The sequence below is a fragment of the Nocardiopsis sp. NRRL B-16309 genome (assembly GCF_001279585.1).
In the GTDB taxonomy this organism is placed as follows: Bacteria; Actinomycetota; Actinomycetes; order Streptosporangiales; family Streptosporangiaceae; genus Nocardiopsis.
Genome location: NZ_LGEC01000058.1, coordinates 57,672 through 173,014 on the forward strand (window position 1 = coordinate 57,672; position 115,343 = coordinate 173,014).

Annotated in this window: 85 protein-coding genes and 3 tRNA genes (2 of these 88 cut by a window edge); 27 read left to right on the top strand and 61 right to left on the bottom strand. The window is 72.3% G+C overall.

What is annotated here, in order from left to right; genetic code table 11:
* Window positions 1–598: the 5' portion of an ABC transporter substrate-binding protein gene (locus tag ADL05_RS06980; RefSeq protein WP_082376188.1), read on the bottom strand. 374 nt of this gene lie to the left of the window's left edge; only the first 598 of its 972 coding nucleotides appear in the window; its start codon is at window positions 596–598; its stop codon lies off the left edge, out of view.
* 629 nt (window positions 599–1,227) lie between these two features.
* Between ADL05_RS06980 and ADL05_RS06985 the strand changes: the two genes are divergently transcribed.
* Window positions 1,228–3,888, top strand: a complete 2,661-nt coding sequence (locus ADL05_RS06985) for a S8 family serine peptidase (RefSeq protein WP_053616042.1) — start codon at window positions 1,228–1,230, stop codon at window positions 3,886–3,888.
* Window positions 3,889–3,996: 108 nt separating this feature from the next.
* On the opposite strand, the gene smc is transcribed toward ADL05_RS06985, so the two are convergent.
* From smc to recG, 10 genes are all read right to left on the bottom strand, one after another.
* Window positions 3,997–7,542, bottom strand: coding sequence for a chromosome segregation protein SMC (gene smc, locus ADL05_RS06990; RefSeq protein WP_053616043.1), 3,546 nt, complete (start codon window positions 7,540–7,542; stop codon window positions 3,997–3,999).
* 619 nt (window positions 7,543–8,161) lie between these two features.
* Entirely contained in the window at window positions 8,162–8,353 is a 192-nt protein-coding gene (locus ADL05_RS06995; RefSeq protein WP_053616044.1) for a hypothetical protein, read from the bottom strand.
* A gap of 347 nt (window positions 8,354–8,700) precedes the next feature.
* The gene (locus ADL05_RS29465; RefSeq protein WP_082376172.1) at window positions 8,701–8,988 is read right to left on the bottom strand and encodes an acylphosphatase; all 288 of its coding nucleotides are present in this window, start codon (window positions 8,986–8,988) and stop codon (window positions 8,701–8,703) included.
* 224 nt (window positions 8,989–9,212) lie between these two features.
* Window positions 9,213–10,052, bottom strand: coding sequence for a bifunctional DNA-formamidopyrimidine glycosylase/DNA-(apurinic or apyrimidinic site) lyase (gene mutM / locus ADL05_RS07000; protein WP_053616045.1), 840 nt, complete (start codon window positions 10,050–10,052; stop codon window positions 9,213–9,215).
* Between the two features lie 5 nt (window positions 10,053–10,057).
* Window positions 10,058–10,795, bottom strand: a complete 738-nt coding sequence (gene rnc / locus ADL05_RS07005; protein ID WP_053616046.1) for a ribonuclease III — start codon at window positions 10,793–10,795, stop codon at window positions 10,058–10,060.
* Window positions 10,796–11,132: 337 nt separating this feature from the next.
* Window positions 11,133–11,309: a 50S ribosomal protein L32 gene (gene rpmF / locus ADL05_RS07010; protein ID WP_053616047.1), complete on the bottom strand. Its 177-nt coding sequence runs from the start codon at window positions 11,307–11,309 to the stop codon at window positions 11,133–11,135.
* Window positions 11,310–11,440: 131 nt separating this feature from the next.
* On the bottom strand, window positions 11,441–11,986 hold the full coding sequence (locus ADL05_RS07015; RefSeq protein ID WP_053616048.1) for a DUF177 domain-containing protein: 546 nt from the start codon (window positions 11,984–11,986) through the stop codon (window positions 11,441–11,443).
* 247 nt (window positions 11,987–12,233) lie between these two features.
* Window positions 12,234–12,728: a pantetheine-phosphate adenylyltransferase gene (gene coaD / locus ADL05_RS07020; protein ID WP_053616049.1), complete on the bottom strand. Its 495-nt coding sequence runs from the start codon at window positions 12,726–12,728 to the stop codon at window positions 12,234–12,236.
* A gap of 199 nt (window positions 12,729–12,927) precedes the next feature.
* Window positions 12,928–13,527: a 16S rRNA (guanine(966)-N(2))-methyltransferase RsmD gene (gene rsmD, locus ADL05_RS07025; protein WP_053616050.1), complete on the bottom strand. Its 600-nt coding sequence runs from the start codon at window positions 13,525–13,527 to the stop codon at window positions 12,928–12,930.
* A gap of 331 nt (window positions 13,528–13,858) precedes the next feature.
* A complete protein-coding gene (gene recG / locus ADL05_RS07030; RefSeq protein ID WP_053616051.1) occupies window positions 13,859–16,045 on the bottom strand; it encodes an ATP-dependent DNA helicase RecG in 2,187 nt (728 codons plus the stop codon).
* Window positions 16,046–16,458: 413 nt separating this feature from the next.
* On the opposite strand from recG, the gene rpmB reads away from it, so the two are divergent.
* Window positions 16,459–16,644 carry a 50S ribosomal protein L28 gene (gene rpmB / locus ADL05_RS29470; RefSeq protein ID WP_013151263.1) on the top strand — a complete coding sequence of 62 codons (186 nt, stop codon included), beginning with the start codon at window positions 16,459–16,461 and terminating at the stop codon, window positions 16,642–16,644.
* A gap of 132 nt (window positions 16,645–16,776) precedes the next feature.
* Here rpmB and ADL05_RS07035 read toward each other — a convergent pair whose 3' ends face one another.
* A complete protein-coding gene (locus tag ADL05_RS07035) occupies window positions 16,777–17,427 on the bottom strand; it encodes a cellulose binding domain-containing protein (RefSeq protein WP_053616052.1) in 651 nt (216 codons plus the stop codon).
* 105 nt (window positions 17,428–17,532) lie between these two features.
* Window positions 17,533–18,528: a thiamine-phosphate kinase gene (locus ADL05_RS07040; protein WP_053616053.1), complete on the bottom strand. Its 996-nt coding sequence runs from the start codon at window positions 18,526–18,528 to the stop codon at window positions 17,533–17,535.
* 137 nt (window positions 18,529–18,665) lie between these two features.
* Between ADL05_RS07040 and ADL05_RS07045 the strand changes: the two genes are divergently transcribed.
* Together ADL05_RS07045 and ADL05_RS07050 are read left to right on the top strand one after the other, a co-directional pair.
* Complete coding sequence (locus ADL05_RS07045; RefSeq protein WP_053616054.1) at window positions 18,666–18,899, top strand: Lrp/AsnC family transcriptional regulator; 234 nt, start codon at window positions 18,666–18,668, stop codon at window positions 18,897–18,899.
* Window positions 18,900–18,923: 24 nt separating this feature from the next.
* Window positions 18,924–19,382, top strand: coding sequence for a DUF3515 domain-containing protein (locus ADL05_RS07050; RefSeq protein WP_053616055.1), 459 nt, complete (start codon window positions 18,924–18,926; stop codon window positions 19,380–19,382).
* Between the two features lie 82 nt (window positions 19,383–19,464).
* On the opposite strand, the gene ADL05_RS07055 is transcribed toward ADL05_RS07050, so the two are convergent.
* Entirely contained in the window at window positions 19,465–20,271 is an 807-nt protein-coding gene (locus ADL05_RS07055) for a DUF3105 domain-containing protein (protein ID WP_053616056.1), read from the bottom strand.
* An 80-nt stretch (window positions 20,272–20,351) separates the two neighbouring features.
* Between ADL05_RS07055 and ADL05_RS07060 the strand changes: the two genes are divergently transcribed.
* The 6 genes from ADL05_RS07060 (at window position 20,352) to cydC (ending at window position 29,143) form a co-directional block, all read left to right on the top strand.
* Window positions 20,352–21,083 carry a DUF305 domain-containing protein gene (locus ADL05_RS07060; RefSeq protein WP_053616057.1) on the top strand — a complete coding sequence of 244 codons (732 nt, stop codon included), beginning with the start codon at window positions 20,352–20,354 and terminating at the stop codon, window positions 21,081–21,083.
* A 314-nt stretch (window positions 21,084–21,397) separates the two neighbouring features.
* Window positions 21,398–22,501 carry a methyltransferase domain-containing protein gene (locus ADL05_RS07065; protein WP_053616058.1) on the top strand — a complete coding sequence of 368 codons (1,104 nt, stop codon included), beginning with the start codon at window positions 21,398–21,400 and terminating at the stop codon, window positions 22,499–22,501.
* Window positions 22,502–22,884: 383 nt separating this feature from the next.
* Window positions 22,885–24,330, top strand: coding sequence for a cytochrome ubiquinol oxidase subunit I (locus tag ADL05_RS07070; RefSeq protein WP_053616059.1), 1,446 nt, complete (start codon window positions 22,885–22,887; stop codon window positions 24,328–24,330).
* Window positions 24,331–24,342: 12 nt separating this feature from the next.
* The gene (cydB, locus tag ADL05_RS07075; RefSeq protein WP_053616060.1) at window positions 24,343–25,377 is read left to right on the top strand and encodes a cytochrome d ubiquinol oxidase subunit II; all 1,035 of its coding nucleotides are present in this window, start codon (window positions 24,343–24,345) and stop codon (window positions 25,375–25,377) included.
* Window positions 25,378–25,643: 266 nt separating this feature from the next.
* Window positions 25,644–27,377, top strand: coding sequence for a thiol reductant ABC exporter subunit CydD (cydD, locus tag ADL05_RS07080; RefSeq protein ID WP_053616061.1), 1,734 nt, complete (start codon window positions 25,644–25,646; stop codon window positions 27,375–27,377).
* 74 nt (window positions 27,378–27,451) lie between these two features.
* Window positions 27,452–29,143 carry a thiol reductant ABC exporter subunit CydC gene (cydC, locus tag ADL05_RS07085; RefSeq protein ID WP_082376173.1) on the top strand — a complete coding sequence of 564 codons (1,692 nt, stop codon included), beginning with the start codon at window positions 27,452–27,454 and terminating at the stop codon, window positions 29,141–29,143.
* Between the two features lie 19 nt (window positions 29,144–29,162).
* Here cydC and ADL05_RS07090 read toward each other — a convergent pair whose 3' ends face one another.
* Window positions 29,163–29,705 (bottom strand): Uma2 family endonuclease, encoded by a 543-nt coding sequence (locus ADL05_RS07090; protein WP_231640640.1) that lies wholly within the window; start codon window positions 29,703–29,705, stop codon window positions 29,163–29,165.
* 140 nt (window positions 29,706–29,845) lie between these two features.
* Between ADL05_RS07090 and ADL05_RS07095 the strand changes: the two genes are divergently transcribed.
* Window positions 29,846–30,781, top strand: a complete 936-nt coding sequence (locus tag ADL05_RS07095) for an EI24 domain-containing protein (protein WP_053616064.1) — start codon at window positions 29,846–29,848, stop codon at window positions 30,779–30,781.
* 149 nt (window positions 30,782–30,930) lie between these two features.
* On the opposite strand, the gene ADL05_RS07100 is transcribed toward ADL05_RS07095, so the two are convergent.
* The 4 genes from ADL05_RS07100 to ADL05_RS07115 form a co-directional block, all read right to left on the bottom strand.
* Complete coding sequence (locus ADL05_RS07100; protein ID WP_053616065.1) at window positions 30,931–32,052, bottom strand: D-alanine--D-alanine ligase family protein; 1,122 nt, start codon at window positions 32,050–32,052, stop codon at window positions 30,931–30,933.
* 61 nt (window positions 32,053–32,113) lie between these two features.
* The gene (locus ADL05_RS07105) at window positions 32,114–33,331 is read right to left on the bottom strand and encodes a PLP-dependent aspartate aminotransferase family protein (protein ID WP_053616066.1); all 1,218 of its coding nucleotides are present in this window, start codon (window positions 33,329–33,331) and stop codon (window positions 32,114–32,116) included.
* A gap of 11 nt (window positions 33,332–33,342) precedes the next feature.
* Window positions 33,343–34,398 carry an NAD(P)H-dependent glycerol-3-phosphate dehydrogenase gene (locus ADL05_RS07110; RefSeq protein ID WP_053616067.1) on the bottom strand — a complete coding sequence of 352 codons (1,056 nt, stop codon included), beginning with the start codon at window positions 34,396–34,398 and terminating at the stop codon, window positions 33,343–33,345.
* An 8-nt stretch (window positions 34,399–34,406) separates the two neighbouring features.
* Window positions 34,407–35,192, bottom strand: a complete 786-nt coding sequence (locus ADL05_RS07115; RefSeq protein ID WP_231640642.1) for a 1-acyl-sn-glycerol-3-phosphate acyltransferase — start codon at window positions 35,190–35,192, stop codon at window positions 34,407–34,409.
* 214 nt (window positions 35,193–35,406) lie between these two features.
* Here ADL05_RS07115 and cofC point away from each other — a divergent pair, with 214 nt between their 5' ends.
* A complete protein-coding gene (cofC, locus tag ADL05_RS07120) occupies window positions 35,407–36,117 on the top strand; it encodes a 2-phospho-L-lactate guanylyltransferase (protein WP_053616069.1) in 711 nt (236 codons plus the stop codon).
* A gap of 78 nt (window positions 36,118–36,195) precedes the next feature.
* Here the strand turns inward: cofC and ADL05_RS07125 are convergent, their stop codons facing one another.
* The 3 genes from ADL05_RS07125 to leuC all read right to left on the bottom strand — a co-directional run bounded on the left by ADL05_RS07125 (window position 36,196) and on the right by leuC (window position 38,853).
* Entirely contained in the window at window positions 36,196–36,477 is a 282-nt protein-coding gene (locus ADL05_RS07125) for an HU family DNA-binding protein (RefSeq protein ID WP_053616070.1), read from the bottom strand.
* A gap of 351 nt (window positions 36,478–36,828) precedes the next feature.
* Window positions 36,829–37,419, bottom strand: coding sequence for a 3-isopropylmalate dehydratase small subunit (gene leuD, locus ADL05_RS07130; RefSeq protein ID WP_053616071.1), 591 nt, complete (start codon window positions 37,417–37,419; stop codon window positions 36,829–36,831).
* Between the two features lie 27 nt (window positions 37,420–37,446).
* Window positions 37,447–38,853 carry a 3-isopropylmalate dehydratase large subunit gene (gene leuC / locus ADL05_RS07135; RefSeq protein ID WP_053616072.1) on the bottom strand — a complete coding sequence of 469 codons (1,407 nt, stop codon included), beginning with the start codon at window positions 38,851–38,853 and terminating at the stop codon, window positions 37,447–37,449.
* Between the two features lie 146 nt (window positions 38,854–38,999).
* Here leuC and ADL05_RS07140 point away from each other — a divergent pair, with 146 nt between their 5' ends.
* The 6 genes from ADL05_RS07140 (at window position 39,000) to ADL05_RS07165 (ending at window position 45,565) form a co-directional block, all read left to right on the top strand.
* Window positions 39,000–39,674, top strand: a complete 675-nt coding sequence (locus ADL05_RS07140) for an IclR family transcriptional regulator (protein ID WP_053616073.1) — start codon at window positions 39,000–39,002, stop codon at window positions 39,672–39,674.
* A 270-nt stretch (window positions 39,675–39,944) separates the two neighbouring features.
* On the top strand, window positions 39,945–40,796 hold the full coding sequence (locus ADL05_RS07145; RefSeq protein WP_053616074.1) for a M24 family metallopeptidase: 852 nt from the start codon (window positions 39,945–39,947) through the stop codon (window positions 40,794–40,796).
* A complete protein-coding gene (locus ADL05_RS07150; protein ID WP_053616075.1) occupies window positions 40,793–42,526 on the top strand; it encodes an SDR family oxidoreductase in 1,734 nt (577 codons plus the stop codon). Before ADL05_RS07145 ends, ADL05_RS07150 begins: the two co-directional genes overlap by 4 nt.
* Before the next feature lie 53 nt (window positions 42,527–42,579).
* A complete protein-coding gene (locus ADL05_RS07155) occupies window positions 42,580–43,551 on the top strand; it encodes a metal-dependent hydrolase (protein WP_053616076.1) in 972 nt (323 codons plus the stop codon).
* Window positions 43,552–43,787: 236 nt separating this feature from the next.
* Entirely contained in the window at window positions 43,788–44,786 is a 999-nt protein-coding gene (locus ADL05_RS07160) for a PDR/VanB family oxidoreductase (protein WP_082376189.1), read from the top strand.
* A gap of 164 nt (window positions 44,787–44,950) precedes the next feature.
* A complete protein-coding gene (locus ADL05_RS07165; protein ID WP_053616077.1) occupies window positions 44,951–45,565 on the top strand; it encodes a TetR/AcrR family transcriptional regulator in 615 nt (204 codons plus the stop codon).
* Between the two features lie 65 nt (window positions 45,566–45,630).
* On the opposite strand, the gene ADL05_RS07170 is transcribed toward ADL05_RS07165, so the two are convergent.
* The 6 genes from ADL05_RS07170 to ADL05_RS07195 form a co-directional block, all read right to left on the bottom strand.
* Window positions 45,631–45,703: transfer RNA gene (locus ADL05_RS07170), tRNA-Glu, on the bottom strand.
* 110 nt (window positions 45,704–45,813) lie between these two features.
* A tRNA-Glu gene (locus ADL05_RS07175) sits at window positions 45,814–45,889 on the bottom strand.
* Between the two features lie 46 nt (window positions 45,890–45,935).
* Window positions 45,936–46,007, bottom strand: a tRNA-Gln gene (locus ADL05_RS07180).
* A 218-nt stretch (window positions 46,008–46,225) separates the two neighbouring features.
* Complete coding sequence (gene gltX / locus ADL05_RS07185; protein WP_082376174.1) at window positions 46,226–47,662, bottom strand: glutamate--tRNA ligase; 1,437 nt, start codon at window positions 47,660–47,662, stop codon at window positions 46,226–46,228.
* A 206-nt stretch (window positions 47,663–47,868) separates the two neighbouring features.
* Window positions 47,869–48,822: a GDSL-type esterase/lipase family protein gene (locus ADL05_RS07190; protein ID WP_053616079.1), complete on the bottom strand. Its 954-nt coding sequence runs from the start codon at window positions 48,820–48,822 to the stop codon at window positions 47,869–47,871.
* An 85-nt stretch (window positions 48,823–48,907) separates the two neighbouring features.
* Window positions 48,908–49,708: a fumarylacetoacetate hydrolase family protein gene (locus tag ADL05_RS07195; protein ID WP_053616080.1), complete on the bottom strand. Its 801-nt coding sequence runs from the start codon at window positions 49,706–49,708 to the stop codon at window positions 48,908–48,910.
* A gap of 272 nt (window positions 49,709–49,980) precedes the next feature.
* Between ADL05_RS07195 and ADL05_RS07200 the strand changes: the two genes are divergently transcribed.
* Window positions 49,981–50,850, top strand: coding sequence for a DUF3152 domain-containing protein (locus ADL05_RS07200; protein WP_053616081.1), 870 nt, complete (start codon window positions 49,981–49,983; stop codon window positions 50,848–50,850).
* A gap of 47 nt (window positions 50,851–50,897) precedes the next feature.
* On the opposite strand, the gene cimA is transcribed toward ADL05_RS07200, so the two are convergent.
* From cimA to gatB, 15 genes are all read right to left on the bottom strand, one after another.
* The gene (gene cimA / locus ADL05_RS07205) at window positions 50,898–52,508 is read right to left on the bottom strand and encodes a citramalate synthase (protein ID WP_053616082.1); all 1,611 of its coding nucleotides are present in this window, start codon (window positions 52,506–52,508) and stop codon (window positions 50,898–50,900) included.
* 417 nt (window positions 52,509–52,925) lie between these two features.
* Complete coding sequence (locus ADL05_RS07210) at window positions 52,926–54,041, bottom strand: branched-chain amino acid aminotransferase (protein WP_053616083.1); 1,116 nt, start codon at window positions 54,039–54,041, stop codon at window positions 52,926–52,928.
* Window positions 54,042–54,259: 218 nt separating this feature from the next.
* Window positions 54,260–55,318: a 3-isopropylmalate dehydrogenase gene (locus ADL05_RS07215; protein ID WP_053616084.1), complete on the bottom strand. Its 1,059-nt coding sequence runs from the start codon at window positions 55,316–55,318 to the stop codon at window positions 54,260–54,262.
* Between the two features lie 586 nt (window positions 55,319–55,904).
* Window positions 55,905–57,542: a glycosyltransferase family 2 protein gene (locus ADL05_RS07220; RefSeq protein WP_082376175.1), complete on the bottom strand. Its 1,638-nt coding sequence runs from the start codon at window positions 57,540–57,542 to the stop codon at window positions 55,905–55,907.
* A 16-nt stretch (window positions 57,543–57,558) separates the two neighbouring features.
* Entirely contained in the window at window positions 57,559–59,163 is a 1,605-nt protein-coding gene (locus ADL05_RS07225; RefSeq protein WP_053616085.1) for a glycosyltransferase family A protein, read from the bottom strand.
* Window positions 59,160–60,998 (bottom strand): glycosyltransferase family 2 protein, encoded by a 1,839-nt coding sequence (locus ADL05_RS07230; RefSeq protein WP_053616086.1) that lies wholly within the window; start codon window positions 60,996–60,998, stop codon window positions 59,160–59,162. Before ADL05_RS07230 ends, ADL05_RS07225 begins: the two co-directional genes overlap by 4 nt.
* Before the next feature lie 394 nt (window positions 60,999–61,392).
* Entirely contained in the window at window positions 61,393–62,916 is a 1,524-nt protein-coding gene (locus ADL05_RS07235) for a hypothetical protein (protein WP_197285718.1), read from the bottom strand.
* On the bottom strand, window positions 62,913–63,317 hold the full coding sequence (locus tag ADL05_RS07240; RefSeq protein ID WP_231640643.1) for a hypothetical protein: 405 nt from the start codon (window positions 63,315–63,317) through the stop codon (window positions 62,913–62,915). Before ADL05_RS07240 ends, ADL05_RS07235 begins: the two co-directional genes overlap by 4 nt.
* A 318-nt stretch (window positions 63,318–63,635) precedes the next feature.
* On the bottom strand, window positions 63,636–65,225 hold the full coding sequence (gene serA, locus ADL05_RS07245; RefSeq protein ID WP_053616088.1) for a phosphoglycerate dehydrogenase: 1,590 nt from the start codon (window positions 65,223–65,225) through the stop codon (window positions 63,636–63,638).
* A 227-nt stretch (window positions 65,226–65,452) separates the two neighbouring features.
* A complete protein-coding gene (gene ilvC / locus ADL05_RS07250; protein WP_197285719.1) occupies window positions 65,453–66,448 on the bottom strand; it encodes a ketol-acid reductoisomerase in 996 nt (331 codons plus the stop codon).
* A gap of 97 nt (window positions 66,449–66,545) precedes the next feature.
* Window positions 66,546–67,070, bottom strand: coding sequence for an acetolactate synthase small subunit (ilvN, locus tag ADL05_RS07255; RefSeq protein WP_053616090.1), 525 nt, complete (start codon window positions 67,068–67,070; stop codon window positions 66,546–66,548).
* A gap of 17 nt (window positions 67,071–67,087) precedes the next feature.
* The gene (locus tag ADL05_RS07260) at window positions 67,088–68,863 is read right to left on the bottom strand and encodes an acetolactate synthase large subunit (protein WP_255351836.1); all 1,776 of its coding nucleotides are present in this window, start codon (window positions 68,861–68,863) and stop codon (window positions 67,088–67,090) included.
* Window positions 68,864–69,237: 374 nt separating this feature from the next.
* Window positions 69,238–70,107 carry a hypothetical protein gene (locus tag ADL05_RS07265; protein WP_053616092.1) on the bottom strand — a complete coding sequence of 290 codons (870 nt, stop codon included), beginning with the start codon at window positions 70,105–70,107 and terminating at the stop codon, window positions 69,238–69,240.
* Window positions 70,108–70,196: 89 nt separating this feature from the next.
* Window positions 70,197–72,902 carry a bifunctional diguanylate cyclase/phosphodiesterase gene (locus ADL05_RS07270; RefSeq protein WP_053616093.1) on the bottom strand — a complete coding sequence of 902 codons (2,706 nt, stop codon included), beginning with the start codon at window positions 72,900–72,902 and terminating at the stop codon, window positions 70,197–70,199.
* 416 nt (window positions 72,903–73,318) lie between these two features.
* On the bottom strand, window positions 73,319–74,815 hold the full coding sequence (gene gatB, locus ADL05_RS07275; RefSeq protein WP_053616094.1) for an Asp-tRNA(Asn)/Glu-tRNA(Gln) amidotransferase subunit GatB: 1,497 nt from the start codon (window positions 74,813–74,815) through the stop codon (window positions 73,319–73,321).
* Window positions 74,816–75,187: 372 nt separating this feature from the next.
* Here gatB and ADL05_RS07280 point away from each other — a divergent pair, with 372 nt between their 5' ends.
* Both ADL05_RS07280 and ADL05_RS07285 read left to right on the top strand, forming a co-directional pair.
* Entirely contained in the window at window positions 75,188–76,387 is a 1,200-nt protein-coding gene (locus ADL05_RS07280; RefSeq protein WP_053616095.1) for a thioester domain-containing protein, read from the top strand.
* A gap of 389 nt (window positions 76,388–76,776) precedes the next feature.
* Window positions 76,777–77,988, top strand: a complete 1,212-nt coding sequence (locus ADL05_RS07285) for a thioester domain-containing protein (protein WP_053616096.1) — start codon at window positions 76,777–76,779, stop codon at window positions 77,986–77,988.
* A gap of 444 nt (window positions 77,989–78,432) precedes the next feature.
* On the opposite strand, the gene gatA is transcribed toward ADL05_RS07285, so the two are convergent.
* The 7 genes from gatA to mnmA all read right to left on the bottom strand — a co-directional run bounded on the left by gatA (window position 78,433) and on the right by mnmA (window position 88,313).
* Window positions 78,433–79,932 carry an Asp-tRNA(Asn)/Glu-tRNA(Gln) amidotransferase subunit GatA gene (gene gatA / locus ADL05_RS07290; RefSeq protein WP_053616097.1) on the bottom strand — a complete coding sequence of 500 codons (1,500 nt, stop codon included), beginning with the start codon at window positions 79,930–79,932 and terminating at the stop codon, window positions 78,433–78,435.
* Window positions 79,933–80,232 carry an Asp-tRNA(Asn)/Glu-tRNA(Gln) amidotransferase subunit GatC gene (gene gatC / locus ADL05_RS07295; protein ID WP_053616098.1) on the bottom strand — a complete coding sequence of 100 codons (300 nt, stop codon included), beginning with the start codon at window positions 80,230–80,232 and terminating at the stop codon, window positions 79,933–79,935.
* Between the two features lie 156 nt (window positions 80,233–80,388).
* The gene (locus ADL05_RS07300; protein WP_053616099.1) at window positions 80,389–82,437 is read right to left on the bottom strand and encodes a bifunctional diguanylate cyclase/phosphodiesterase; all 2,049 of its coding nucleotides are present in this window, start codon (window positions 82,435–82,437) and stop codon (window positions 80,389–80,391) included.
* 534 nt (window positions 82,438–82,971) lie between these two features.
* A complete protein-coding gene (gene ligA / locus ADL05_RS07305) occupies window positions 82,972–85,239 on the bottom strand; it encodes an NAD-dependent DNA ligase LigA (protein WP_053616100.1) in 2,268 nt (755 codons plus the stop codon).
* Window positions 85,240–85,301: 62 nt separating this feature from the next.
* Window positions 85,302–86,387 (bottom strand): methionine synthase, encoded by a 1,086-nt coding sequence (locus ADL05_RS07310; protein ID WP_053616187.1) that lies wholly within the window; start codon window positions 86,385–86,387, stop codon window positions 85,302–85,304.
* A gap of 167 nt (window positions 86,388–86,554) precedes the next feature.
* A complete protein-coding gene (locus ADL05_RS07315) occupies window positions 86,555–87,061 on the bottom strand; it encodes a DedA family protein (RefSeq protein WP_053616101.1) in 507 nt (168 codons plus the stop codon).
* Window positions 87,062–87,206: 145 nt separating this feature from the next.
* Entirely contained in the window at window positions 87,207–88,313 is a 1,107-nt protein-coding gene (gene mnmA / locus ADL05_RS07320) for a tRNA 2-thiouridine(34) synthase MnmA (RefSeq protein WP_231640644.1), read from the bottom strand.
* A 140-nt stretch (window positions 88,314–88,453) separates the two neighbouring features.
* Between mnmA and ADL05_RS07325 the strand changes: the two genes are divergently transcribed.
* Together ADL05_RS07325 and ADL05_RS07330 are read left to right on the top strand one after the other, a co-directional pair.
* Window positions 88,454–89,623: a DUF695 domain-containing protein gene (locus tag ADL05_RS07325; protein ID WP_053616103.1), complete on the top strand. Its 1,170-nt coding sequence runs from the start codon at window positions 88,454–88,456 to the stop codon at window positions 89,621–89,623.
* A 365-nt stretch (window positions 89,624–89,988) separates the two neighbouring features.
* Window positions 89,989–90,936, top strand: a complete 948-nt coding sequence (locus tag ADL05_RS07330; RefSeq protein WP_231640645.1) for a hypothetical protein — start codon at window positions 89,989–89,991, stop codon at window positions 90,934–90,936.
* A 758-nt stretch (window positions 90,937–91,694) separates the two neighbouring features.
* Here the strand turns inward: ADL05_RS07330 and ADL05_RS07335 are convergent.
* Window positions 91,695–92,543, bottom strand: coding sequence for an ion transporter (locus ADL05_RS07335; protein WP_082376191.1), 849 nt, complete (start codon window positions 92,541–92,543; stop codon window positions 91,695–91,697).
* A 439-nt stretch (window positions 92,544–92,982) separates the two neighbouring features.
* Between ADL05_RS07335 and ADL05_RS07340 the strand changes: the two genes are divergently transcribed.
* Window positions 92,983–93,534: a thymidine kinase gene (locus ADL05_RS07340; protein ID WP_053616105.1), complete on the top strand. Its 552-nt coding sequence runs from the start codon at window positions 92,983–92,985 to the stop codon at window positions 93,532–93,534.
* Between the two features lie 21 nt (window positions 93,535–93,555).
* Here ADL05_RS07340 and ADL05_RS30375 read toward each other — a convergent pair whose 3' ends face one another.
* From ADL05_RS30375 to ADL05_RS07355, 4 genes are all read right to left on the bottom strand, one after another.
* A complete protein-coding gene (locus ADL05_RS30375) occupies window positions 93,556–94,323 on the bottom strand; it encodes a hypothetical protein (RefSeq protein ID WP_156365755.1) in 768 nt (255 codons plus the stop codon).
* The gene (locus ADL05_RS07345) at window positions 94,316–95,401 is read right to left on the bottom strand and encodes a bifunctional lysozyme/C40 family peptidase (protein WP_156365756.1); all 1,086 of its coding nucleotides are present in this window, start codon (window positions 95,399–95,401) and stop codon (window positions 94,316–94,318) included. The genes ADL05_RS30375 and ADL05_RS07345 overlap by 8 nt, the downstream gene beginning before the upstream one ends.
* 102 nt (window positions 95,402–95,503) lie before the next feature.
* Complete coding sequence (locus tag ADL05_RS07350) at window positions 95,504–96,178, bottom strand: hypothetical protein (protein ID WP_053616107.1); 675 nt, start codon at window positions 96,176–96,178, stop codon at window positions 95,504–95,506.
* 19 nt (window positions 96,179–96,197) lie between these two features.
* Window positions 96,198–98,528 (bottom strand): type IV secretion system protein, encoded by a 2,331-nt coding sequence (locus ADL05_RS07355; protein ID WP_053616108.1) that lies wholly within the window; start codon window positions 98,526–98,528, stop codon window positions 96,198–96,200.
* Between the two features lie 588 nt (window positions 98,529–99,116).
* On the opposite strand from ADL05_RS07355, the gene ADL05_RS07360 reads away from it, so the two are divergent.
* Together ADL05_RS07360 and ADL05_RS07365 are read left to right on the top strand one after the other, a co-directional pair.
* On the top strand, window positions 99,117–100,361 hold the full coding sequence (locus tag ADL05_RS07360) for a hypothetical protein (RefSeq protein WP_053616109.1): 1,245 nt from the start codon (window positions 99,117–99,119) through the stop codon (window positions 100,359–100,361).
* A 295-nt stretch (window positions 100,362–100,656) separates the two neighbouring features.
* The gene (locus tag ADL05_RS07365) at window positions 100,657–102,657 is read left to right on the top strand and encodes a serine/threonine-protein kinase (protein WP_082376176.1); all 2,001 of its coding nucleotides are present in this window, start codon (window positions 100,657–100,659) and stop codon (window positions 102,655–102,657) included.
* 176 nt (window positions 102,658–102,833) lie between these two features.
* Here the strand turns inward: ADL05_RS07365 and ADL05_RS07370 are convergent, their stop codons facing one another.
* The 3 genes from ADL05_RS07370 to ADL05_RS07380 form a co-directional block, all read right to left on the bottom strand.
* Entirely contained in the window at window positions 102,834–104,126 is a 1,293-nt protein-coding gene (locus ADL05_RS07370) for a DUF6891 domain-containing protein (protein WP_053616111.1), read from the bottom strand.
* Window positions 104,127–104,490: 364 nt separating this feature from the next.
* Entirely contained in the window at window positions 104,491–105,648 is a 1,158-nt protein-coding gene (locus ADL05_RS07375; RefSeq protein ID WP_231640646.1) for a hypothetical protein, read from the bottom strand.
* A 307-nt stretch (window positions 105,649–105,955) separates the two neighbouring features.
* Window positions 105,956–108,418, bottom strand: a complete 2,463-nt coding sequence (locus tag ADL05_RS07380; RefSeq protein WP_053616112.1) for an ATP-binding protein — start codon at window positions 108,416–108,418, stop codon at window positions 105,956–105,958.
* 757 nt (window positions 108,419–109,175) lie between these two features.
* On the opposite strand from ADL05_RS07380, the gene thpD reads away from it, so the two are divergent.
* Window positions 109,176–110,081: an ectoine hydroxylase gene (thpD, locus tag ADL05_RS07385; protein WP_231640647.1), complete on the top strand. Its 906-nt coding sequence runs from the start codon at window positions 109,176–109,178 to the stop codon at window positions 110,079–110,081.
* Window positions 110,082–110,145: 64 nt separating this feature from the next.
* Here thpD and ADL05_RS07390 read toward each other — a convergent pair whose 3' ends face one another.
* The 3 genes from ADL05_RS07390 to ADL05_RS07400 all read right to left on the bottom strand — a co-directional run.
* Entirely contained in the window at window positions 110,146–114,420 is a 4,275-nt protein-coding gene (locus tag ADL05_RS07390; RefSeq protein ID WP_053616113.1) for a TcpE family conjugal transfer membrane protein, read from the bottom strand.
* An 18-nt stretch (window positions 114,421–114,438) separates the two neighbouring features.
* A complete protein-coding gene (locus ADL05_RS07395) occupies window positions 114,439–114,762 on the bottom strand; it encodes a hypothetical protein (protein ID WP_053616114.1) in 324 nt (107 codons plus the stop codon).
* 73 nt (window positions 114,763–114,835) lie between these two features.
* A protein-coding gene (locus ADL05_RS07400; protein ID WP_053616115.1) for a conjugal transfer protein crosses the window boundary here: on the bottom strand, window positions 114,836–115,343 show its 3' portion. It continues 440 nt past the right edge of the window; the window shows 508 of its 948 coding nt (coding positions 441–948); its start codon lies beyond the right edge, outside the window; it ends in the stop codon at window positions 114,836–114,838.

Below are 115,343 nucleotides of genomic sequence, written 5' to 3' on the forward strand. Positions count from 1 at the left end.
CGCCGACGTCCTCGCGCACGCTCTCCACGACCGCGTCGAACTCGGCCTCCACGCGCTCGGCCTCGGCGTCGGCGGCCTCGGCGTGGCCGGTGGCCTCGCCGAGCAGGCGCATCTGGGCGTAGGCGTCGTCCAGGGTGGCCGCGTCGTCCATCACGAGGACGGGCACGCCGACGTCCTCCAGCTGCGGCGCGGTGTCCTCGGAGGAGCGGGCGAGCAGCACCAGGTCGGGGTCGTACTCCACGATCGCCTCGACGTTGGGCGTGAAGCCGCTGAGATCGGTCGTCGGAGCGTCCTCGGGGAAGTTCGAGTACTCGTCGGCCGCCTCCACCTGCTCCCCGGCGCCGATGGCGAAGAGCATCTCCGTGGCGGTGGGCGAGAGCGAGACGATCCGCTCGGGCTCGGCCTCGATGGTGACCTCGCCGAGGGCGTCGTCGACCGTGACGGGGAAGGCGCCGTCGGACCCGGTCTCAGCGGGCTCGGACGCGGAGTCCGTTGCTCCGCAGGCGGTGAGCGCGAGCGCGAGACCCAGCAGCGCGGCGGGCGGCGGGGCCGGGGCCCCGCGACGGCGTCGGTGGTCCTGGGCGAAGGGGCGGGGAATCCGCACGGTGCTCCTTGGTGGGACGGGGAAGGAGCGCGGTCCGGGCGGGGACGGCCTGTCCTTCCCACGAGGACGGGGACGTCGGTGCCGACGGGGCGACCTGGCTCGTCCCCGCGCGCGGCGGGGCTCCACAGTTGCGGGACAGCGCCGGGTTGGGCGGCCGTGGCCGCCGGACCGGACTTCGCTCGTTCGACACCGGTCGGGGGAGCACCCCGACCGTCCTACTCTACTCGGCGCCCGTCAGCCCCCGTCGTGCGCTCGCGACCCGTGCCACCTGCGGTTCTTCGGAGCGGAAAGAGATGGCCAGGCCGCGGGGCGCGCCTTTCGCACACCGCCCCGCGGTGATTCCTTTGTCCCGGAGAATGATCCCGACTCATTGTTTGTCCGTTTATAGCCCCAGTGAGAAACACCAGTCACCATGGCCACATTCTCCCGTCACGTGTCCAGATTGAGTCTTTATCAACATTGACACGGATGTCGCACACAGCAATGATCTCGTTGCCGTACGCGCCGAACAACCGAATTCGGACGTCCTGCGTCGTATCCCCCCGGCGGCCACCCTCGCCACCGGTGGGATGCCCGCTCCCCCGGTGTCCGCGGCGCGTACCGAGAAGGGATGTGTTCACAAGGTGGTATCCCACCGCTCACGCCTGGCCGCCCCCCTCGCCGGGCTGACACTTCTGGCGGGCCTGACCGCGGCCGTACCGGCCGCCGCCGACGATGACGGGGAACTCGCGCCCCTGCATCCGGCCCCCACCGCCGAGACCGGCGAAATGACACACCAAGCCGACAACCTGTGGTTCATCGAACTGGAGAGCCCTCCCTCGTCGGACGGCACCTCCCCCTCCGAGGTCGAGGAGGAACAGGAGGAATTCCGCGCCGACGCCGACGAACAGGGTTTGGAGTACACCGAACGGCTCGCCTTCGGGGAACTGTGGAACGGCCTCTCGGTCGAGATGGACGACGCCCAGGTCGGCAACGCCCGCGAGATCCCCGGCGTGAACGCGATCTACCCCGTCATGCGCTACGAGGTCCCCGAGTCCGACGAGTCCGCACCCGACCTGGACACCGCGCTGGGCATGACGGGCGCCGACGTCGGACAGAACGAGCTCGGGCTCACCGGTGAGGGCCTGCGCGTGGCCGTCATGGACACCGGGATCGACTACACCCACCCCGACCTCGGCGGCCCCGGCTCCTTCCCCACCGGCCGGGTGGTCGCCGGGCACGACTTCGTCGGTGACGACTTCGACGCGAGCCACCCCGCCACCAACGTCCCCGCCCCCGACGACGACCCCCAGGACTGCCACGGGCACGGCACCCACGTGGCCGGGATCGTCGGTGCCGAGGGCGAGGTCACGGGCGTGGCCCCCGACGTCGAGTTCGGCGCCTACAAGGTGTTCGGCTGCTCCGGCTCCACCACCGCCGACATCATGATCGCCGCCATGGAGGGCGCGCTCGCCGACGACATGGACGTGCTCAACATGAGCATCGGCTCGTCGCACTCCTGGCCGCAGTACCCGACCGCGACCGCCTCCGACAACCTCGTCGACGAGGGCATGGTCGTGGTCGCCTCCATCGGCAACGAGGGCGACACCGGGCTGTACTCGGCCGGCGCCCCCGGCCTGGGCGCCGACGTGATCGGCGTGGCCTCCTACGACAACACCCACGTCGAGGCGGCGTCCGTGGTCGCCTCTCCGAGCGGGGAGTCGCTGGCGTACATGGAGATGGGCGACGCGTCGCCGCCGCCCGCCTCCGGCACGACCGACCCGCTGGTCTTCGTCGGACGGGGCTGCCTGTCCGCGGGCGACACCCTGGAGGGCGACCCGGAGGGCGCGACCGCGCTCATGGTCCGCGGTTCCTGCACGTTCGCGGAGAAGTACGACGCGGCCGTCGACGCCGGTGCCACCGGCGTGGTCATGTACAACAACGTGCCCGGCATGTTCGCCGGCGGCGGCATCACCGACCGCGGGCCGTTCTCCATCGGCGTCTCCGACGAGTCCGGGGCGCACCTGGTCGAACTCCTCGACGCCGGTGAGACCGTCACCCTCGACTGGACCGACGAGTCCGTCTCCACCCCCAACCCGACCGGCGGCCTGATCAGCTCGTTCAGCTCCTACGGCATGTCGCCCGACCTGGCGCTCAAGCCGGACATCGGCGCCCCCGGCGGCCTGATCAACTCCACCTACCCGATGGACCAGGGCGGCTACGCCACGGTCAGCGGCACCTCGATGTCGTCCCCGCACGTGGCCGGCGGCGTCGCCCTGCTCCTGCAGGCCCGCCCCGACCTGGCGGCGCACGACGTGCGCACCGTCCTGCAGAACAGCGCCGACCCCAAGAACTGGTGGGGCAACCCCGGCCTCGGACTGCTCGACAACGCCCACCGCCAGGGCGCCGGCATGCTCGACATCCCGGGCGCGGTCCTGGCCACCACCACGGTCACCCCGGGCAAGCTGTCGCTGGGCGCCACCGAGGGCACGGTGAGCGAGACCGTCACCATCACCAACGACGGCGACGAGGAGGCCGTCTACACGCTCGGCCACGAGGCCGCCCTGGGCACGCACGGCAGCACCTTCACGCCCGGGTTCAACGCGGACTCCGCCGAGGTGTCCTTCGACACCGAGTCGGTGACCGTCCCCGCGGGCGGCTCCGCCGAGGTCCGGGTCACCGTCACCCCGCCGGCGCGCACCTACGAGCAGATGCTGTACGGCGGGTACTTGTCCGTCACCAGTGACGACGGCACGACCTTCCGGGTCCCCTACGCCGCCTACAACGGCGACTACCAGGAGATCGAGGCCATGACCCCGATCACCGACGGCGACGGCACCGTCCACGAGCTGCCGTGGCTGACGAAGATCACCGAGTGCGGGGTGTTCGAGGGGCTGGAGTGCGCGGCCGCCGACGGCGGCACGTTCGCCAACCAGCCCGAGGGCGCCTCGTACTCGATGGAGTGGGTCGACGGCCTGCCGGACGTGCCCTACGTCATCGCCCACTTCGACCACCACGTCACCCGTCTGGAGATGGTGGTCGTGGACGAGCGCACCGGCCGTCCGGTGCACCCGCGCCGCAACGTCGCGGTGGACGTCTCGCACGTCAACCGCAGCGCGACCTCCACATCGTTCTTCTCCTACGCCTGGGACGGCTCCGTGACCGACCCCCACGGCCGGGTGAAGGACGTCCGCGACGGGGACTACCGCCTGGAGGCCCGCGCGCTCAAGGCGCTCGGCGACCCGGACGACCCCGACGACTGGGAGACCTGGACCTCCCCCGTCATCACCATCGCCCGCGGCTGACCCGCCGCCCGACCGCGACAGGGCCGCCCTCCCGCAGTGGGGGGCGGCCCTCCGCCGTCCGGCCGCCGCCGCGGGACGTGCGCCGGGAGCCGGGACGCCACCGGGCGGTCAGGGCGTGCGCTCGATCTTCTGGCTGATCACCTGGGAGATGCCGTCGCCCTGCATGGTGACGCCGTAGAGCGCGTCGGCAGCCTCCATGGTCCGCTTCTGGTGCGTGATGACGATCAGCTGGGAGGAGGCGCGCAGCTCCTCGAAGATCACCAGCAGCCGCTGGAGGTTGGTGTCGTCCAGCGCGGCCTCGACCTCGTCCATCACGTAGAACGGCGAGGGGCGGGCCTTGAAGATCGCCGCGAGGAAGGCCACCGCCGTCAGCGAGCGCTCACCGCCGGAGAGCAGCGACAGGCGCTTGACCTTCTTGCCGGGCGGGCGGGCCTCCACCTCGATCCCGGTGGTCAGCATGGCCTCGGGGTCGGTGAGCAGCAGCCGCCCCTCCCCGCCGGGGAAGAGCCGCCCGAAGATCGCCGCGAACTCGCGCTCCACGTCCAGGTAGGCGGCGGAGAAGACCTCCTGGACCCGGGCGTCGACCTCCTGGACGATGTCCATGAGGTCGCGGCGGGTCTTCTTCAGGTCCTCCAGCTGCGCGTTGAGGAAGGCGTGCCGCTCCTCCAGCGCCGCGAACTCCTCCAGGGCCAGCGGGTTGATCTTGCCCAGCTGGTTGAGCTGGCGCTCGGCGGCCTTGGCGCGCTTGGCCTGCACGTCGCGCACGTAGGGCACCGGGACGGCGTCCTCCCCGGCGTCGATCGGCGGCGGGACCGGCACGCGGGGCCCGTACTCGGCCACCAGGGTGGGCACGTCCACGCCCAGCTCCTCCATGGCCTTGGTCTCCAGCTGCTCCAGGCGCAGGCGCCGCTCGGCGCGCGCGACCTCACCGCTGTGCGCGGAGCTGGTCAGCTTCTCCAGTTCCACCGACATCTCGCGCACCCGGGCGCGCACGGTCCGCAGCTCGGCGTCGACGGCCTCCTTGCGCGCCTGCGCCGCGGCCCGCTCGCTCTCGGCGGCGGCCAGCGACACGGCGATGCGCTCCAGCGCCAGCCGGGCGCTCTCGGCGACGGCCTCGGCGATGGTGGCCTGCGCGGCGCGCGTGCGGCGCCGCTCGGCGGCGCGCTCCATGGCGCGGCGCTCCTCGAAGGCCTGGGCCCGCAGCGCCTCGGCCCGGCCCGCGATGGAGCGCGCGCGCTCCTCGGCGGTGCGCACCGCCAGGCGGCGCTCCATCTCCGTGGCACGGGCACGGGAGGCCTGGGCGGCGAGCTCGTCGCGGGTCTCGGGGTCGGGGGCGTCCTCCTCGATGGAGGCGGCCATCTCCTCCGCCTCGGCGAGCTCCTCCTCCAGCCGGGCCAGCTTGTCGGCGTCCTCGCCCCGGGCCGTGGCGGCCTTGGCCGCCGCCGCGGCGTAGCGCTCGGACTCGGCCTCGGCGGACCTGGCCTGACCGCCCAGTTTGCCCAACCGCTGGGCGGACTCGTTGCGCTTGCGGTCGCTCTGGCGGCGGCGGGCGGTGATCTCCTCGACCGTCGCGGCCATGTCGGCGCGCTCGTGCTTGAGGGCCTCCAGTTCGGTGGCGATCCGCTTGGCGGCCTCGGTGGCCTCCTCCAGCCGCTCCGCCGCCTCGTCGACGGCCGCCTGGACCTCCAGCAGACTCGGTGCGGCGGCGGAGCCGCCGTAGACCAGGGCGGCGCCGAACACGTCGCCCTCGGCGGTGACCGCCCGCAGCTCGGGCCGGTCCGCGACCAGATCGCGGGCGGCCGGCGCGTCGGCGACCAGCGCGGTGCGCTCCAGCAGGGCGGCGACGGCGCCCCGCAGGTGGTCGGGCGCGGTGACGACGTCGACCGCGTAGCGCGCCCCCGGGGGCAGCTCCGGCCAGGACGCGCGGGGCCGGTCCGGCTCCGCTCCCGCCACGACCACGCCCGCGCGGCCGGCGTCCTGGTCCCGCAGGAGTTCCAGCGCGGCCAGCGCGGTACCGGTCCCCTCGACGGCCACGGCACCGGCGGCCACGCCGAAGGCCGCGGCCACCGCCGTCTCGTGGCCGGCGTCCACCTGGACCAGCGCGGCGAGCCCGCCGAGGGTTCCGGGCAGGCCGGCCTCCAGGAGGGTGCCCGCGCCGTCCTTGTGCGCCAGGCCCAGTTCCAGGGCCTCCTTGCGGGCGGCCAGGGCCGAGCGTTCGCCCTCGGCGGTGCGCTCGGCGTCGCGCAGCTGGTTGAGCTCGGCGTCCAGGGCGGAGAGCCGACGGGAGGCCCGCTCGTGGTCGGCGTCGAGTTCGGCGTCGCCCTCGTCCAGTCCGGCGGACTCCTCTGCGGCCATCTCGTACTCGGCCTGGGCCTCGGCGGCACGTTCGGCGGCCTGCCGCGCGGCCTCCTCCAACCGGGCGATCTCCGCCTCTCCGGACGCCGTCCGGCCGCGCAGGCTCTCCACGCGCGCGCTGAGCCGGACCAGGCTCTCGCGGCGCTCGGCGGAGGCCCGTCCGGCCGCCTCCAGCCGCTTCTCCTCGCGGTACAGGGCGTCCTCGGCGGCGGCACGCTCGGTGACGGTCGTCTCCAGGGCCTCGCGGGCCTCCTCCAGCCGGGCGAGCAGCTCCTCCTCCTGGGCGGCGGCCTCCTCGGCCTCCATCTCCAGTTCCTCGGGATCGCGCCGGTGGACGGGCTCGTCGGCGACGGCGGCGAGGTTGCGGTGGCGCTCGTTCGCCAGACCGCGCACGGCGTCCAGGCGCTCGGTCAGCCGCGAGAGCGCGTGGTAGGTCTCCGTCGCGCGGGTGAGTTCGGGAGCGGCCTCGGCGGACTGGACCTCCAGGGCGCTCTCGCGCTCCTGGGCCTGGGTGAGGGCGGCCTCGGCGGCCCCGCGCCGGGCGAGGACGTCCTTCTCGTCGGCCTCCTCCTTGGCGAGCTGGTCGGTGAGGGTGACGATGTCGTCGGCCAGCAGCCGCAGGCGGGCGTCGCGCAGGTCGGCCTGGATGACGGCGGCGCGCCGGGCCAGCTCGGCCTGGCGGCCCAGGGGCTTGAGCTGGCGGCGCAGTTCCGCGGTGAGGTCGGTGACGCGGTCCAGGTTGCCCTGCATCGCGTTGAGCTTGCGGATCGCCTTCTCTTTGCGCTTGCGGTGCTTGAGGATGCCCGCCGCCTCCTCGATGAGGGCGCGGCGCTCCTCGGGGCCGGCGTGCAGCACGGTGTCGAGCTGGCCCTGGCCGACGATGACGTGCATCTCACGGCCGATACCGGAGTCGCTGAGCAGGTCCTGGATGTCCAGGAGCCGACAGGTGTCGCCGTTGATCGCGTACTCCGAGCCGCCGTTGCGGAACATCGTCCGCTTGATGGTGACCTCGGTGTAGTCGATCGGCAGGGCGCCGTCGGTGTTGTCGATCGTGAGGCTGACCTCGGCGCGTCCCAGCGCCTGGCGGGTGGAGGTGCCCGCGAAGATCACGTCCTCCATCTTGCCGCCGCGCAGGGACTTGGCGCCCTGCTCGCCCATCACCCAGGAGAGGGCGTCGACCACGTTGGACTTACCGGAGCCGTTGGGACCCACCACACAGGTGATCCCCGGCTCCAGGCGCAGGGTGGTGGCCGACGCGAACGACTTGAAGCCGCGCAGCGTCAGATTCTTCAGATACACCCGCACCTCCCACGATGGTCACCTCGGATACACAGGGCGACCACCCAAGGGTGCCACGAAGCCGGGACCGAAGCAGCGCATCCGCGAGCGAAGGCCGCCCGTCGGAGGTGGTGGCGGGCGCCGGACGGGCGGATTCCGCGACCGGGGGCCCGCGCCGGGGGTGGTGGCCCGACGGCACGGGGCCAGTGGCGGACGTGCCAGGCGGGGGATACCGCGGCCGGGGCCCTGCGCCAGGCCCGGTAGCGGGCGGTGACGGCGCACAGCGGCCCCGTCGCGCACCCCTCGCGCAGCGAGATGCGCGGCGCTTCGCACGGCGGTGCGTGCGACGCCGACGGGTGCGCGCACGGCGGCCGTACACGTCGGTCCCGACAAGTGCAAGGGGGACGTCCGGCGGACACGGAGGGTTGCGCATCGAGCCGCCGGGTACAACGTCAAAGAAACCGCAAGTGAAAGGAAAATCTGCGGCGAGACAGGGCGGTCACAACGACCGCGCGTGCACAGTATGAGGCGTCGGTGAGACCCGGCCAGGGACGCCAGTTGTCACGCGTTCGGCGTCCCCGTCAAGGATCTTCACGTCGTCAGGGTGTCCGGACCACGATCCGGCACGGTCGACGCTGGGTCAGGCGAGCGCGGGCTCGCGGTCGGTCGCGCTGACGGCGACGTCGGTGACGGCCATGCTGAGCTGGTCGTTGCGCGCCTGAAGACGACTGACCTCGTCCTCCAGGTCGCGTACTCGCTTCTGAAGCCGTCGCATCTCCGCGACCATACGAGGGTCGGAGCCGCCGACGTGGCCAAACAGAGCCTTCGCCATGATGTGGGTCCTCCACGCTGAGTGACCAGATCTGATCCGCGCACACGACGTCCCGCGTAATTCACTTGGCGTTGCCTGTGACGCGGGTGTATAAGCGCGCGGTGTGCCTTCCAGAGTCTCACTCCGAACGGCGCTGGTCAAGATTGAATTACAACTGTCCGTAATTGCCACAACGCATGCCGAAACAATCAGGGCAGGCGGTGTGGCGCGGTTCGATGGTTCCCACCCCCGGCGATGCCGGAGTCCCGCGAGACGCGAGCGTGGACCCACTCCGCACTGATCCGTAGAACCTTCCCGGCCCCGATCGGCGCGCGGTGTGGACGAACCGCGTTACCCCACAAGCATACTCACCGTTCCACGAAACCGGTGAACGTACCCCCAGACTGAGCCCAACGTTCGACCACGGAGTCCACACGACCTGGTGTCCGGCCGCTTCTGAGGTGCTCCAGAAGGCGTTCGCAGGCGCTCCGGCTCCCCTCGGCGACCACCTCGACACGTCCGTCGTCGAGGTTCGTGGCCGCGCCGCTCAGCCCCAGTTCCAGTGCCCTGGACCGCGTCCACCAGCGAAAACCCACACCCTGGACGCGTCCGCGCACCCACGCGGTCAGCCGAACCGTCTCGGTCCCGTCCTCCACGGCCCGTTCACTCCCTTACCTCACGGAGACACTTTCCTCACCGACACGCCAGATCGCCCTGAGGACGCCGTCCGGGCCCCCTCCACGGCGCCCGGAGGACCCGTGGGCCGCCCCCAACGGACGCCTCCGGCGCACGGCGCCCGCCCGTCACCCGCCACCGTCAGGAAGCCGCTCCACGGGAGAGCGGAGCACCCTCGACGGACACGTCCGGGCCCTCCGGAGCGCTACCTCTTCTGGCAGCGGGGGCAGCTGAACGAGGAGCGGTTCATGAACGCCTCGCGCACGATCGACGTGCCGCAGCGGCCGCACGGACGGTCGCGCCGGCCGTAGGCGTTGAGGCCGCGCTCGAAGTAGCCGCTCTCCCCGTTGACGTTCACGTAGAGGCCGTCGAACGTGGTACCGCCCACCGCCAGCGCCTCGGTCATCACGTCGGTGACGTGGCCGAGCAGTTCCCGGCCGGCCGCGTCGGACAGCCCCCGGGTGGTCCGCGACCAGTGCAGCCGGGCCCGCCACAGCGCCTCGTCGGCGTAGATGTTGCCCACACCGCTGACCAGCGTCTGGTCCAGCAGGGCCCGCTTGACCTCGGTGCGCCGCGCCCGCAGCGCGCGCACGCACGCCGCCGCGTCGAACTCCGGGTCCAGCGGGTCGAGCGCGATGTGGTCCACCGACCCCGGCACGCCCGCCCGCTCGCCCGGGCCCTCCACCAGGAGGTGCCCGAACGTGCGCTGGTCCACGAAGCGCAGCTCGTGCCCGTCGGACAGCGGCAGCCGCACTCTCAGGTGTTTCTCGTCCGGCTTGCCGGCCGGCTGGACCAGGATCTGGCCGCTCATGCCCAGGTGGGCCAGAAGCATCTCGCCGCTGTCCAGCTCCAGCCACATGTACTTGCCGCGGCGCCGGGCGGCCACGGGCACGCGCCCGGCCAGCCGGGCGGCGAAGTCCGCGGCACCCGGCACGTGGCGGCGCACCGAGCGCGGGTGCAGGACCTCGACCGCGCCGACGGTCCGGCCCAGCCCGTGCCGTTCCAGGCCCGCGCGGACGACCTCGACCTCCGGTAGTTCGGGCACGGCGCTCAGCCCTGCCCGTCGCCGGAGCCGCCCGCGGCGGCCTCGGAGCGGGCCTTGATCGCCTTCCAGGCGGACTCGGCGGCCTGCTGCTCGGCTTCCTTCTTGCTGCGGCCCTCGCCCAGCCCGTAGCTCTCTCCGGCGACGTGGACCGTCGCGCGGAAGGTCTTCTGGTGGTCGGGTCCGCTCTCGTCCACGTGGTACTCCGGGACGCCCAGCATCTCCGCCGCGGTGAGCTCCTGGAGGGAGGTCTTCCAGTCCAGGCCCGCGCCGAGCCCGGAGGCCGTGGCGATCAGCGGGTCGAAGAGGCGGTGCACGAACTCCGAGGCCACGTCCAGGCCGCGGTCGAGGTAGACCGCGCCGATGATGGCCTCCAGGGTGTCGGCGAGGATCGAGGACTTGTCGCGGCCCCCGGTGCCCTCCTCGCCCCGGCCGAGCCGGATGTAGGCGCCGATGCCCAGGCCGCGGGACACGTCGGCCAGGGCCCGCATGTTCACCACGGCGGCGCGCAGTTTGGCGAGCTGGCCCTCGGGCAGGTCGGGGTGCTTGCGGAAGAGGGTGTCGGTCACCACCAGGCCGAGCACGGAGTCCCCGAGGAACTCCAGGCGCTCGTTGGTGGGCAGACCGCCCTTCTCGTAGGCGTAGGAGCGGTGCGTCAGGGCCCGGAGCAGGATCTTGGAGTCGACCTCGACCCCGATCGCCTGGTGGAACGCCCTGGCCTCGGAGGCGGAGAGTTGGCTGGCCACGCGACTTCACTTCCCTGTTCGTGCGCGCCGGGGGTCGGCGCTCGTGCTGGCGTCGGGTACGGGTTGGAGGTCCCGACCAGGGTGCTCGAACACGAGGTGACCGTCGCGGGAGCGCGACTCCCCCGGCAGCCACCACGAACTCGGGAACCCGGAGGTCCGGACCACCGGTGCTACCGCGGTTCTCGTTCTGTAGTGCCCACTGTATTGCCCGCGACACGGGCACGCCTCACTCTACAAAGCGCGGCGTCCGAGCCCCAGGGCCCGACAACACCTCGGGGCGGACCCGAAGAGGGTCCGCCCCGAGGAGAGCACGTGGGCACGCGTGGGAACACACGCCCTACGCCGGGTTGACGACCTGGCGGTTGTTGTAGGTGCCGCAGGTCGGGCACGCGATGTGGGGCTGCTTCGGGTCACGGCAGCGCGGGCAGTTGACCAGCACCGGGCGCGACGCCTTCCACTGGGAACGGCGGGTCCGGGTGTTGCTCCGCGACATCTTCCGCTTCGGGACGGCCACTTCAAACCTCCTGGGTCACCCCCGCGCGGTCGCGGGAGGCTTCTAATCTGGTCACCCCGCGCGGTGGCGGGGAGGGTGTGCCCCGGTCGGCGGGGGCGCCCTGGGGCACCGTCCGTGACCGGTTCACGAGCTCATCGTTCGCCGGGATCCTCCGCGATGCCGCGGAGCGCCTCCCAACGCGGGTCGACGCCGTCGCCGTGGTGGTGGTCGGGACCGGCCTCGGCGAGCTTGGCCCCGCACTCCGCGCACAGCCCCGGGCAGTCGGGACCGCACAGCGGGGAGAGTGGGAGCGCGAGCACGACCGCGTCCCGGACCACGGGCCCGAGGTCGAGCAGATCGCCCTCTAGATAGTAGTCCTCATCCTCGTCCGCCGAGTCCGCGTCCCCCGCGACCGCCTCGTCGTCGCCCCCGGGGTAGCGGTACATCTCCTGGAAGCCGACCTCCAGGTCCTCCGACAGGGGGTCGAGGCAGCGCGAGCACTCCGCCGTGTGCTGGCCGCGGACGGTCCCGGTGACGAGGACGCCCTCCATCACCGCTTCCAGCCGCAGGTCGAGCTCGATCTCGCTGCCCGCGGGCACGGCGGCCATCGCCGTCGCGAACGCCTCGGGGACGGTCACGATGCGCTTGGCGGTCCGCATCGACCCCGGCTGGCGGCCCAGCTGGCGGGTGTCGACCACGAACGGGTCACGAGGATCTAGACGAGACAGGGTAATCGCGCTTTCACGAGGTACTGGGAGGCCCGGCACGCGGGACGCGTCACTGCGGACGCGTGCGGCGTGACCAGGCCGCGCGCACGCCGAAGACCGACGACACGCATGGTCGAACCGCAATCCTACCTACCATGCGCCCGACCACCCAAATCAGCCCCGGAAGGGCTGTGGACCCGGGGCTCCCGCTCGGGACTCGGACGGCCTCGGGCGGGCCCTACCCCGCGGAGTGGCGGCGTTCCTCGTACTTCTCCCGCAGCCGTTCCTCGACGTGGGGGGTGACCAAACTGGAGACGTCGCCCCCGTGCTGGGCGATCTCGCGGACCAGGCTGGAGGAGAGGAACGAGTACTGGGGGTTGGCCGTCATGAACACGGTCTCCACCCCGGACAGGCGGTAGTTCATCTGGGCGATCTGGAGCTCGTAGTCGAAGTCGCTGACCGAGCGGAGACTGCGCACGATGGTCTCGATGCCGTTCTCACGGCAGAAGTCGACGAGGAGTCCGTCGAACTCGCTCACGCGGACGTTGCCCAGGTCCGAGGTGCCCTCGGCGAGCATGTCGAGTTTCTCGGGGACGTCGAAGAGCCCCCGCTTGTTGACGTTGTTGAGTACGGCGGCGACCACCTCGTCGTACTGTTTGGCGGCTCTGCCGATGATGTCGATATGACCGTAGGTCACCGGGTCGAACGACCCCGGGCAGACGACACGGCGCACGTTGGATCGCCCCTCTCACGGACTACTCACGGGTAAGGCGATCGTAGGGGCTCGCTCCGACGACGAAACGGGCAACACCCACTTAGTGACCCCCATCGCACACGTTCCGGTCGCGCGTGCACATTGCGCACACCGGCCGCAGCGGCGCGACCCTCCCGGCGCGCTCATGACGTGCCAGAACAACCCATGTGACCGATTTCTACCCCACCGTGTCCGCACGCCGTGGAGGCGCGCCGAGTGCGGCGCGGGCGTACCAGAGGACCGCCTCGCCGTAGCCGCGGCTGCGGTCGGGCTCCAGGCCCTTCGGCCAGGCGGGCTCCGCGGCGCGCTTGGAGCGCTCCACCACCACGACCGCGTCCCCTGTCAGCCAGCCCCGCTCGACCAGGCCGGCCAGGACGGCGGCGACCTCCTCGTCAGCGACGGCGTAGGGCGGGTCCGCGACGACCAGGTCGTAGGGCTCGCCCGGGTTGTCCGCGCCGATCACGCGCTCCACGCGGTCCGCCACCAGCCGGGCGCCGGGAAGCCGCAGCGCGGCGATGTTCGACCGGATCACCTGGGCGGCCCCGCGGTGGGCCTCCACCAGCAGGGCGTGCGCCGCTCCGCGTGACAGGGCCTCCAGCCCGATCGCGCCGGACCCCGCGTACAGGTCCATGACGCGGATGCCGTCGAGGTCGCCGAGGTCGGACTGGACGGACGCGAACAGCGCCTCGCGGGCGCGGTCGCTGGTGGGCCGGGTCGTGCGGCCGTCGGGTGCGGAGATCCGCCGCCCCCCGGCCGTCCCGGCGATGATGCGGGCCATGGCCCCCACCCTATTTTCTTCGGGCCTCCGCTGTTTTCTGGGGCCTCCGCTCGTTCCTCGCTTTGGCCCCGTGCTCGGGGCGCCGAGTAGCCAGTGTTCTTCGTCGTCGACTTGCCTTGCTCGTGCCCACGCCGTCGCCCGCCACCACCCTCAACGGACGCCTGCGGCGCAGTCCTTCCTGCGGCGGCCCCGTCTCCTCCTGCAGAACACTGGCGCGCCCCGAGCCAACCCCCCTGTGGCCCCCTAGAGTCGAACAGCTGCGCGATGTGCTCTCGGAGACCACGGGGGTTGGTCGGGCCGAAGCGAGGAACGAGCGGCGGCCCAAGGAGAGCTACGCCTTGTCCAGGTACTCCGCCCTGTCCTCCGGGAGCAGGGCCGCCAGGGCCTCGGCCAGCGGCGGGTGTCCCGTGAGGTCGGGGTCCTTGGCCGCGTACACCGTCGCCTCCCCACGTGCCTCGCCGATGAGCTCCTCGTCCTTGAGCAGGGTGAGCATCCGCAGACTCGACCGGGCTCCCGACTGGGCGTCGCCCAGGACGTCGCCCTCGCGGCGCAGCTCCAGGTCCACGCGGGAGAGCTCGAACCCGTCGGTGGTGGCGGCCACGGCCGCCAGGCGCTCACGGGAAGGGCTGCCCTCCTCCGCGTCGGTGACCAGCAGGCACAGCCCCGGCAACCCGCCCCGGCCGACCCGTCCGCGCAGCTGGTGCAGCTGGGAGACCCCGAACCGCTCGGCGTCCATGATGGCCATCACCGTGGCGTTGGGCACGTCGACGCCGACCTCGATGACGGTGGTGGAGACGATGACGTCGGTCTCCCCCGCCGAGAAGCGGCGCATGACGGCGTCCTTGTCGTCGGGCGCCATCCGGCCGTGCAGGACCTCGACCCGGAGGCCGGCGAGCGGCCCCCCGGTGAGCCGGGCGGCCACGTCCAGGACCGCCAGCGGCGGCCGCGACCCCGGTTCCTCCTCCGCTCCGGTGCCGCCCTCCTCCTCGGCGCCGTCACCGATCCGGGGGCACACCACGAACGCCTGGTGCCCCTGCCGGGCCTCCTCCACGACGCGTTCCCAGGCGCGTGCGAGGTAGTGCGGCTTGTCCCGGGCGGGCACCACGTGGGTGGACACGGGCGCGCGGCCGGACGGCAGCTGTGTGAGGGTCACCACGTCGAGGTCGCCGTAGACGGTCATCGCGACCGTGCGCGGGATGGGTGTGGCGGTCATCACCAGCACGTGCGGGCGTCCGTCGACGGCCTTCTCGCGGAGGGCGTCGCGCTGCTCGACACCGAACCGGTGCTGCTCGTCCACGACGACCAGGCCCAGGTCCGCGAAGCTCACGTGCTCCTGCAGGAGCGCGTGCGTGCCCACGACGATCCCGGCGGCGCCCGAGGCCGCGTCGAGCAGGTTCTCCCGGCGGGCGGCGGCGTTCATGGACCCCGTGAGCAGCGCCACCCTGGTGGCCTCCTCCGCCCCGTCGATCTGCCCGGCCCTGGCCAGCGGGCCGAGCATGGCGCTGATCGACCGGTGGTGCTGCTGGGCGAGGACCTCGGTGGGCGCGAGCAGGACCGCCTGGCCGCCGGAGTCGACGACGCGGAGCATCGCGCGCAGCGCGACCAGGGTCTTGCCCGCGCCCACGTCGCCCTGGAGCAGGCAGTGCATGGGGTGCGCCGCGTCCAGCCGTGCGGCGAGGCGCTGACCGACGTCGCGCTGGCCGTCGGTGAGCGTGAACGGCAGGCGGGAGTCGAAGGCGTCGAGCACGCCCCCGGTCCGGCCGGGCCGCGGCGTCGCGGGCAGCTCCTCGGCGAGCTGCCGGCGCTGGGCGAGGGCGAGCTGGAGGACGAACGCCTCGTCCCACTTCAGCCGCCGCCGGGCGGTGCCGACGTCGGACCACTCGGACGGCCGGTGGATCTTGTCCAGGGCCTCCTGGACGCCGGCGAGGCGGTGGTCGCGGCGCACCTCGGGGGGCAGGGGGTCGGGCAGGTCGGCGGCGCGGGCGAGCGCCATCTCGACGCCGAGGGCGATCTTGGCCGAGTCCAGGCCCTTGACCGCGGGGTAGATCGGGATCAGCTCCTCAGCGAAGGCCCGGGCGCGCTCGCCCTCCTGGCCGTCCTCGTCGATGAGCTGGTACTCCGGGTGGTCGAGCTGGCGGCGGCCCTTGAACGTGGAGACCCGGCCGGAGAACATGGCCAGCCGCCCGGCCACGAGGGCGTTCTGGTGGTAGGAGCCCCGGTTGAAGAAGGTCAGGTGCAGGCGGCCGGTGCCGTCGGTGACCGTGGCCTCCATCATGTCCATCCGGCGGCGGCCCTGGCGGGCGGGCACGGTCCTGCGCTTGGCGTCCAGGACCCGGGCCTGCACGGTGACGTCCTCGCCCTCGCGCAGCGCGGCGAGGTCGGTCAGGTCGCCCCTGCGGTCGTAGCGGCGCGGGTAGTAGCGCAGCAGGTCGCCGAGTGTGTGCAGGTCGAGTTTGTCCTTGAAGGCCCGCGCGGAGCCGCCGAGGGCCACGCGCAGCGGTTCGTCCCAGGTGCTCACTGTGTTCCCGTCCCGGACAGTCTGGTCGCTGTTCCCCGTCACGTTAGACCTTCGGTGCGACCGCCCGCCGGGCTCCGGGGAACGCGCCCTCCGGCGGTCGCCCGCGGGTGGTTCACGGGGACGCCCCGACGCAGTCCCGGGGAACGCTATACTCGTGTGAGTTCATCGCCTTTTCGCCGTGCCCGCATGGCGGATGACGATGCTCCGGTGGGTGCTGAGGCCGTAGGCCGCACCACGATCCCACCGTTGCGCGTACGGGCACCGGTCTGCGGTCTGATCCGCGTTCGACCTCGTCCTTCGTGTACTCTTCCACGGTTGGCGTCCGCGCCGACCTGCCCACCCGGCCGATTCCGGCCGGATGAACCTTCGCGTGCGGCGACGTGCGCGATCCCGAGCGCTTGAATGGAGTTACCGTGGCTTCCGTCTGCGACGTCTGCGGCAAGGGACCAGGGTTCGGTAACAGTGTTTCCCACTCGCACCGTCGCACCCGCCGCCGCTGGAACCCCAACATCCAGACCGTTCGCACCCGTGTGGGCGGCACGCCCAAGCGCGTGAACGCCTGCACCTCGTGCATCAAGGCTGGCAAGGTCACCCGCTAGGGTTCCAGTCTCTCTGGATCTCGTCGAAGGCCCTCCGACCCAGGTCGGGGGGCCTTCGTCGTGCGCGACGGACGTCCGGGCACGGGGGCGGTGGCGGGTGCCGGGTCAGAGACGAGCGGTGGGGGCACCGGGTCAGAGACCGCAGACGTGCCCGTTGAGGGAGCAGCGGACGGGGCTCTGCGCGGGGCCGAGGGCGTCGAAGCCCATGGTCACCGACTCCCCCGGCTCCAGGCCGTCCTGGTCGCCGGGCTGGCGGGCGAGGATGCCGTCCTCGATGGGCTCCCAGTCGGCGTCGCGAACGTTGGTGACCTCGGCCGTCTCGAAGGCGAGGGCGAGTTCCCAGGCGGTGAGGCGGCTCTCGGACGTGTTGGTGACGGTGACCAGGCCGACGAAGCCCGAGTCGGTGGTCTCGGTGATCTCGTAGCCGACCGTGATGGGCGAGGACCCCGACTGGGTCTGGGGCCCCTGCCCCTGCCCGTCGCCGTTGAACCCCGCCTCGTCGCGGCCGGAGTCCGCCGTGGCGTCCTGGCTCGGGGCGATCGCGTCGGGATCCGGGGCGTTGGTCGCGCCCGGGCCGCCGAACTGCAGGTAGATCTGGGTGGTGCTGTAGCCGAAGAGCAGCAGTCCGAGGATCACGCCGGAGACGACCAGGACGTTGAGCAGCCGTGGCGGCTCGACGCGCTTGGGCACGGTGCTCTCGACGAGGCCGCCGATCCGCCGCAGCGCACCAGCGTCCTCGGGCTCGTTGCGGTGCGCACCGCGACGAGTGCCATGCCGCCCCATAAACCGCCTCTCGACGAAACCCCGTTCCCCCCGCCTGGAAGGCGGTGCGTGGCCGCGTTGGCAAAGCCTAGCGTGATAGCTAATCAGGACAAATCCCAAGGAGCGTCATCCCTGGCGGAAATGGTCCCACCCGCCGCGCGGCGGAGCACACCCGTCTACTGTGACCGGATTCACGGCTTTCCTCACCTCGTCCTGGTCAGCGGAGTGGACCCTTCCGATGCGGTGCCAGTGCTCCGGCAGCGCGGTGCCCGGGTCGAACGCCGCGACCAGCGCGTGGTCCTCCCCTCCGGCGACCATGAGGTCCCGGGCGGCCTGCTCGGCTCCGTCCGGCGGGACCCCCAGCGCGCGCACGCCCGCCACGAGCGCGGGTTCGGGCACCAGGGACCGCGAGTCCAGGTCGATGAGCACCCCGCCGGCCCGGCACAGGTGTCCCAGGTCCTGGGCGAGTCCGTCGCTCACGTCGAGCATGGCGGTCGCGCCGAGCCGCGCGGCGGCCACACCCTCGGCGTAGGGCGGGCTCGGCCTGCGGTGCTCGGCCAGACAGGCGGCGGGGCCGTCGATCCCGCCCCGCAGCAGGGCGAGTCCGGCGGCCGAGAGCCCCAGGTGTCCGGTGTAGGCGACCACGTCGCCCGGCCGCGCGCCGTCGCGGCGGACCGGGGCGCGCCCCTGGAGGTCCCCGAGGGCGGTGATCGCGATGGTGAGGGTGTCCGATCCCACCATGTCCCCGCCCACGACGGCGCCGCCCGCCACCGCGCACTCGTCGCGCACGCCGGCCGAGAACCCGTCCGCCCAGTCCACCGGCAGGTCGGGGGGCGCGGCGAAGCCGATGAGCAGACCGGTGGGCCGGGCTCCCATCGCCGCGACGTCGGCGAAGTTCTGGGCCACCGCGCGGTGCCCGACGTCGCGCGCGCTCGACCACTCCCGGCGGAAGTGGCGGCCCTCGACCAGAACGTCCGTGGTCGCGACCGTCCGGCCGTCGGGTGCGGCGACCACGGCGGCGTCGTCGCCGGGTCCGAGGATTACATCGTCCGTAGCGGGGAATTGGCTCGTCACGCGCGCGATCAGAGCGAACTCACCAAGACCCCCAATGGTGCTCAACACAGTGATCAGGGTACGGTGACGCTCCGGCGCAATGGTCTAGACCCACGTTTGTCATCCGCTCGACATCGGCCGCGCCGTGGGTTCGGCGGGGTCCGCGCCCGGCCCCACGCACCCGGCACAGACACAAGGGAGTACTCATGGTGCAGGCATACATCCTGATCCAGACCGAGGTGGGTCAGGCCGCCGAGGTGGCGGGCCGGATCCGCGGGATCGAGGGTGTGCGGGAGGCACACGACGTGACGGGCCCCTACGACGTCATCGTCCAGGCCGAGGCGGAGGACGTCGACTCGCTCGGCACGCTGGTGGTGGCCCGGATCCAGCGCCTGGAGGGCATCGCCCGGACGCTGACCTGTCCCATCGTCAACATCTGACCGGTCGACGGAGCGGGGTGGCTTGTGCTGAGACGGTGTTGCGGAGCGGCGGTGGCCGTCGTCCTCGCCGCGACGGGCTGTGCGCAGACCGTGCGCATGGAACCGCCGGAGTCCGACGGCGCGACGGACGAGGTGTGCGCCGCGCTCGTGGCCGATCTGCCGGACACGCTGCTGGACGCGGAGCGGGCCGAGATCACGCCCGAGTCCGAGGTGATGGCGGCGTGGGGCGACCCGCCGATCGGGCTGCGCTGCGGTGTGCCGCGCCCCACGGCCCTGACCCCCGACGCACTCCTCGAAGAGGTCGACGGCGTGGCCTGGCTGCCGCAGCCGACGGACGCCCCCACCCTCTTCACGGCGGTCGGCCACACGGCCTACGTCGAACTGTCGGTCCCCCCGTCCTACGGCGCGCCCGCCGCCGCGCTCACGACGGTCAGCGCGCTGGTCGACGAACACATCCCCCCGCTCCCCGACGGGGAGCTCTGACTCTTCCGCGGGCGCGCCCCCAGGGCGCCCGTGACACGGACGGGGCCGCCGGCGCACGCCGGCGGCCCCGTTCCCGCTGCGGCTACTCCTCGTCGGAGCCGGTCGCCTCAGCGTCGGTGTCCTCGGTCTCGTCGGCGCTCTCGTCGGCGTCGGCGTCCTCCGAACCCCCGGTGTCCTCGGTGTCCGAGCCCCCGGTGTCCTCGGCGCTCTCGTCGGGCATCTCCTCGCCCTCGATCCCCTCGCCCTCGGCCAGGGCCGTCTCGATCTCGGCGGCGGTCTCGGCTATCCCGCCGGAGCAGGAGGCGCCGGGCTCGGGGACGTCCTGACCGCGTTCGTAGAGCTGGGCGAAGCGCGTGAGGTCCTGGTCGTCGGCGGTGTCGGCGGTGACCTGGCGGCCCCAGCTGCTGGCGACGATCGGGGCGTCCATCTCACCCTCGAAGGGGCTGATCACCAGGTAGTCACCCGGGCTGTACAGGGAGTTGAGCGCGTCGATCTCGTCCTGGGGCAGGCCCGGCTCGTAGGTGATCCACACCGCGCCGTGCTCCAGGGAGTGCACCGCGAACTCGTTCGTCAGCGCCTGGTCGTAGACGCCGCAGTTCTGCCAGTAGGCCCAGTGGTCCCCTCCCACGGGCGGCGACTGCTCGTAGTCGACCTGCTGGCCCACGTCCACGTGGGCGTAGGAGCCGACCGTGTACTCCTCCACCCCGGAGATGTTCCGGCTGCGGATCTCCATGAAGATCGCGAAGGCGAGCAGGCCCAGGACCAGCGCCGCGGCGAGACTGATTCCGGAGATGGTGAGGATCTTCTTGCGCCGCTCCTCCTTGAGGCGCTGGGCTCTCATCTCGGCTGCTCGGCGGCGACGCTCCTCCGCCGTCTTCTTCTTGGCCACGGGGTCTCCTGGGATGGTTTGTGACGAGTGGGGCGTTCCTATCCTCTACTTTGGCACCTGACTTGTGCATTTTGACCAGGATGGTTCCCATGGCACTTCACGAAGGTTCCGGCTCGGACGAGGACGTCCGGGACGAGAGCGCGACCGCCGACGAGTTCGAGGAGGCCACACCGTCCAGGCCCGCCCGGCGCACGGTCCCGCTCTGGATCGCGGCGGTCCTGGTCGCGCTGGCCGTGGCGGCCGGCTTTCTCGCGGGGCGCCCGTCCGCGCCGCTCGACACCAGTGCCGACGCCGGGTTCCTCCGGGACATGAGCGCGCACCACGCCCAGGCGGTGGACATGTCGCTGCTCATCATGGAGAAGACCGAGGATCCCGAGCTGCACATCGTCGCGACCGACATCGCCCGGACCCAGCAGGCCCAGATCGGCATCATGCAGGGGTGGCTGACGATGTGGGAGCTCAACTCGCGCGGCAGCGAGCGGCCGATGACGTGGATGGCCGACAGCGAGCACGACCACGGCGGCACCGACAACGTCCCCGACGCCATGCCGGGCCTGGCGACCCCCGAGCAGATGGCGGAGCTGGAGGAGGCCGAGGGCGTGGAGGCCGAGATCCTCTTCCTGGAACTGATGATCGCCCACCACGAGGGCGGGATCGACATGGCCGAGGCGGAGGTCGAACTCGGCGGGGAACCGATCGTCACCGACCTGGCCCAGGGGATGGCCGACGCCCAGCTGACCGAGATCGACGCGATGGAGAACATGCTGGAGGACCGCGGCGTGACCGTCGAGGACACCCCCGCCGAGGACTGACCGCCCAGCCCCGAGGGCCGAGTGGCCGATCGTCCCAGCGGGCGGCGCATGGCCGTCGGGATCTTGGTCGCCGGAGGACCTGACCGTCGAGGAGCAGCGGGGTGGCCGGATCCGGCCGCACCCATCGAGTCCGACCCCGCCCCACGCGGGTAGGACCGCAGCGCCCCAGCACGGACAGGAGCTCCCGTGGCGCAGTGCTCTGTATGCAAAGGTGAAGGCAGCATCGTCATCGAGTCCGACGGTGACGGCAGCGGCGGCGGGTGGACCCACCGCCAGGTCGTCACCTGCAACTCCTGCGACGGAACGGGAGAGAAGTGACGCCAGACCTCGAAGCGCTCCACACCGCCTTGGTGGAACGCATCGATACCACCCCTGCGATCCGTGGCGCATTCGACGCCCACCCCCGGCACCGGTTCATCCCCGACATGGTCTGGCCCGACGCGACCGGGCTTCCGCTGTACCGGACCGCCCACCCCGATCGCTGGGCTCTCCTGGTCTACTCCACCGACGCGATCACCACCCAGGCCAACGACGGGGGATCCGGGCCGCGGAACGAACCCAGCTCATCGTCGTCGGCGCCCCAGGTGATGGCGGACATGATCGCCGCGGCCGGGATCGACGAGGGCATGCACGTGCTCGAGATCGGCACCGGCACCGGATGGAACGCCGCCGTTCTCTCTGAGCTGGTCGGTCAGAAGGGGTCTGTCACCAGTGTGGAGATCGACCCGGGGGTGGCGGCACTGGCCCGAGAACGGCTCACCGGAACCGGCGTCACCGTCCGCACCGCAGCCGCACCTCCCACCGGAGAGGTCTATGACGCGGTCATCGCCACCTGCGCGGTGACGCACATCCCGGCGTCGTGGCTGAGGGCCCTCGGGGAGGGCGCTCCGCTCGTGCTCCCATGGAGCCCCCACCCTGCCGCGCACAGCACACCGATCGCGGCACTACGCCAGGGCACTCCAGTCACAGGGCCGTTCGTGCGCGAAGGTGCGTTCATGCGCGACCGTACCCAGCGCCCCGGCGACCTGCCATTCCCCGGCCTCGGCCAGCCGCCCACGCCTCTGGCGCCCTTTCCGGTCGGTTCGGTCGAGCTGATCGGCTCGGGAATGATGACCCAGCTCCTGCTGATGCTGCCCGAGGTGCGTCTGGGGACTGGGTTGCGTCCCTTCCATGGCGAACCCGGCCGGATCGTGTGGATGGGTAGCGGGCCATCGTGGGCGTACCTGTGGCCTGACGGCTCCGTCAGCGGGGGCGGCGACCGTGCCTTGAACGAGGAACTGGCTGACGCCTACCAGCGGCTCCAGGACGCCGGTCTCCCCGACCTGAGGGACTTCACCCTGCGGGTCGGCGCCGAGAGCAGCTCCTACCGCGTCGCGTGCACGGCTCTCGGCCAGCACTGGGACCACCCGGTCGCCTGAGTCGGCGCATGGGAAGCGGGGATCCGCGCGTCCGCCCTCGTGAATACTCGCAAGTAGCCGTCAGCACCGACGGTCAGAGCTTTCCCAGCGTTCATCGCCTTCTGCACGGCCTTCGCGGCGTGTGTGTGGCGGACGGCACACGAGCGCCCATCGGACCCCCGGCGATCCGTCGGCGCTCCCCTGTGTGCCCAGGTCGTGGCCGCTCCGCCCTGCCCTGGCCCGCGTGCGGGCGCGCAGCGCCCGCCCCCGGCATCCCCCGACGTCCCCGTGCCGCCCGTGAACACTCCCGGGGGCGACCTATTCCACAGGGGCCGGTCGGAGAAACGACGCCGCGTAGCACTACAGTTTGTAGTACTACTGGCGGTCGGTACTGAGAGGTGGCCATGGAAGCCCTTGATCTCGCGAGGTGGCAGTTCGGGGTCACCACGATCTACCACTTCCTCTTCGTGCCCCTGACCATCGGGCTCTCCTTCATCGTGGCCGTCCTGCAGACCCTGTGGTTCCGCACTGGCAAGCACGAGTACCTCCAGGCCACCCAGTTCTTCGGCAAGCTCTTCCTCATCAACTTCGCCATGGGCGTCGTCACGGGCATCGTGCAGGAGTTCCAGTTCGGCATGAACTGGAGCGAGTACTCGCGCTTCGTCGGCGACGTGTTCGGGGCCCCGCTGGCCATGGAGGCGCTGCTGGCCTTCTTCCTGGAGTCCACGTTCATCGGCCTGTGGATCTTCGGCTGGCACCGCCTGCCGCGCGCCGCGCACCTGGCGTGCATCTGGCTGGTGGCGATCGGCACCAACCTGTCGGCGTACTTCATCCTCGCCGCCAACGCCTGGATGCGCCGTCCCGTCGGGTACGAGATCAACCCGGAGACCGGCCGCGCAGAACTCACCGACATCTGGGCGGTCCTGAGCAACGACCAGGCCTGGTCGACCTACCTGCACACCGTCTCGGCGGCGTTCATCACCGCCGGACTGTTCGTCGTCGCCGTGAGCTGCTACAAGCTCTGGCGCAACACCCACCACGGGGACACCGGAACGGTCGGCACCGCTCCCGCCAAGCGCGACCTCGCGCTGTTCCGGGGCACGCTCAAGGTCGGGCTGGTCTTCACCCTCGTGGCCGGGGCCCTGGTGGTGTTCTCCGGCGACCACCAGGCCAAGCTCGCCGCCGAGTACGAGCCCATGAAGCTCGCCGCGGCCGAGGCCCTGTGGGACACCGAGGAGGGCGCGGACTTCTCCGCCTTCGCCGTCGGCGACACCGAGGCGCGCTACAACCCCATCGACATCACCGTCCCCAACGTCCTCAGCTTCCTCGCCACCGGACACTTCGAGGGCGAGGTGCACGGGATGAACGACCTCCAGGAGGCGTACGAGGAGTACTACGGGCCCGGGGACTACACCCCGAACGTGTTCGTCGTGTACTGGTCGTTCCGCCTGATGATCGGGCTGGGCCTGTTCGGCGTGGGCATCGCCGCGCTCGGCCTCTACCTCACCCGGGGCCGGGAGCGCCTGCCCCGGCACCGCTGGTTCTACTTCGCCGGCATGGTCGCGCTGCCCGCCGCCCTGGCCGCGAACATCTTCGGCTGGGTCCTCACCGAGATGGGCCGCCAGCCGTGGACGGTGCACGGCCAGCTGCTGACCGCCAACAGCGTCTCCCCCGGGGTGAGCCTGGGGACGGTCGCCATGAGCCTGGGCGTCTTCACCGCCGTCTACGGCCTGCTCTTCGTCGTGGAGGTCGGCCTGTTGGCGAAGTACGTCAAGGCCGGGCCCTCCCACCTCGTTCCCGACCTGGAGAACGACGAGGACGAGGCCGCCATCCCGCACTTCAGCTACTAGGAGCCACGGACCATGGATCTCGCCGTCATCTGGTTCATCGCCATCACGGTCCTGTGGACCGGGTACTTCATCCTGGAGGGCTTCGACTTCGGGGTGGGCACGCTCCTGCCGTTCATGGGCAGGCGCGACTCCGTCGACCGACGCGTCACCATCAACTCCATCGGACCGGTGTGGGACGCCAACGAGGTGTGGCTGCTCACGGCGGTCGGCGCGATGTTCGCCGCCTTCCCCGCCTGGTACGCCTCGCTGCTCAGCGGCTTCTACGTCCCGGTGTTCGCCATCCTCATCGCGCTGATCCTGCGCGGTGTGGCCTTCGAGTACCGCGGCAAGCGCGACGACGCCGCCTGGCGCGCCTGGTGGGACCGGGCGATCGTCGCCGGCAGCGCCGTCCCGGCGTTCCTGTGGGGCGTCGTCTTCGCCAACGTCGTCCGGGGCGTGGCGGTGGACGCCGACCAGATCGTCACCGCGGGACTGCTCGACCTGCTGAACCCGTACGCCCTGCTGGGCGGGCTGACGACCCTGTCGCTGTTCACCCTGCACGGCGCGGTGTTCCTGACGCTCAAGACCGACGGCCCCGTCCGGGCCCGCGCCCGCACGGCCTCCCTGTGGGCCGCGTGCGCCGCGGTCCCCGCCGCCACCGTGTTCCTCGCCTGGACCCAGTCCGCCCACGGCGAGCCGTGGACCCTGCCGCTGGCCGCCGTCGCCGCGGTCGCCCTCGTCGGCGGGGTCGTCGCGGCGCTGCTGCGCCACGAACGGCTGTCGTTCACGCTGACCGCGGTCACCGTGCTCACCGCCGTCGCGACCCTCTTCGGGTCCCTGTTCCCGAACGTGCTCCCGTCCACCACCGATCCGGCGTTCAGCCTCACCGTGGCCAACGCCTCCTCGGCCGACTACACGCTGACGGTGATGTCGTGGGTGGCGGTGTTCTTCCTGCCGCTCGTCCTCGCCTACCAGGGGTGGAGCTACTGGGTGTTCCGCCAGCGGGTGACCGGTGCGACCGTCACCGGCGCGGCCGAGCCCGGGCCCGAGCACGCGCCCGCCGCCTGAACCCCTCCCCTGGGGCCGGATCCCTGCCCCAGGGGGTTGAATGGAGTCGGCCCCACGCACCGGGACTCCAGGGGGTTGAACGTAGGCCGCGAGGCCTGCGGGGCCACTGGGGGTGTCGCGAGGGGCGCGCCGGTGTTCCGCAGGAGGAGACGGGGCCGCAGACGAAGGAGCAAGGCAAAAGGAGCAAGGCAAGTCGACGACGAAGAACACTGGCCTCCCGGCGCCCCGAGCACGAACCAAGGCGAAGCGAAGGTTCAAGAAGACTCATGAAGCCGCTCGATCCCCGTCTGGTGCGCGCCGCGAGCGCCGTCCGGCTCCACCTGGCCGTCTCGGTGGTCAGCGGGCTGCTCGTCACCGCCCTGATCCTCCTCCAGGCCTGGCTGCTGGCCCGGGTCATCACCGGCGCCTGGAGCGGCGAGGGGATGGCCGCGCTGGGCTGGGCGGTCGGGGCCGTGGCGGCGGTCGCTGTGGCCCGCGCCCTGCTCTCCTACCTGGCCGAGGCCTCCGCCCTGTCCAGCGCGGCCCGCACCAAGTCGCAGCTGCGCCGCCGCCTGGTCGAGCACGTGACCGGCGCCGGGCAGGTGTGGACGGCCGAGCCGGGCGACGACGGTGAGGGCTCGCCCAAGGCCGGAGAGCTGGTCACCCTGGCCACACGCGGGCTGGACGCGCTGGACGACTACTTCGCCCGCTACCTGCCCCAGCTCGTCCTGGCCGCGATCGTGCCGCTCGCCGTCCTCGGCGTGGTGTTCTGGGCCGACTGGATCTCGGGCATCGTCATCGCCGTCACGCTGCCCCTGATCCCGGTGTTCATGGCGCTGATCGGCATGTACACCCAGGCGCGCACCGACCGGCAGTGGCGGCTGCTCAGCCGTCTGGGCGGCCACTTCCTCGACGTCGTGGAGGGGCTGCCGACGCTGGCGGTCTTCCGCAGGGCCAAGGCCCAGGCGGCGATCATCAAGGCCGTGGGCGAGGAGCACCGCGAGGCGACGATGGGGACGCTGCGGGTCGCGTTCCTGTCCGCCTTCGCCCTGGAACTGCTGGCGACCCTGGCGGTGGCGCTGGTCGCCGTCGAGGTGGGGCTGCGCCTGCTCGGCGGCCACATGGACTACCAGACCGCCCTGCTGGTGCTCATCCTGGCCCCGGAGGCCTACCTGCCGCTGCGCGAGGTGGGCGCCCGCTTCCACGCCAGCATGGAGGGCGTGGCCGCGGCCGACCAGGTCTTCACCGAGCTGGAGCGCGAGCGCGGCGCCGGGCGTCCCGCGCCCGCGTCGGCGCCGACCGGCCGCCCCTCCCCCGCCGCGGCCGGAGACCTGCGCTTCGAGGGAGTGGGGATGCGCTACGCGGGCCGCGACGTGCCCGCCCTGAGCGGGTTCGACCTGGAGGTGCGCGCCGGCGAACACGTCCTGCTCACGGGCCCCAGCGGCGCGGGCAAGACCACGCTGCTGTCCCTTCTGCTGCGGCTGAACGAACCCACGGAGGGCCGCGTCAGCGTCCGCGCCCCTGGCGGGGCATGGACCCGGCTGGACGCCGTCCCGGCCGCCGACTGGCGGCTGGGGATCGCCTGGGTGCCCCAGCACCCGTACCTGTTCGACGTGTCCGTGACCGACAACATCCGTCTGGGCGCGCCCGAGGCCACGATGGAGCGGGTGCGGGAGGCGGCCCGACAGGCCGAGGCCGACGCGTTCGTCTCGGCGCTGCCCGAGGGGTACGACACCCGGCTGGGCGAGCGGGGAGCCCGGCTGTCCGCGGGCCAGCGCCAGCGGATCGCGCTCGCCCGCGCCCTGTGCCGGGACGCGCCCCTGGTCCTGCTGGACGAGCCGACCGCCCACCTGGACCCGGAGAACGCGGCGGCGGTGCGCACCGCCGTCACCCGCCTGTTGGAGGGCCGCACGGCGGTCATCGTGGCCCACGACACGGCGTGGGCACGGTCCGCTCTCGGCGACTCGCTGCGCCAGGTGTCGCTGCCACTGCCGTCCCCGGAAGCGAGCGAGTCCCTGTGAGTACACCCGTTTCGGCCGACCACCGCGCGCGGCCGTCCTCCGAGCGCGCGCGGCGCCGGAATCCGCTGTGGCGGATGATCGCGCTGGCCTGGCCGCGCGGGGGCCGGTTCGCGCTGGGCGTGCTGCTCGGCGCGTTCGCCACCGGCGCGGGCGTGGCCCTGCTCGCCGTTGCGGCGTGGATGCTCGCCACGGCGGCCGACCACCCGCCGATCACGGCCCTGAGCGTGGCCGTGGTCGCCACGCGGGCGCTGGGCGTGACCCGCGGCGTCGCCCGGTACCTGGAACGGCTGGTCACCCACGACGCCGCGTTCCGCACGCTCGCCGAGGTGCGGGTGCGCGTGTACGAACGGCTCGCGGCCACCGAGCCCTTCGGCCGCTTCCGGTCGGGCGACCTGGTGTCGCGGCTGGTCAACGACACCGAGGCGACGCTCGACCTGTTGGTGCGCGGGCTCACGCCGCCGCTGATCTCGGTGGTGACGGGCGGGGCGACGGTCCTGTTCCTGTCCGTGGTGTACCTGCCGGGCGGGCTGCTGCTCGCCGCCGGGCTCCTGCTGGCCGGGCTCACGGTGCCGCTCGCGGCGGCCGCCCTGGGACGCGGGCCCGGGCGCCGCCAGTCCCGGGCCCGCGGCGAGCTGTCGACGGCCCTGGTGGACACCCTGCACGGCGCGCCGGACCTGGTCGCCTACGGGGCGATGGACCGACAGGTCGAGCGGGTCCACACGGCCGACGCCGAACTGACCCGGCTCGCGCGGCGCGACGCCGCCGTCCTGGGCCTGGGCGCCGGGGCGACGGCGCTGATCACCGGACTGACGGTGTGGGGCGCCCTGCTGCTGGGGGTGACCGCCGTGGAGGGCGGGGCGCTGAGCGCCGTGTCGCTGGCGGTGCTGGTGCTCACGACTCTGGCGGCGTTCGAGATCGTGGCGCCGCTGCCCGCAGTGGCCGCGAAACTGGGCGCGATCCGCGAGAGCGGCGCCCGGCTCTTCGGCGTCCTGGACGTCCCCGCCGCGACCGCGGCGCCGACGAGGACCGGCCTGGACCCCGACGGGGACCCCTCGGTGCTGATCCGCGACCTGCGGGTGCGCTATGGCCCGCGGGAGCCGTGGGCACTGGACGGGGTGGACCTGGAGATCCCGGCCGGGTGGACGGTCGCCGTGGTGGGACCGAGCGGCGCGGGCAAGAGCACGCTGGCCTCGGTGCTGCTGCGCTTCCGCGACCCGGACGGCGGGAGCGTGTCCATCGGCGGCGCCGACATCACGTCCCACCCGCCCGACGAGGTGCGCGCGGTGGTCTCGGGGGTGCCGCAGGACCCGCACGTGTTCGCCTCGACCCTGCGGGAGAACCTGAAACTGGCCCGCCCGGGCGCACCGGACGAGGAGCTGTGGGCGGCGCTGCGGCGGGCGCGCCTGGCCGACGAGGTCGCGGCGATGCCCAAGGGGCTGGACACGCTGGTGGGCACGCACGGGCTCGGGCTGAGCGGGGGCATGGTGCAGCGGCTGGCGCTGGCCCGCGCGGTGCTCGCGGCGCCGCGCGTCCTGGTGCTGGACGAGCCGACGGCGCACCTGGACCCGGACGCGCGCGACGCGGTGGTGGCCGACCTGTTGGACGCCGTCGAGGGCTACTCCACCCTGCTCATCACGCACGACCTGACGGGGCTGGAGCGGGTGGACCGGATCTACGTGGTGCGCAAGGGGCGGGTGATCCAGGAGGGCACCCACGCGGAACTGTCGGAGGCCGAGGGGTGGTACCGCGACGTGCTGGCTCCCTGACGACTCCGTAGGAGTGCCGCTACGTCAGCAGCGGGGTCGCCTCGATCTCGATGTTGAAGGGTTCGGGAAGCTTCACGGACGTATCGGGGACCGCTCGCGCGACGTCCAGGTATTCGCCCTCTCGGGATTGGAGAAGAGCGATCTCGCTCTTGAGCGGATCGATCACCAGGTACAGGGGGACTCCCGCCGTGGCGTATCCCTTCACCTTGGCCTGCCGGTCATGGAGCGCGCTACCAGGGGAGGCGACCTCGACCGCCAACTCCAGGTCCGCGGCGGGAAGAATCCAGTCCGATTCGTCCCATTGCTCCTCCTCGCCCGGCGTTTCAGGCAGGACCGCAAGGTCAGGGACATAGCGGTCACCGGTCTCGGAGACCTCCAGGGTCAGCATCTGGTAGGCATCCAGGTCTTCGGGCATGGAGCGGTCAAGGGCCCGCTCGAGGCGCTTGATGATCGTGCTGTGCCGGAATGTCGGTGTCGGCGACACGATGATGCTCCCGTCGATGATCTCCGAGCGGTAACCATCGGGGAGTTTGAGGCTTTCATGCAGCGTGGGAAGGTCCATCGTGGTTTCCTCCACCCGCTCCTGAGTCGCACAGACCATGTGTGCCCCCTGCGGTGGTCGGAACGCACCGAGCGTAGCGGGGGCACAGGCTCAGAGTACGCCTTTTCGATGATGTCACGCGGATCCCCTAGGGTTCCTGCGTGGCCACTTTCTTCCGTGAGATCTTCGGCGGAGTCGGCGCTCTGGCGCGCGGCTTCGTCCTACTGTTGCGCAAGCCCCGGCTGTTCCTGCTGGGCGCCATTCCCCCCTTCATCACGTCGCTGCTGTTCCTCGCCCTGTTCGTGGCGCTGGTACTCAACGTGGAGGACTTCGCCGCCTGGGCGACGCCCTTCTCCGAGGGCTGGGACCCGGTGTGGCGGGGCCTTCTGCGCGGAGCCCTCGCCGTCGCCACGGTGGTGGGCAGCGTCCTGCTCATGGTCGTCACCTTCACGACCATCACGCTGACGCTCGGCGCCCCCATCTACGACAAGATCGGCGAACTGGTCGAGAAGGAGCTGGGGCACGCGCCCGAGCCCTACGAGGAGCCGCTGGCGGCCTCGATCGCGCGCGCGGTCAGGCAGGGCCTGGTCATCGTGTTCGCGTCCCTGCTGGTCACAGTGGTCGTGTTCGCGATCGGTTTCGTCCCGCTGGTGGGCCAGGTGGTCGGCGCGGTGCTGGCGGCCGGCCTGGGCGGGTGGCTGCTCTCCCTCGAACTCGTGGGCGGCGCCTTCGACCGGCGGGCGATGCTGCGCCTGCGCGACCGGCAGGGCTTCCTCCGGACCCGGCGCCTGCGCACGCTGGGCTTCTCCGTACCGACGTACTTCCTGCTCGCGGTCCCGTTCGTGGCGGTCGCGGTGTTCCCCGCCGCCGCCGCGGGCGGCACGATCCTGGCGCGCCAGCTCTTCGACGGCAACCCGGAGCTGATGCCCGCGCCTCGGCCGCCGCGGGACCCCCAGGTGTCGCCGGGCCCGCAGGAACCCCACGGACCCCGGACGCCGGGCCCGCAAGGGCTCCAACCGCCCCAGGGACCCCAGGCGCCCCCGGTGCCGGGGCCGCCCCCGCAGCACCAGCATCCCCCGTACCCGCAGCACCCCTAGGTCGTGTTCTTTGCAGCCTTCCGGGGTCGCGGACACCTGCAGAAGAACACTCCCTGGCACCCGCCGGTCCCCCGCGGGGAGCCCGACCGGAACCCGTACACGCGAGGGGCGGGTGGCCGACCGGCCACCCGCCCCTCGTGCGTTCCCCGTCAGCGCAGGCCGGGGCTGCGGCGCAGCGCCGTGGTGATCATGCGGTCCACCAGGGTCGCGTAGTCCACGCCCGTGGCGCCCCACATCTGCGGGAACGCCGAGGCCGGGGTGAACCCGGGCATCGTGTTGAGTTCGTTCACGAGGACCTCGCCGTCCTCGGTGTAGAAGAAGTCCACGCGGGCCAGGCCCTCGCAGCCCATCGCCTCGAAGACCTCGGCCGCCATCGCGCGCAGCCGCGCGGTGGCCTCCTCCGGGATCCCCGCCGGGATGGTGAGGCTGCTGCTGGACAGGTACTTGGCCTCGAAGTCGTAGAAGTCGAAGCCCTCGGCCACGTGCACCTCGGCCGGGAAGGACACGTCCGGCGTCCCGCCGTCCTCGGCCTCCAGCACGCCGCACTCGATCTCACGGCCCACGACCTGCGCCTCGACGAGCACCTTGGGGTCGTGCTCGCGGGCGGCCTCCACCGCCGCGACGACCGCGTCGGTGTCGGAGGAGTCGGCCACCTTCGTGATGCCCACGCTGCTGCCCGCGCGGGCGGGCTTGACGAACACGGTCTCGCCGAGCTCGGCGACGTCGTCCAGCACCTTCTTGCGCTCGTTGCGCCACTGCCGGTCGGAGACCGCCACGAAGCCGCTGGTGGGGATCCCGTTGCCGACGAGCATGGCCTTCATGAAGACCTTGTCCATGGCGGCGGCGCTGGAGAAGACCCCGGCGCCCGCGTAGCGCACGCCCATCATCTCGAAGAGCCCCTGGATGGTGCCGTCCTCGCCGAACGGCCCGTGCAGCAGCGGCAGCACGACGTCGACCTCGGCCAGGCGCCGCGGCCCGTCGGCCGGGTCCACCACCATCAGCTGGCCGGCGGCGTCGAAGGGCAGGGCCAGGTCGGCGCCGTCCTCGGGCACGCTGGGCAGCGCCTTGGTCCCCGCGTCGATGCGCAGGCGCTCGGGGTCACCGGAGGTGAGCACCCAGTTGCCGGACCGCGTGATCCCCACGGGGACCACCTCGTAGCGGTCGTGGTCGATGACGGACAGGACGCTGCCCGCCGTGACGCAGGAGATCTCGTGTTCGGAACTACGCCCGCCGAAGACGACGGCGACCCGAATCTTGCGCTGCTCGGACATGCTGCCTGACCCTATCTCGCCAAAGGATGGAACCGGAACCGGGAGGATTCCCCCATCGGCGTCAGTCACGCGCGGTCAGCGCGGTGAGTGCGTCCTCGATGAGGTCCTGTGGGTCCTCCAGGCCGATGGAGAAGCGCACCGCGCCCGAGGAGATGCCCGCCGCCGCGAGTTCGTCGTCGCTCATGTTGCGGTGGGAGGTCGAGGCCACGTGTCCGGCCAGCGTGTGCGTCCCGCCCAGCGACGCCGCGATCGTGGCGACCCGCAGGCGGTCGGCGAAGGCCATCCCGGCCTCCCGGCCGCCGCGGGGGTGCACGGTGACGACCGCGCCCCTGCGGTCGCCGTCGAAGAGCTTGGCGGCCAGGTCGGTCTGCGGGTGGGAGGCCAGCGACGGGTGGTCGACGCGCTCCACCTCCGGGTGCCCCTCCAGCGCGGCGGCGAACGCCGCGGCCGTGGCGCACTGGCGGGCGACCCGCAGCGGCAGGGTCTCCAGCCCGCGGTGCAGCAGGTAGGCCTCGTCCGGGGCCAGGCACGGCCCCAGGTCCACGCGGGCCGACCGCACGCGGTCCATCAGGCCGGGGGCGCCCACGGCGACCCCGCCCGTGGTGTCGCTGTGGCCGCCGAGGTACTTGGTGGCCGAGTGCACCACGACGTCGGCACCGAACTCCAGGGGACGGCACACCGCGGGCGAGGCGAACGTGGAGTCCACGACCAGAGCCGCGCCCGCCTCATGGGCGATCCGCGCCAGCCCCGGCAGGTCGGAGACGGTCATCGTGGGGTTGGACAGCGTCTCGGTGAACACCACCCGGGTGTCCGGGCCGACCGCGGCGCGCACGGCGTCCGGGTCGGTGATGTCCACGAAGTCCGTGCGCACGCCGAACCGGCGCAGCAGCCCGTCCAGCAGCAAGTACGTGTTGCCGTAGATGGAGCGGGCCGCCACGACGTGCGAGCCCGCCTCCGTGAGCGCCATGAGCACGGTGCTGATCGCCGCCATGCCGGAGGCGAACGCCTGGCCGCGCACCCGCTCGGGGAGCCCGGCCCCCTCCAGCGCGGCGACCGCGTCGGCGAAGGCGTCGACCGTGGGGCTGTCGATCCGGGCGTAGGAGTAGCCCCCACGGCTGCCCGCCAGCACGTCCGCGTACTGCTGGGAGGTGTCGAACGCGTAGGTCGTGGCGCGGTGGACCGGCATGCGCATCGGGCGCTCGGCGGGGACCGGGGCCGGTGGCGGCGACACCGCCCGCGTGTACTCGCCCGCGGACTCCGGCGACGGTGTGTGTGGCATCGTGCTCGCTCTCAGACTCCGTACCGCTCGGGCTTGCTGCTGCGCGCCATGAAGGCGACGAGGGCCTCGGCGGGACTCAGGTCGTGGTGCAACATCTTGACGACGGCCTCGGTGATCGGCAGGTCGACGCCGTGCCGCCAGCCGAGTTCGAGGATCGACTCGGAGGACTTGACCCCCTCGGCGGTCTGCTTGGTCTCCGCGATGACCTGTTCGAGGGTCTGGCCCGCGCCCAGTTTCTCACCGAAGGTCCGGTTCCGCGACAACGGCGACGAGCATGTCGCCACCAAATCGCCCATCCCGGCCAGGCCGGACAGCGTGTGCTCGTCCGCGCCGAGGGCCACCGCCAGGCGCGTGGTCTCGGCCAGGCCGCGGGTGATGAGCGAGGCCTTGGTGTTGTCGCCGAAGCCCATGCCCTCGGCCATGCCCACGGCGAGCCCGATGACGTTCTTCATCGCGCCGCCGATCTCCACGCCCACCAGGTCGGTGCTGGTGTACGGGCGGAAGTAGGCCGACTTGAACAGGGACTGCAGCCGGACCGCGGTCTCCTCCTGCGGGCAGGCGACCACGGCGGTGGCGGGCTGGCGCTCGGCGATCTCGCGGGCCAGGTTGGGGCCCGAGACCACGGCGACGCGGTCCTCGGGGAACTCCAGCACCTCGGCGATGATCTGGCTGACCCGCGAGAGCGTGCCCAGCTCCACGCCCTTCATCAGGCTGACGATCACCGCGTCCCGGCGCAGGTGCGGCCGCCACTCCACGAGGTTCGCGCGCAGGGTCTGCGACGGCACGGCCAGCACCACGACGTCGGCGTCGGACAGCGCCTTGGCGGCGTCGTCGGTCGCGGTCAGGCGGAGGTTGAGGTCGATCCCGGGGAAGTAGTCCGGGTTCTGCGAGGTCCGGTTGACCGCCTCGACCACCGAGGCCCGCCGCCCCCACAGCACGACCTCGACGGCCGGCGCCTGCGGATCCCGCTCCCGTGCCAGGTCGGCCGCGTCCGCGATGATGTTCGCGAACACGGTCCCCCAGGAACCCGCGCCGAGAACGGCGATCCTCACGTTGTCGGTGCCCATGGGTGCCGTCATGCCTCCGTGCTGTTCTTGCCGTCGTCGGACTCGCGCTCGGCCCGCTTGGCGGCCTCGGCCGCCTCGATCCGGGCGCGCTTGAGGTCGTAGGGCACCGCCGGCGGCTCCTCCTGGCGGATCTGCGCCTGGAGCCGGGTGATCTCCCGCATGATCGCCTCGGTGGCCTCCGTCAGGACCGTGGCGGTCAGGGGCTTGCCCTCGAACGCGGACAGGTCCACCGGCGGACCGGCGTTGAACGTCACGCGCTTGCGCGGGAAGGGGCTGAACTTCTTCTGACCGTAGGGCAGGATGTGCTGCTCGCCCCAGTGCGCCACGGGGATGATCGGTACCCCGGTCGTGAGCGCCAGGCGGGCGACGCCGGTCTTGGCCGTCATCGGCCACAGGTGCGGGTCCCGCGTGCAGGTGCCCTCCGGGTAGAAGATCACCGACGATCCGTCCCGGGTGAGCGCCAGCTCGGCCTCGTGCAGGGCCTTGACCGCGTCGGTGCTGCCGCGCTTGATGGGGATCTGGCCGGTGCTACTGGCGACGGACCGCACCACGGGGATGCGCATGACCGAGTCCTTCATGGTGAAGGTCGGCCAGCGCCGCGCACCGATGTAGAGGAAGTGCGCGACCGTGAGCGGGTCGAACGTCGACAGGTGGTTGGCCGCGATGATCACGCCGCCCTTGGCGGGCACGTTGTCGGTGCCCAGCCACTCCGGCTTGGTCATGAACCAGAGGAAGAAGCGCACGATGCGCGAGACGACCGCCTTCACCCACCGCGATTCTCGTTGCTTGGCCACGGGACTCCTCACTCCTTCGCTCCCGACCTCTGCGGCCACAGGAGCACAACCGGTTCAGTCTAGGGCGTGTCCGACTGATCGGACTCCGCTCGCGTGTCGCACTCGGGCAGGTCACGGGTCCGACACTCCCCGGGGTCCCCGCGCCCCGCCGACCGCGGTGCGCCTACCCTCTACCTCATCACTGTCGTGGCCGTATCGACGTCCCGGGGGAAGCGTGACCGGATCTGGTGAGCGAGGCGGGGGCGGACGCTCCGGGGGGCGCTGGTCCCTGATCGTCCCAGTCAAGCACCTCGGGCGCGCGAAGTCCCGGCTGGCCCGGGCGGTGGGGCCCCACCGGGAGGACCTGGCGCTCGCCGTGGCCTGCGACACGGTGGCCGCGGCGCGCTCGGCGACGGGTGTGGCGGCCGTGTTCGCGGTGACCGACGACCCCCGCGCGGGCAGGGCGCTGGCCGAGCTGGGCGCGGTCGTGGTCGGGGGCGAGCCCGGGACGGGGCTGAATCCGGCGCTGGCGCACGGCGCGTCCGTCGCCCGGGCCCGGCGGCCGGACCTGGGCGTGTGCGCGCTGTCGGCCGACCTGCCCGCGCTGCGCCCCGAGGAGCTGGACCGGGTGCTGGCCGCCGCGGACGGTCACGGCCGCTCGTTCCTGCCCGACGCGCCGGGTGTGGGTACGACGCTGTTCGCCGCCTCGGTGGGCCACCCGTTCACTCCCGCGTTCGAGGGGGCCTCGCGCGCCCGTCACCTGAGCGTGGGAGCTCGTGAGCTGGACGTACCCGGCACGGCCTCGGTCCGGCGGGACGTGGACACCCCCGAGGACCTGCGAGCCGCTGTGGAGCTCGGAGTGGGCCCCCGGACGCGTGAGCTGTGGGCCCGCCTCGACGCCCGGCCCCGCTTCCAGGAAGGATGCTGCGCCGAAGGCGTCCGTTGAGGGCGGGAAAAGCGTTCCGCCCGGGCCCTCATGGGAGGACCCGGGCGGAACGCGACCCGTCGCCGTGTGGCGGTGGGCCTACTTCTTCTCCCCGTTGACCAGAGCCTTGAAGTCAGCGCCAGCGCGGAACTTCGGGACGAAGCTCGCGGGGACGTTGATCGTGGCGCCGGTGGCGGGGTTGCGCGCGGTACGGGCCGCGCGCTCGGACTTCTCGAATACGCCGAAGCCGGTGATGGCCACCTTGTCGCCCGACGCCACCGTGGCCTGAATGGTCTCAAGCACGGCGTTGACCGCTTCGGTGGCGGTCTTCTTGTCTCCGAGTCGATCGGAGATCGCGTCGATCAGGTCACGCTTGTTCATAAGGTTCCTCCGGTTCCCCCTTGCTCGCACGAAATTAGGGGAAGCAGAGGCCCTTACACAAATACAAACGCCTGCGGAGAAGGCGTGTCGGGCCTCCGACCACCTGCTCGGCCACCCTCCGTAGGCTCCCCGTGTACCCGGCCGGCGCCAACACACGAGTCCCATTTGCCCCCGTGTGTGAGGCTCAAAAGCCTACGTATAACCGGATTCCGGACACTCGCCACACCGAGCATAAGGGTGGCTACCTCGTAAGCGAGGGATCACACCAAGTAAAGGTAAAATATTTCGGGACCGGCGGGTGTGCTGTGTCACACGACCCCCCGATCCCGTCCCAGAACGCGATCCCGGCCCCTACAGGGTCACCGGCATCCAGGGCTTGCGCGTCTCCTCGAAGCTCGCGATGTCGTCGGTGTGGCGGAGCGTGAGCGCGATGTCGTCCAGACCCTCCAGCAGCCGCCAGCGCGTGTAGTCGTCCAGCTCGAACGGCTCACGGACGCCGGGAGCGCGCACCTCGCGGTCGACCAGGTCCACGGTCACCTCGGTGGCGGGGTCGGCCTCCACGGCCTCCCACAGCCGGTCGATGACCTCCTGGGGCAGCAGGACGGTCAGCAGGCCGCCCTTGAGCGAGTTGCCGCGGAAGATGTCGGCGAAGCGCGAGGACAGCACGGTCTTGAAACCGTAGTCCTGCAGGGCCCACACGGCGTGCTCGCGCGAGGAGCCGGTACCGAAGTCCGGGCCCGCCACCAGCACGGACGCGCCCTGGTACTCCGGGCGGTTGAGCACGAAGTCCGGGTCGCTCTTGCGCCACTCGGCGAACAGGCCGTCCTCGAACCCGGTCCGGCTCACCCGCTTGAGGTAGACGGCCGGGATGATCTGGTCGGTGTCGACGTTGCTGGCGCGCAGCGGCACGGCCCGACCGGTGTGGACGTCGAATTTCTCCATGGGAGGTCTCTCCTAACGGGTCGGACGCTACTGGGCGACCAGGTCGGCGGGCGAGGACAGGGTGCCGCGCACCGCGGTGGCGGCGGCGACCTGCGGAGACACCAGGTGGGTGCGTCCGCCGCGCCCCTGGCGGCCCTCGAAGTTGCGGTTGGAGGTGGAGGCGCTGCGCTCCCCCGGCTTGAGCTGGTCGGGGTTCATGCCCAGGCACATCGAGCAGCCCGCCTCACGCCACTCGGCGCCGGCCTCCTCGAAGATCCGGCCGAGCCCCTCCTCGTTCGCCTGCTCCTTGACCCGCATGGAGCCGGGCACGACGAGCATGCGCACGCCGTCGGCGACCTTGCGCCCGCGGATGATCTCGGCGGCGGTGCGCAGGTCCTCGATCCGGCCGTTGGTGCACGAGCCGAGGAAGACCGTGTCCACGCGCACCTCGCGCATCGGCGTTCCGGCCTTGAGGTCCATGTACGCCAGCGCCTTCTCGGCGGCGGCGCGGGCGGAGGGGTCCTCGTAGGAGGCGGGGTCGGGGACCTCGGAGTCCAGCGAGACGCCCTGGCCGGGGTTGGTGCCCCAGGTGACGAAGGGGCTGAGCTCGTCCGCGTTCAGCACGACCTCGGCGTCGAACTCGGCGCCCTCGTCGGTGCGCAGGCTCTTCCAGTGCTCGACGGCGGCGTCGAAGTCCGCGCCCTTGGGGGCGTGGGGACGGCCCTCGATGTAGTCGAACGTGGTCTGGTCCGGCGCGATCATGCCGGCCCGGGCACCCGCCTCGATGGACATGTTGCACACCGTCATCCGGGCTTCCATGGACAGGGCCTCGATGGCCTCGCCCCGGTACTCGATGACGTAGCCCTGGCCGCCGCCGGTGCCGATCTTGGCGATGACCGCGAGGATGATGTCCTTGGCCGAGACGCCCGGCTTCAGCGACCCGTCGACGGTGACGGACATGGTCTTGAAGGGGGCCATCGTCAGGGTCTGGGTGGCGAGGACGTGCTCGACCTGGCTGGTGCCGATGCCGAAGGCGAGCGCGCCGAACGCGCCGTGGGTGCTGGTGTGGCTGTCGCCGCAGACGACGGTCATGCCGGGCTGGGTCAGGCCCAGTTGGGGGCCGACCACGTGCACGACGCCCTGGTCGATGTCGCCCATGGGGTGCAGGCGCACGCCGAAGTCGGAGCAGTTCTTCCGCAGCGTCTCGACCTGCTTGCGGGAGACGGGGTCCGCGATGGGCGCGAGGAGGTCCATCGTGGGGACGTTGTGGTCCTCCGTGGCGATGGTCAGGTCGGGCCGGCGCACGGGCCGGCCGGCCAGACGCAGCCCCTCGAAGGCCTGCGGGCTGGTCACCTCGTGGACGAGGTGGAGGTCGATGTAGAGCAGATCCGGCTCGCCGTCGGCGCGTCGGACGACGTGCTCCTCCCAGACCTTCTCGGCCATCGTGCGTGCCATGGGCGCTCGCCTCTCTCGTTGCGTCACGGGCCCGTCTCGTTCACCGACCGCGCGGGGGTCGACTTGCATTCCACATATCGAGACGTCAATATCAAGCCATGGACAACTCTAGCTCATCCAGCGGCGTCGGTGTCCTGGACAAGACGATGTCCGTTCTCGACGCCCTGGAATCGGGACCGGCATCCCTGGCGCAACTGGTGCAGATCACCGGCCTGGCCCGCCCGACGGCCCACCGACTGGCCGTCGCCCTGGAGCGGCACCGCATGGTCACCCGCGACAGCCAGGGCCGGTTCGTGCTGGGACCGCGCCTGGGCGAACTCTCCATCGCCACGGGCGAGGACCGGCTGCTGGCCGTGGCCGCGCCGGTCCTGGTCCAGCTGCGCGACCTGACCGGGGAGAGCGCGCAGCTCTACCGACGGCAGGGCGACGCGCGCGTGTGCGTGGCCGCCTCCGAGCGCAGCAGCGGCCTGCGGGACACCGTCCCGGTGGGCAGCGAGCTGCCGATGAACGCCGGGTCGGCCGCCCAGGTGCTGCTCGCGTGGGAGGACTCCGACCGGATCCGGCGCTCCCTGGTGGGCGCGCGCTTCACCGCCGCCGGACTGGCCCAGGTGCGCCGCCGCCGCTGGGCCCAGAGCGTCGCCGAGCGCGAGCAGGGCGTCGCCTCGGTGTCGGCGCCGGTGTCCGGCCCCGGCGGACGCGTCATCGCCGCCGTGTCGGTCTCCGGCCCGATAGAGCGCCTGACCCGCTCCCCCGGGCGCATGCACTCCCAGGCCGTGATGTCGGCCGCCGAGAAGATCAGCGAGTCACTGCACGGGGCGTGATTCGGGGCGCTTCACGCCGGGGCCTTCGTCGTCGCCCGCGCCCGCGCTCGTTCCCACACCGCCGCCCGCCGCCACCCTCGACGGACGCCTCCGGCGCGGCCCTTCCCGCTTTGGCCCGACCAACCCACGAGAACCCAAGGGGAGCGGAACCACTCGCGCCCGACCCCCTGGTGTCCGCACAGCGGAGCGCGCTCGCCGCATGAGACGGCGGGCGCGCTTCGTCGGGGCACGGGCATGGACTCTTATTGACATGATGTCTAACATGACACCATGTCTCACACGAACGTGACCGGGGCCACAGACCTCGATCTCGACGCCTTTCGCGACCTCCAGCAGCTCGCCTACCGCGCCGCCGTCGACGTGGCGGCGACCCTCGAACCCGGCGTCACCGAACGCGAGGCGGCCCGGCGCGTCCGAGTCCGCCTCGAAGGACAGGGGGTCCAGGACTGGTTCCACACGCCCTTCGCCTGGTTCGGCGACCGCACCGCCTTCCGCGGCTTCCGGAACCCGCTCCAGTTCTTCCCGAGCGGGCGCAGGCTGGAGGAGGGCATGCCGTTCATCCTCGACTGCGCCCCGGTGCGCGACGGGTACGTCGCCGACATCGGCTACTCCGGCTACCTCGGGGACAACGCCCTGCACGACCGCCTCATGGACGACCTGCGCGCGCACCGGCGACTGATCGTCGACCGGGTGCGCGCGGGCGACACGCTCCAGGACGTCTACCGCGCCGTGGACGGCCTCATCCGCGAACAGGGCTACGACAACCGGCACCGGGTCTACCCGGGCCGGGTCATCGCCCACCAGGTCGGCAGGGTGCGCTCACGCCTGCCCAGGGCCGTCGTCGCGGGCTTCGGCGTCCGCTCGCTCCAGACCCTGGTCGGCGACCTCCTCGTCGAGCGCCTGCACCACCGCTCACCGCTGTGGGCGGACGGCGACATCTCCGCCCACCCCGCCACCCCCGGCCTGTGGGCGGTGGAGCCCCACATCGGCTTCCGCGACATCGGCGTGAAGTTCGAGGAGATCCTCGTCGTCACCGAGGACGACGCCCACTGGCTCGACGACGACCTGCCGCACGTGCGCCGGTGGGACGCCCTGGCCCCGACCAGCACGGAGACCCCATGAGCACCCGCACCCACACCTACGTCACCGCCTCGGACGGGCAGCGCCTGGCCGTCCGCACCGAGGGGAACCCCGACGGCCCCGTGCTGCTGCTGGTCCACGGCTACCCCGACAACTCCTCCGTCTGGGACGCCTTCGCGGCGCGGTTCACCGCCGACCACCGCGTGGCCGCCTTCGACGTGCGCGGCGCCGGGCGCTCCACCGCCCCCGACGACCGCTCCGGCTACCGGTTGGACCAGCTGGCCGACGACATCGTCACCGTCGCCGACGCCGTCAGCCCCGGCGCACCCGTGCACCTGGTCGGCCACGACTGGGGCGCCATCCAGTCCTGGCACGCGGTCACCGAACCCCGGCACGCCCACCGGTTCGCCTCCTACACCGCCGTCTCGGGGCCCGACCTCGATCACGCGGGCCACTGGCTGCGCACGCGCCCCGACGGGTTCCGAGCCGCGCTCCGCCAGGCGGTCCGCTCCGGCTACATCGGCTTCTTCCACCTGCCCGTGGTCCCCGAGGCGGCGTGGCTGACCGGGGTCGGCGGCCTGGCCCTGTCCGCTCTCGAACGGCTCGGCGGCGGCCCGCACTCGCCCGCGCGGCGCGGCACCCGGGACTACCTCAACGGCCTGGCGCTGTACCGGGCGAACATGGCCCGGCGCCTCCTGCGGCCGGTCGAGCGGCGCACCGACGTCCCCGTGCAGGTCCTCGCGCCCACGGACGACGCGTTCATGACCGACCAGCTCCAGTCCGACGCGGGCCGGTGGGTCGGCGACCTGCGCTTCCACCGCTTCCACGGCGGGCACTGGACACTGCGCTCGCGCCCCGACGCCGTGGCCGCCCGGGTGCGCGCCCTCGTCGGCGAGGTCGAGTCCGGCCGCCCGCGCCCCCGGCGGGCCCTCACCGCCCAGCAGGCCCGACGGCACGGCGGCTCCTTCGCCGGCCAGGTCGCCGTGGTCACCGGCGCGGGCAGCGGCATCGGCCGGTCGCTGTGCTTCGAGCTCGCCGAGCGCGGCGCCCGGATCGTCGCCGTGGACGTCAACGGCCCCGCCGCCGAGCGCACCGCCGAACTCGCCGCCCTGCTCACGCCCGGAGCCGCCGCCCAGCGGGTGGACGTCACCGACGCCGCCGCGATGGACAAGCTCGCGGCGTGGGTGCGCGACGAGTACGGCGTTCCCGACCTGGTGGTCAACAACGCCGGCATCGGCGTGGCCGGACCGTTCCTGGAGACCACGGCGCAGGACTGGGAGCGGGTCGTCGACGTCAACCTGTGGGGCGTGATCCACGGCTGCCGCGCCTTCGCCCCGATGATGGCGGCCGCGGGCGGTGGCGGCCGCCTCGTCAACACCGCGTCGGCCGCCGCCTACCTGCCCTCCCGCGTCTACGGCGCCTACGCCACCACCAAGGCGGCCGTCCTCATGCTGAGCCGCAGCCTGCGCGGTGAGCTCGCCGACCACGGGGTCAGTGTCACCGCCGTGTGCCCCGGCCTCGTCGACACCGGCATCATCTCCGGAGCCCGGCTGTCCGGCCTGGGCGAGGCCTCCGCCGCGAAGGACCGGCTCAACCGCCTGTACCGGCTGCGCGGCTACACCCCGGAGAGGGCGGCCGCGCGCATCGCCGACGCACTCCAGCGCGGCCCCGAGATCGTCCCGGTCACGGGCGAGGCGCACCTGGGCCTGCTGCTGTCCCGGCTCAGCCCCCGCGTGCTGCGGGCCGCCGCCCGCGTGGCCCCGCCCGTCTGAGACCCCGCTCCCCCGTCCCGCCCGCGCCGCCGAAAACCCCCAGGAGGCCGACCATGACCGCAGGACCCGTCCACACGGGCGCCCTCGAACCGCGACCCGACGAGCCCGACCGCCTCGTCCTCAACGCCCGCGACGTCGAGTTCGACTGGAGCCGGCTCGACCTGCACTGGATCCCCGGCGAGCCCTTCGCCACCCACGTGATCAACGTCCTGCACCTGCTGCTGCCCGAGGGCGAGCGCTGGTTCGTCGAGGTCTTCAAGCAGGCCGTCCCCCTCATCACCGACGACCGGCTCCGCGAGGACGTGCTGGGCTTCATCGGGCAGGAGGCCGTCCACGCCGAGGCGCACGCGGGCGTCCTCGACCACATGGACGCCCACGGGCTCGATCCGACCCCCTACGTCGAGCAGATCGCCTGGATGTTCCGGGTCGTGCTCGGCGACCGCGAGCTGACCGGGCGCCGCGCCGAGTCGTGGCTGCGCACCCGGCTGGCCGTCATCGCCGGGATCGAGCACTACACCGCCGTGCTCGGCCAGTGGGTGCTGGACGCCGCGGAGCTGGACGCGGCCGGCGCCGATCCCACCATGCTGGACCTGCTGCGCTGGCACGGCGCCGAGGAGGTCGAGCACCGGTCGGTCGCCTTCGACCTCTACACGCACGTGGACGGGGGCTACCGCCGTCGCGCCCTGGCCATGGCCGTCGCGGCGGCCGCGCTCGCCGTCCTGTGGGTGCGCGGCACCGCGTTCCTGCTCCGCAACGACCCCTACCTGCGGGGGCGCGTCGACGGACGGCGGCCCCGCCTGTCCTGGGCCCTGCGCGACGGCAAACGCGGACTGATCCCGCACCTGGGCCGACTCGCCCGGGCCGTGCCCGAGTACCTGCGCCGCCGCTACCACCCCTCGCAGCACGGCTCCACCAGCCAGGCGGTGGCCTACCTGGCCGTCTCCCCCGCCGCGCGCGCGGCCGAGGCGGCGGAACGGGCGGCTTCGGCCCCGGTCCCGGCTCCGGCCCCGGGGAGCGACCAGTGAGCGCCGGGGCGAGGCCCGGTGCTCCCGGCCACCTCGGGCACAGCGGCGGGCGAGGCCCCGGCACCCCCGGACCCGGGCCCGGGCGGGACGGTTCCCCCGACCACCCGGGTCCCGGCGGCGGCAGCGCCCCCGACGGCCCGGGCGCGGGCGGCCACGGGGTCAGGCACAGCGCCGCCCGCTACGCGCACCCGCGACCGCCGGTGGCCCTCTTCCGCCGCTCGGGGCCGGACCGCCTCATGCTCGGGCTCCAGCGCCTGGCCTCGGCGGTGGAACCGCTCACCGCGCGCCTGCCACCGGGGCACCGGATTCCCGAGCCGGCCGGAAACCTGTGCGTCCGCGTGGCCCGGGTACAGCGGCCGGTACCGGACGTCGCCGTGCTCACCCTGGTCCCCGACCGGCCCGGCGACCGGCTGCCCGCGTGGCAGCCGGGCCACCACGTGGACGTGGTCCTGGCCGACGGCGTCGTCCGCCCGTACTCGCTCAACGGCGACCCCCGCGACCGCGGCCGCTACCGGATCGCGGTCCGCCGGATCCCCGGCGGCACCGGATCCGCCCTGGTCCACGGCCTGGCCGAGGGCGACACCCTCGGACTGCGCGGGCCGCGCAACGCCTTCCCGTTCGCCCGCGCCGAGCGCTACCTGTTCGTCGCGGGCGGCATCGGTATCACCCCGATCCTGCCGATGGTGTGGGCGGCCCACCGCGCCCGGACGCCGTTCCGCCTGGTGTACACCGGCCGATCACGGTCCGGTATGCCCTTCCTGGACGAACTGCCCGCAGGCGCCGACACGGCCGTGCGCCCCGACGACGAGTTCGGCCCGCCCGAGCCCGCGCGGCTCCTGGACGGGCTCGCCCAGGGCACCGCGGTCTACGCCTGCGGCCCGGCGCCGCTGATCGACGCCGTGCGCGCACACGTCCCGCCGGGCACGCCGTTCTTCTCCGAGCGGTTCGCTCCCGCGCCGGTCCTGGGGGGCGCCGCCTTCGAGGTGCAGCTGGGCCGGGGCGGCCCGGTCGTGGCGGTCCCCGCCGACGAGTCGGCGCTGGAGGCGGTCCGCCGGGTGCGGCCGCGGACCGCCTACTCCTGTCGCCAGGGCTTCTGCGGGACCTGCCGGGTGGGGCTCCTGGAGGGGGTCCCCGACCACCGGGACCGGCCCACGGGCGGCTCGCCGCGCGGAGCGGAGTTCGCCCTGTGCGTCTCCCGCGCCGGGGAGGGGGAGCGGATCGTCGTCGACGTGTGAGGCCGGTGCCGGGACGGTAGGTTCGGGAGTCCGATGGCACAGGCACGTTGACGGAGGTCATGACCGCGGTGGTGTCCCATGGAACCGATCCCCACCTGGCGCGGGCGGGACGACGGTCGGAGGGCCCGGCGAAGGGGCCGGGCTCAGGGCGGCGGCCGCGCCGCATGGCGCCGCAGGAACGCCGGGAGGACCTCATCCGGACGGCACTGCTCGTCTTCGCGCGGCGCCCCCCGGCCGAGGTCACCCCTGAGGACATCGCCGAGGAGGCGGACGTGTCCCGCGCCCTGGTCTACCGCTACTTCCCCAACATGGCGGAGCTGCGCCGCGAGGCGCTGGAGCGGGCGATGGACGAACTCGTACCGCGGCTGGTCCCACCGGAGGGCCTGCCGCCCCTGGACCAGCTGCGGTTCGGCCTGCGCGCGTTCATCGCCTTCGCCGACTCCTACGCCCCCTCCTACGCGGCCCTGCTCAACGGCGGGTCGATGGTGGCCACGGAGGAGACCGAGGCCGAGATCGACCGCGTGCGCGACGCGGTCCGGCGCCTGGTCCTGGAGCGGGTCGGTATCGCCGAACCCTCGCCCCGGCTGGTCCTGGCCCTGCGCTGCTGGATCTCGGCCGTGGAGACGGCGGTGATGATCTGGCTCCAGGAGCGCACCATGGCGGCCGACGCCCTGGCCGACTGGCTGCTCGACCAGCTCGTCGCCATGCTGGCGTCGTCCGGGGCGCGGGAGGCGGAGCTGGGGGCCCTGGCCGCGCACGCGGGCGGCTCCCCGGGCTGACCCCGCCGCGGCGTCCCCCGGACACGGCGAAGGGCCCCACCGCGCAGCGGTGGGGCCCTCATCTGTACCCCCGAGCGGATTCGAACCGCCGTTACCGCCTTGAGAGGGCGGCGTCCTAGGCCACTAGACGACGGGGGCCGGACTGGTACGGGTGCGCCCGCGAAACCTGCGGAACCCACTCGAACCGGACATCAGTGACACGCACTGACCAGCAAGAAAGCTCCCACGGCGTGGGAGCCTCTCCCTGTTGGTACCCCCGAGCGGATTCGAACCGCCGTTACCGCCTTGAGAGGGCGGCGTCCTAGGCCACTAGACGACGGGGGCCGGACTACGGATCCTCGGATCCGTACGCTTCACCAGAGTGAAACAGCTGGGCTACCAGGACTCGAACCTAGACTAACTGAACCAGAATCAGTCGTGCTGCCGATTACACCATAGCCCAGTGCTTGGGGAGGACCTGGTCGCTTTCGCGTCCCTGTCCCCCTCGGCGACGTCGTTAACTCTAGCGGACAATCGGAGTGGTCGCGAACCGGAATCGGGGTGGCCGGTCTGTGGCTCCGGCCACCCCGCGCCGCTCGGCCCGCCCGTCGCCGACCGACGCCCACCAGGGCGCTTCGCGCGGGGACGGAGCACCACCCCGCGCACGCCCCCCGGCCGGTTCTAGCCGGCGTCCTGGGCGCGCAGCTTCTCCAGGGCGGCGGTGAGTCGCGCCTGGACGCGCTCGCGGCCGAGCAGCTCCAGCGACTCGAACAGCGGCAGGCCGACCGTGCGACCGGTGACCGCGACCCGCACCGGTGCCTGGGCCTTGCCGAGCTTGAGCCCCAGCGCGGCGCCCGTCTCCTCGGTGGCCGCCTTGAGCGCGTCGGCCGTCCAGGACAGCTCCGGGTCGGCGAAGCGCGCCAGGGCCGCCTCCACCATCTCCGGGCCCACGCCCGGCTTCATCGCCTTGTTCCAGCTCTTCTCGTCCTCCACCGGCTCGGAGAGGAAGAGGAAGTCCACGTTCGGCACGATCTCGCTGAGCAGCGCCACGCGGCTCTGCGCGAGCGGGGCCACCGCGCGGAAGACCTCCGGGTCGTAGTCGGCCGGGTCCCACGGGACGGCGTCACCGGTCAGCCACGGGGCGCAGCGCTCGACGAAGTCGTCCACCGACAGCTCGCGGATGTAGTCGCCGTTGAAGGCGCGCAGCTTCTTCTCGTCGAAGAACGCGCTGGAGCTGTTGACGTCCTCGATCCGGAACAGCGGCACCATCTGCCGCCACGGCATGATCTCGCGGTCGTCGCCTGGCGCCCAGCCCAGGAGCATCAGGTAGTTGACCATCGCCTCGGGGAGGTAGCCCTCCTCCTGGTAGGACTCCAGGGCGACCTTGTCCCGGCGCTTGGACAGCTTCTTGCGCTGCTCGTTGACGATGACGGGCAGGTGCGCCCACACCGGCGGGGTCAGGCCCAGCGCCTCCCACAGCAGCTGCTGCTTGGGGGTGTTGGACAGGTGCTCCTCGCCGCGGATGACGTGGGTGATGCGCATCTCCACGTCGTCCACCACGTTGGCCAGCACGAACAGCGGTGAGCCGTCGGCGCGCGCGATGACGAAGTCCTCGATCGCGGAGTGGTCGAACTCCACCCGGCCGCGGATCCGGTCGTCGACGACCGTGGGGCCGCCCTCGGGCACGCGGAAGCGCAGCGCGCGGCCGGGGCCGGGCTCCAGGCCGCGGTCGCGGCAGAAGCCGTCGTAGCCCAGGTTCGGGTTGTCGCGGCGCTCCTGGACCATCTCGCGGGTGCAGTCGCAGTAGTAGGCGCGCCCGTTCTTGAACAGGTCCTGCGCGGTCTCGCGGTGCTTGTCGGCGTAGTCCGACTGGAAGTAGGGGCCCTCGAAGTGCGGGTCGTCCGCGCCGATGCCGAGCCAGGCGAGCGCGCGGACGATGCCCTCGGTCCACTCGGGCCGGTTGCGGGCGGCGTCGGTGTCCTCCACGCGCAGCACCATGCGGCCGGCGGGCCGCTGCTGCGCCAGCGCCCAGTTGAAGAGCGCGGAGCGGGCGCCGCCGACGTGGAACATGCCCGTGGGAGACGGGGCGAAGCGGGTACGAATCGGAGTCTCAGTCACGGGCCCCAGGGTATCGGGGCCCGACCCCCGCTCAGAGGTGGTGCGACGAGAGGGCAGCGCCGGGGCGCGGCGCCCGTGGTGTGACGGGAGGACGGCGCCCCGCCGCGGGCGCCCGTCGCCGGGCGGCGGGACCGGCCGCCGCCGCTGTGCCGTCCGCGGGCGACCGTCGCGGGGCGGCGGAACCTGCCGCCGCTGTGCCCCGCCGGTCAGGACGGGGTGGGCAGCGGGCGCGGGTAGCTCTCCCCCATGCCGAACTCCGTGGCGAGCACGTCGGCGAAGGCCGCCGCGATCTTCACCTCGCCCCCGGGGTCGGGGTGGGTGCCGTCATAGGTGTCCTCGGCCACGTCCCAGCCCTCGGCGCCCACGATGCTCAGGCTCACCACGGGCGACTCCTCGGTGCTCAGGTCGGCGGCCACCTCGCGGACGAGTTCGTTGAACGCGTACTGGCGCAGCGCGAATCCCTCGTCGGTCTCGCCCAGGGCGATGGGCAGCGACTCGGCCAGCACCACGCTTACGTGCGGCTCGCCCTCCCGCGCACCCTTGACGTAGGAGCGCAGCCGGAACTCCATCTCCTCCATGGTGACCGGCCACAGCAGGTCGTTGACGCCGAGCATGACGCACAGCACGTCGGGCCGGTGGACGCGCGCCTCCTCCTCGATGGTGCCGGCGGCGTCGCGCAGGGTGCGGCCCCACAGCGCGTTGTGGTCCTGGTCGAACTCGGGATCGCGGTACTCGGCGGCGTCCGGGTCGCCGTCGGTGCCCGGCTGGTCGGCGCCCTCCTCAGGAGCGCCCTCCTCGGGAGAGCCTTCCCCGGCGGCGCTGGGGTCGGCCTCCGGCTCGGTGGGCACCGGCAGGATCATGTCGCGCGAGGCGGGCTCGGTGTAGGGGCCGACGAAGTCCAGGTCGTCCACGTGTGAGGAGAGGTGGTTCCACAGGTGGTAGCGCCAGGTCGCGTCACCGTTGGCGCCCTGGGTCATCGAGTCCCCTGCCAGCATCACCCGTCGGGGTGCGGTCACGGTGTCCTCCTGTCCGGTGTCGGTCTCCGCGGGGTCGGCGGTGGTGACGGCCCACAGGATCGCGGCGGTGATCACCAGCACGAAGGCGATGGCGCCGGCGGAGAGCAGGGCCGGCGGAGAGAAGCGGCGGCGAGGGGTGCTCACGGAGTGGGAGCCTTCCGGTCGCGGGGGTCGGCGCCTGGATGGCGGGGCGCCGGCCCCCTGGGCCGAGGTGGTGGATCGGAGCCGGTCAGTCCCTGGTCACCACGCGGTTGCTGATGGTGCCCACGCCCTCCACGGTCACCGAGACCTCCTGGCCGACCTCCAGCGGTCCGACGCCGGCCGGGGTGCCGGTGAGGACGACGTCGCCGGGGAGCAGCGTCATGAACGAGGTCACGTACGCGATGATCCCGGGGATGTCGTGGATGAACTGCGAGGTGTTGCCCTGCTGGCGCACCTCGCCGTCCACGGTGGTGGTGAGGGCGAGGTTCTGTGCCTCCTCGACGCTCATGCCGGTGGTGATCCACGGCCCGATCGGGCAGAAGGAGTCGAACCCCTTGGCGCGGGTCCACTGCTTGTCCTTCTTCTGCAGGTCGCGCGCGGTGATGTCGTTGGCGACCGTGTAGCCGAAGATGACGTCCTTGGCGCGTTCGCGCGGCACCTCGCGGCAGGGCCGGGAGATGACGATGGCGAGTTCGCCCTCGAAGTCCACGCGCTCGGAGACGGACGGGTAGAACACGGGGTCGCCCGGCCCGGACACCGCGGTGGAGGGCTTGAGGAAGACGACGGGCTCGTCGGTGGACTCCCCCGTGATGCCCTGCATCTCCGCGACGTGGTCGGCGTAGTTCTTGCCGATGCACACCACCTTGGTGGGCAGGACCGGCGACAGCAGCCGCACGTCCGTCAGCTTGGCCCGTTCCCCCGTCAGCTGGATGTTGCCGAGCAGGGGGTGCCCGGTGAGTCGGGCGACGAATTCCTCGCCGCTGTCGGAGTCGGACTCCACCAGGCCGAATCCGACCTCGTCACCGACCGCGAACCGTGCGATGCGCACCTCATGCCTCCCAGCAGGCCAGTTGTCTCACGTGCGGTTGCAGGGTATCTGTGCGCGGTCGTGCCGGAGTGCCGGACCCGTCCCCGGCGCGCGGTGACATGCCGCTCTTCGGCGCACGGGGCGACGACCGCGCCGATCCCGCGGCTTTCGTTGGACGATCTGTGAAGCGGCATCTGGCATGCTGGGTGGCGTCGTCCGATGTCGAGAGGTTGAGCCTCGTGCCCAAGTCCGCTCCGCCGCCGGCTCGGCACCGCCGGCGCCGCAGATATCCCATGGGACTCGCGCTGGGTCTGTGCCTGGTGTCCGGCGCTTCCGCCGTCCTGATGGTCAGTGTCCCCGCGCCCCCGGCCGAGCTGGGCCCGTCCGAGGAGGCCGCCGAGTCCCTGCCAGTCGGCGGCGACGGCGAGGGCTCCGAGTCCGGCCCGCGCACGGCCCCCGACGACGCGGCGAGCAGCAGCGCCGAGGGCCGGGGCCAGGAACCGGACGAGGAGTCCTCCGCGCCCGCGTCCTCATCCGCGCCGTCCGCGCGCGGGGAGGAGGAGGAAGAGGACGCCGAGGCCGAGGAGGAGGTCCCGGTCCTGCTCCGCTCCGTGGAGGAGGAGGTCGACTCCGCCGACGGCGACATGGCGGTCGTGGAGGGCGAGGGCGACGTCATGGGCGAGGGCCCCCTGACGACGTTCGCCGTGGAGGTCGAGGAGGGTCTGCCGGGCGAGGCGAAGGACTTCGCCGACGCCGTCGAGCAGGTGCTGGGCGACCCCCGCAGTTGGGGCAACGACGGCAAGCGCTCGATGCAGCGGGTGGACGGCGACGACGCCGACGTCCGCGTCCTGCTGGCCGCCCCGGACACCGTCGACCAGCTGTGCGCGCCGCTGAACACCAACGGGTACGTCTCCTGCGCCAACGGCAACCGCGCCATCATCAACCAGAACCGGTGGGTGTCGGCCGTCGAGGAGTTCGAGGACGACCTGGAGACCTACCGCATCTACGTGATCAACCACGAGGTCGGCCACACCCTGGGCCACGGCCACGTGAGCTGCCCGGGTGAGGAGGAACTCGCTCCCGTCATGCAGCAGCAGACCCTGAGCCTGCAGGGCTGCGAGGCCAACGGGTGGGTCCACCCGGAGAACGACCCCGAGGACTAGCGGCGTCACCCGGCCCCGCGTGGCCCCCGCGGTCCCGCCCCGCCCTGTCAGGTCTGCGGGTAGCCCTGGCGGAGGAGTCCGTAGGTCACGGCCTGTTCGAGCGCGATCCAGGAGGCGTCGACGACGTTGGGGCCCACGCCGACCGTGGTCCACTCCCCCGCTCCGTCGCTGAGGGTGATGAGGATCCGGGTGATGGCGTTGGTGCCGGAGGTGCCTTCGAGGATGCGGACCTTGTAGTCGGTCAGCTCCAGCCCGGCGATCGCCGAGTACACGGTCTCCATGGACTCGCGCAGGGCCCGGTCCAGGGCGTTGACCGGGCCGTTGCCCTCGGCCGTGGCGATGACGCGCTCGCCCTTGACCCGGAGCTTGACGGTCGCCTCGGTCAGGCTGTCGTCCTCGTGCGCCAGCGGACCGGAGCCGCTGCGCGGCCGGCGCTCGGTGATGACCCGCCAGGACTCGGTCTCGAAGTAGCGGACCGGCGCGCCCAGCTCCTCGCGGATGAGCAGTTCCAGGGAGGCGTCGGCGGCCTCGAAGCTGTAGCCGGTCAGCTCCAGGCCCTTGATGCGGTCCACGACCCGCCCGGACAGGGCGCGGTCGCCGGCCAGGTCCAGGCCCAGTTCCTCGGCTTTGAGCTCGATCGACGCCCGCCCGGCCATGTCGGAGACGAGCATGCGCATGCGGTTGCCGACGAGTTCGGGGTCGGTGTGCTGGTACAGGTCGGGGTCGACCTTGATCGCCGAGGCGTGCAGCCCGGCCTTGTGCGCGAACGCCGACACGCCCACGTAGGGCTGGTGGGTGTCCGGGGCGAGGTTGACGATCTCGGCGATGGCGGTGGCCACGCGGGTCATCTCGGCGAGGCAGCCCTCGGGCAGCACCGTGCGGCCGTACTTCAGTTCGAGCGCCCCGACCACGGAGAAGAGGTTGGCGTTGCCCACCCGCTCGCCGTAGCCGTTGGCGGTGCACTGCACGTGGGTGGCGCCGGCGTCCACGGCGGCCAGGGTGTTGGCGACGGCGCAGCCGGTGTCGTCCTGGGCGTGGATGCCCAGGCGGGCGCCGGTGGCCTCGCGTACCTCGGTGACCACCTGGGTGATGTCGCCGGGGAGCATGCCGCCGTTGGTGTCGCACAGGACGACCACGTCGGCGCCGGCGCCGGCGGCGGCGCGGACGACGTCGAGCGCGTGGTCGGGGTTGTGCCGGTAGCCGTCGAAGAAGTGCTCGCAGTCCACGAACACGCGCTGGCCGTGTTCACGCAGGTGGGACACCGTGTCGGCGATCATGGCGAGGTTCTCGTCCAGGGTCGTGCGCAGTGCGCGCTCGACGTGCCGGTCGTCACTCTTGGCGACAAGGGTGACGACCGGTGCGCCACTGTCGCGCAGGGCGGCCACCTGTGGGTCGTCGGCGGCCCGCACTCCGGCCCGGCGGGTCGCGCCGAACGCGGTGAGCTGCGCGTGCTCCAGCGTGAGCTCTCGTGAAGCCCGCTGGAAGAACTCGGTGTCCTTGGGGTTGGCTCCCGGCCATCCGCCCTCGATGAACGCCACTCCGAGGTCGTCCAACAGCTGTGCGATGGCCAGCTTGTCGGAGACCCGGAGGTTGATCCCCTCGCGCTGGGCTCCGTCGCGCAGCGTGGTGTCGAAGACGTGGAAAGTGTCGTCCCTCATGGGCGGATCTCCCGAAGGTGGATGCTGTGTGTGTCGGCCCCGACCAACAAAAAAGACCCCTCGTGGACACGAGAGGTCAGCGCGCTGGCAGGGTCCGGTTTCTCCCCGGCGCGTACGCGGGAAGGTGTCAGCCAGCGCGCCCCGGAATAATGAGTTCCTGGGACAGCATGTGGCCAGTGTGCCACACGGGTCCGCGAGAGCCGGTGCTCACCGGCATTTTGTCTCACCATCCGAGACCGAAGTTTCTCACTCCGGACGTCCCGGTGAACACGCGGCAACCGCGCGCCGCGTGGCGCGCCGTGTGGCGCGCCGTGTGCCCGCGGCGGCTCGGCCCCATCGCCGGAGGGCACTGCGGGCGCTTCGAACGCAACGGCGGGGCCGCCCGGAGCTTCTCCGGGCGGCCCCGCCTGGCACGCGCTAGAAGCGGGTGATCCAGCCGTGCTTGTCGTTGCGCCGGCCGGTCTGGATGCCCACCAGCTCCTCGCGCAGACGCATGGAGACCGGACCGGGGTTCCCGTCGCCGATCCGGAACTCGCCGTCGTCGCTCTTGACGTGGCCGACCGGCGTGATCACCGCGGCCGTGCCGCAGGCGAACACCTCGGTGAGCTCGCCGGACTCGGCGGCCTCGCGCCACTCCTCGATGGAGATCGGCGCCTCCTCCGCGGGGATGCCGAGGTCGGGTGCCAGGGTCAGCAGCGACTCCCGGGTGATGCCGGGCAGCAGTGTCCCGGTGAGCGGGGGCGTGCGCAGCCGGGCGCTGTCGCCGGAGCCGAACACGAACCACAGGTTCATGCCGCCCATCTCCTCGACCATGCGATGCTCGCGCGCGTCGAGCCACACCACCTGGTCGCAGCCCTTCTCGACGGCCTGCGCCTGGGCGAGGAAGCTCGCCGCGTAGTTGCCCGCGAACTTGGCCGCGCCCGTCCCGCCCGGGGCCGCGCGCGTGTAGTCCTTGGACAGCCACACCGTGACCGGCCTGACGCCTCCCGAGAAGTAGGACCCCACCGGCGACGCGAAGAGCAGGAAGAGGTAGCTCCGGGACGGGTTGTTGACGCCCAGGCCGACGTCGGTGGCGAACATGAAGGGCCGCAGGTACAGGCTGAAGTCCTCCTTGGTGGGGACCCAGTCGCCGTCGTGCTCCAGGAGCAGCTCGATGGACCGGATGAACAGGTCCTCGGGCAGCTCCGGCATCGCCATCCGGGCGGCGCTGCGGTTGAAGCGGGCCGCGTTGGACTCCGGGCGGAAGGACGCCAGCGTCCCGTCCGGGTGGCGGTAGGCCTTGAGGCCCTCGAAGATGGACTGCGCGTAGTGGAGTGCGGCCGTGGCCGGGTCCAGGCTGAGGGGGCCGTACGGCTCCAGCTTGGCGTCGTGCCAGCCCTTGCCCTCGGTGTAGCGAATGCTCACCATGTGGTCGGTGAACACCTGGCCGAACCCCGGATTCACCAGCAGCGCGTCTCGTTCCCGCGGGGTCTTCCGCTGGTCGGAGAGCTGGATGTCGAACGTCAACCCGCTCGTGGTGGTGTTGTTGTTCATGTCGTCGGTGGTCCTCTCGGGTGCATCAGGCCGGCTGCGCCGCCGACCTGGGATCTAGTCTGACGTAAGGAGCGCACCCGGTGCCAGGTCCGGGGCGGACCGGCGCAGGACGACGCCGACGGGCGCGCTCGGGAGTGTCCCGGGCGCGCCCGTCGGCGTCGAGTGATCGGTCGGCCGTCGGCCGCGCCCTGGTGGACGGGCAGGGCCGACGGTGCGCGTCAGCCCTGCTCGGCTACTCGCGCGGCCAGATCGTCGCCGATCTGCGAGGTGGAACGGACCGCGTGGCCGCGGGTCTTGAGGTCCGCGGCGACCGCGTCCTCGATCCTGCGGGCGGCCTCGACCGCGCCCAGGTGCTCCAGCATGGTGGCGGCGGAGAGCACGGTGGCGGTGGGATCGGCCTTCCCCTGGCCCGCGATGTCGGGCGCGGAGCCGTGCACCGGCTCGAACATGCTGGGGAAGGTGCCGTCGGGGTTGATGTTGCCGCTGGCGGCCAGGCCGATGCCGCCGGCGATGGCGGCGCCGATGTCGGTGATGATGTCGCCGAAGAGGTTGTCGGTGACGACCACGTCGAAGCGCGCGGGCTGGTTGACGAAGAACATCGACGCGGCGTCGACGTGGCAGTAGTCGACCGAGACCTCGGGGTACTCGGCGCCGACCTCCTTGACCACGCGCTGCCAGAGCTCGCCGGCGAAGGTCAGGACGTTGTCCTTGTGGACCAGGGTGAGCTTGCGGCGCGGGCGGGCCGCGGCCTTGGCGAAGGCGAAGCGGACCACGCGCTCGACGCCGAAGCGGGTGTTGACGCTGTCCTGGGTGGCGACCTCGTGGGGGGTGCCCTTGCGCAGGACGCCGCCCGCTCCCGCGTAGGGGCCCTCGGTGCCCTCGCGCACGACGAGCATGTCGATGTCGTCGGCGCCGACACCCGCCAGGGGGCTCTCCACGCCGGGGAAGAGCCGGACCGGGCGCAGGTTGACGTAGTGGTCGAAGTCGAAGCGCAGGCGCAGCAGCAGGCCGCGCTCCAGGACGCCGCTGGGGACACTGGGGTCACCGACGGCGCCCAGGAAGATCGCCTCGTGCTCGGCCAGTTCGGACTCGACCGAGTCCGGCAGCGTCTCACCGGTACGGTGCCAGAGCTTGGCGCCCAGCTCGTACTCGGAGGTCGTGAAGGCGAGGTCGTACTGGGAGGCCGCGACCTCCAGCACCTTGAGGCCCTCGGCGACCACCTCGGGGCCGATCCCGTCGCCGGGGATGACGGCCAGTTTCACGGTGCGCGCTGCCATACGGTCTGCCTCTAACTCGGACGTGACCCCACCAGAGACTTCTCACATGATGAGATCAGACTGAACACTGGATGAGACAAGACTAGCGGCCCTCGGGACCGCCGTTGTCCCTGCGGTCCAGTGCCCCCTGCAGGGCGCGGTGGACCTCGTCCTCGGAGTCGGGCGTGGACGGGTACTCGACCATGTCGTACATGTGATCCTCCGGATGCGGTACGTGACCGGCGGCGCGTGCGGAGCGGCCGCGGGAACTCGGTGCGGGCGAGTGGCCAGACCGCGGGGCCCGGTGGTGCCGGGCGGCGCGCCGGCCGCGTGGACGGCTGTGGCCACGGAAGAAGGAGCGAGTCGTCCCGGCGCGTTGGACCGCCGGAGGCGCCGACGCGGGCCCGGGTGGGGCGGGCGGCGGCGAGGACGGCGGCACCAGGCGGTGGAGCCGGTGCCGCTGACTCCTAGGACGACAGAATATCGGATGTCCAACTAGTTGACCAGGAAATCTCACCATGTGGGATGCGGTCGCGTCATCGCAGATCAGAGGGCCGGGGCGGGCGGAGGCGATCCGCCGCCCCTGCCCGCCCCGGCCCCGTCGCGCTCACCTCGCGCGGCGGCCGAGCAGCAGCCGGGCGAGGCGTCCCCGGGTCAGCGCCCGGATCCGGCGCTCCCACCGGTCGGCCTCCGCCCGCCGGCGGTCCGCCTTCGCCTCCGCCTCGCGCAGCTTCTTCCCCCAGTCCGGGGGCGGTACCGCTCCGTCGGACCCGGCCCGGCACAGCACCTCGTCGCGTTCCATCACGAGGACCCCCCAGACGGCGGCCACCACCGCGTCGCGCTCCATCGCCTCGGCGCCCAGGTGGCGGGCGCGGGCGAAGGCCGCGGTGCGCTCCAGGCGCAGGGCCTCGGCCCGGCGGGCGTGCGTCCCCCGCACGCGGACCAGGCCCGCGCCCTGCCGTTCGGCCGCGCCGGTCAGGGCACGCACCGCGCCCGGCCGCGGCCGGGCGCCCGGTGACACGAGCAGCCGGAAGGGCACGTCGGGGTCCGGGTCGGGGGCGGCCGCGGCGAACTCCACCCGCGGCTCGCTCCGGTAGCACTCGTGGACCAGCCGCACGTCCGCCGCGGGATCGTCCAGGACCGCGTGCCGGCCCGGCGTCACCCGCGACCACTCCCCCACCAGGCGGATCCGGATGTCGAGGGTGTCACCGGACAGCAGGCCGTCCACCGTCTCGGCCACGTCGTCGAAGCGGCGCCCGGTGGTGTCGACCACCACGTCGACGAAGGGCACCTCCCAGGTCCGCCCGGGGGCCCGGCGCCGGGTGTACTTGCGGGGCACCCGGTTCTCCGTGAACGGCCGGGCGAACCGGGCCGCCTCCGCGCCGCGCCGATCGGTCGTCGGGGTCCCCAGGTGCCAGCAGGCCGCCGACCGCTCCGGGACGAACACCGCGCCCCGCTGGGCCAGCCGGTACCCCAGGACGCTGTCCTCCCCCAGGACCGGGTCCGGCGCCTCGCCCGCCGCCTCCTCGAAGAGCTCGCGCCGCAGGGAGGCCGTGGCGCCGGTGAACACCTCCCACGCGCGGTGCCCGGCCGAGCGCAGGTCGTCGGTGTCCGCCAGGAGGTCGGTGATCCACTCCAGGCCGGCCGTGCCCGGCCCCAGGAGGGCCGCCGCCTCACCGCGCCCGACCCGGTCGCGGACCACCTCGGGGTCGAGCGTCGCGGGCGGCACGTCCGTGACCGCGAACCCGCCCATGACGGCGAGGTAGTCCGCGAGGTGGTGCCAGCGCATCTGCGCCTCGACGTGCTCCCGGCCGACGACCATGTCCGCGTCAAGCCGCAGCACGACCGGGGCCTCCGTGGCGGCCACCCCCTCCCGTACCGCGTGCCCCGGCCCCCAACCGCGTGAGGAGGCCACGACCAGGCGGGTGTGCTCGGGCCGGATCGGCGGAAGGACCAGCGGGGGATCGCTGCCGTCGTCGACGACCACGACCTCCATCAGCTCCGCGGGATAGCTCTGCGCCGCCAGCGACGCCAGCACCAGGTCCAGCTTCTCCTGCCCGCCGTAGGCCGGCACGACCACGCTCACGCCCAGGACCGGATCCCACCCGCCCAACGGCGGCGGATCGAGCACCGAGTAGTCGTTGCGCCGTATCAAGGGGCGGGGGCCACCGCCCGTCCCCGTGTGCTCGCCCGTGTCCTCGCCCGGGGATCCCCGGCCCCGCACGGATCCGTCCCTGACCGCCATACGCCGATCCTCGCCCTCACCCAATGATCCGGCACAGGAGCCGACCGCCGCGGCTCCCGGTCAACCAGCGGAACCGGCGTTGCAACCGCTCCGCGCGCGCCTTGTGCGCCTCGGCCCCGGCCCGCGCCGCCGCCAGGCGGTCGGCCCAGTCGTCCGGCGGCTCGCCCGCCGGATCCTCCGGTGTGAACAGCAGGCCCTCCCCGTCGATCCAGTGCACGCCGAACAGCGCGTCCACCATGGCGTCGATCTCGTCCTCGCCCGCCCCGAGCCGCCGCGCGCGGGCGAAGGCGCCGGTGCGCTCCAGCCGGGGGCCGCCCAGGTCGTCCCCGGGCGCGGTCGCCCTCAGCAGGCCCGCGCGCGCGGCGTCGGCCCGCTCGATCATCCGACGTACCGCGTGGCGGGCCAGCGGCTGCCCGGGGCGCAGGAACAGCCGGAAGGGCACGTCCGGGTCCGGGTCGGGCACGGCCGCGACGCACTCCACCCGCGGCTCGCACCGGTAGTGCTCATGGAGGAGCCGCACGTCCAGGTCGGGGTCGTCCAGGACCGCGTGGCGTCCCGGCGTCACCCGCGACCACTCCCCCACCAGGCGGATCCTGATATCGGCCGTGTCCCCGTTGAGCAGCGCGTCCACCGTCTCGGCCACCTCGTCGAACCCGCCGCCGGCGGTGTCGACCACGGCGTCGACCCTGGGCACCTGCCACTGGCGGGCGGGGCTGCGGACTCCGTTGCCGATGAGCGGCAGGCGGTTGCCCACGAGGGGGTACCGGTACCGCGCGCCGTCCTCCTTGCGGTGCTCCATCTGCGGGCGGCCCAGGTGCCAGCTGCCGGCATCGGTCTCGGGAACGAACACGGCGCCGTGCTGGGCGAACCGGTATCCGAGGTGGGTGTCCTCGCCCAGGATCAGCTCGGAGTCCGCTCCGCCCGCCTCCTCGAAGAACGCGCGCCGGACCGAGCCCGTGGCACCGATGAAGTACCGGAACGCGGCGAGGCCGGCGGTGCGCAGGTTCGCCGTGCGGTCGTAGGCCCGCCGCAGCCACGCCAACTCGTCGCCCTGCCCGTCGACCAGGGCCTCCGGCTCCCCCCGGCGCACGGCGTCGAGGACCTCGCCCGGCGCGAGGGCGCCGGACCGGTGGTCCACGCAGCGCAGGTGGCCGGTGACGGCGACGTAGTCGGCGAGGTGGTGCCAGCGCATCTGCGCCTCGACGTGCTCGCGGAAGGCGATCATGTCGGCGTCCAGGAAGAGCAGCACGTCGGCGGTGGAGGCGGCCGCACCGGAGTTCACGGCGTGGCCCCGGGCCCAGCCGCCGGGCAGGCTCGGCACGATCCGCGTGTGCTCGGGCCGGATCGGCGGGAGCAGCAGCGGGGGATCGCTGCCGTCGTCGACGACCACGACCTCCATCAGCTCCGCGGGATAGCTCTGCGCCGCCAGCGACGCCAGCGTCAGGTCCAGCTTCTCCTGGCCGCCGTAGGCCGGGATGACGACGCTGACGCTCAGCACCGGATCCCAGTCCCCCAGCGGCGGCGGTTCGAGGACGGAGTGGTCGTTGTGCCGGATGAGGGGGCGGGGCGGCGGTTCCGGCCGCGGCCCTCCGGCACGGGGATCGTTCTGGACCAGTGTCATCGTCGGCTCCCGTGGGTCGTCGTGGCCCGTGTCCCGGTCGGCGCGTCCCCGGGGTCGGATTCCAGCAGCGCGCTGGGACGCCATCCGGGCCAGTGGGTCTGGGGGTCCTGCAGGAAGTAGCCGGCGCTCTCACGCCACGTGTGTCCCTCCGTCCGGCGGCGGACGACACAGCCCAGGCCGTGCGTGCGGTAGACGGACCCGCCGACGCGCGCCACGTCGTCGAGGAGTCCGGCGTCGACGCCGGACCACCGGGGCCGGATGCCCCCGACCTCCTCCAGGACCGCGCGGTCGGTCAGCAGCGCGGCTCCGGTCACGTGGCCGGCGAACCGCTCCGAGTGCACCAGGCGCCGTACGGTGACGTCCGGCCCCTCCAGGTGGTGGTACTCCGTCGCGCAGCCGACGAGGTCGGCTCCGGAGTAGCGGCGGGCCAGCACCAGGTCGGCCAGGTGGTCGGGCCCGTACCAGTCGTCGTCGTCCATCTTGGCGACCAGCGGCCCGCTCAGCGGCCCGCTCGCCCGCTCGATCGCGCCGTTGAGCACCGAGCCGAACACCGTGTCCCGGTCCGCCTCGAAAACCACCGCCGCGTGTCCGGAGTCCCGGAGGGCCGCCACGGCGGAGCGCACGCCCGGGGCGTCCGGGCCGAACCCGTGCAGGGCCAGCACCACCTCCACCTGGACCCCGCGCTGGCGTGCCACCTGCCGCAACGCGAACCCCACCATCTCCGGGCGACGCGTGCACAGCACCACCGACACCATCGGCTCGGCCAGGAGACCGGACGCCGACCGGCGCCACCGCGCGAACGACCCGTGCGCGCGCAGCGCCGCCCGCCGCAACCGCACACTGTGCTCCTCGCGCGCCAACTCGTCCTCCAGGTCGGCGCCGCGCACCGACCGGAGCAGGGCGTGCAGGTCGCCGCCCAGGCAGTCCGCCCAACGCGGAGCGGCGCCGCCGACGAGCGGGATCCCGGCCGCGGCGAGCCCGGCGACCGTGTGCACGGCGGCCAGGGGGCCGCTGTGGCGCCCCCACCCGACCTCCACCGAGCGCAGGTCCCGCAGCCGCGCCACGGCCGCGTCGCTCACGGCCCCGTTCTCCGGGACGCGCCACCGGACCGACCGGCCGACCTCCAGCACCCATCGGCCGCCCCGCGAGACCAGCCGCCCCGTCCGCGGCTTCGACTCCCGCGTGAACCCGATCGGGTTCACCACCCGCTCGTCCACCGCGGGCACGTCCCCCACCGACAGCCGGGCGTACCCGGAAGCGGCGTCCACCGACCGCGGCGCGCTCAGGCGGCGCCAGGCCGTGTCCGCCACCGCTCGGCGGTGGGCGCCCGCCGACACCGTCGCCGCCGTGTCCCGGCGACCGCCCACCAGGCCGTGGGCCACCGCTCCCACGACCTCCGACACCTCCACCGGATCGGTGAAGGAGAACGAGTACGAGCACGCGCCGTCCGGAGACCGGAGCACCCGCATGTCGATGAGGTCGGTCCACCGCGTCGCCGCCGGCGGTGACGGCAGGAACCGTCCGGTCCGCCCGGTGGCGGCGAGCACGGCGACCACGACGTCCGCCGCCCTGGGCGACCCGGTTTCGGGGACGACCCGGCGCAGATCCGCCGGGGTGGCGGCGATGAGCACCACCAGCGCGATATCGCGCCCCGGGGCGGGGTCCCATCCGTTCCGGTCCAGGTCCAGGGCCGGGCCCGCGGCGTGCTCCGCCGCGCGTGCGGCCGGGCGGGCGGTGCCCGGCCCGAGGTGGGCGACCAGGACGGACCCGGCCGCGCGGGAGCGCAGCGCCGTGTCCAGCACCGCGCCCATCACGGCGCCGCTCCGGCGGCGCACAGCCGCGCCACCGGCTCCGGCAGAGCCGGGTCGGTGGTCTCCGGCGTGCTCCAGGGCCGCGCCCAGCGGGTCGCGGGGGCGTCCGAGGAGTCCGGTTCCAGCAGTGCGCTGGGCCGCCACCCGGGTCGGCGATCGCTGCTCCCGTGGCGGAGGAAGTAGCCGGAGCCGACCCTCCAGGTGTGTCCGGCCGCCTTGCGCCGGAGCACGTAGTTGCAGCCGTGGCCGCGGTGGACGCGGGCGCCCAGGCTCCGCAGGTCGGCCAGCAGCCGGGAGTCCTCGGACGTGGGCACGGCCCGGAAGCCGTCCACGTCCTCCAGCGTCCGGCGGTCGGTGAGCAGGGTGCCGCCGGCGACCCGCTCGAACACGCACTCCGTGGGGCCGGGCAGGCGCACGGTCAGGTCGAGGGATTCGAGGTAGACGAACGAGGCGATGGATCCGACCAGGTCGGCTCCGGAGTAGCGGCGGGCCAGCACCAGGTCGGCCAGGTGGTCGGGCCCGTACCAGTCGTCGTCGTCCATCTTGGCGACCAGCGGCCCGCTCCGCCGTTGAGCACCGAGCCGAACACCGTCGCGGAGTCGCACTCCCACACCACCAGGTCCCGCCCGGTCGCGCGGAAGTCCTCCAGGGCGGTCCGTACGCCCGGGGCGTCCGGGCCGAACCCGTGCAGGGCCAGCACCACCTCCACCTCGACCCCGCGCTGACGTGCCACCTGCCGCAACGCGAACCCCACCATCTCCGGACGACGCGTGCACAGCACCACCGACACCATCGGCTCCGCGAGTGCGCCGGAGACCGACCGGCGCCACCGCGCGAACGACCCGTGCGCGCGCAGCGCCGCCCGCCGCAACCGCACACTGTGCTCCTCGCGGAGTTGCGCGTCGGCCAGGGCCGGGCCGTCGACGGAGGTGACGAGCCGCACCAGGTCGGGGCCCAGGCAGGCCGCCCACCGGGGCACGGTCGCGCTCGTCAGCGGGACGCCCGCCGCCGCGAGTCCGGCCACCGCCCGCACCGCGGCCAGGGGGCCGCTGTGGCGCCCCCACCCGACCTCCACCGACCGCAGGTCCCGCAGCCACGCCACGTCCGCGTCGCTCACGGCGCCGTCCTCGGGGACGCGCCACCGGACTGACCGGCCGACCTCCAGCACCCACCGGCCGCCCCGCGAGACCAGCCGCCCCGTCCGCGGCTTCGACTCCCGCGTGAACCCGATCGGGTTCACCACCCGCTCGTCCACCGCGGGCACGTCGGACACGGACAGCCGGTGCGGAGCGGTTCCGCCGGTGCCGACCAGCGCGCCCGGGCGCCCCAGACTCGCCCAGGACGGTCCGGTGGCGCCCGTCCCGGAGCGGGTTCCGCCGCCGGTCCCGTTCCCCGGACCGGTGTCGTCTCCGCTCCGCGGCCCGGTGCCGTCCCCGCTCCCCGACGGGCGGACGGCCGTGCCGCGTCGGCCGCCCAGCATCCCCCGGGCCACCGCCGCCACCACCTCCGACACCTCCATGGGGTCGGTGCAGGAGAGGGAGCACGACCATCCCCCGCCCGGCAGGCGGCGCACCCGCACGTCGATCACTCCTTCCCACCGCCCCAACCCCGGCGGCACCGGGCACGGCGGCCCCACGTGCGGCGCGGCGGCCCTGACGACGACCGTGACGTCGGCCGCCGGCGGGAGCCCTTCGGTCAGGGCCACGGCCGCGCGCAGGTCCGCCGTGGAGTCGGCCACGAGGGCGACGTGGTCGGCGGGCCGCTCGACGGCGCGCTCGGCGGTCGCTCTCGGCCCGGGGGTCCGGGTGAGGTCGACGACCTCGGTGCCCTCGCCGAGCCCGGACCGCCGCAGGGCCGCCGCCGAACCCGGACCGACGTGGCAGGCCAGCAGGCGCCCCGGTCCGCGGTGGCGGAGGGCGTGCTCGATGTCCTCGTCGGTCACGAGGCCGCCCGCGCGTGGACCGCGGCACCGCCGACGATCTCGACGCCCGAGTCCCGGTCCGCCAGGTCCGCCCGCAGCGCGGCCACCGACTCGGCGACGGTGTCGAGCCGGTCGGTCAGCTCGTCGGCCCGGCCGAACAGCTCGGCCCGGTTCTCACCCGCGATCTCGGCGATCTCCCTCAGGTGGCGGTCGAAGCCGCGTCGCAGCAGCCGCACCTGGACACTGTTGCGGCGCACCAGGAGCGCCAGGAGGGCGACGGATCCGCAGACCGCCGCCATGAACAGGAGTTGCACCGCGGTCCACGGGTCGAGCAGGCCGAGGGCGACCGGGGTCGCGCACGCGCCCACCCCTCCGACCCCCATGGACGAGAGCAGCAGAGAACGCCGATTTCGAAGTCGCACCGCACACACCTTCCGGTTCCAGCCAGGGTGGGAGCACATTCGTTTCCGCCCCCACCAGGCCAGACGCGAAGTGGAGGATCGGCGGCCGGACCGCGCCGCCCGGAACATCGCCCTAGCGGGCACCATGTTCCACGCGCCGCCCGGATCACGATTTGATGACACGCCATGAGCAGCGCATTCACCGAAGAACGGCGCCGCATGGCCCCGATATGCGGCGCCGTGCCCGATATCGCCGCCCACGGCCGCCCGCGCACGCGAAGGGCCGCGTCCCACAGCGCCGTGGCGCTGCGGAACGCGGCCCTGGGACCGGTTCGGTTCCTAGTCCTCCAGGTCGACCTGCCGCGAGATGTCCGCGTCGATCTCGGCCGAGATCGAGGCCAGGATGTCGTCGGGCACGGCGGAGTCCACGGTGAGCGCGATCAGCGCCTTGCCGCCCTCCTTGTCCCGGATGACCTGCATGCCGGCGATGTTGACGTCCGCGTCGCCCAACAGCGCGCCGACCTTGCCGACGATGCCGGGGCGGTCCTCGTAGGACAGGAACACCATGTGCTCGCTGAGGCCGATCTCCATCGAGTAGTTGTTGATCTCGACGAGCTTCTCGATCTGGCGCGGCCCGGTCAGCGTGCCGGAGACCGACACCCGCTGGCCGTCGGCGAGCACACCGCGCACCGAGATGAGGTTGCGCCAGTCGCTGTGGTCGTCGCTCGTGACGAGGTTGACCTCGACGCCGCGCTCCTTGGCCAGCAGCGGGGCGTTCACGAAGGTCACGGTGTCCTCGACCACGTCGCTGAACACGCCCTTGAGCGCGGCCAGCTCCAGGACCTTGACGTCGTGGGCGGCGATCTCGCCGCGGACCTCGACGTCGATCCGGCTCGCCACGGCGCCCGCCAGGGACGTGAACACGCGGCCCAGCTTCTCGGTTAGCGGCAGCCCGGGCTTGATCTCCTCGGCCACGCCGGTGCCCTGCACGTTCACCGCGTCCGGCACGAACTCGCCCGACAGGGCCAGCTTCACCGAGCGGGCGACCTGCGTGCCCGCCTTCTCCTGCGCCTCGGTGGTGCTGGCGCCCAGGTGCGGGGCCACGACCACGTTCTCGAACTCGAAGAGCGGGCTCTCGGTGGTGGGCTCCTTGGCGAACACGTCGATGCCCGCGCCCGCCACCCGGCCGTCCTTGAGCGCGCGGTAGAGCGCGTCCTCGTCCAGGATCCCGCCGCGCGCGGCGTTGATGATCCGCACGTTCGGCTTGACCTTGCTCAGGGCCTCGTCACCGATGAGGCCGAGGGTGTCCTTGTTCTTGGGCAGGTGGATGGTGATGAAGTCGCTGCGCTCCAGCAGCTCGTCCAGGGCCACCATCTCCACGCCGATCTGCGCGGCGCGGGCGGGCTGCACGAAGGGGTCGTAGGCGATGACGTGCGTACCGAACGCCGACAGGCGCTGGGCGACCAGGGCGCCGATCCGGCCGAGGCCGACCACGCCGACGACCTTCTCGTACAGCTCCACACCGGTGTACTTGGACCGCTTCCACTCACCGTTGATGAGGGCGTTGTGCGCGGGGGCGGTGTTGCGCGCACTCGCCAGGAGCAGGTTGATCGCCTGCTCGGCGGCACTGATGATGTTCGAGGTGGGGGCGTTGACGACCAGGACGCCCGCCTTGGTGGCCGCGTCGACGTCCACGTTGTCGAGTCCGACGCCCGCGCGGGCGACGACCTGGAGGCGGCCCGCGGCGGCGATCGCCTCGGCGTCGACCATGGTGGCGCTGCGCACGATGAGCGCGTCGACGTCCGCGAGGGCCGGGAGGAGCTGGGACCGGTCGGCGCCGTCCACATGGCGCACCTCGAAGTCCTCCTCCAGGAGCGCGATTCCGGCGGGCGAGAGCTTTTCCGCTACGAGTACGGCGGGTTTGGGCACAACGGTTCCTTTTCGGGTGGTGCGACCCGATCGCGCAGGAGGCTGGCCCTGCCCTGATCGGGTGTGACGGCCGGTCCAAAGTCTACTGGGGTGGTAGGGAAGCGCGCGGGCGGACCGGGGGGAAAGTCCGGATCCCCCGCCCTGACCGGCTTCCCCGGCACACACGCCACCGGGGCGGAGAAGGCCCCGCCCCGGTGTGCGTGTCCGAGTGCTCGCTCGGCCGGGCCCTAGCCCTTGAGCCAGCTCATCAGCGGACGCAGTTCGGCGCCCACCTTCTCGATCTTCTCGTTCTGCTCGGCCTCGCGGCGCTTGGAGAAGGTCGGCTGCCCCGCGTCGAACTCGTCCATGAGCTCCTTGGCGTAGCTGCCGTCCTGGATCTCGCCCAGGATCCTGCGCATCTCCTCGCGGGTCTGCTCGGTGATCAGGCGCGGGCCGCGGGTGTAGCCGCCGTACTCCGCGTTGTCCGACACCGACCAGTTCATCTTGGAGATGCCGCCCTCGTACATGAGGTCGACGATGAGCTTGAGCTCGTGCAGGCACTCGAAGTAGGCGATCTCCGGCTGGTAGCCCGCCTCCACGAGGGTGGCGAAACCGGCCTTGACCAGCTCCTCGGTGCCGCCGCACAGCACGGCCTGCTCGCCGAAGAGGTCGGTCTCGGTCTCCTCGGTGAACGTCGTCCTGATGACGCCGGCCTTGGTACCGCCGATGCCCTTGGCCCACGACAGCGCCAGGTCCCAGGCCTGTCCGCTGGCGTCCTTCTCCACCGCGACCAGGCAGGGCACGCCGCGCCCGGCCTCGTACTGGCGGCGGACGAGGTGGCCCGGGCCCTTGGGGGCGATCATGGCCACGTCCACGCCCTCGGGCGGGGTGATGAGGCCGTAGCGGATGCTGAAGCCGTGCCCGAAGAACAGCGCGTTGCCGGCTTCGAGGTTGGGCGCGATCTCCTGCGCGTACAGGTCGCGGTGGATGTGGTCGGGGACCAGGATCATGACCACGTCGGCCTCGCGCGTGGCCTCGGCGGGGCTGAGGACGCGCAGGCCCTCCTCCTCGGCCTTGGCCCGGCTCTTGGACCCCTCGGCCAGACCGATCCGCACGTCCACGCCCGAGTCCCGCAGCGACAGCGCGTGCGCGTGACCCTGGCTGCCGTAACCGATCACGGCGACCTTCTTGCCCTGGATGAGCGCGAGGTCCGCGGCGTCGTCGTAGTACATCTGTGCTGCCACTTGGGGTTACTCCTTGGGATCATCTCCGCGTGCGCGGGGAGGAACAGTTACTGATGTTCGTTCGGAACCTGCGGCGGGCCCCGTGTCGGCCCGGCCCTCAGGCGCTGCGGTCGACCGCGCGAAGGGAGCGGTCGGTGATCGACCGGGGGCCGCGCCCCAGGGCGACCAGCCCCGACTTGACGAGCTCCCGGATGCCGAAGGGCTCCAGGTTCTTCACCAGGGCATCGAGCTTCTCGGGGTCCCCGGTCGCCTCGATGACGACGACGTCCGGGCTGACGTCCACGACGTGGGCGCGGAAGAGCTCGGCCGTCTGCAGCACGTGGGTGCGGCTGGACGCGTCGGCCTTGACCTTGACGAGCAGCAGCTCGCGGCGGACCGAAGCGGTGGTGTCCATCTCCACGATCTTGACGACGTTGATCAGCTTGTTGAGCTGTTTGGTCACCTGCTCCAAGGGGTGGAGGTCGCAGTTGACCACGATTGTCATCCGGGACAGTCCTGGGTACTCGGTCGTGCTGACGCTGAGCGAGTCGATGTTGAAGCCGCGGCGGGAGAACAGAGAGGAGGCGCGGGCGAGGATGCCCGGGGTGTCCTCCACCAGAACGGAAAGCGTGTGACTGCTCATGGTGGTTCGGCCTTCTCCTAGTCCTCGTGTTCCCAGTTCGGCGCCATGTCGCGCGCGTACTGGATCTGGTCGTTGCTGACACCGGGGCCGACCATCGGCCAGACCATCGCGTCGTGGCTGACGGTGAAGTCCACGACGACGGGGGCGTCGTTGATGGACATGGCCTTCTCGATGGTCGAGTCGATGTCCTCGGGGCGCTCGCACCGCAGGCCGACACAACCGTACGCCTCCGCGAGGCGGACGAAGTCGGGAATGCGGACCTTCTCGTCCTTGGGCGAGGTCTGCAGGTCGGTGTTGGAGTAGCGGCCCTCGTAGAACAGGGTCTGCCACTGGCGGACCATGCCCAGGTTGCCGTTGTTGACGACCGCGACCTTGATCGGGATGCCCTCGATCGCGCAGGTCGCCAGTTCCTGGTTGGTCATCTGGAAGCAGCCGTCGCCGTCGATCGACCACACGACGCGGTCGGGGTCGCCGGCCTTGGCGCCCAGCGCCGCCGGGACGGAGAAGCCCATCGTGCCGAGTCCGCCGGAGTTGACGAAGGCCCCGGGGCGCTCGTAGTCGACGAACTGGGCGGCCCACATCTGGTGCTGGCCGACGCCCGCGACGTAGGTGGCCTCCGGGCCGACGATCTGACCGAGGCGCTCGATGACCGCCTGCGGGGCCAGGGAGTCGCCGTCGTGGGGCTCGTACCCCTTGGGGTAGGTGTCGCGCAGCCGGTTGAGCTGGTGCCACCAGGCGGCGTAGTCGCCCTCGCGGCCCTTCTCCTGGTCGGCGCGCACGGCCACGACCAGGTCGGCCAGGACCTCGCGGCAGTCGCCGACGATGGGCACGTCCGCGTGGCGGTTCTTGGAGATCTCGGCCGGGTCGATGTCGGCGTGGACGACCTTGGCGTCGGGCGCGAAGGAGTCCAGGCGGCCGGTGACGCGGTCGTCGAAGCGGGCGCCCAGGGCCACGACCAGGTCGGCCTTCTGCAGGGCGCCGACGGCGGCGACGTCGCCGTGCATGCCGGGCATGCCCACGCACAGCGGGTGGCTGTCGGGGAAGACGCCGCGGGCCATCAGCGTGGTGACGACGGGGACGCCGGTGAGCTCGGCCAGGACCCGCAGTTCGGCGGAGGCCCCGGCGCGCAGGACACCGCCGCCGACGTACAGGACGGGGCGCTTGGCGTCGGCGATCATCCGGGCGGCCTCGCGCACCTGCTTGCCGTGCGGCTTGGTCACCGGGCGGTAGCCGGGCAGGTCCATGCGCTCGGGCCAGACGAACTCGGACGCGGCCTGCAGGGCGTCCTTGGAGATGTCGACGAGCACCGGGCCGGGGCGGCCGGTGGAGGCGATGTGAAAGGCCTCGGAGATGGTGCGCGGGATGTCCCGCACGTCCTTGACCAGGAAGTTGTGCTTGGTGATCGGCATCGTGATGCCGCAGATGTCCGCTTCCTGGAAGGCGTCGGTGCCGATCATGGGCGCGGCGACCTGGCCGGTGATGGCGACCATCGGCACCGAGTCCATGTGGGCGTCGGCCAGCGGTGTCACGAGGTTCGTGGCACCGGGGCCGCTGGTGGCCATGCACACGCCGGGCTTGCCGGTCGCGTAGGCGTAGCCCTCGGCCGCGTGGCCCGCTCCCTGCTCGTGGCGCATGAGGATGTGGCGCACCTTGGCCGAGTCGTAGAGGGGGTCGTACGCGGGGAGGATGGCGCCGCCGGGAATCCCGAAGACAGTGTCAACGCCGACGTGCTCCAGCGACCTGATCAGCGATTGGGCGCCGGTCATCTGCTCGGTCATCTCAAGATCCTTCAGCGAGGGTCCAGAGCGGGTACAGCGGCTCTGGCTTGGTGGGTCTGACTCATGGCCTGGTGCGGCAATAAAAAAACCCCCACCGCCCGATGGCGGTTGAGGGGTGGCGCGCAGCAGAAGAAACTCAGTGGGCTGCGCGCCGACCAAGTACGAGAATCAGGGAGTTGCTCTGCACGTTGACAACAGTGGCCGAAGGAGTGGTCGCCCGTCAACCAGAACGCCGTTTTGTCTCGCCATGTGAGACAAATATGTCAGCATGCGGCCTCATCCAGCGACACACCGACGCCCTGACCACGACGAACGCGCCCACGTCACCGTCTCGCGTGTAACGCAGGGCACGTACCGCAGTCCGGTCGGTGGACAGCCCCGCGCCCCCTTCAGCGGAACAGGTCCTCGGCCCGTTCCACCTTCAATGCCCGGCGCACCCAGGCACGCAGCGTCTCTCGGTCGGCCATGGCGCCGATCCGCTGACGCACCTCGTCACTGACCTCGAGGTCACGGCCCTCCAGAACCTCCACGATCGCTTCGCCGAGGCCTTTGGTCTCACCCTCGCGGAAGGGACGGCCGATCAGCTCGGTCTTGAACTCGTAGTCGCGCAACTTCACGATCTCCTCCAGAGATCCCAGGGCCGCGGTGGACAGCGCCGCGAGCACGTAGTCAGAGTACAGCGAGGATGTCGACGTATCGAGGCTATTCAGAGCCACGGACAAGGCCTCTAGAGCGGCCCGGTCCTCCGTTGGATTGGCGGCGATCGCCAGAGCCGTCAACACCGGGTGCTCAGCGGCCACCTCACGATCAGTGATGGGCTTCAACGTGTCGAGTGCCAGCACGGTCGGCCGGATTTCACCGCAGCCCAGGTCGATGGGCTCGTCGTAACGCTGGGCCAGGGCCGAGGTCGGCGTCAGCACGAGCAAGGCGATCGGGCACCTGAGGCGGTGGCGGATGTTCGCGACATAGGCGGGCCAAGAGTAGGGCTTGTGGGGATCCCACTTGCGCTGCGGCTCGGTGATGATCGCGAGCACGGACACCGGACCGTCACCTTCATGGGGCAGCGGCGGGCGTTCGCACACTACGACGTTGTCCGAGTTCAAATACGGGAGGGCCGTGCTCGTGGCCTCGGCCGCATCGCAGCGTGCGCGGGTGTACTCGGGCAGCGGCTTCCCGCTGACCTCGTACAGGAGTTCAGCGGCGAAGCCCGGATCATTCCGGATGAGGTCCAAGGGGAACTCGTGTTCGTATGTGGGCATACCGCGAACGTAGTGAGCGTGTCGGCTCCCGCACGGGCGAATGACGTAACGTCCGGATATGTGCGATGTGCTCGCTCCGAGTGCCCGGGCTACAGGTTGACGCCGCTTTCACCGCCGACGAGGGACTCCACGCCCGAGGCGGGCATCGGGCGGGCCACCAGGAAGCCCTGGCCGCGGTCGCAGCCCATCGTGCGCAGCTGCTCCAGCTGCTCGGAGCGCTCGATCCCCTCGGCCACCACCTGGACGCCCAGGTCGCGGCCGAGCTGGATGATCGTGTGCGTGAGCAGGGTGACGGTGTCGTCGCGGCCCAGGTCGGCCGTGAACAGCGGGTCGATCTTGATCGCGTCCACGCTCAGCTCGCGCAGGTGGGCCAGGGACGCGTAGCCCATGCCGTAGTCGTCGATGGCCAGCAGGACGCCCAGCGCGCGCAGCTCGCCCAGGCGCAGGACGGCCTCGCCGACGTCGTCCAGCAGGACCTCCTCGTCGACCTCCAGCGTCAGCACCTCCGCGGGCAGGCCCGACTCCGAGAGCACCCTCTCGACGGTCGACACGAAGCGGTCGGAGAGCACCTGCTTGACGGACAGGTTCACCGACAGGCCGATGTCCCAGTCCGAGACCCGCCACACGGCGACCTTCTGGCACGCCTCGCGAAGGATCCACTCCCCCAGGGGCACGATCAGCCCGGACTCCTCGGCCGCCCCGATGAAGTCGTCCGGTCCCACGACCTCGCCGTCGCGGTCCCAGCGCACCAGCGCCTCCACCGCGGTCACCTGGGAGCTGTCCAGGTCGACGATCGGCTGGTACTCCAGGAAGAACTCCCCGGCCGCCAGCGCCTGGCGCAGCCGGATCTGCAGCTCCAGCCGCGACACCACCGTGTCGTGCATGTGGGCGGCGTACACCTCCACGTGCCCGGCACCTCGCTCCTTGGCGCGCGTCATGGCCACGTCGGCGTTGCGCAGCAGCTCACCGCTGTCGGAGGCGGGCTCGGCGAAGGCCACCCCGATGCTCGCGGTCAGCAGGATGTCCCGGTCGGCCACCTGGAAGGGCTCCGAGGCGATCACCCGCCCCAGCCGCTCGGCCAGGTCCACCACGCGCTGGGCGCGCGTGACGCCCTCCACCAGGACGGCGAACTCGTCGCCGCCCCACCGGGCCAGCGTCGCCGACGAGTCCAGCTCGCCGCGCAGCCTGCGGGCGGCCTGCCCGAGCAGGTGGTCGCCGCGCACGTGCCCGGCGGAGTCGTTGACCGCGGTGAACCCGTCCAGGTCCAGGAAGACGCACGCGATGTCGGTGTCGGGGTCGTCGCTGATCGCCCGGTGGGCCAGGACGTCGCTGGCCCGCTCCTCCAGGTACGCGCGGTTGGGCAGGCCGGTGACGCCGTCGTGGAAGGTCAGGTGCTCGACCTCGTCCTGGAGGGCCACCTGGGCGCTGATGTCCCGGGTCGTCACCAGGAGGCGGTCGGGCTCCCCCGGCTGCTCGTACAGCGACACCGTGGACTCGGTGTGCCGCCAGGTGCCGTCGGCGGCGCGGACCCGCAGGCGCAGGTGCACCCCCTGGCCGGACCGGTCGCCGAACAGGTCCTCGACGGCCTTGGTGCGCGCGAGGTCCTCGGGGTGGATGAGCGCCGTCACCGGTGCGGCCAGCACGTCGTCGAGCCGGTACCCGAACGCCTCGGCCGTCCCCGGGCTGACGTAGTACACCCCGCCGTCCCGGTCCAGGATGAGGATCACGTCGCCGCTGTTGCGGGCCAGTTCGTGGAAGTGCCCCTCGCGGTTGAGGACCATCCGCGCCAGGGTCGCGTTCTCCTCCAGCATGCCCATCACCCGCAGCAGCAGCACCAGCACCGCCGTACCCGCGGCCAGCGGCAGCACCGGGGCCACCCCCGGCAGGCGCAGCGCCGCCACGGTGAGCACGACCGACGCCAGGGCCAGCGCGCCGACGGCGGCCAGCTCGGGGGCGAACCGGTACAGCCCGCGGCCGGTGATCCGGCGCGGGACCGACCCCGGCCGGTGCTCCACCAGCCACGGCAGCGCGCCCAGCAGGGCGAAGCCGAGGAACTTCACCGGGTACTCGATCCCCCCGGCCACGGGCGGGCCGGTCAGCCGGCCGACCGCGCCGATCAGGTCGGCGCCGGCGATGACGATGAGCGCCGAGATCGCCAGGAGCACCGCGCGCCGCGTGCTGTGCGGCGACATGAAGACCAGCGGGATCAGCAGGCACAGCACCACGATGTCGGCCACCGGGTAGACCAGGGCGAAGCCCAGCACCCCGGCGCCCTCCCCCAGTTCGCGGTACTGCGGGGCGAACAGCAGCAGCCACACGACGGAGAAGATGGCGGCGGCGCACACGTAACTGTCGGTGATGTGGCGCAGGGCGGTGCGCAGACCGCCCGGCCAGGGGGCGAACCGCGTGAAGCCCACCACGAAGAGCGGCAGGGCGGCCAGCGCGAACAGGTCGCCCAGTGTCAGGGAGAGCACGGAGCTGGAGCCGAAGAGGCGGGTGATCCCGTGGGTGACTCCGCCCGCGGCCCAGGCCAGGGACGCCAGTCCCAGGTTGCGCAGGGCGGCGGGCCCGTCGGCGCCGTCCGCCTGGGCGTCGTGGTCGGCGCCGGTGGCCGCCCACCGGCGCGACGCGAACAGCAGCGAGGCCCCGGCCAGACCGGCCGCGAGGGACGTCGGCCACTCGGCCATGACCGCCGTGACCGTGGACCGCGCCGTCGGAACGAACGTCCCGGCGACGTAGAGCAGGAACAGCGCGCCCAGGGCTGCGGTCCACAGGCGGCGTGCCCTGATCCCCATCACCGACCTCCCAGTGGGTCTGCCGCGGCTCGACGGCCGCGCTCTCTGACGTGGACATGGGGAACCACCCGGCGTCGACCGGTACCGGACGCGTCGCTGCGTCCGGCGCCGTGGTCCGCCGCCCGGTGTCCCGCTCGTCCTCCGGACCGGAAGGAGCCGGGTCGCGTACGCCCCGAACGGCCGCACGCGCCCCCGTGGTGCCGCCACACTACGCAAGGCAGGTCACACGACGATTGAGGACCGGCCGAGACATGGCGACGGAATGGTCACCCGAGGTGACCGGAGTGTGGCCGTACTCCCGGCGCGTGTCACGGGCCCCCTCCGGTCCGTGACACGCCCCGACACTAGCCCCACCCCGCGGGCGCCCGGTCGATCGGTGGTGAGATCCGCCCCACGCCGCGGCGGGGCGGAACCGGTCAGCTCGCGCCGAGCTTCTCCAGGATCAGCTCACGCGCGCGGCCGGCGTCGGCCTGGCCGCGGGTGGCCTTCATGACCGCGCCCACCAGGGCGCCGGCCGCGGCGACCTTGCCCCCGCGCACCTTGTCGGCCGCGTCGGGGTTGGCCGCGATGGCCTCGTCGACCGCCGCGCCGAGCGCGGAGTCGTCGCTGACGACCTTCAGGCCGCGGGCCTCGACCACGGCGTCGGGCTCTCCCTCACCGGCGAGGACGCCCTCGACCACCTGGCGGGCGAGCTTGTTGGTGAGCGTGCCCTCGGCGACCAGGGCGATGATCCGCGCCACCTGGGCGGGGGTGACGGGCAGGGCGGACAGCTCCACCTCCTGCTCCGTGGCGCGGCGGGAGAGCTCGTTGAGCCACAGCTTGCGCGCCTCCCCGGAGGGCGCCCCGGCCAGGACCGTGGCCTCGACCAGTTCGATGGCGTCGGCGTTGACGAGGTCGCGCAGCTCGGTGTCGCTCAGGTCCCACTCGGCGCGGACCCGCGCGCGCTTGGCCGCGGGCAGCTCGGGCAGGCCGGCGCGCAGCTCCTCGATCCACTCCTCGGTGGGCGCGACCGGGACGAGGTCGGGGTCCGGGAAGTACCGGTAGTCCTGCGCCTCCTCCTTGCTGCGGCCGGAGATGCTGCGTCCGGTGTTCTCCTGGAAGTGGCGGGTCTCCTGGACCACGCGCTGCCCGGCGTCCAGGACACCGGCCTGGCGCTCGATCTCGGAGCGCACCGCGCGCTCCACCGAGCGCAGGGAGTTCACGTTCTTGGTCTCGCTGCGGGTGCCCCACTCGTCGGCGCCGCGCTCGTTGAGGGAGACGTTGACGTCGCAGCGCATGGAGCCCTCCTCCATGCGCACGTCGGAGATGCCCAGCGAGCGGACGAGGTCGCGCAGCTCGGCGGCGTAGGCGCGCGCCACGAGGGGGGCCAGCTCGCCGGTACCGGTGATCGGCCTGGTCACGATCTCCAGCAGCGGGATGCCTGCGCGGTTGTAGTCGACGATGGAGTGCGAGGCGCCGTGGATCCGGCCGGTGGACCCGCCCACGTGGGTGGACTTGCCGGTGTCCTCCTCCATGTGGACGCGCTCGATGTCCACGCGGAACTCGCGCGGGCCGTCGGGGGTGTCGACGGTGACGTCGAGGTGGCCGTCCACGCAGATCGGCTCGTCGTACTGCGAGATCTGGTAGTTCTTCGGCATGTCCGGGTAGAAGTAGTTCTTCCGGGCGAAACGGCCCCACGGCGCGATGGAGCAGTTCAGCGCCAGGCCCAGCCGGACGGCCCCCTCGACCGCCTTGGCGTTGACGACCGGCAGCGAGCCGGGCAGCGCCAGGCAGACCGGGCAGACCTGGGTGTTCGGCTCGGCGCCGAACCCGGTGGGGCACGAGCAGAACATCTTCGAGGCGGTGCCCAGTTCGATGTGGGTCTCCAGCCCGAGCACGGGCTCATAGGTGGCCAGCGCCGTCTCGTAGTCCACCGGGGTGGGACCACTGTCAGTGGCAGGGCTTGGAGTTACCGCGTGGGCCATCGCCGCGAACCCGTTTCCGTAGAGGACATACCTTCGGGTCCAGCCTACCGAGCGCGCGGGAGTGGCCGACCCGTCCCGCGCGGACCGGCCCGGCCCCCGGGGGCGGGCGCGCGGCCCCTCCGACCAGGGGAGCCGCGCACGCTTCGTGACGCCCGAGGGCGAGGACGCCGCTGGGAGATGTCACGGACAGCGCACGATTGGGCCACTGTGGCACGGTTGCACCGTCACCCAGTGTGTCGCGCGGTTATTCTGAGTTTCCACCTTGACCACCCCGCCGGCCGGCCCCACAGCGGCCCGCCGCCCGTCGCCCGGGAGCAGAACATGAGGGGCATCCCGCTACGGTGCGCCGTTCTGCTGGCTTCCGCCGGACTGTTCGGCGCCCTGGCCGGCACACCCGCGGCCACCGCGGACGACTTCTCCCGCGTCGACCGCGATCCCGCCGTCGGCGCGGACCTCGTCCTCGACGACGGACGGTCCGCCCCCACCGCGCTGTTCAGCCTGCGCGTGGGCGAGCGCGACTCCGTCCGGGCCTACGCGACGCGCGTGGACGAGGAGGTCCGCCCGCGCACCGCCTACGTGGAGTCGGACTGGTCGGACCGCGAGGGCTGGGAGCAGGTGCCCGAGGCGACCGACCCGGCCGACCGCGCGAGCTGGATCGTCGCCCACTCCTACCCCGGCGTGGCGCTGACCTCGCTGGCGCTGGACGCCGACGAGCTGCACGTGGACGAGGCCCAGGCGATCGCCGGCACGCAGGCGGCGCTGTGGCACGTCCTCGACGGGACCGAACTGGACCGCGACGCCAACGACTCCGCGGTGGTCGCCGTGCACGACCTCCTCGTGCGGGGCAGTGCCCGGGCGGTGGACACCGCCGCCGAGCTGTCCCTGGAGGTCGCGCCGACACAGCTGGAGGCGGTCGACCCCGAGGCCCCGCTCGGCCCGCTCACGGTGGGCAGCGCCGGATCGGGCAGCCTGCGCCTGTCGGTCCACGGTGCTCCCGCGTCGTGGCTGGTGGACGGTGACGGACAACAGGTCTCCCGAGCGGGGGACGGCGACCGGCTCTACCTCGACGTGGACCCCGCGGTCCGGGCGGGCGTGGCCACCGTGCACGTGCACGGCAGCGACCTGCCGCTGCCCGAGGGCCGGCTGTTCGCCGGCCGGGACGGCGCCAGCACCCAGCCGCTGGTGACGGCGGAGCCCGGCACCATGAGCAGTTCCGCCACGGCGACGCTGACGTGGCGCGGGAGCACCACCCCCGAGCCCGGGCCCGGGGCCGACGACGCGGCCGAGAGCGAGGCCCCGGACGTGGAGGAGGAGGCGCCCGCGGCGGAGGCACCCGCTGCCGAGAGCGCCCGGGTGGAGCAGCCAGAACCGCCGGAGAGCCCGTCCGCGACCGATGACCGAATTGCCGACGACGACCTGGCCATCACGGGGACCTGGTTGTCGGCCCTGTTGGTCATCGCGGGGGCGCTGGTCGTGTCCGGCCTGCTCATCCTGGTGCTCGGTCGCCGCCGACGCGACTGACGCTGACCCCCTGCCACCTGCGAAGGGACTCGACCGGTTTGCCGGGCGCGCAATGCGGTCCGGATTCGCCACGATTTATCCATGCCCGTTTCGCATCACATTTTCCGACAACCGGGTTGGAAGTGGCCAATGTGGTCGCTAGTATCGGGCGGGCGACCTTCACGACGAGCGCGGTCCGCTCCCGCGTTGGCGAACCACACCGGATGACGTGCCTCCCCCACGGGTGCCTCGCATCGATGTCCCCCAGGACCCGGTCGTGGTGACCGCCCAAGACGGCCGGATCAGGATTCATGCCGCCGTTCGTGACGGCACCGAGGAAATCCCTGCCGCCCGTTCTACCTGAACTGGCGTTTTCCACCGGTTACCCCTAGACGACACCGGGACACAACTTGACGAAGATCTCCCTCACCCGTTCCGCCGGGCACGCGGGCCTCGCCGCCGCCACCGCCGGTCTGCTGGCGTTCGGCCTCGCCGCTCCCGCCTCCGCCGACGCCGCCCACGGCGTGTACACGGGCAACGCCGAGACCGGCGTCTCCGTCCGCATGGACGGCGCCACCGTCGGCACCAACCTGTTCAACCTGGAGCTGGAGGACGGCACCGTCCTCACCGCCTACTGCATCGACCTCGAGACCGGTATCCGCAGCGGCGCCGGGTACGACGAGTCCGCCTGGGAGAACTACCCCGGCCGCGGCGACTTCGCCGAGCCCGCCAAGGTCCACTGGATCCTGCAGAACAGCTACCCGGAGATCACCGCCGCCGAGCTCGCCGCGGCCGCCGGTGTGGACGACCACCGCTTCGGCGACGATGAGGCCCTGGGCGCCACCCAGGCCGCCATCTGGCACTTCAGCAACGGTGCCGAGATGACCGGCAAGGGCGGCAGGGGCGTCAAGGAGGTCTACGAGTACCTCATCGGCGCTGCCGAGGACCTGCCGCAGACCGCGGAGCCCGACGCCTCGCTGAGCATCACTCCGGAGACCGCCGACGGCGAGCCGGGCGGTACGGTCGGCGAGTTCGAGATCGCCTCCAGCGCCTCCGACATCCCCGTCACCCTGGGCGAGAACGTCCCGGACGGTGTCGAGCTCGTGGACATCGAGACCGGCGAGCCCGTCTCCACGGTCAACGACGGCGACACCGTCGGCTTCGACGTGCCGGAGGGCACCGCGGACGGCAGCGCCTCCTTCAGCCTGTCGACCACCGCCACGGTGGAGGTCGGCCGCCTGTTCCTGGGCGACGAGGAGAGCTCCCCGACCCAGACCCTCATCACCGCGGAGGGCGGCGAGACCGAGGTCTCGGCCTCCGCCACCGCGAACTGGGTGCTCGGCGAGGAGCCGTCGGAGGAGCCCTCTGAGGAGCCCAGCGAGGAGCCGTCGGAGGAGCCTTCCGAGGAGCCCTCTGAGGAGCCCAGCGAGCAGCCGTCGGAGCAGCCCTCCGAGGAGCCGTCCGCGCCCGCCGACGACAACAACACGCCCAGCCTGCCGGTGACCGGTGGCGCGCTGGCCGGTCTGGTCGCGGCCGGTGTGGCCGCCCTGGGTGCCGGTGCCGGTGCGATCTACCTGAGCCGCCGCCGCAAGGCCGCCAACACGTCCGACGTGGAGGGCTAGTCCCCTTCCGTCCCCGGACCCCCGGTGACGTGTGAGGGCCCGTCCGTGCGAGAGATCGCACGGACGGGCCCTTCGTCGTTCCGGGCACGCACCGGCGGGTTCGACCAGGCGGGCGGGGCCCAGGGGTTGGTCCGCCCACGTGGTCGAGGCGGTGACCCGCCCCGGGCGGGTGTTGTCCCAGCAGCCCGCTGTCCCCGCTGGTCACGGCGGCGACCCGCCCCGGGCGGGCGTTTCCCAGCGTCGCCCGCCCACGCGACCGGGCATGACGCGGCCAGGTGGCCCCGGCGCCCGGGACCACCACCGCGGGCTCGCGGGGCCCGTGGTCGCCCCCGGCCCGCGTGCCCCGGGTGCACCGGGCGCACCGACCCCGGAAACACGCGTGCCCGCCGCGTCGGGACGCGGCGGGCACGGGCGCGAGCGCGGCGGGCGCTCAGCGGGTCGGGGTCAGCCCTGCACGGCGTAGGGGCTGCGCGACAGGAGTGCGCCGTCCCGCTCGCTCAGGGTCCGCTCCACGGCCGCCGCCACCCGGTAGGTGCGGTCGTCGGCCAGCGGCGGCGCCATGATCTGGAAGCCGACGGGCAGGCCGTCCTCGGGCGCCAGGCCGCACGGGACCGACAGCGACGCGTTCCCGGCCAGGTTGGACGGGATCGTGCACAGGTCGGCCAGGTACATGGCCATCGGGTCCTCCGACCGCTCCCCGATCGGGAACGCGGTGGTCGGCGTGGTCGGCGAGACCAGCACGTCCACGTTCTCGAACGCGGCGTCGAAGTCGCGCTTGATCAGCGTGCGCACCTGCTGGGCGCTGCCGTAGTAGGCGTCGTAGTAGCCGCTCGACAGGGCGTAGGTGCCCAGGATGATGCGGCGCTTGACCTCGGCACCGAAGCCCTCGGCCCGGGTCAGCGACATGACCTCCTCGGCGCTGCGCGTGCCGTCGTCGCCCACCCGCAGCCCGTACCGCATGGCGTCGAAGCGCGCCAGGTTGGAGGAGCACTCGCTGGGGGCGATGAGGTAGTAGGCCGACAGGGCGGCGTCGAAGCTCGGGCAGGACAGCTCCACGATCTTGGCGCCCAGGGACTCCAGGAGTTCCAGGGTCTCGTGGAAGCGCTGCCGCACGCCCGGCTGGAAGCCGTCGCTGTCCAGCTCCTTGACCACGCCGACGCGCAGGCCCTCGACGTCGCCGAGGCGGGCCGCGTCGACGACCGGCGGGACCGGGGCGTCGATGGAGGTGGAGTCGCGGGGGTCGTGGCCGGAGAAGGCCTCGTGGAGCAGGGCGGCGTCGAGCACGTTGCGCGCGAACGGGCCGGGGGTGTCCAGCGAGGACGCGAACGCGATCACCCCGTAGCGGGACGAACCGCCGTAGGTGGGCTTGGCACCGACCAGGCCGCACACGGCGGCCGGCTGGCGGATGGACCCGCCGGTGTCGGTCCCGGTGGCCAGCGGCACCTCGAAGGCGGCCACGGCGGCGGAGGAGCCGCCGGAGGAGCCACCCGGGATGCGGTCGGTGTCCCACGGGTTGCGGGTGACCTGGTAGGCGGAGTTCTCCGTGGAGGAGCCCATGGCGAACTCGTCCATGTTGGTCTTGCCCAGGATGACCAGGCCCGCCTCGCGCAGCCGCGCGGTGACGGTGGCGTCGTAGGGCGGGCGCCAGCCCTCCAGGATCTTCGAGGCCGCGGTCGTGGGCATGTCCGTGGTGCTGAACACGTCCTTGTGGGCGACGGGGACGCCCGCGAGCGGCCCCAGCTCCTCACCGGCGGCGCGGCGGGCGTCGACGGCGCGGGCCTGGGCCAGCGCGACGTCGCGGTCCACGTGCAGGAAGGCGCCGATCTCGCCGTCCACGGACGAGACCCGGTCCAGGTAGGCCGTGGTGGCCTCCTCGGAGGAGACCTCGCCCGCGCCGATGGCCGCGCCGAGGTCGGCGGCGGTCAGGCTGATGACGTCGCTCATCTACTCTTCCTCCCCGAGGATCCGCGGAACCCGGAAGCGCTGCTCCTCCACCGCCGGGGCACCGGCCAGGGCCTGCTCCGGGGTGAGGCAGGGCCGGGCCTCGTCGGGTCGGTAGACGTTGGTCAGCGGCAGGGCGTGCGAGCTCGGCGGGATGTCGCCCTTGGCGACCTCCTGCACCTTGGCCACGGCGGTGAGGATGTCACCGAGCTGGGCGGCGAGCGTGTCGAGCTCGCTCTCGTCGAGCGCCAGCCGCGACAACCGGGCGAGGTGTGCGACCTCATCGCGGGTGATGGCGGTCATCAGTGGAGAACCGTTTCTTCGACGGACGGGTGTACCGACCCAATCCTATGGCGCCGACACGGTGTCCGGTGCCGGTGCGCGTGCACGGACGCCGACGCCGAGGCGGTGGCCTGATTCCGTCCGCCTGCCCCGGCGCGGGCGCGGCGGGCTCCCGGTTCAGGCGGTGGTGTCGGCGACGGCTCCGCCGTCGTGGGCGGCGAGCCACTCCTGGACCTCGCCGGACGGCAGCGGGCGGGCGAAGTGGTGGCCCTGGGCGGCGTGGCAGCCGGTCTCGCGGGCGGCCTCGGCCAGCGCCGCGGTCTGGACCCCCTCCGCGGTGGCGCGCATGCCCAGCGCCCGGACCAGCGTGATGGCGGCGCGGACGACCGTGTGCCCCTGGTCGGAGCCGCCGGTGAGGTGGGCGGTGAAGGACTCGTGGATCTTGACCTCGTCCAGGGGCAGCCCGGCGAGCTGGGCGAGGGTGAAGTGACCGGTGCCGAAGTCGTCGAGCGCGAGCCCGACCCCCAGGTCGCGGAGCCGGTGCACGGCCGCGGTGGCCGCGTCGGTGTCGACGATGAGCGCGTGCTCGCCGATCTCCAGGACGAGCTGGGCCGCGGGCACGTCGTGCTCGCGCAGCGCCGCGGCGACGGTGGCGGGCAGGGCCGGGTCCAGGAGTTCGCGCACGCCGAGGTTCACCGAGACCGGCAGGCGGAAGCCGTCGGCACGCCACTGGGCGGTGCGGGCCAGGGTGGCGTCCAGGACCTGGCTGGTGAAGGCGCGGGTGAGGTGGGACTCCTCCACGATCGGCATGAAGTCGCCGGGGGAGAGCAGTCCGCGCGTGGGGTGGCGCCAGCGGGCGAGGGCCTCCAGACCGATGGCGCGGCCGTCGGACAGGCGGACCTTGGGCTGGTAGTACATCTCCAGTGCGCCCTCGCTCAGTCCCCGGCGCAGTTCGCTGAACAGGCTGAGGCGGGCGGTGGAGTTGCGGTCCTTGCCGGGGTCGTAGGACTCCACACCCGTGCGGCCGGCCTTGGCGACGTACATGGCGACGTCCGCGCGCTGCATGAGGGGCTCGAACTCGGTGGCGTCGTCCGGGTAGAGCGCGATCCCGATGCTCGCCTCCAGGTCGAGGTCCACGCCGTTGAGGCGCACGGGCTCACCGAGGGCGCCGCGCAGCCGGGCGGCGACCTCCGCGGCGGCGTCGGTGTCGCGCACCTGGGGCAGCAGGACCGCGAACTCGTCGCCGCCGAGCCGGGCCACGAGGTCGCCGGGGCGGACGCTGTGCACGAGCCGCCCGGCCGCGGTCTCCAGGAGGCGGTCGCCGGTGGCGTGCCCGAGCGTGTCGTTGACCTCCTTGAAGCGGTCGAGGTCGAGCAGGAGCAGGCCGACCCGGCCGCCGCGCTGGCGGGCGTGGGAGATCTCCTCCTGGGCGCGCCGCGTCATCAGGGTGCGGTTGGCCAGCCCGGTCAGTTCGTCGTGGTTGGCCTGGTGGTCGCGCCGGACCAGCATCAGGGCGCTGGCGTGCAGGGCGCTCAGGGGGAAGGCGAACAGCGGCACGTAGAGCACGGAGTAGGTCATGGCCACGACCACGAGCGGGGCGAGGCTGATGAGGACGGCGTTGATGTGCAGCTGCTGGCCCAGGTCCTTGAACAGGACCTGTTGGAGGGGGACGCGTTCGTGCATGGCGACGGCGCACATCACCAGGATGCGATTGACGACGAGGTAGGCGGTGCCCGCGAGCGCGACGACGACCAGCTCGCCGCCGGTCGGGATGGCGTCGACCCGGGCGACGACGGGCTGGAGGAGGCGCAGGACGGCGTCGGCGACGCCGAGGGAGAGCGTGTACTGCGCGGCGTTGAAGGCGTTGCGGTGGGCCGCGTGTCCGCGGGCGAACCCGGCGACGACGGCGGCCACGGCCTGCAGGAGGGCGGCCACGGGCAGCCCGTAGTAGATGACGATGGCCAGGGTGAACGGCAGGGAGGTGGGCGACCCCCCGTCCATGGCCTGGCCGCGCACGGCCACGGGTCTGAGCTCGCCGAGGATGATCATGCAGAGCAGGACCCACACGAGCGGTTCACCGACCAGGCCGTTGATCTGGTCGAGTCCGAGGCCGAGTCCGGAGATGACGAGCACGCCCGCGCCGGCGACGACGGCGCTCACCATGTACAGCCAGAGCGGCGTGCCGACCCGTGGACCGATGTCCCTGGTGCTGTGGGGATCCTTCATCCGTTGACCTCGTGAGGGGGACGCGGAGCGGGCGGCGCGAGCGCCGCCCGCTCCTGCCGGTTCGGGGTGTCCGTGATCCTGCCACCCCTCATGGCCGAATCCGGGTTCGGATGCACTGCATCCCGGGTAACGATGTCCATCTTACGTCGTTTCGTCACCAACTGTCGCTTACCGAGAACTATCAGTTAACCAAGTCGTGCGCACGTGTGGTGACAAACGAGCCAAAGTCATCCGAAGGCACGAACGAAACCCGTGCCGTTCCGGGAGGAATCGGCATGGACCGCCGCCGTGCCGAACGAACACCCCGCGCCTCGGGTTCCCGCGTCGGCCCGGACGCGCGGGAACGGCGGGCGCGCGGGGCCACGCGGGCAGGGCGTAGCGGAGGCGGGACAGCAGCGGGCGGCGGGGCCGTCGCGGCCCCGCCGCCCGGTGGTGGGGCCGGCGGTCGGGAGGAGCGGCGGGCGCGCCGTCGGCGCGTGGTGCCCGCGCCCCGCCGCGCCCTCCGCCCGCCCAGGCCCTCCGTCCAGCCCCTGCCTAGCCCGCGGCCTGGTCCTGCTCCGCGGCGGGCTCCTCGTCCGTCTCGGGCTCGGGGTTCAGCCGCCGTGCCAGGGCCGCGTCGGGCCCCTCGTCGAGCAGGACCCGGAACCCCGCCTCGTCGAGGATGGGCACACCCAGCTTCACGGCCTTGTCGTACTTGGAGCCCGGGCTCTCACCGGCCACCACGAACCCGGTCTTCTTGGACACCGACGAGGTCGCCCGGCCGCCGCGCTCGGCGATCGCCTCCTTGGCGCTGTCGCGCGTGAAGCCCTCCAGGCCGCCCGTCACGACCACGGTCACGTCCGCCAGGAGGTCCGACCCGTGCTCGGGCGCCTCGTCCTCCATACGCACACCGGCCGCCGCCCACTTGCGCACGATCTCGGCGTGCCAGTCCACCGCGAACCACTCGCGGATGGAGGCGGCGATGGTGGGGCCGATGCCGTCCACGGCCGCCAGTTCCTCCTCGTCGGCCCGGCGGATGGCGTCCATGGACCGGAAGTGGCGGGCCAGGTCCTCGGCCGCCCGCGGACCCACGTGCCGGATGGACAGCGCCACCAGCACCCGCCACAGCGGCTTGGACTTGGCCTCCTCCAGCTGCTCGAAGAGCTTCTCGACCGTCTTCTTCGGCTCGCCCTCCTTGTTGGCGAAGAACGACACGACCTTGGGCTCGCCGGTCCTGGGGTCGGTCTTGGGCTCGGTGGTGTCGGGGTCGAGCACGTGGGTGCGGATCGGCAGCAGCTGCTCGACGGTGAGGTCGAACAGGTCGCCCTCGTCGCGCAGCGGCGGGTCGGCCGGCTCCAGGGGCTGGGTGAGCGCGGTGGCCGCGACGTAGCCCAGCGCCTCGATGTCCAGGGCCTTGCGCCCGGCGATGAAGGCCACGCGCTCGCGCAGCTGGCCCGGGCAGGAGCGGGCGTTGGGGCAGCGCAGGTCGACGTCGCCCTCCTTCTGCTGGCCCAGCTCCGTCCCGCACTCGGGGCAGTTCTCCGGCATCTCGAACTCGCGCTCGCTGCCGTCGCGGCGCTCCACGACCGGGCCGACGATCTCGGGGATGACGTCGCCCGCCTTGCGCAGGGTTACGACGTCGCCGATGCGCACGCCCTTGCGGGCGACCTCCTGGGCGTTGTGCAGGGTCGCGAACTCCACCTCCGAGCCCGCCACGACCACGGGCTCCATCACGCCGTAGGGGGTGACACGGCCGGTGCGGCCAACGCCCACCTTGATGTCGACCAGCCGGGTGGTGACCTCCTCCGGCGGGTACTTGTAGGCGATCGCCCAGCGCGGCGCCCGGCTGGTGGAGCCCAGGCGGCGCTGGAGGCCGAAGTCGTCGACCTTGACGACGATGCCGTCGATCTCGTAGGCCGGTTCGTGGCGGTTGGCCCGGTAGTGGTCGACGTAGTCCCGCACCTTCGCCATGGAGTCGACGACCCGGTAGCGGTCGCTCAGGGGCAGGCCCCACTCCCCGAGGAGGGTGTAGGCCTGCGACTGGCTGGTGAAGGCGACCCCGTCGGACCCCCCGTCCCCGCCGCCCGTGCTCCCTCCCGCGGGGACGTAGGCGCCCACGCCGTGCACGATCATCGACAGCGGCCGGGTGGCGGTGACGCGGGGGTCCTTCTGCCGCAGCGATCCCGCGGCGGCGTTGCGCGGGTTGGCGAAGGGGGTGTGCTCGCCGGTGGCGGTGATGCGCTCGTTGAGCTCGCCGAACTCCTTGACCGGCAGGAAGACCTCGCCGCGCACCTCCAGCAGCTCGGGCGCGGGCCGCACGCTCTCGTCGAGCCGCTCGGGGACGACGTCGATGGTGCGGACGTTGAGGGTGATGTCCTCGCCCACACGGCCGTCGCCGCGGGTGGCGGCGCGGACCAGGCGTCCCCGCTCGTAGACCAGGTCGACCGCCAGGCCGTCGATCTTGAGCTCGCACAGGTAGGCGTCGACGGGCACCTCGGCCGAGGCGCGGTCGGCCCAGGCGTTGAGCTCGTCGGTGTCGAAGGCGTTGCCCAGGCTCTCCATCCGGACCAGGTGCTCGACCTCGGCGAAGTCGACGCTGATGGGGGCGCCGACCTTCTGCGTGGGCGAGTCCTGGGTGATCAGCTGCGGGTAGGAGTCCTCGATACCGCGCAGCTCGCCCATGAGGGCGTCGTACTCGGCGTCGGAGATGACGGGCTTGCCCAGGTAGTACCGGTAGCTGTGGTCGTCCAGCTCCCGGCACAACTCGGTGTGGCGGGCGCGTACCTCATCGGGGATGTCGGTCGTGTTGTGAAGCGCGCTCACTCGGTTCTACGCCTTTCTGCTGCTCTCGTGCTCGCCTGTCGCGGTCGCGGTCCGCGGGGGCCCTACCGGCGGGGCTCGTCCCGCAGGACCCTGGCTCCGGCGCGGACGGCGTCCAGAGCCGCCCGCGCGTACCCCGGCGTGGCTCCCGCGAGCCCGCACGTCGGTGTGGTGACCACCGCGCGGGAGAGCAGGTCAGGGGTGATTCCCAGCCGGTTCCAAAGCTCGCGTACAGGATCGACGGTAGCGGCGGCGTCCGACATTCGGGGGGACCGCTGCGGTCCCCGCGCGGTGGTGGCACCGGGCGTGTCGGGAGCCTGCTCGGACGGGGCGTCGGACGAGGGGACAACGCCGAGCAGCAGGCCGACACCGGCCTCGACAGCGGTGCCGATCATCTCGTCGTGGTCGCGGGTGAGCAGCAGGGCGTCCAGGCTCAGGGCCCTGGCGCCGCTGCGGCGCAGCAGGTCGACGGGCGGCCCGGGGGCGCAGCAGTGCGCGGCGGGCACGGCGCCGGCCTCCTCCACGGCCGTGAAGAGCTGCCGCAGGACCGCCTCGACGCGGACCCGGTCCACGGCGCGCACCCGTCCGAATCCGCTGGCGGTGGGCAGGGAGCCGAGCAGGACCGCGGTCAGGGAGGGCTCGTCGACCTGGACGAGGACGCGTGCGCCGGGCACCCGGCGGCGGACCTCGTCCAGGTGGGCGAGGACGCCCTCGCGGTGCGACTCGGCGAGGTCGCGGTAGGCGCCGGGGTCGGAGACCAGGCGCTGGCCGTTGCGGAGTTCGATCGACGCGGCCAGCGTCCAGGGTCCGGCGACCTGGATCTTGAGGGTGCCGGTGTAGGCGTGGGCGTGCTCGGTGAGCGCGTCGAGGTCGTAGGACATCAGGCTGGTGGCGCGGGCGAGGTCGCGGCCCGGCGTGTCGGCCACCCGCCAGGCGCTGGGCTGGACCTCCACGGGGAAGTCCACCAGCAGCCCGCCGGTGCGGCCGATCATGTCGGCGCCGACACCGCGGTCGGGCAGCTCGGGTAGGTGGGGGAGGCCGGGGAGCTCACCGATGACGGTGCGCACGGCTTCGTCGGGGTCCTCGCCCGGCCAGGACCCGACTCCGGTGTAGGAGGCGTCGGGCCAGGGATAGGAGTGCTGTTCGGTCACGATGCCCAAGGTTAGGGCAACGACGGCCGACGGCGTCGAAGCCGACGCCCATCCGCTGGGGTGGTGGCCCCGCGCCCCGGACGAAGGGCGCTCCAGCGCGGTGGCGGTGACGGTGACGGGTCGGGGGCCTGGGGGCCATCCGGGGAGGGGCCGCGGAGGGCGGCCGGTCACACGGGCGCGGAGGAGTCCTCGGCGGCGGCGGGGGTCCGGTCGCGGCGGCGGGAGCGCAGCACCAGGACGGCGACCACGACGGCCGCCAGCAGGACCACGCCGATGGCGAGCCACGGCGACCCCAGGAAGAGGGTCCACCAGGTGCCGACCAGCCCGGAGATCACCACGCCCCACAGCCCCGCCCAGATCAGGCAGCCCACGACCATGGCCGCGAGGTAGCGGGGGAAGCGCATGCGCATCGCGCCCGCCGACAGGTTGACGGCGGTCTGCACGCCGACGGTGCAAAAGCTCAGGGTGACGACGGGGGCGCCGTAGCGGTCGATGCTGCGCTGGGCGCGGTCCAGCCGGGGGCCGAGCCGCTCGCCCATCCGGCTGCGCTTCACCCCGGCTCCCAGGCCCCGGCCGAGCCAGTACGTGGCCTGGGCGCGGCACAGGACGATGCCGAACAGCGCGAAGTAGACGATCCAGAAGGGTTGCCCCTCAAGGAAACCGAACTCGGGCATGGACAGGCCCCCTTCCTTGAGCAGCAACTATGCTATGCCTTACCTAACCTCGGCAAGAGGCAGGGGGTCCGGACGGAGGAGATCCGTGCCTCAGCGGCGGGTTCCTCCTCCGCACGCCGTCGGCCGCACGACCGCTCGGCGCGGCTCAGGCGCTGGTCGCGCCGGTGCCGACCGCACCCGAGCGCGCCGTCGCCGAGATCGTCGCCGACCCCAGCACCGCGTCGCCGTCGTAGACCACCACCGCCTGCCCGGTGGCCACGCCCGCGGCCGGCTCGGCCAGGCGCACGACCAGCTCGTCGCCGTTCCCGGTCCCGCGCTGCCACACCGTCGCGGGGTAGACCTCGCCGTGGGCGCGCAGCTGCACGTGGCACTCGGTGGGCTCGGTCAGTGGGCCGGATCCGCTCCACACCGGCCGCACACCGGTGATCTCGTCCACGGCCAGCGACGCCCGCGGGCCCACCGTCACGGTGTTCTGGACCGGCTCGATCGACAGCACGTAGCGCGGGTGCGCGGCACCGCCCAGGCCCAGGCCCTTGCGCTGGCCGACGGTGAACGTGTGCGCCCCGTTGTGGGTGCCCACCACGTTGCCGTCCTCGTCCTGGATGGGGCCGGGCCGCTCGCCGATGCGCCGGTTCAGGAAGCCCGCGGTGTCGCCGTCGGCGATGAAGCAGATGTCGTGGCTGTCGGGCTTGTCCGCCACCGACAGGCCGCGGCGCTCGGCCTCGGCGCGCACCTCCTCCTTGGTGCAGTCGCCGAGCGGGAACACGGCGTGCGCCAGCTGCTCGGCGTCGAGCACGCCCAGGACGTAGGACTGGTCCTTGGCCGCGTCGACGCTGCGCACGAGGCGCCCGTCGACCTTGCGCACGTGGTGGCCGGTGGCCACGGCGTCGAAGCCCAGCGCGATGGCCCGGTCCAGGACCGCCTCGAACTTGATCTTCTCGTTGCACCGCAGGCACGGGTTGGGCGTGTTCCCCGACTCGTACTCGGCGACGAAGTCCTGCACGACCTCCCGGTCGAACTCCTCCGACATGTCCCAGACGTAGAACGGGATCCCGATGACGTCGGCGGCCCTGCGGGCGTCGTGGGAGTCCTCCACGGTGCAGCAGCCGCGCGCGCCCGTGCGATAGGACTGTGGGTTCTTGGAGAGCGCCAGGTGAACGCCGGTGACGTCGTGGCCCGCCTCGGCCACACGGGCCGCGGCGACCGCGGAATCGACTCCGCCGGACATGGCGGCCAGTACACGCAAAGTCATAGTGCACACCAGCGTATGCGCCCGCCCGGTGTCCGGACCACGGATTTCGAGCGGGGTGGGACACTCCCGTCTCGGCCGGGGCGGGACACTCCCGCCGGGGCGCGGCGAGGGTGGTCGCCGGGTTCTGCGAAAATCGGACCATGGCTCTGTTCCGTCGTCGTCGCTCCGCCGACTCCACCTCCGCCGTCACCGCGTTCTGGGACGCCTGGCCGACCGCGCGCGACGCGCTCGCCAACGCCGTCGAGTCCGACCAGCCGGCTCCGTCCGAGGTGTCGGAGGAGGTGAGCGAGTTGGTCAGGAAGATCCATCCGGACCTGGACTGGGAGGTGGGCCGGGCCCCGAGCCGGCCGAGCGGGGGCCTGGACGACCTCGACCTGTCGATGGACGCGGACCCGAGCAAGCTGCTGGAGCAGCTCGCGGCGCTGGACGACCCCTCGAAGCTCACCGAGGGCCCGGTCTACGCCATGACCCTGCGCCCGGGCACCTCCGAGGAGGCCCGCGTGCAGGCCGAGCGCTGGGCCCGGTCGGCGCCCGAGGACGACCAGTGGGCCTTCCTCCCGGTGCGCCGCGCGGACCACGAGAAGCTCTCGTCCACCGTCACCTGGGAGGACCACGAGCTCGACCTGTCACACGTCTCGGTGTCGATGCGGGTCAACCAGGCGACCGCACGGATCGAGGTGGGCGTCTACCACCCCGACAACATGTTCCTGTCGGAGGAGACCCGCCAGGGCGTCGCCGAGCACGTCACCCTGCTGGCGCTGGGCGAGGACGACATGGTGCGGTGGATCGGGAAGGTCGCGCCGCTCGACGAGGCGCCCCTGGACCCGCTGCCCCCCACGTCCATGCCGGCGGTCGTCCGCCAGATGGTCGACATCCTCGGCGGCCCGGGCGGGTGGGCCGGGTTCGAGGGCAGGCTGCCGATGCAGGGCGGATTGGAGTTCCGGATCCGGCACCCCCTGACCCGCCGCGACTATCCGGCGCTGTCGCTGTACGTCCACGTGGTCGTGCCGTACACGCACCTGGACGAGGACCGGCTCCCGGTGGAGGAGTCCCTGACCGCGCTGACGGAGCTGGAGGAGCGGCTGACCGTCCTGCTCGGCGACAACGGCGCGCTCTTCGCCCGGCAGACCACCGGCGGACGCCGCCAGTACCACTACTACCTGGACCCGGACTCCGGTGTGCTGCCGGAGTTCGAGGCGGCGCTGATGGACTGGCCCGAGGGAGAGGTGAAGCTGCGTACGCACCTCGACCCGCAGTGGTCGCAGTTCAACGCCATCCGCCGTCCGTACCTGCGCAAGCTGGACGGGTAGCGCGGGGCGTCAGGGGCGCCCCCGGGCGTGACGCCGGATGGCACGGGTCGCCGGGGAGCCCGGCGTGACGCTGCGGCGCGGGTCGCCGGGGTGCGCGGCGTGACGCCGGATGGCGTTGAACTGCGACGGTGACGGCGCGGGGCCGCACAGGGCCGCACGGGGACGAGCGGGCCGGTCGTCGACGCACCAGTCCATGGTGAACCGCGGCGATCCGCGACGCGCGGATGACCGATCGTTGACCCTGCGCGCACACGTGGGAGACGATTCGGACACGGGCGTCAAGATCGATCCCCACGTTCCACATCTGGCGCCCATGCCCCAACAGGCGTAACGTGTCCTCCCCGCCAGGAGGAAATATGCGGTCAATGGACGGCGTGTTGCCACGAGCGCCCACGGGTCGGCCGAGAGCCGCCGCGATCGGTGCGATCCTCGTCCTGTGCCTGGTCGGCGCCCCGGTGATGTCGCTCTTCCCGGTCGGCCTGTGGGAGGCGGCCGAGGCACTGACCATGAGCGGCGCGGGCCTGGGAGTCCTGGTGTTCGCCCCGCTGGTCGCGGGCGTCGTCCTGCTCATGGCCTGGCTGGGCACCCGGTGGCTGGAGGGCGCGGGGGTCAACCACCCCACCTCCGCGGCGTCGCTGGTGACGGTCACGGCGATGACCACGCCCGTGTTCGTCGCCTTCCTGGCCCCGGCCGCGACGCCGGTCCCTGGCAACACCACCGTGAGCGTCGCGCTGCTGAGCGCCGCCGTCGCCACTCTGGGCATGGGCGCCTGCATGGCGTGGAGCGGCCTGCCCGACCGCTTCCAGGCGGGCGTACTGCCAGCGGCGGCCGTGGTCGCCGCCCTGCTGGCCGTCCTGCCCGCCGTCTCCGACGCGGTGCTCGCCCGGGCCGCCGACCAGCGCTCGCGGCAGCAGATCGAGTCCTTCGACCAGACCATCGCTGTGCTGGACCACCCGGACTGGTCCCTGGACCAGGTCCACGAGGTCGACGGCGCACTGCGTTTCACCTACCGCGACACCGACGGCACGCCCGTGTACGTGCACACCTGGACGGGAGCCCGGGCCAGGGGCTCGGAGGGCATCCGCTCGGGCTGCGAGTTCCCGGACGTGCGCTGCGAGAACGTCGACGGCGCGGTCGCGGTCTACCGCGACGGGGACACCCCCGCGGAGCTGCGCACGCACCTCAACGACGGCGTGGTGGTCTGTCTGACCTCCGCTCCCGGCGCCCCGGTCGACCTGGTGTCCACCGCCAGGGCCCTGCGCCCCGAGGCCCCGGGCGAACGCGAGCACCTGGTCAGCGCCGTGACCTCCTGATCGGGGCCAGAGGCGGGGCCGTGGGCCGAATGCGGGGGCAGTCGGTCGTCGGTCGGAGGCTAGGGACCGCCAGGCGCCGTGGGCCAGGGACCACCAGTGGCCGGGACCGTGGATCGGAGGCCAGCGGCCGAGTGGGACCAGGAACTGTGGACCGGTGGGCCGGGGCCGAAGCGCCTGTCCGACCCGTGGAGTCAGCGCATCCGACGCATACCGGACCGATCACCTACCCCGGCCTGCGCGGGAAGGAGGAAAACCGCCTCCGACCAGGGTCGACCTTCGAATTACCGCACGAAGGAGCGACGGAATCACTACTCTTAGTCATCAAGATCTCGTCCGAAGTTCTGGGCCGCGAGACGCGGGGGCGAAGGGCGGGATCAGGGCGGAGCGGTGTCACCACCGCCTGCCCGACCACCGCCGGTCACCCTCGCCCTGTGGCGCGCCTGTCGAACGTCCGCGCTCAGGGCCCACTCCCGGGTGGCGGCGGAGGCGATCATCCGGGCACCTGCCCGAGGGGGCCGGGTACTGGGGGCCAGGCCCGGCCCCCGCCGCCTGGCCGCGAGGACGCCCTCCTCGCCCCTCGCCAAGCCGAAGGCCGGGGAACGCCGGACCCGCCGCACACGGCCGAACCCGCGGGTCGCCCGCTCGATGGCGCACGCCTCGACCATGGCGAGGCCGCGACCGGCCGCCGGCCCCCACCCCGAGGCCGGGCCCGCGCTGATACGCGTTCCCAGCTCGTCGCCGCCCGCCGATCGTGCGGCCTACCCGCTTCCGTTCGACGGCTGGACCGGGTCGTGCGCGACGCCCGCCCCCTGACCGACCGGCTCGCCTGCGTCCGGGTCTCCTCCGTGGTCGCGCACCATGCGGTCCAGACGCGCCACCTGCTCGCTCAACTCCGCCAGCTTGGCCATGACGGCCTCGTGCTGGACGGCCTCCAGCTTCTGGTCCTCGGCCCACAACCCGGATTCGACCTCCTGCTCCATCGCCGTCACGATCACACCGATCACGAGGTTCAGGACGATGAAGGTCGTCACCACGATGTAGCCGACGAAGAACATCCAGCCCAGCGGGTGGTCCTCGGCGACGGCATCGGCGAAGTCGGGCCAGTTCTCCGTCGTCATCACCGTGAACAGCGTGTAGAGCGTCGTCCCCAGATCACCGAAGTACTGCGGGACGTCGTCGCCGAAGAGCTGCTGCCCCAGGATCGCCGCCGTGTAGACGACCACGAGGAGCAACCCGATGACAGTGCCCATCCCCGGCATGGAACGGAACAGCGCGCTGATGATCGTCCGCATCTGCGGGACGGCGGTGATCACGCGCAGGATCCTCAGCACCCGCAGGATCCGCAGGACCGAGAAGGGGCCGGTGGCGGGGATGACGGAGATCACGACCACGAAGAAGTCGAACCAGTTCCACGGGTCACGGAAGAACCCGCCCCGCCACGCGATCAGCTTCAGGGCCAACTCCACGACGAAGACGCCGACCACGATCCGCTCCGCCACCACTAAATACGGTTGAGCAGAACCTCCATAAGTTGCCCAACCCAAAACGGCGGCATTGATCAGGATCACCACGAGCATCGTGTTCGAGAACCAACGGCTCTCGACCATCTGCGCGACCTGCGAACGCCGCAAAACCACGTCCCCCTCCACACAACACGCTGTATTCCGACACAGCGGATCAAAGATAGCGAAGCGACCCCATCGGCCCCTCAGCACGCCACCGATAGTCGAACGGACACCCGTGTCCCTGAACCAGCGGTCGACGGCCACGGTCCCGGGTCACCTGAGCGTCACCCGACGCTCGTTCTGCACATGGAACATCCCACACTCCGGTTTCGGCCGTTCGCTGCCTCAAGGGCGACTCCGTCCACAAACCCGCGGCGGGTCAAGAACTCCTCGGCGCGGCTCGCGAACGGCGTCGAAATCTTAGACGGCTCGGAGACGACGGCGGTTCAACCGGGGCCCGGCGCCACTGGTATCTTCGCTGCTGGCCACGGCACCAGCCGGGGGCGGCGTTGACCGCACAGCCCGTGATCGAGGAAGAGGCATGGCGGAGCTGAAGTACTTCACCGGGGCGATGAACTCGGGCAAGAGCACGATGGCTCTGCAGGAACACCACTCACGCGGCGGCGAGGGCGTGCTCTACACGAAGCGGGACCGGGCCGGTGCGGGGATCATCTCGTCCCGCCTCGGGCTGACCTCCCCGGCCATCGAGGTCGGCGACGACCTGGACCTGTACGACGACATCGCCGACCGCAAGGCCCCGTACGTGATCTGCGACGAAGCCCAGTTCCTCTCGCACAAGCAGGTGGGCCAGCTGGCCGGAGTCGTCGACGGCATGGGCGTCGACGTGTACTGCTACGGCATCCTGACCGACTTCCAGGGACAGCTGTTCCCGGGCTCCCAGCGCTTGGTCGAACTCGCCGACAAGATCGAGGTCCTGCCCGTGTCGGCTCGCTGCTGGTGCGGCAGCCGCGCGACCCACAACGCCCGCGTGGTCGACGGCGTCATGATCTACCAGGGCGAACAGGTCCACATCGGCGGCACGGAGTCCTACGCCACCCTGTGCCGCCACCACTTCATGGCCGGCATCGCCTGACGACTGCCCCGCTCTCCCGCCTTACTCAGGAATCCAGTACTCGAATCCGTGTCCGAGAAAGTTGGTTATTTTCCTGGCCTCGGTGCGGAAAGTGTTCTCGGGAACAGCGGCGACAGATCCCTCAACCTGATCCTCGAAGCGAATCACATAGACAGCACTCTTCGCTTGAACCACAAGTAGGTAAACAGACTGCCCCTGTTCCCCTGAGCCGTAAACAGAATAGGATTTCTGCCCAAAGTCGGCACTACCCTCGGTTTCTACATCTGCCACGCCTTCCGACAGCCCGGCACGCCTTTCCTCGAATACCGTCGAAGCAAGCTCTTCCGCCGATCCACCGCGCTCCACATCGATAATCGCATCGTACTGGAACTCGAAGTCCCAGGGCGTGGAACCACCCGATGGAGTGATGGTCCACAGACAGTTATCGCGAACGACCCTGGACGCACCTTCGATACCCGGTTCACCACCGGTCTCGGTGTCCACGTAATCTTCACCACTGTCCATCCTTGTGGTCGAAATCGTGGTGAGCGGATCAAGGTTGTCGTCGCAAACGTTCATTTCTTCTGCCGCGAGAGAGGAGCGCGCTTCTCCGATCTGTTCCGCAGGCCCTCCGCCGGTTTCGGCCGATGCTTCGATTCCCGACGAGGTGGCATTGAAGAAAGTACTGACGACGAGTACGAGTACCCCGAACACGCCGAAGGCCGCCAGTGAACCGCAACCGAAGACAGCGACCGCCGCTCGCCAACCGTGGAGCCCCTTCTTCCGAGCGGACACCTTTTCCTCAGCCACGGCTATCCTGTGCCTCCAGTTGGGCCTTCACGTCCGGGTGCTCCAGCGGACGGGTGAAACCCACGATGTCCGCACGATTGGGGTTATCGTACTCCCGGACGGCGATCGGTCCACAGTTGGTGCACCAGGCTTCGACCATCAGCCCGTCGCCGATCACCATGGCCATATGCCCAGGCCCCGGCGGCTCTCCCGCTCGGGTCACGTCGAAGAACACCAGGTCACCCGGCTGCTCCTCCCCCTGCGGAATCTCCGGACCGAATCCCCACTGATCCTGCGACACCCGCGGAATGGTCACGCCGATGCTCTCGTAGGCCTTCATGGTCAGCCCGGAGCAGTCGTAGCCGTCCGGTCCGGTCCCGCCCCAGATATAGGGCTTCCCTCGCTGGTCCAAGGCCCAGTCGATGACCGCTTGGGTGAGTTCGTCAGGCGCCCGACCGATGGGAGCACCTTCGGCGTCGAGCTCGCAGAGGACGGCCGTGCGAACCGAGTCGGTGGTGTCGAATTCGCCGTCGGAGTACTCTTCGGCCCACTCCATGACGTCGTCCACGTACCACCAGGCGTGGTTGTACCCGTAGATCGCCTGCCGGACGTCGTCGGCGAATCCGTGGGCGAGCAGATAGTCGGCGGCGGCGGGGATGGCATCAGCCGGATCGTAGACGTTCACGATCCCGTCGCCGTTCCCGTCGAGCCCGTAGCCGGTCTCCGGCCGGTCCTCGACGGCCTGAACGGGCTCGCCTCCCCAACTGTTGCCCGCCGCCGAACCGTCGAGCGCACCGAACTGCATGGGCCCGGCCGCGCCCCAGTCGTTGTGTCCCTCGGTGATCCCCGGGCCCTCCCAGCGCCCGTGGTGGGACTCCACCTGACCGACACCGGCGAGGACGTTCCAGGGGATGCCCCGGTCCTCCCCGACCTCCTGGTAGATCTCCAGGTAGTTCTCGGGTATGGAGTCCATGGCGTAGCCGCTCGCGTCCGGCTGCTCCGCGTCCGCGTTCGGAGCGCAGACGAGCCCGTTCGCCAGCATGGAGCCGACCTGCTGGGTCGAGTTCGAGATCACCGGGATCACGAACATGGCGAGCATGATCGTGAGCGTGACGCCGATGACGGCCACGGCACCGACCCACAGTCCGGCGGCTCCCTTGTCAGACCTGGTGGGGGTGATGAAACGGGGGAACAAAACGGCTCACTCCTCCCCGAACTGTCCGGCGTCACCGGGTTGGAAGTCGAAGACCCTCCACCGGTTTCCACTCCGAACGACGGTGATGGCGAACTCCCCGAGTTCCTCGTCGAACTCGGCGTCACCTGTCTCTGTGATCGACTGGACGGTCACGACGAACGTGATGGAGTCCTCGCCGAACGTCCTGACCGTCTCGATCTCGGCTCGACCGGCGGCGACGGCCTCCACCCCGGACATCTCGTCCCAGAAGGCCCCGGCGCGGGTCGCCTCGGACAGGACCTCCGCGTACTCGGGCGTGGCGAGTTCCTCCATCGAGGCGTAGTACGACTCGGGAGACTGCGTGTAGTCGATCGTTCCGTAGGCCTCGCCGAAGGCACGGGCCGTGGCTCCGGCGGCTCGGAACTCCTCCTCGCTGAACGGCATCCAGTCGAAGACGTCCAGGTCCCCCTCGTCCGTCGTCTCGATCGGACTGGGGGCCACCGTGGACAGGCCGTTCAGCCCGCCCGTGTCGTCCGGTCCGCCCAGAGGGGGGCCGGAGTCCGAGGGAAGAGCCGCAGGTTCACCGTCCTCCTCATCCCCTCCGAATCCACCGACGCTGAGATACAGACCGAACGCGACCAGCACGACGACGAGTCCGATGAAGACCGCCCGCTGGGCGCGTTCGGGGAGAGGGTTCGGCATGGGTCGGGGCCTTTGTCCGTCAGTCGTCGTTCAGCCAGAAGGGCACGTCGCGCTTGCGGTCCCTCCGGTCAGAGGAACCGGTCTCTCCCCAGAAGGGGGTGATGGGGGCATTGTCCTTGCGCTTGCCGGATCCGGTCAGCCAACCCCCGTCACCGTCGCCCCGCCCGGCGGCCGGGCCGGGTGCCGGCCGGGCCGGTCGCTGCGGGGCGGGCCGCTCACGCCGCTCACGGGGGCTTCCCCAACGGGATCCACGGCTGCCGAAGCTTCCCTTGGCGGGAGTTTCCTCGCGCCCGTTGAAGATCCCCCGACCGCTACTGGGCTCGGGCCGCTCCGAACCGGCGGCACGCGCGGGGGCCGCCGGACGGTCGCCGCCGAGCACCGGGCCTCCCCTTCCGCCGCCGTCCTCACGGTGGCGCGGGCCGCCACGATCCCCGGAGTCGGTACCGAAGACGGAAGCCCATCCGCTGTCTCCCGTTCCGGTGTAGCCACCACTCGGCCGAGGCGGAATGGACCCGCTCCCGCCACCGCCCAGAGTCGGCGCCTGATCAGTGCTCCGGCTCGCAGCCGTTGCCCGTGGTCCGCTGGCGGCTGTGGCCTCACGGTTCATCCGGAGCGGGGGTGCCGAGCCGTTGTCACGCACACGGCCGTAGCCCGCGGTACCTCGTACCCGCGCCCCATCACCGCGCACGGGTCCGCCCTCGGCCTGGGGCTCCTCGCCCAGGGTTCCTTCCGCCACTCCGACCGGACCGCCTGTCCCGGCCGGAACACCAGCGGCGGCACCGGCGATCATCGGCGCGCGGCGAAGGCCCCATGCCTGGGCCTTCAGGTTGGCGACCGGGGGCAGGACCGCGGCGCTCCTGCTGAGGGCTCGGCTCTGTGCCGTGTCGCTGACGATGCGGGAGGTGAACGTGTTGGCGTTGACAGAAGCGAAGAGGTAGGCGAAAGGCTTCCGGTAGATGAAGAGCGCCAGTGTGAACAGGGCGAGCAGAATCATCTGCAGACCCCACCCGAGACTGGTGGACATCACCATTCCATAGCACATGACCAACAGCGAGACCAGGAGAACGACAAAGATCTGCTTCAACAGGAAGCCGATCATCAGCTCAACCCATCGCAGAAGAACCATGCGCCCGTATCCGGGATGGATTCCGATGAGCAGAAAGATCGGCGCAAACAGGAAGAGAAGGAGAAATCCAATCTTGAGGACAATGAGTGCCACAGAGCCAGCAAGAATCAGGCCGCCTGCGAAGATCGAAGCGAATAGCGCCAGAGTTGCAACGCCGAGTCGGCTTCCCTGGTCTTCACCGGAAAAGAGCGGATAAACACTGGGAAAGGAGGATTCGACGTTTGAGGCGATTTCCTCATAGTTCTCTTGTTTATCCTCGAGGAGCGTCGTGGCGTCAAGCTCTCCATCAGATATCTGTTGCTGCTCTACGCGGCTGATCCCCTGCGCAGCGATAAGCTCCGTCGCGTGCTCCTGAGAAGCGATTTCCGCGATGTCGCCGTTCCCGAACTGCCCGGCGACCCAGGGCTGGCACACCAGGCTCGACCAGAGCATGTCGGCGTTGCGTCGCACCTGGAAATCCGCCTCGGACTCCCACGCCGCCCGTTCAGGTGGTTGGGCTCCGGCCGGGCACGACCCCGACCCTCCTCCATAGGGAACCTGCCCCACCGTGCTGGTCACCAACTGGGTTCCGGAGTTCACCAGCCCGCTGGACAGACCCATCACCTGAGCCGGGTTGACCAGGATCCACATGCCCAGCGCCGTGGCCGCCACCATCCAGATGGTCGACTCGATGGTGAGCGTCATCCGCTTGCGGATGAGACCGAACCACCCCAGCCACAGCGCGCCCAGAATGACGACCGTCGGAATGAGCGGCCGCCAGATGCCCTCACGAAGTGTGACGACGACGTTCTCGACCAGTTCGTTGAAGCTGGAGAGGAGACCGTCGGACGTGGCGGCCTGGTAGACGGTGATCGTCGACTGGTTGATGGTCTGGGACAGGTCCCAGGCCGTGTTCGCCAGTGTCGCCTGGGCGCCGTTGGAGATTCCGTCCACGCACGACTCGGTGATCATGTGCCATTGCGTTCCGGCCGTTCCGTACTGCCCGTACATACTGGCGTCGGGGGGCAGCCCGTCCGGCGATCCCTCAATGGCCGACTGGGACTGCGGCGGAACCAGCAGGCCGTCGGACCCGCTTCCGGCCGATTCCGGCAGGGGTGCGGGCTGCCCAGGGCACAACGGGTTCGCGTGAGCGCTGGTGAGCGGCAGCACGAGGAAACCGACTAGCAGGAGAAACGTCATCAGAAGGCGTCGCCAACCCCGCCGGTGGACGTGCTGATGCGTCATCTGCTGGCTCCTGCGTCGTGGTTCGTGCCGAGGGACGATGGCAGACTCGAGGTCCGAACCGCGCGCACGCCGACGACCGGCCACCCGCGAAGGCGGACCCCCGCATGTCTGTACCCCATCATCCATGGTGCGCCATCACGTCGATCAGGGACGAGAGCAACGCGACCGGTTTTGCCGTTCCCGTCACGGACGCACTCCTCCCCATGGGGACATTTCGGGCATGGCTCAATGTTTCCGCAGGTAGTGGACATGAGTGGCGTTCCGAAACGCCCCAATACCCCTAGGCCACAATTTCGTGGCCCGCCAGCGAGTATGAGCGGCATCACACCCCTGTTCCCGGCGAAAAGTGGACACCAGATGATCAATCGGACTGGGCCTCCGTACCCCGAACAGCTTCCGTGAGAACCCCAGCCACGGTTGGCGTAGGGCCGAAACCCGCCCGGAGGACGACCCACCCCCGCGGAGGGATTCCACATCCGACCCACATGAACCGTTGTGTTCATTCCACGTACACCCGGGATTCATCGACGAGCCTCTCCGCGCGCCGAGTGGCCGCCCCCGGCCTCCGAGCACTCACAGGACGCGGCCATGGACGCCGACCGGCTCAGGCGGGGGCGGCGGGCTCCCGCCGAACTCCTCCACTACCGTGACGACGAGGAGGAGTCCACGGTGGAGAGCGCACCGCTCGGCCACCGGTTCCGGGCCCTGTCGGACGCCTCCCACGGACGAATCGAGCGGGAATCGGGGTTCCTCGTGCTGACCACGCCCACCGCCTCCGGACCCGCGCCGCCCGCACGCTCGGCCCCGGGCCGGGCGGCCCGGGCCCTGCCCCTGCTCCTGTACGGGGTGCCCTGCGCCGTCGGGCTCGGCCTGGCGCCGACGGCGCTCTCGGGGTCGTTGGAGCCGCTGTTCCGGGACGGCGGGATCGTGTCCGGCCTCGTCCTCTGCGTCGGGACGGTCGTGGGCGTCGCGGCTGCCCTGTCCCTCCTGATCGTGCTGCTTCGGAGGTCGGGGGTCGCGCGGCCCGCGATCGCGGCCGGGCTCCTCACCGCCGCGGGCGCGTCCGCCTGGGCCCAGACGGTCGTCACCGGCCACCTGGCCGCCGTCCCCTGGTCCATCGGCACGGCGGGTGCGGCTGCACTGACCTCATCCGTCGTCGCCGTCACCCTCGCGGCGACCCGCGAGCGGCGGCCCTGGGCCGCCGCCTGCGTCCTGGTCGGCCTGCTGATGCTGCGAGCGGTGACGGAGGCCGTCGTCGGCGCCCAGGTCCACGAACGAACCCTGCGCGCCACCGAGGCGACCTACGCCGCCTACCAGCACGACGTCGCCGTGCTCGACGATCCGGCGTGGGAACCGGTCGGCACGCGTCTCACGGAGGCCGGCCACGCCTTCACGATCACCTACGAGGACGAGTCCGGCCGACGGATCGCCCTCACGAGCGCGCCCGCGGAGTCCTTCCTCGGTGGTCGGCCGGACCCGCTGCGGCACGGATGCGGCGACGGGTCGACGACGTGCGCGGAGACCGAGGGCCTGGTCGTCCTGGAATCGGACCCGGCCGGAGCGGGCGGCGAGCGGGTCCTGGTCCGGACGGAGCCCGCTTCCGGCTTCTACGCGCAGTTGGCGGCCGAGCCCGGCTCCGGGCCCCATGCGGACCAGGCGTCCGCCCCTGAACCGGACCCGGACCACAGCTCGGACGCGGGCCGCGCCGACGGTCCGCGCGCGGCCGACACCTCCGCCGACGAGCTCCTGCGGCTGGCGGACCGCGTACGGATCGACGAGGACGGGGACCGCGAGGCGCTGGCCAGGGCCGTCATGGCACACCACGAGTGGTGACGGCCCCGTGCCGCCCGAGGAGGAGCACCACCGGAGCCGGACCGCACGAACCACTTGGTCCGCCCCGGCCCCGAGCCCCCCCGCCCCGGCGCCCCACCGGCCGCTGAAACACCCGCGCCGGACGGTGACCACTACCGGTCACCCGCCGCTCGGGAGCGGGGCGGGCCCGGTACTCCCGATTACAGTGGAATTGACCCGGACGACGTCGATCGCCACCGTTAAGCGCCGCGGTAGGGCTTTTCTTGGATAGATTGGCCTGCGCATCGTCCCCCACCGCCAGAAGGGATGCGCCCCTATGTCTTCCCCCGGTCGCTCCTCCGTCGGCCGATACGAACTACGGGAGCGGCTCGGCGCGGGCGGTATGGGCACGGTCTGGCGCGCGTGGGACCCCGCGCTGCAGCGCGACGTCGCCGTCAAGGAGGTCCGGCTCCCCGACGGCATGGACCCGGACGAGCGCGCCGAGGCGCACGCCCGGTCGATGCGTGAGGCCCAGGCGACCGCCCGGATCCACAGCAGCGCGGTGGTGGCCGTCCACGACGTGCTGGACGACGGCGAGAGCCCGTGGATCGTCATGGAGCTGCTCAGCGGCCGGTCCCTGGCCCAGTACCTGGAGCAGAACGGGCCGATGCCCGCCGACCGTGTCGAGGAGGCCGCCCGGTCGCTGCTGGGCGGGCTGAAGGCGGCGCACGCCGTCGGCGTCACCCACCGGGACGTCAAGCCCGCGAACATCATGCTGACCGATGACGACCGGACGGTGCTCACGGACTTCGGCATCGCCAACGTCGACGGCAGTACCGCTCTGACCCAGACCGGCGTGTACATCGGTTCTCCCGAGTACATGGCCCCCGAGCGGTTCGAGGGCGAGCGCGCGCTGCCCGCCTCCGACCTGTGGAGTCTGGGCGTCACGCTGTTCACCCTGGTCGAGGGGCGGTCGCCGTTCAAGCGGGACAGCATCACGGGCATCATCACGGCCGTGCTGACCGCCCCGGTGCCGCCTCCGCTGTCCGACGACTCCGCGCGCGGCGCCGCGGCGAGCGCCCCGCTGCGGGAGCTCATCGCCGCCCTGCTCGACCGGGACCCCGCCCAGCGGCCCGACCCCGACCAGGCGCTGGCGCTGTTGAAGGAGGCCAGGCGGGCGCCGGGGAGCGGTTCCGGCGGATCCGCGTCCGGCTCGAACACCGGTGCGCAGGCCCCGCCAGGCGGACCTTCCGATGGTGTTGCTGTGCGTCCCGCGTCGGGACACGGGGACTCGGGCGCCCACACCGGGAGCGGGTCGGCCGCCGGACACCCGGGAGGCGTCGGCGCGCCGCCCACGCACCAGGGCGGAACCGGTGGCGGCCCCGGGACCGGATCGGGGCCGCACACACCGCCTCCGGTCGGCCACCCCGGAGGCCCTGCGTCCCCGCAGTCGCCGCCGCGTGCCCCGTCGACCCCACCGGCCGCACAACACCAGCCACAGCAGCACGCACCATCACAGCAGCAGTACCCCCACGGCTACGGGCAGGGGCCGCACGGCCCCGTGCCGGGTCGGCCGACAGGTCCCCAGCCAGGTCCCGGCCAGCAGCCGGGTGCCGGGCAGCAGCCGGGGCTGGGAGCCCAGCCGGGCGTCGGGCCGCGGCCCGGATCCGGTGGCCAGCCCTCCGGCCCGATGCAGGCGCCGACGGGACGGGTCGCGCCGAACGCGGGCGGGTTCGTGCCGGGGGCCACCCGGACCGGCTACCACCCGGCGCCCGCCCAGGGCGTCCCGGGACCGGCCGCGGCCCAGGGCGTGCAGGGCGCGCCCGGGACCGGGCCGCAACAGGGCGGCACCACCCGGTTCACCGCCGATCCGCGCTACGGCGTCCGCAGGGCGGAGCCCAACCACGGCGTCGTGGTCGGCGACGGTGTCCCCAAACCGGCGGCGGTGATCACCGCGTCGGCCATGCTGGGCGTCAACGCGCTCTATCTGATGGTCCTCACGGCGCTGTTCATCGCCGAGGTCCTGGACGGTTCCGACGAGTACGGGTGGGGCACGGTGACGGCGCTGGGCGCCTGGGGGCTGTTCGCGGCCTTCGCCGCCGTGGGCCTGATGACCCGCTCGCGACTGCTCTACGGCGCGGTGGTGATCGTGCAGGTCCTGGTGGCGGTGCTGCTGGTGTTCGCCCTCTTCTCGGTGCTGGTCTACTCGCCGGAACAGTTGTGGCTCTACGCCCTGATGCTGGTGTTCCAGCTGGTCATCGGCGGCCTTCTGCTCATCCCGCCGAAGTCGAGGGCGTTCTTCGGCTTCGGTGAGGCGTTCGGCGGCACCGAGCGCTGACGTGTCCGGGCGCCCGGCCCTCGCGCCCGAATCCCTGGGCACTGCGCCGACCCCTGACGCGTCCGGTGACCACACCGGACACACCGGCACGCAGGCCCCGAGTACACGAGCACCAACCCGCGTGCCGGGGCATCACGCTCTCCCGCCCTCGCGCCCGGGGCCGACGCGCCCCAGCCTCACCAGGTGGTGACGGCCAGCGCCCCCAGCTCGTCCAGGGCCAGACGGTGCTCGTCTGCCAGGATCCGGACCATCTCCTCCGCCTCCGACGTGGTGACGAACCGGCCGCGCGACAGGCGTTCCCCGGGGGACGGGCTCTCCATCCACAGACGGGGCCCGGCCTCCCACATCATCTGAACGCAGGTCTCGTCACGGGCGAGGAACACCGCGAAATTGCCCTCGGCGGGCGTCAGCCGGTGCACGAGTTCGCGCGCGGCGGCCGTCTCCATGGGTTCGGCGCTCTGGATCCCACCGATGCCCTCGGCGGTGCTGTCGTCGTAGATGGCGTCGACCATGCCGGTGTGGGACGAACGGGCGTCCTCCTCGGGCCAGACGCCGCCGACCGCCCACCGGCTGAGGGGCTCCTCCAGGCGTTCACGGGGCAGCGTGCGGCCGTCTCCGAGCACGCGCAGCAGGTCGAAGTCCCGACAGACCTCGATCGTCTGCCCGCGGTCGCTGGTGAGGGTGGCCGCGTGCCCCCGCGGCAGCCAGGGCAGCACCATCCGCGCCAGCTCGCGCACGGTGACGCGGCCCTGGTAGTGCGTCATCCAGGCGGGCGGCGACTCGTGCCGGTAGGAGACCTCGACCTCCGGCTCGCCGTCGACGGCCGGGCCGGGATGGGCGGCGCCGCGTCCCCACCGGCGGCGGCGCCAGTCCACGGCGACTTCGAGCCTGGTGCCCGGGTCACCGTTCCAGGTGACGGTGAGGCCGTGGGCGCGCAGGGTCTCGGCGATCTCCTCGCCGACGGCGGCCCGGCGGACCTCGTGGGTGGCCCCGAAGCCGACCATGAGGGCGCCCTCGCGCGACGCGGCCCGCGTGTCCTGCTCGTGGTAGAAGGCGTAGCCGCGGATCGACGGGCCCCCGGGCGCCTCCTGGTGGACGCGGGCCTCCTGGCGGAGGGAGTCCTCGGCGCAGGTGGTGCAGCAGGTGTGGTCCTCGCGGGCGATGATCCCGGACTCGTCGAGGGCTCGGAAGGCGCGGGTGAGCCGTTCGCTGTCCGTGCGCGAGCGCCAGCGGCGCTGGCGCTGGAGGTGCGCGTCCATGGCGTCGTCGACATAGGAGTCGAGGCCGTCCAGGGCCGCCCTGACCTCCGGCCCCTCGGGGTCGGTCCCGGGTTCGAGCGCGTCGAGCAGGCGGCGCCGCGCTCCCAGGCAGATGTCGACGTAGCCGCCCCGGCCGGTGGCGAGCAGGGTGGAGACGCTCTCCTGAGCGGTGGCGCGGAGGTGGTCGACGCGTTCCCGGACTTCACTCATGCGGCCAATATGTCAGAGTTGCCGGGCCCCCGAGACGGTGTCACCGGCCGATCGCTGTCCGCATCCGGTCAATCACGAAGGCGGGCGGCGCCCGGTGCCGCCGCCCCGCTGATCCTCGCGCCGAGGTCTCTCGCGGTGCCCCGCCGCGCCGGCTCCGGGGCCGCGAAGACCCCACCCGGATCCCCCCGGCCCTGCGGAGTCCCGAGTGCCCACGGGGCCTGAGGTGTCTCGGGCCCCGAGGCGCCCGGAAGGCCCCGGAAGGCCCGAGGAAGCCGAGGCACTCTGGTCGGTCGAGGCACCCCAGGCACCCCAGGCACCCCACCATCTGAGGCCCCGAGCCACCGAGGGGCGCGATGCCCGAAGCTCACCGTCCGCCGAGTGGGGCCTCCCCGCGTGTGGTCTCACCCATCACGGGGGCGGACGCCGAGAGGGACAGGCTCTGGACCAGAGTGTGCTCGCCGAGCCGCCGGACGTGCTCGTCGCGCACCTCGCGCGCGAGGTCGGCGGTGGTGGACAGCTCCGCCACGGGGCCGGACGGCGTTCCGAGGAAGGCCGCCGACGCCGCGTGGTCGACGTACTCCGCCGTGGAGTCCAGGGCCTCCTGGCACTGCTCCCACTCGCGGTGCGCCTCGACCGCGCGTTCCACCAGGCGCCCGTACTCGGAAATCTGCGCCACACGGGCGCGTACCGCCTCCTCCACCGTGTGCAGGTGCTCGCGCTGCGGTTTGAGGGCTTCGCGCACCCGTGGCGAGGCCGCCCGCTGCCAGCGGCGCAGGTGGGCGCGGCGCAGTTCGCGCTGACGGGCCAGGAGGACGGCGATCCGCCACTCCTGGTCGCGCAGGACGCTCAGGGCGCGGTCGGTGTCCAGGGAGTCGCCGCCGTGGAACGCGTCGCCCGCCTCCTCCACCCGGGCGATGACGTTCTGCACGGTGGCGAGGTGGACGTGGTCGACCTCGCTGATGTCGTCGGGGGTGATGACCGCGGGCGTCGCCCCCTCCCCCGGGGCCGCCGCCCGCGAGGTGACGGCGTCGCCCGCCACCATGGCCACGAGGACACCGAACACCAGCCACGGCACCCCCATGGCCGGGTCCTGCGGGGCGACGTCCAGCAGCCAGATCGGGGCGACGGCCACCGCCCCCGCGCCGACGGTTCCGCCCACCACCCGTGTGACCCGGTGGGCGTCCGCCCGCAAGCCGAGGGTGGCGACGAACGCCACGAGGCTGATGGTCGCGATGACCATGCCCAGGTACCACCCCGCGGTGACCAGGGCCAGGCTCATGGTGAAGCCGACGCCGACCACCTGTGCCAGCCCCTCGCGCAGCCGGGCCGACCGGGTGGCGGCGTCCTCGACCGTGCCGTGGGGAACGGATAAGGGCTCGGGGGCCCGGCCCCGACGCAGACGTTCGCGCTGGGCCGGGGGCAGCGCGGGGTCGACGACGGGACGGGGGCGGATCCGACGGCTCTCGGCCGAGGGCGGCGGGAGGGAGGCGGAGGGGTGTGGCCGGAGGACGTCCTCACTCATAGGCGGTCCTGAGTGGTCGGTCGGTCGCGGTGAGGCGACGGGAGCGGACGCCGGGCGGAGGAACCCGGCAGGGTAGGAAATGCCCATCCGGAGCACGCCCCGAACATGCCGCCCCGCACGCCTTTGCCACGACTTGTCCGGTGCGCGCACCGCACTCCTCCCGGGAACGCCCGACCTGCGCCGGGACCGCGCCGACCGGACCGCCGCGGGCGCACTCGCCCGGCCACCCTCCCTCAGCGGGCCCACCGAGCCGCCGAGGCCGCGCTCGCCCGGCCGCCCCGCCACCGACCGGGAGGCCCCTCCCGCGCTACTCCTCCACGGTCGACGCCCGGACCAGTTCCTCCTGCCCCGGGTGGCGCCGCGTCGGGTTGGTGTCCAGCCAGCGCAGCAGGTCCTCCGACACCAGGTCGACGCCGATCCGCCCCGACCGCCCGTCCAGGTCGCGGAACAGGCACTCGCCGTTGCCCAGGTTGCGCAGCACCGCCAGGTGGTCCTCGGTCGGCTCCACGCCCAGCAGCGCCATCACGCTCTCCACCTCGAACCGCTCGCTCGACCGGAAGGCGAACACCGACGACAGGCAGTTGGTGACCTGCTCGTTGAGGAGGTCACCGGCGTTCTGCGACACCAGGATGAGCGCGGTGTTGCGCGAGCGCCCCATCCGCGAGACCTCGGGAACGAGCTTGGCGCCCTCCGGGGTGGAGGTCACCGCCCACGCCTCGTCGAGGAAGATCGCCTTGGGCAGGTGCCGGTCCAGCCCGTTCATGAGCCGCCGGGCGAACTGCGAGACCAGGTACAGCAGGGCGACCGACAGCCGCTGCTCGTAGGAGTAGTCGTCGCGCCCCACGCCCGAGTCGGGCAGGGTGAGCCCGCCCAGGGTGAAGACCGTCGTCCACCCCTCGGTGTCGATCCGCGCGTCCCCCTGCGGGTCGAAGCACAGGCTGGCCAGCCGCATCTCCGACATCGACTGCAGCACGGCGCCGAGGTTGCGCGAGGCCGGGTCGGAGGAGGCGACGAGGTAGTCGACGACCTTGGCGAGCGAGGGTCGGGGCTGGTTGGCGACCGCCGCCACCGCCTGGATCATGGCGGACTCGCGTTCCTCGCTCATCCTCGGCAGGAGCAGGCGCAGGGTCTCGGTCGCCATGGTCTTCTTGGCGGGCAGGTCGTCACCGAACGCGAACGGGTCCAGCAGGCCCGGTTCGGCCGAGCCCAGGGACATGATCCGCGCCTTGCGGCCCCGGTGCTTGAGGAGTTCCACGAGGGACTCCGCGTCGCCCTTGGGGTCGATGGCGGCGACGGTGACCCCGCGCAGCGCGAGCTGGTAGATGAGCAGCAGGGCCAGCGTGGTCTTGCCGCCGCCGGGCTCCCCGGTGATGGCGATGGCCGTGGGGCGGTTGCGGGCCGCGGCGACCATGGGGTCGAAGTGCACGATCGAGCGGGCGCGGCCGAGCGTCTCCCCGATGTAGGGGCCGATCCAGCCGCCGCCGCTGTGGTCGACGCGGTCGCCGACGTCGACCGTGGCGGTGGGCATGCCGCCCGCGATCGTGCGCAGGGGCTGGCGCTGGGCGTAGGCGTTGAGCCGGATGCGGTCGCCGGGCAGGGACTCGTTGAAGAGCGCGAACTGGTCGCCGGTGGAGTTGATGACGTCGATGCCGATGTCGCGGTAGTGCTCCACGACCGCCTCGACGTGCTGCCCGAGCAGGCGCTCGGTGGGCGCGGACACCATGAGGCGGTGCCAGCCGTAGACGAAGGGCAGGCGCTCCTTGGTGATGCCGTGCTCCAGCATGCGGGCGGCGTCGATCTGCTCGGCGAGCGCGATGGGCGCCTCCACCCCGGCCTCACGGATGTGGGCGTCCATGTCGCGGGCGTGCGCGAGCTTGCGGCCGACGTCCTTGCTGGCCTTGGCGGGCGGGATGAGCTTCATCCGCAGGGACATCTCGACGGGGAAGGGCAGCGCGTCGGCGTGGTGCAGCCAGGGTTCGCCGTCGGGGAAGGGCATCAGGTCCGGAAAGCGGGCGAAGGAGAGGAAGGCGACGTGGGTGGAGCCGGCGGGCTGCTCCAGGCGCAGGGCCGAGCGGCCGTTGTGCACGACCCCGTCGACGAGCGCCTCGATCTCGCCGCGCCCCCAGGTGCGGCGGGCGGCGGCGGAGGGGCGCACCTCCTCGGCGGTGCCGCTGACGGCGTGGCGCACCAGCCAGGCGATCTCGTCGGAGGTGGCGTGGCGGGCGTGCAGGGAGCTGGCGGCCAGGGCGCGGCCGAGGCGTTCGGACTGGTCGGTCCAGCGGGCGATCTCCTTGTCGTCGATCGCGTCGTCGTCGATGCCCAGAACCTGCTCGGTGCGCTGGTAGGCGCCCAGGAGCTGCGAGAAGAGGCCGAGGCCCGCGCCGGCGTTGCGCTGGCCGAGTCGGACGCCGAGGTAGACCTCCTTGGTCCAGAAGTCCTTGGCCCAGACGTGGCGGTAGGTCTCGTCGAGGTAGTCGTACCAGCCGGGGCCGGCGTCGGCGGTCGCGTCGAGCGCGGTGGCCCACTGCGCGGCCGGGTAGGTGCGGTGGGCGACGCGCAGGTGGACCTCCGCGTCGTTCATCCGGATGGCGGCCAGGGCGATGGTGATGTTGGTGGCCAGGCCCTGGCGCTCCTCCGGGGTGGTGAACTCGTAGGACACCGTGGGCAGGCGGAAGTAGGCCCAGGCCTCGCTGTCGCTGAACAGCACGCGGTCGTCGAAGTAGCGGACCGCGAGACGGGTCGTGCCCCGTGTCCCCCTGGTGCCGGTCATCTGTGCCCTCCTGGTCGCGTTGCCCCGCCCGTGCTCCACCCATAGTGGAGCATCACCCGGAAGGTGAGGAAGCGGACGGGGTTCCGGCGCGCCCCAATCCTGGAGCCGGGCGGGCCGCGGCGCCGGAGGTCGGCGGCGCGTGTCGACGGTGTCCCGCGGGGAGGGCCTCCCGGCCGGGTGACGGTGCGGCGGACCAGCCGAGCGGGACCACCGGAAGGGCGTCCGGGGCCGGCGCCGAGGCGCCGTGAATGGCGCGGGCGAACGGGGGCAGCACCACTCCTCAGGAGCGGTTGAGGGCAGCGGACCCCGCCCCCGCGCGGTCACCGAGGGCTTTAGGCCGACACCCCTGGGCCCATTTCACCGGAATGGCCGCTAACGCGCGCCGCACATTGAACCAGAGTTTGCACCATTTTTCAGTGGTCTAGCGCACACTGAAAGACAAAGGCCCGGCCCGGCATCCTGGCCGAGAGCTCCGCAACCGGACGACCTGGAACAACTCACGGACGGGAGTCATCTCGAACACGAGGGGTGACACCGCGCAGGTGACAGTGGCGAAAGGAGGATGACATGCACCGCGGCCACCGGCCGGCTTTTTGTTTTGGCCCATATAGTATGACTCTCATACCCACTGGCCACACCAATAAACACACGGCACGGAAGGGCGCCCGGGAAAGGCGACTTCTGATTTGTTAAGTTCACGTGTCGTAAGGAAAGACTTCGACCTCAGAGAGGATGAACCCCAACGAGGGGATCGGCCATGACTCTGCAGATGGATCTTCCGACCGCGGACGACTACCCGACCCGAAAGGCCGCCGAGCCGGCCCTGCTCTACCGTCAGGACCCGGTCGTGTGGGGGGACGCCGCGAGCGGTCCCTTCTCCGCCGACGAGGTCAAGGCCTACGGGGACCGCGGGTACACCCAGGTGCGCTCCCTTGTCAGCGACGAGGAGGTGGATGCCTACCGCGCGGAGCTGAAGCGCCTGAGCGCTGACAGGGACCTGCGGGCGGACGAGCGCGTCATCGTCGAACCGTCGTCGGACGAGGTCCGGTCGGTGTTCGAGGTGCACAAGATCAGCCCAGTCTTCGCCGACCTCGTCAACGACCCGCGTCTGGTCGACCGCGCACGCCAGCTGCTCGGCTCGGACGTGTACGTGCACCAGAGCCGGATCAACTACAAGCCCGGCTTCGGCGGCGGTTCGTTCTACTGGCACTCGGACTTCGAGACCTGGCACGCCGAGGACGGCCTGCCCCGGATGCGGACGGTCAGCTTCTCCGTGGCGCTCACCGACAACTTCACCCACAACGGCGCGCTGATGATCATGCCGGGTTCGCACCGGACGTTCGTGTCGTGCGTCGGGGAGACCCCGGAGGACCACTACCGGGACTCCCTGGTGAGCCAGCACGTGGGCACCCCGGACCAGGACTCGCTGTCCTTCCTGGCCAACCGGCACGGGATCGACGTGCTCACCGGCGCGGCCGGGGACGTCACCGTGTTCGACTCCAACTGCATGCACGGGTCGGGCGGCAACATCACGCCCTACCCGCGGTCGAACGTGTTCATCGTGTTCAACAGCGTCGAGAACACGTGCACGAAACCGTTCAGCGCGGGCCGACCGCGCCCCGAGTTCCTCGCGGCGCGCGACTTCACTCCGGTCGGCCGCTGATCCGACACCTGGCGGGCGGGGCCGTCCCCGCCCGCCCGAGCCGTGTCCGCGGGCCCGTGGGGGGCTACCTGGCGCCCGTGAGCACGTTGACCAGGACCCCGCCCAGGGCGCCGTGGGCGCGCTTGGTGGCGGGGCGCAGGGCGCCGACGTCGATCCTGGTGTAGGACGACCCGAGGTGGTCGTCCCACGGGATCCGCACGATGGCGCGGCACCGGCCCCGGGCCACGCGTTCGGCGGCGTCCACGTCGCCCAGACTGCGCTTGCTCACGCCGTTGACGACGAGCACCGCGTTGGCCCGCAGGGCCCCGTAGCCGTTGCCGTCCAGCCAGTCGAAGGTCATGGACACCGCCCGCTCGGCGTCGGCGCTGGCCGGGGCGACCAGCACCAGGCCGTCCGCCCCCGGCAGGGAGCGGGCCACACCGGTGGCCGCCGGGTCGAGCAGGGTCACCGAGTAGAACCCGCCCAGCAGCCGGGTGAGCTGGGTGTAGTCGCGCTCGTCGAGGGTCTGGACGTAGGGGTCGTCGAGGGTCTGGACGACCTCCAGCCCGGTCCCGGCCCGGCTGGCGTAGGAGCGCATGTGCGCGTAGTCCTCGACCGTGTCCGCGTTGGCGAGCAGGGCGGTGAGGGTCTCGGGGCTCTGCGCGCCGACCCTGCGGGAGAGCCCGTTGGGCCCCGGATTGACGTCGACGGCCACGACGCGGTCGTCGCGGTGGGCGGCCAGGGTGTGCCCGATCATGAGCGTGGTCACGGTCTGCCCGGCGCCGCCGGTGCAGCCGAGGACGACGAGGCCGCGCGGGGAGTCCAGCGGAGTGCGCAGGCGCTCGATGTCGCTGGCGGGCAGGTCCGAGCGCAGCGGCGCGGCGCCACCGGTGACGACCTTGGCCAGCCTCCGCCATCCCCGTGTACCGCCGGAGTCCGAGGCGGGCTCCTCGCGCTCGACGGGCCGCGGCTCGGGCCGGTGGGTGGGCACCCCGTTGGGGGTGTCGCCGAGCCGGTCCTGTTCGCCTGTGCCGTGGTCGAGTTCCAGTTCGGGCTTGGCCGCGTCCTGGGCGCCCGGCGCGGGTTCCTCCCCGGGCACCGGTTGGCCGAAGAGCTGGCCGAGCCGGCGGGCGTTCTGGGCGACCCGGTGGAAGACGCCGTCGTGCGGGTCGTGCTCGCCGGGCGCCTGCGGAGCGTCCCCGGCCGGAACCTCGGTTCCGTCGGCCGTACTCCCCGTGCCCGAAGTCGGCGCGGCGCCCTGGACGGACGCGGTGCCCGCGGTGGCGCCCGGAGCGGATGCGGCGCCCTGGGCGGACTCAGCGCTCGGGTCAGACGTGCCCCGGTCCAGCGAGGTGCCCTGCGCGGACGCAGCGTCCCGGTCCGACGCGGTGCTCGAAGCGGACGCGCCGCCCGAAGCGGACTCGGTGCCCGAATCGGGTCGAGCGCTCGGGTCAGAGGTGCCCCGGTCCGACGCAGCGTGCCGATCCGACGCGGTGTCCGGATCCGAAGTGGAGTCCGGAGCGGATGCCGTACCCCGCGCGGACGCGGAGCCCGGATTCGAGGCGGCACTCGGGGCAGATCCGGCGCCCGGGTCGGATGAGGTGTCCCGGTCAGGCGCGGTACCCGGGGCGGAGGCAGCGTCCCGATCCGACGCGGTACTCGGCGCGAACGTGGTGCTCGGGTCCGACCAGCTGCCCCGGGCCGATGCCGCGCCCGGGTCCGCAACGGATGCCGCGCCCCGCTCGCCGCCCAGTGTGGAGGCCATGCTGGGGTTGGCCCGGGGGTCCTTGACCACGGGGCGTCCGGTGACCGCCGCGCGGCGGCGTGCCAGGGCGGCCGCCTCGGCCGCCGCCAGGTCCTCGGCCGTCCGACGCGCGGTGGCGCCCGCGGCCTCCCGGGTCCGCTCGGCCTCCCCGGTCTCCGCACCGTCCGCGGATCGTCCGGCCGCGGGCACGCCCGTGGCCGTGTCGGTCGTCCCGCCCGAGGTTCCGTGAGCGGCCCCCTCCTCGGCGGGTGCACCCGCGTCCGGGCCTTCCTTCCGGCGCGGGGCGGCGCGCGACGGCTCGTCGCGGACCTCCACGAAGCTGACGAGCTCTCCCGTGCCGTGGTCGAGCTGCGTCGGCGGCTTGGCCTCGCCCGGTGCCTCGGCGGGCTCCTCCAGCCCCGACTCCTGGGTGTTCTCGGCCGCGGCCTCGGCCTCGGCCTTCTCACGGAGTTCGCGCGCCGGGATCACCGGGTTGTCGCGGTCGCCCACCTTGGGCTGGTCCGGGTGGCGCTTCTTGCCGTCGTCGAACCACTCCCCCGGGTCGTCGGCGGCGCGCTCCTCGGCTGGAACGACGTCCGCGAACCTGGGGCGCGGCGGCGCCGGGGTGTCGGCCGTGATGAGGTGCTGGTCGAGCACCGACATGTGCTCGGCCCACTCCGGACCGCGCGCCTCGGTGCCCTCGTTCGGTTGCGGGGGCAGGGCGGCCTGTTCGCCGGTCCCGTGGTCGATCTCCAGTGGGGGCTTGGCGGAGGGCGTCGGCGCGGCCGTCTCCGGGCGTGCCCCGCTCCGCGCCTCCTCACCGCCGCGCACGTCCTGCTCGGAACCACTCTCCCCGGTCGGGGCGACCGCGTCCTCGGCGGGTGCGCCGGCGGCGCCGCGCGCGTCCTCTGCGGGACCGCTGGTCGCGTCGTCGCCCGTCGGGGCCGCGGCGCCCTCGGGCGGGGCCTCGCCTCCGCCCTCGGCGGCCTCGGGCACCGGACCGGACTCCGCCTCCGGGGCGGGCGTCGCGGCGGACGGGGGCAGCCAGGGAGCCGCGGCGGGCTCGGGCGCGGCGGGGCGGCCGGTGGCGGCGGCGAAGCGGGCCGCGTAGTCGGACAGGTCCGCCTGGCCGGTGGACCCGCGGCGCTCGTCGGCACCGCGGTCGAGCTCCCAGGGCGCGGCGTGCGGCCGTCCCCGGCGACGGGGCGGCTCAGGCGCGTCGGCCTCCTCCCGGGCGGGCAGGGCCTGGCCCCGGGCCCGGGCGCGCGGCGGTTCCGGGGCGCGCTCGGGGGCCTGATCGGAGCGGCGCTCCTCCAGGTCCCGGGTCACCCTGATCCCCTGCACGCGGCCGCGCAGCCGGCGAGCGGCGGGCGACTCGTCGTCGGCGCTCTCGGGCGCGGCCATGACCTCCTCGGCGCGCCGGCGGTCGTGGTCGGGCTCCGCGATCGCGTCGGCGAGGTCCTCCCGGCTCATGGCACCGGTGTCACCGGTCGAGTAGGCGCTCTTGGAGGTCAGGCCGACCGGTGTCTCACCCGAGGAGGAGCGCAGGCGGGCGAACCAGTCCTGGTTGTCGCTCCGCTCGTCGTCCTCGGTGGTGTGGACGTCCTCCTCGTCGAAGTCCTCGAAGGCGTCGTCCCCGCCGGTCGCCTCACGCTGGGGCTCGGGGGGCGCGGAGCCGAGCCCGAAGCCGAAGTAGTTGAGGACGCGGCGGCCCACGCCGCGGCGCCGCCCTGCGGTGCCGTCGTCACGGGACTCGTCGGGCGCGGTGTGGGAGGGCTCGTCGGCCAGGCCCGCGGTGGCGTGGTCGACGCGGTGTGCGCTCAGTGCGGCCGCCGCCACCGGCACCCGCTCACGCTCTGGGGCACGCTCGCGCCCGCGCACGCGCTCGGGAGCCCGCTCAGGTTCACGCTGGCGCGCGGGTTCGGGACGCCGCTCCGGCTCGGGTTCGTGGGCCCGCACCCGCTCGGGCTCCGGCTCGGGTTCCCCCGCCGGTGCCTCCACCGGCTCCGGCCGCACGGGAGCCCCGTCGGCCCCGTCGGTCTCCACGCCCCCCACGTTCCCCACGTGCTCGACGTACTCCTCAGGGGAGGCCGCCGGCTCCGCCGCCCGGACGGGGAGCCCGACCAGCGGCGGCGCGGCTTCCGGGCCGACGGCGGTGTCCTCCACCGCGACCCGTTCGGGCTCGACCGCCGCACGCTCCACGCGGCGGCGGCCGACGACGGGCAGCGGCCCGGCCTCCGGGTCCCGGTGCCACACGCGCACCGACACCCGGACCTCGGCCGGCTCGTACTCGGGGGCCAGCCGGGTGTACACCCGCGCCTCGGTGAGGAAGCGCGCCTGGGAGATGAGCAGTTCGGTCAGCCGCTTGCCCTCGATCACCGGCCGGGTGGCCAGCACCGTGATGACGCCGGGCGGAACCACCCACATCACCAGGTGCCAGCCGTTGCCGAACGCGAAGGGGGCGTTGAGGATGCTGAGCAGGATCACCCACAGCGCGAACACGCCGAGGGCGACCCCGAACGTGCCCACGGGAAGCGGCATGGGCAGCCGGAAATCGTAGAGCTTGTAGAGCCGCTTCTCGATACGCCAGATGTTGGTGTACGTGGGCAGATCCACGTTCCCGGCCTCCCTCGCCTATTCCGCCGATACGCCCATCGCTCGGGCGAGCGCCACCGCGATGACTTCGATGATGCCGGGGACGTAGAAGACGATCCCGATGAAGATCGCCAGGATGATGAACTGCGCGAAGCGCGTGATCTCCCTCGTGAACAGGAAGAACACCGCCACGATGGACACGATGACCAGGAAGAGGGGTCCGAAGAAGCCCCGCAGGAAGTCGGCGAGGCCCCCGGTGTCGGGGGCGTCCGCGGAGGCCGTCGCCTCCGCGGCCAGGACGAGGAGGTGGCCGCCACCCGTGGAGGTGAAGGCGTCCGATGCTGAAGACAGGAGGGGGAGCATGTCAGGTGCCGCCCTCCCCCGTCGACTCGGTGGTGCTCATGGTTTCTCTCGTCCTCCTTGCCTACTGGCCCCGTCAGTCGCCGAACGAGTGGGGGGCACCCTGGATGTCACGCACGCGCCACTCACTACCGGAGTCGACGACCGTGACGAGGTAGCTCTGCCTGAGCTGTCCGACCTCTGATCCGTCGGAGCCCAGGACCGACCACAGCGCCGTCAGCGCCACCTGTCGTACGTCATCATCCCCGGTCGAGGACTGGGATGGCACGACGATGTCGGACAGTTCGACGATGCTCAGGCTGTTCTGCGGGAGCGGCGCGATCGCGGCCCCCTGTTCCACGTACTGCTCCAGGTGTTCGGGCCCCTCCGCGTAGGCGTCGAAGAAGCCGGTCAGGACGCCCTGGAGCGCCTCGGCCGCCTGGGGGTCCTCCTCGACCGAGCCCGCCCGGGGCAGGGAGGCGCTGGCCGGAGCCGCGAGGAGCGCGGGCGGACCCGACACGGCGAGCGCGTCGCCGTCCGCGTAGACGGGCACCTCGAGGCTCATCGCGCCGCCGTTGACGTCGCCGCGCACGACGACGACCGCG

Bases quoted from the DNA above. Each gene is read 5' to 3' on its own strand.
- ADL05_RS07375 (WP_231640646.1), bottom strand. From the start codon at position 105,648: ATGAGTGAGGACGTCCTCCGGCCACACCCCTCCGCCTCCCTCCCGCCG.
- ADL05_RS07325 (WP_053616103.1), top strand. From the start codon at position 88,454: ATGGCTCTGTTCCGTCGTCGTCGCTCCGCCGACTCCACCTCCGCCGTC.
- cimA (WP_053616082.1), bottom strand. From the start codon at position 52,508: ATGAGGGACGACACTTTCCACGTCTTCGACACCACGCTGCGCGACGGA.
- ADL05_RS07340 (WP_053616105.1), top strand. From the start codon at position 92,983: ATGGCGGAGCTGAAGTACTTCACCGGGGCGATGAACTCGGGCAAGAGC.
- ADL05_RS07270 (WP_053616093.1), bottom strand. From the start codon at position 72,902: ATGGGGATCAGGGCACGCCGCCTGTGGACCGCAGCCCTGGGCGCGCTG.
- ADL05_RS07140 (WP_053616073.1), top strand. From the start codon at position 39,000: ATGTCCGTTCTCGACGCCCTGGAATCGGGACCGGCATCCCTGGCGCAA.
- ADL05_RS07220 (WP_082376175.1), bottom strand. From the start codon at position 57,542: ATGGCGGTCAGGGACGGATCCGTGCGGGGCCGGGGATCCCCGGGCGAG.
- ADL05_RS07330 (WP_231640645.1), top strand. From the start codon at position 89,989: ATGGACGGCGTGTTGCCACGAGCGCCCACGGGTCGGCCGAGAGCCGCC.
- ADL05_RS07105 (WP_053616066.1), bottom strand. From the start codon at position 33,331: ATGCCACACACACCGTCGCCGGAGTCCGCGGGCGAGTACACGCGGGCG.
- ADL05_RS07350 (WP_053616107.1), bottom strand. From the start codon at position 96,178: ATGCCGAACCCTCTCCCCGAACGCGCCCAGCGGGCGGTCTTCATCGGA.
- ADL05_RS07335 (WP_082376191.1), bottom strand. From the start codon at position 92,543: ATGGTCGAGAGCCGTTGGTTCTCGAACACGATGCTCGTGGTGATCCTG.
- ADL05_RS07345 (WP_156365756.1), bottom strand. From the start codon at position 95,401: ATGCTCGCCATGTTCGTGATCCCGGTGATCTCGAACTCGACCCAGCAG.
- ADL05_RS07395 (WP_053616114.1), bottom strand. From the start codon at position 114,762: ATGCTCCCCCTCCTGTCTTCAGCATCGGACGCCTTCACCTCCACGGGT.
- ADL05_RS07360 (WP_053616109.1), top strand. From the start codon at position 99,117: ATGGACGCCGACCGGCTCAGGCGGGGGCGGCGGGCTCCCGCCGAACTC.
- ADL05_RS07380 (WP_053616112.1), bottom strand. From the start codon at position 108,418: ATGACCGGCACCAGGGGGACACGGGGCACGACCCGTCTCGCGGTCCGC.
- leuD (WP_053616071.1), bottom strand. From the start codon at position 37,419: ATGGAGAAATTCGACGTCCACACCGGTCGGGCCGTGCCGCTGCGCGCC.
- cydB (WP_053616060.1), top strand. From the start codon at position 24,343: ATGGATCTCGCCGTCATCTGGTTCATCGCCATCACGGTCCTGTGGACC.
- ADL05_RS07280 (WP_053616095.1), top strand. From the start codon at position 75,188: ATGAGGGGCATCCCGCTACGGTGCGCCGTTCTGCTGGCTTCCGCCGGA.
- cydD (WP_053616061.1), top strand. From the start codon at position 25,644: ATGAAGCCGCTCGATCCCCGTCTGGTGCGCGCCGCGAGCGCCGTCCGG.
- gatA (WP_053616097.1), bottom strand. From the start codon at position 79,932: ATGAGCGACGTCATCAGCCTGACCGCCGCCGACCTCGGCGCGGCCATC.
- ADL05_RS07060 (WP_053616057.1), top strand. From the start codon at position 20,352: ATGGTTCCCATGGCACTTCACGAAGGTTCCGGCTCGGACGAGGACGTC.
- ADL05_RS07210 (WP_053616083.1), bottom strand. From the start codon at position 54,041: ATGAACAACAACACCACCACGAGCGGGTTGACGTTCGACATCCAGCTC.
- ADL05_RS07045 (WP_053616054.1), top strand. From the start codon at position 18,666: ATGGTGCAGGCATACATCCTGATCCAGACCGAGGTGGGTCAGGCCGCC.
- ADL05_RS07125 (WP_053616070.1), bottom strand. From the start codon at position 36,477: ATGAACAAGCGTGACCTGATCGACGCGATCTCCGATCGACTCGGAGAC.
- ADL05_RS07165 (WP_053616077.1), top strand. From the start codon at position 44,951: ATGGCGCCGCAGGAACGCCGGGAGGACCTCATCCGGACGGCACTGCTC.
- ADL05_RS07090 (WP_231640640.1), bottom strand. From the start codon at position 29,705: ATGGACCTTCCCACGCTGCATGAAAGCCTCAAACTCCCCGATGGTTAC.
- ADL05_RS07365 (WP_082376176.1), top strand. From the start codon at position 100,657: ATGTCTTCCCCCGGTCGCTCCTCCGTCGGCCGATACGAACTACGGGAG.
- leuC (WP_053616072.1), bottom strand. From the start codon at position 38,853: ATGGCACGCACGATGGCCGAGAAGGTCTGGGAGGAGCACGTCGTCCGA.
- gatC (WP_053616098.1), bottom strand. From the start codon at position 80,232: ATGACCGCCATCACCCGCGATGAGGTCGCACACCTCGCCCGGTTGTCG.
- ADL05_RS07200 (WP_053616081.1), top strand. From the start codon at position 49,981: ATGGGACTCGCGCTGGGTCTGTGCCTGGTGTCCGGCGCTTCCGCCGTC.
- ADL05_RS06995 (WP_053616044.1), bottom strand. From the start codon at position 8,353: ATGGCGAAGGCTCTGTTTGGCCACGTCGGCGGCTCCGACCCTCGTATG.
- ADL05_RS07110 (WP_053616067.1), bottom strand. From the start codon at position 34,398: ATGGGCACCGACAACGTGAGGATCGCCGTTCTCGGCGCGGGTTCCTGG.
- ADL05_RS07150 (WP_053616075.1), top strand. From the start codon at position 40,793: ATGAGCACCCGCACCCACACCTACGTCACCGCCTCGGACGGGCAGCGC.
- ADL05_RS07100 (WP_053616065.1), bottom strand. From the start codon at position 32,052: ATGTCCGAGCAGCGCAAGATTCGGGTCGCCGTCGTCTTCGGCGGGCGT.
- ADL05_RS07070 (WP_053616059.1), top strand. From the start codon at position 22,885: ATGGAAGCCCTTGATCTCGCGAGGTGGCAGTTCGGGGTCACCACGATC.
- mnmA (WP_231640644.1), bottom strand. From the start codon at position 88,313: ATGACTTTGCGTGTACTGGCCGCCATGTCCGGCGGAGTCGATTCCGCG.
- rsmD (WP_053616050.1), bottom strand. From the start codon at position 13,527: ATGGCCCGCATCATCGCCGGGACGGCCGGGGGGCGGCGGATCTCCGCA.
- ADL05_RS07370 (WP_053616111.1), bottom strand. From the start codon at position 104,126: ATGAGTGAAGTCCGGGAACGCGTCGACCACCTCCGCGCCACCGCTCAG.
- ADL05_RS07215 (WP_053616084.1), bottom strand. From the start codon at position 55,318: ATGGCAGCGCGCACCGTGAAACTGGCCGTCATCCCCGGCGACGGGATC.
- ADL05_RS07355 (WP_053616108.1), bottom strand. From the start codon at position 98,528: ATGACGCATCAGCACGTCCACCGGCGGGGTTGGCGACGCCTTCTGATG.
- ADL05_RS07160 (WP_082376189.1), top strand. From the start codon at position 43,788: ATGCTCGGGCTCCAGCGCCTGGCCTCGGCGGTGGAACCGCTCACCGCG.
- ilvN (WP_053616090.1), bottom strand. From the start codon at position 67,070: ATGAGCAGTCACACGCTTTCCGTTCTGGTGGAGGACACCCCGGGCATC.
- ADL05_RS07145 (WP_053616074.1), top strand. From the start codon at position 39,945: ATGTCTCACACGAACGTGACCGGGGCCACAGACCTCGATCTCGACGCC.
- ADL05_RS07300 (WP_053616099.1), bottom strand. From the start codon at position 82,437: ATGAAGGATCCCCACAGCACCAGGGACATCGGTCCACGGGTCGGCACG.
- ADL05_RS07035 (WP_053616052.1), bottom strand. From the start codon at position 17,427: ATGGGGCGGCATGGCACTCGTCGCGGTGCGCACCGCAACGAGCCCGAG.
- ADL05_RS07225 (WP_053616085.1), bottom strand. From the start codon at position 59,163: ATGACACTGGTCCAGAACGATCCCCGTGCCGGAGGGCCGCGGCCGGAA.
- ADL05_RS07155 (WP_053616076.1), top strand. From the start codon at position 42,580: ATGACCGCAGGACCCGTCCACACGGGCGCCCTCGAACCGCGACCCGAC.
- thpD (WP_231640647.1), top strand. From the start codon at position 109,176: ATGACTCTGCAGATGGATCTTCCGACCGCGGACGACTACCCGACCCGA.
- ADL05_RS07265 (WP_053616092.1), bottom strand. From the start codon at position 70,107: ATGCCCACATACGAACACGAGTTCCCCTTGGACCTCATCCGGAATGAT.
- ADL05_RS07315 (WP_053616101.1), bottom strand. From the start codon at position 87,061: ATGCCCGAGTTCGGTTTCCTTGAGGGGCAACCCTTCTGGATCGTCTAC.
- cydC (WP_082376173.1), top strand. From the start codon at position 27,452: ATGATCGCGCTGGCCTGGCCGCGCGGGGGCCGGTTCGCGCTGGGCGTG.